At 40.7% G+C, this 98,784-nt stretch carries 96 protein-coding genes, 2 pseudogenes, 3 riboswitches and 1 other annotated feature; of the genes and pseudogenes, 66 read left to right on the forward strand and 32 right to left on the reverse strand.

The features are described 5' to 3' along the window. The 5 genes from TY15_RS24630 to TY15_RS07750 form a co-directional block, all read left to right on the forward strand. Nucleotides 1–784: hypothetical protein (locus tag TY15_RS24630; RefSeq protein ID WP_042374288.1), on the forward strand; the 784-nt coding region annotated here is incomplete at its 5' end. Beyond that, entirely contained in the window at nucleotides 781–1,158 is a 378-nt protein-coding gene (locus TY15_RS07720) for a hypothetical protein (protein ID WP_040203440.1), read from the forward strand. The genes TY15_RS24630 and TY15_RS07720, both read left to right, overlap by 4 nt. 1,115 nt (nucleotides 1,159–2,273) lie before the next feature. Beyond that, entirely contained in the window at nucleotides 2,274–2,894 is a 621-nt protein-coding gene (locus TY15_RS07740; RefSeq protein WP_306454176.1) for a histidine phosphatase family protein, read from the forward strand. A 259-nt stretch (nucleotides 2,895–3,153) separates the two neighbouring features. Continuing rightward, nucleotides 3,154–3,606, forward strand: coding sequence for a VOC family protein (locus TY15_RS07745; protein ID WP_040203447.1), 453 nt, complete (start codon nucleotides 3,154–3,156; stop codon nucleotides 3,604–3,606). Nucleotides 3,607–3,906: 300 nt separating this feature from the next. Further along, on the forward strand, nucleotides 3,907–4,161 hold the full coding sequence (locus tag TY15_RS07750) for a hypothetical protein (RefSeq protein ID WP_040203448.1): 255 nt from the start codon (nucleotides 3,907–3,909) through the stop codon (nucleotides 4,159–4,161). A gap of 442 nt (nucleotides 4,162–4,603) precedes the next feature. On the opposite strand, the gene TY15_RS07755 is transcribed toward TY15_RS07750, so the two are convergent. Further along, nucleotides 4,604–5,194 (reverse strand): HAD-IA family hydrolase, encoded by a 591-nt coding sequence (locus tag TY15_RS07755; RefSeq protein ID WP_040203450.1) that lies wholly within the window; start codon nucleotides 5,192–5,194, stop codon nucleotides 4,604–4,606. 195 nt (nucleotides 5,195–5,389) lie between these two features. Next, nucleotides 5,390–5,637 (forward strand) — a binding site (T-box leader). Nucleotides 5,638–5,691: 54 nt separating this feature from the next. Between TY15_RS07755 and TY15_RS07760 the strand changes: the two genes are divergently transcribed. The 7 genes and pseudogenes from TY15_RS07760 (at nucleotide 5,692) to TY15_RS07785 (ending at nucleotide 13,695) form a co-directional block, all read left to right on the forward strand. After that, on the forward strand, nucleotides 5,692–6,690 hold the full coding sequence (locus TY15_RS07760) for a tryptophan--tRNA ligase (RefSeq protein WP_040203451.1): 999 nt from the start codon (nucleotides 5,692–5,694) through the stop codon (nucleotides 6,688–6,690). Between the two features lie 517 nt (nucleotides 6,691–7,207). Then, on the forward strand, nucleotides 7,208–7,765 hold the full coding sequence (locus tag TY15_RS07765; RefSeq protein WP_040203453.1) for an RNA polymerase sigma factor: 558 nt from the start codon (nucleotides 7,208–7,210) through the stop codon (nucleotides 7,763–7,765). A 365-nt stretch (nucleotides 7,766–8,130) separates the two neighbouring features. After that, a pseudogene (locus TY15_RS25290) lies at nucleotides 8,131–8,235 on the forward strand (peptidase E); the annotation flags it as partial. Between the two features lie 196 nt (nucleotides 8,236–8,431). Next, nucleotides 8,432–9,139: a DNA alkylation repair protein gene (locus tag TY15_RS07770; RefSeq protein WP_040203455.1), complete on the forward strand. Its 708-nt coding sequence runs from the start codon at nucleotides 8,432–8,434 to the stop codon at nucleotides 9,137–9,139. A 363-nt stretch (nucleotides 9,140–9,502) separates the two neighbouring features. After that, entirely contained in the window at nucleotides 9,503–11,587 is a 2,085-nt protein-coding gene (locus TY15_RS07775; protein WP_040203456.1) for a glycoside hydrolase family 3 protein, read from the forward strand. Nucleotides 11,588–11,809: 222 nt separating this feature from the next. Then, nucleotides 11,810–12,754, forward strand: coding sequence for an ABC transporter ATP-binding protein (locus tag TY15_RS07780; RefSeq protein ID WP_040203457.1), 945 nt, complete (start codon nucleotides 11,810–11,812; stop codon nucleotides 12,752–12,754). Next, on the forward strand, nucleotides 12,751–13,695 hold the full coding sequence (locus TY15_RS07785; protein WP_040203460.1) for an ABC transporter permease: 945 nt from the start codon (nucleotides 12,751–12,753) through the stop codon (nucleotides 13,693–13,695). The genes TY15_RS07780 and TY15_RS07785 overlap by 4 nt, the downstream gene beginning before the upstream one ends. Nucleotides 13,696–13,838: 143 nt before the next feature. On the opposite strand, the gene TY15_RS07790 is transcribed toward TY15_RS07785, so the two are convergent. Beyond that, nucleotides 13,839–15,287, reverse strand: a complete 1,449-nt coding sequence (locus TY15_RS07790) for a DHA2 family efflux MFS transporter permease subunit (protein WP_040203461.1) — start codon at nucleotides 15,285–15,287, stop codon at nucleotides 13,839–13,841. Between the two features lie 195 nt (nucleotides 15,288–15,482). On the opposite strand from TY15_RS07790, the gene TY15_RS07795 reads away from it, so the two are divergent. Then, nucleotides 15,483–16,046, forward strand: a complete 564-nt coding sequence (locus TY15_RS07795; RefSeq protein ID WP_040203462.1) for a TetR/AcrR family transcriptional regulator — start codon at nucleotides 15,483–15,485, stop codon at nucleotides 16,044–16,046. A gap of 1,121 nt (nucleotides 16,047–17,167) precedes the next feature. On the opposite strand, the gene TY15_RS07800 is transcribed toward TY15_RS07795, so the two are convergent. The 7 genes from TY15_RS07800 to TY15_RS07830 form a co-directional block, all read right to left on the reverse strand. Continuing rightward, nucleotides 17,168–17,614, reverse strand: coding sequence for a GNAT family N-acetyltransferase (locus TY15_RS07800; protein ID WP_040203464.1), 447 nt, complete (start codon nucleotides 17,612–17,614; stop codon nucleotides 17,168–17,170). Between the two features lie 192 nt (nucleotides 17,615–17,806). Beyond that, nucleotides 17,807–18,538, reverse strand: a complete 732-nt coding sequence (locus tag TY15_RS07805) for a DUF4230 domain-containing protein (protein ID WP_040203465.1) — start codon at nucleotides 18,536–18,538, stop codon at nucleotides 17,807–17,809. Nucleotides 18,539–18,743: 205 nt separating this feature from the next. Then, the gene (hemG, locus tag TY15_RS07810; protein ID WP_040203466.1) at nucleotides 18,744–20,126 is read right to left on the reverse strand and encodes a protoporphyrinogen oxidase; all 1,383 of its coding nucleotides are present in this window, start codon (nucleotides 20,124–20,126) and stop codon (nucleotides 18,744–18,746) included. Nucleotides 20,127–20,464: 338 nt separating this feature from the next. Continuing rightward, nucleotides 20,465–21,367, reverse strand: a complete 903-nt coding sequence (gene cyoE, locus TY15_RS07815) for a heme o synthase (protein WP_096911829.1) — start codon at nucleotides 21,365–21,367, stop codon at nucleotides 20,465–20,467. A 652-nt stretch (nucleotides 21,368–22,019) separates the two neighbouring features. Further along, nucleotides 22,020–22,547: an ECF transporter S component gene (locus tag TY15_RS07820; protein WP_040203471.1), complete on the reverse strand. Its 528-nt coding sequence runs from the start codon at nucleotides 22,545–22,547 to the stop codon at nucleotides 22,020–22,022. Between the two features lie 98 nt (nucleotides 22,548–22,645). Next, nucleotides 22,646–23,407 (reverse strand): SDR family oxidoreductase, encoded by a 762-nt coding sequence (locus TY15_RS07825; protein WP_040203472.1) that lies wholly within the window; start codon nucleotides 23,405–23,407, stop codon nucleotides 22,646–22,648. Between the two features lie 398 nt (nucleotides 23,408–23,805). Next, complete coding sequence (locus tag TY15_RS07830; protein WP_040203474.1) at nucleotides 23,806–24,069, reverse strand: hypothetical protein; 264 nt, start codon at nucleotides 24,067–24,069, stop codon at nucleotides 23,806–23,808. A 258-nt stretch (nucleotides 24,070–24,327) separates the two neighbouring features. On the opposite strand from TY15_RS07830, the gene TY15_RS25295 reads away from it, so the two are divergent. The 4 genes from TY15_RS25295 (at nucleotide 24,328) to TY15_RS07850 (ending at nucleotide 26,126) form a co-directional block, all read left to right on the forward strand. Beyond that, nucleotides 24,328–24,735, forward strand: a complete 408-nt coding sequence (locus TY15_RS25295) for a CBO0543 family protein (RefSeq protein WP_040203635.1) — start codon at nucleotides 24,328–24,330, stop codon at nucleotides 24,733–24,735. Nucleotides 24,736–24,748: 13 nt separating this feature from the next. Next, nucleotides 24,749–25,168: a GNAT family N-acetyltransferase gene (locus TY15_RS07840; RefSeq protein ID WP_040203475.1), complete on the forward strand. Its 420-nt coding sequence runs from the start codon at nucleotides 24,749–24,751 to the stop codon at nucleotides 25,166–25,168. 62 nt (nucleotides 25,169–25,230) lie between these two features. Beyond that, on the forward strand, nucleotides 25,231–25,557 hold the full coding sequence (locus TY15_RS07845) for an antibiotic biosynthesis monooxygenase family protein (protein WP_040203476.1): 327 nt from the start codon (nucleotides 25,231–25,233) through the stop codon (nucleotides 25,555–25,557). 23 nt (nucleotides 25,558–25,580) lie between these two features. Further along, complete coding sequence (locus TY15_RS07850; protein WP_040203478.1) at nucleotides 25,581–26,126, forward strand: GNAT family N-acetyltransferase; 546 nt, start codon at nucleotides 25,581–25,583, stop codon at nucleotides 26,124–26,126. 77 nt (nucleotides 26,127–26,203) lie between these two features. Here TY15_RS07850 and TY15_RS07855 read toward each other — a convergent pair whose 3' ends face one another. Then, on the reverse strand, nucleotides 26,204–26,524 hold the full coding sequence (locus tag TY15_RS07855; protein WP_040203480.1) for a hypothetical protein: 321 nt from the start codon (nucleotides 26,522–26,524) through the stop codon (nucleotides 26,204–26,206). A gap of 348 nt (nucleotides 26,525–26,872) precedes the next feature. Here TY15_RS07855 and TY15_RS07860 point away from each other — a divergent pair, with 348 nt between their 5' ends. The 3 genes from TY15_RS07860 (at nucleotide 26,873) to TY15_RS07870 (ending at nucleotide 29,114) form a co-directional block, all read left to right on the forward strand. After that, complete coding sequence (locus tag TY15_RS07860) at nucleotides 26,873–27,268, forward strand: YybH family protein (protein WP_040203482.1); 396 nt, start codon at nucleotides 26,873–26,875, stop codon at nucleotides 27,266–27,268. Between the two features lie 140 nt (nucleotides 27,269–27,408). Beyond that, nucleotides 27,409–28,494: an NAD(P)H-dependent flavin oxidoreductase gene (locus TY15_RS07865; protein WP_040203484.1), complete on the forward strand. Its 1,086-nt coding sequence runs from the start codon at nucleotides 27,409–27,411 to the stop codon at nucleotides 28,492–28,494. Nucleotides 28,495–28,520: 26 nt separating this feature from the next. Further along, the gene (locus tag TY15_RS07870; RefSeq protein WP_040203486.1) at nucleotides 28,521–29,114 is read left to right on the forward strand and encodes a hypothetical protein; all 594 of its coding nucleotides are present in this window, start codon (nucleotides 28,521–28,523) and stop codon (nucleotides 29,112–29,114) included. Between the two features lie 372 nt (nucleotides 29,115–29,486). On the opposite strand, the gene abc-f is transcribed toward TY15_RS07870, so the two are convergent. After that, complete coding sequence (abc-f, locus tag TY15_RS07875) at nucleotides 29,487–31,115, reverse strand: ribosomal protection-like ABC-F family protein (RefSeq protein ID WP_040203488.1); 1,629 nt, start codon at nucleotides 31,113–31,115, stop codon at nucleotides 29,487–29,489. 408 nt (nucleotides 31,116–31,523) lie between these two features. On the opposite strand from abc-f, the gene TY15_RS07880 reads away from it, so the two are divergent. Together TY15_RS07880 and TY15_RS07885 are read left to right on the forward strand one after the other, a co-directional pair. Then, on the forward strand, nucleotides 31,524–32,138 hold the full coding sequence (locus TY15_RS07880; protein WP_040203490.1) for a LysE family translocator: 615 nt from the start codon (nucleotides 31,524–31,526) through the stop codon (nucleotides 32,136–32,138). Between the two features lie 91 nt (nucleotides 32,139–32,229). Then, nucleotides 32,230–32,547: a hypothetical protein gene (locus TY15_RS07885; RefSeq protein WP_040203492.1), complete on the forward strand. Its 318-nt coding sequence runs from the start codon at nucleotides 32,230–32,232 to the stop codon at nucleotides 32,545–32,547. A gap of 222 nt (nucleotides 32,548–32,769) precedes the next feature. Here the strand turns inward: TY15_RS07885 and TY15_RS07890 are convergent, their stop codons facing one another. Further along, the gene (locus TY15_RS07890) at nucleotides 32,770–33,387 is read right to left on the reverse strand and encodes a DUF47 domain-containing protein (protein ID WP_040203494.1); all 618 of its coding nucleotides are present in this window, start codon (nucleotides 33,385–33,387) and stop codon (nucleotides 32,770–32,772) included. Between the two features lie 166 nt (nucleotides 33,388–33,553). On the opposite strand from TY15_RS07890, the gene TY15_RS07895 reads away from it, so the two are divergent. The 3 genes from TY15_RS07895 to TY15_RS07905 all read left to right on the forward strand — a co-directional run bounded on the left by TY15_RS07895 (nucleotide 33,554) and on the right by TY15_RS07905 (nucleotide 35,500). Further along, nucleotides 33,554–33,859 (forward strand): putative quinol monooxygenase, encoded by a 306-nt coding sequence (locus TY15_RS07895; RefSeq protein WP_040203496.1) that lies wholly within the window; start codon nucleotides 33,554–33,556, stop codon nucleotides 33,857–33,859. An 82-nt stretch (nucleotides 33,860–33,941) separates the two neighbouring features. Continuing rightward, nucleotides 33,942–34,745 carry a class I SAM-dependent methyltransferase gene (locus TY15_RS07900; RefSeq protein WP_040203498.1) on the forward strand — a complete coding sequence of 268 codons (804 nt, stop codon included), beginning with the start codon at nucleotides 33,942–33,944 and terminating at the stop codon, nucleotides 34,743–34,745. A gap of 242 nt (nucleotides 34,746–34,987) precedes the next feature. Continuing rightward, on the forward strand, nucleotides 34,988–35,500 hold the full coding sequence (locus TY15_RS07905) for a DUF3189 family protein (protein WP_040203499.1): 513 nt from the start codon (nucleotides 34,988–34,990) through the stop codon (nucleotides 35,498–35,500). Between the two features lie 73 nt (nucleotides 35,501–35,573). On the opposite strand, the gene TY15_RS07910 is transcribed toward TY15_RS07905, so the two are convergent. Further along, nucleotides 35,574–36,761 carry an MFS transporter gene (locus tag TY15_RS07910; protein WP_042374297.1) on the reverse strand — a complete coding sequence of 396 codons (1,188 nt, stop codon included), beginning with the start codon at nucleotides 36,759–36,761 and terminating at the stop codon, nucleotides 35,574–35,576. Between the two features lie 369 nt (nucleotides 36,762–37,130). On the opposite strand from TY15_RS07910, the gene TY15_RS07915 reads away from it, so the two are divergent. From TY15_RS07915 to TY15_RS07930, 4 genes are all read left to right on the forward strand, one after another. After that, nucleotides 37,131–37,850: a hypothetical protein gene (locus TY15_RS07915; RefSeq protein WP_244440901.1), complete on the forward strand. Its 720-nt coding sequence runs from the start codon at nucleotides 37,131–37,133 to the stop codon at nucleotides 37,848–37,850. A 138-nt stretch (nucleotides 37,851–37,988) separates the two neighbouring features. Then, entirely contained in the window at nucleotides 37,989–38,231 is a 243-nt protein-coding gene (locus TY15_RS07920) for a hypothetical protein (RefSeq protein ID WP_040203503.1), read from the forward strand. Nucleotides 38,232–38,454: 223 nt separating this feature from the next. Further along, on the forward strand, nucleotides 38,455–39,606 hold the full coding sequence (locus TY15_RS07925; RefSeq protein ID WP_040203505.1) for a cation:proton antiporter: 1,152 nt from the start codon (nucleotides 38,455–38,457) through the stop codon (nucleotides 39,604–39,606). 54 nt (nucleotides 39,607–39,660) lie between these two features. Beyond that, the gene (locus TY15_RS07930; RefSeq protein WP_040203638.1) at nucleotides 39,661–41,274 is read left to right on the forward strand and encodes an ABC1 kinase family protein; all 1,614 of its coding nucleotides are present in this window, start codon (nucleotides 39,661–39,663) and stop codon (nucleotides 41,272–41,274) included. Between the two features lie 51 nt (nucleotides 41,275–41,325). Here the strand turns inward: TY15_RS07930 and TY15_RS24195 are convergent, their stop codons facing one another. Then, nucleotides 41,326–41,466, reverse strand: coding sequence for a hypothetical protein (locus TY15_RS24195; RefSeq protein ID WP_157042254.1), 141 nt, complete (start codon nucleotides 41,464–41,466; stop codon nucleotides 41,326–41,328). 21 nt (nucleotides 41,467–41,487) lie between these two features. Then, nucleotides 41,488–41,573: riboswitch (cyclic di-GMP riboswitch) on the reverse strand. A gap of 219 nt (nucleotides 41,574–41,792) precedes the next feature. Between TY15_RS24195 and TY15_RS07935 the strand changes: the two genes are divergently transcribed. The 5 genes from TY15_RS07935 to TY15_RS07955 all read left to right on the forward strand — a co-directional run bounded on the left by TY15_RS07935 (nucleotide 41,793) and on the right by TY15_RS07955 (nucleotide 47,130). Further along, entirely contained in the window at nucleotides 41,793–42,710 is a 918-nt protein-coding gene (locus tag TY15_RS07935; RefSeq protein ID WP_052353725.1) for a glycoside hydrolase domain-containing protein, read from the forward strand. Between the two features lie 278 nt (nucleotides 42,711–42,988). Further along, nucleotides 42,989–45,103: a BglG family transcription antiterminator gene (locus TY15_RS07940; protein WP_040203507.1), complete on the forward strand. Its 2,115-nt coding sequence runs from the start codon at nucleotides 42,989–42,991 to the stop codon at nucleotides 45,101–45,103. A gap of 49 nt (nucleotides 45,104–45,152) precedes the next feature. Beyond that, entirely contained in the window at nucleotides 45,153–45,596 is a 444-nt protein-coding gene (locus TY15_RS07945) for a PTS sugar transporter subunit IIA (protein WP_040203508.1), read from the forward strand. After that, nucleotides 45,593–45,865, forward strand: a complete 273-nt coding sequence (locus TY15_RS07950; protein WP_040203510.1) for a PTS sugar transporter subunit IIB — start codon at nucleotides 45,593–45,595, stop codon at nucleotides 45,863–45,865. The genes TY15_RS07945 and TY15_RS07950 overlap by 4 nt, the downstream gene beginning before the upstream one ends. Nucleotides 45,866–45,870: 5 nt before the next feature. Next, nucleotides 45,871–47,130: a PTS ascorbate transporter subunit IIC gene (locus TY15_RS07955; RefSeq protein WP_040203512.1), complete on the forward strand. Its 1,260-nt coding sequence runs from the start codon at nucleotides 45,871–45,873 to the stop codon at nucleotides 47,128–47,130. Nucleotides 47,131–47,211: 81 nt separating this feature from the next. Here the strand turns inward: TY15_RS07955 and TY15_RS07960 are convergent, their stop codons facing one another. Together TY15_RS07960 and TY15_RS25300 are read right to left on the reverse strand one after the other, a co-directional pair. Further along, nucleotides 47,212–48,675: an Msr family ABC-F type ribosomal protection protein gene (locus TY15_RS07960; RefSeq protein ID WP_040203513.1), complete on the reverse strand. Its 1,464-nt coding sequence runs from the start codon at nucleotides 48,673–48,675 to the stop codon at nucleotides 47,212–47,214. A gap of 299 nt (nucleotides 48,676–48,974) precedes the next feature. Further along, nucleotides 48,975–49,019 (reverse strand): erythromycin resistance leader peptide, encoded by a 45-nt coding sequence (locus TY15_RS25300; protein ID WP_142305349.1) that lies wholly within the window; start codon nucleotides 49,017–49,019, stop codon nucleotides 48,975–48,977. 246 nt (nucleotides 49,020–49,265) lie between these two features. Between TY15_RS25300 and TY15_RS07965 the strand changes: the two genes are divergently transcribed. From TY15_RS07965 to TY15_RS07990, 6 genes are all read left to right on the forward strand, one after another. Further along, complete coding sequence (locus TY15_RS07965) at nucleotides 49,266–49,502, forward strand: hypothetical protein (protein ID WP_040203515.1); 237 nt, start codon at nucleotides 49,266–49,268, stop codon at nucleotides 49,500–49,502. A gap of 289 nt (nucleotides 49,503–49,791) precedes the next feature. Continuing rightward, nucleotides 49,792–50,877: a GerAB/ArcD/ProY family transporter gene (locus tag TY15_RS07970; RefSeq protein ID WP_040203517.1), complete on the forward strand. Its 1,086-nt coding sequence runs from the start codon at nucleotides 49,792–49,794 to the stop codon at nucleotides 50,875–50,877. 33 nt (nucleotides 50,878–50,910) lie between these two features. Then, the gene (locus TY15_RS07975) at nucleotides 50,911–51,822 is read left to right on the forward strand and encodes an HD-GYP domain-containing protein (protein ID WP_040203519.1); all 912 of its coding nucleotides are present in this window, start codon (nucleotides 50,911–50,913) and stop codon (nucleotides 51,820–51,822) included. A gap of 215 nt (nucleotides 51,823–52,037) precedes the next feature. Beyond that, nucleotides 52,038–52,215, forward strand: a riboswitch (cobalamin riboswitch). Between the two features lie 174 nt (nucleotides 52,216–52,389). Next, nucleotides 52,390–54,672, forward strand: coding sequence for a ribonucleoside-diphosphate reductase subunit alpha (locus TY15_RS07980; RefSeq protein WP_040203522.1), 2,283 nt, complete (start codon nucleotides 52,390–52,392; stop codon nucleotides 54,670–54,672). Nucleotides 54,673–54,702: 30 nt separating this feature from the next. Then, nucleotides 54,703–55,746 (forward strand): ribonucleotide-diphosphate reductase subunit beta, encoded by a 1,044-nt coding sequence (locus tag TY15_RS07985; protein WP_040203523.1) that lies wholly within the window; start codon nucleotides 54,703–54,705, stop codon nucleotides 55,744–55,746. Then, nucleotides 55,727–56,212 (forward strand): flavodoxin domain-containing protein, encoded by a 486-nt coding sequence (locus TY15_RS07990; RefSeq protein ID WP_244440900.1) that lies wholly within the window; start codon nucleotides 55,727–55,729, stop codon nucleotides 56,210–56,212. The genes TY15_RS07985 and TY15_RS07990 overlap by 20 nt, the downstream gene beginning before the upstream one ends. A 99-nt stretch (nucleotides 56,213–56,311) precedes the next feature. Here TY15_RS07990 and TY15_RS07995 read toward each other — a convergent pair whose 3' ends face one another. The 3 genes from TY15_RS07995 to TY15_RS08005 form a co-directional block, all read right to left on the reverse strand. Beyond that, nucleotides 56,312–56,806 carry a hypothetical protein gene (locus TY15_RS07995; RefSeq protein ID WP_040203526.1) on the reverse strand — a complete coding sequence of 165 codons (495 nt, stop codon included), beginning with the start codon at nucleotides 56,804–56,806 and terminating at the stop codon, nucleotides 56,312–56,314. Then, complete coding sequence (locus tag TY15_RS08000; protein WP_040203529.1) at nucleotides 56,803–57,255, reverse strand: hypothetical protein; 453 nt, start codon at nucleotides 57,253–57,255, stop codon at nucleotides 56,803–56,805. The genes TY15_RS07995 and TY15_RS08000 overlap by 4 nt, the downstream gene beginning before the upstream one ends. Nucleotides 57,256–57,391: 136 nt before the next feature. After that, nucleotides 57,392–58,789 carry an aminotransferase-like domain-containing protein gene (locus TY15_RS08005; RefSeq protein WP_040203530.1) on the reverse strand — a complete coding sequence of 466 codons (1,398 nt, stop codon included), beginning with the start codon at nucleotides 58,787–58,789 and terminating at the stop codon, nucleotides 57,392–57,394. A gap of 113 nt (nucleotides 58,790–58,902) precedes the next feature. On the opposite strand from TY15_RS08005, the gene TY15_RS08010 reads away from it, so the two are divergent. Then, complete coding sequence (locus tag TY15_RS08010) at nucleotides 58,903–59,820, forward strand: DMT family transporter (protein WP_040203532.1); 918 nt, start codon at nucleotides 58,903–58,905, stop codon at nucleotides 59,818–59,820. A gap of 31 nt (nucleotides 59,821–59,851) precedes the next feature. Here TY15_RS08010 and TY15_RS08015 read toward each other — a convergent pair whose 3' ends face one another. Further along, nucleotides 59,852–60,472 carry an NUDIX hydrolase gene (locus TY15_RS08015; RefSeq protein ID WP_040203533.1) on the reverse strand — a complete coding sequence of 207 codons (621 nt, stop codon included), beginning with the start codon at nucleotides 60,470–60,472 and terminating at the stop codon, nucleotides 59,852–59,854. A 212-nt stretch (nucleotides 60,473–60,684) separates the two neighbouring features. Between TY15_RS08015 and TY15_RS08020 the strand changes: the two genes are divergently transcribed. Then, nucleotides 60,685–61,155: a hypothetical protein gene (locus TY15_RS08020; RefSeq protein WP_040203535.1), complete on the forward strand. Its 471-nt coding sequence runs from the start codon at nucleotides 60,685–60,687 to the stop codon at nucleotides 61,153–61,155. A 588-nt stretch (nucleotides 61,156–61,743) separates the two neighbouring features. Here the strand turns inward: TY15_RS08020 and TY15_RS08030 are convergent. Beyond that, on the reverse strand, nucleotides 61,744–62,127 hold the full coding sequence (locus TY15_RS08030; RefSeq protein WP_040203538.1) for a VOC family protein: 384 nt from the start codon (nucleotides 62,125–62,127) through the stop codon (nucleotides 61,744–61,746). A gap of 99 nt (nucleotides 62,128–62,226) precedes the next feature. After that, nucleotides 62,227–62,928: an HAD family hydrolase gene (locus TY15_RS08035; RefSeq protein ID WP_040203540.1), complete on the reverse strand. Its 702-nt coding sequence runs from the start codon at nucleotides 62,926–62,928 to the stop codon at nucleotides 62,227–62,229. A gap of 489 nt (nucleotides 62,929–63,417) precedes the next feature. On the opposite strand from TY15_RS08035, the gene TY15_RS08040 reads away from it, so the two are divergent. Beyond that, complete coding sequence (locus TY15_RS08040; RefSeq protein WP_040203542.1) at nucleotides 63,418–64,152, forward strand: SIS domain-containing protein; 735 nt, start codon at nucleotides 63,418–63,420, stop codon at nucleotides 64,150–64,152. Between the two features lie 137 nt (nucleotides 64,153–64,289). Continuing rightward, a complete protein-coding gene (locus TY15_RS08045) occupies nucleotides 64,290–65,114 on the forward strand; it encodes an arylamine N-acetyltransferase family protein (protein WP_042374301.1) in 825 nt (274 codons plus the stop codon). Between the two features lie 75 nt (nucleotides 65,115–65,189). Here the strand turns inward: TY15_RS08045 and TY15_RS08050 are convergent, their stop codons facing one another. From TY15_RS08050 to TY15_RS08065, 4 genes are all read right to left on the reverse strand, one after another. Further along, the gene (locus TY15_RS08050; protein ID WP_040203544.1) at nucleotides 65,190–66,434 is read right to left on the reverse strand and encodes an aminopeptidase; all 1,245 of its coding nucleotides are present in this window, start codon (nucleotides 66,432–66,434) and stop codon (nucleotides 65,190–65,192) included. Nucleotides 66,435–66,732: 298 nt separating this feature from the next. Beyond that, complete coding sequence (mngB, locus tag TY15_RS08055) at nucleotides 66,733–69,348, reverse strand: mannosylglycerate hydrolase (protein ID WP_040203545.1); 2,616 nt, start codon at nucleotides 69,346–69,348, stop codon at nucleotides 66,733–66,735. A 75-nt stretch (nucleotides 69,349–69,423) separates the two neighbouring features. Beyond that, a complete protein-coding gene (gene mngA / locus TY15_RS08060) occupies nucleotides 69,424–71,370 on the reverse strand; it encodes a PTS 2-O-a-mannosyl-D-glycerate transporter subunit IIABC (RefSeq protein ID WP_040203546.1) in 1,947 nt (648 codons plus the stop codon). A gap of 143 nt (nucleotides 71,371–71,513) precedes the next feature. Continuing rightward, nucleotides 71,514–72,239: a MurR/RpiR family transcriptional regulator gene (locus TY15_RS08065; protein ID WP_040203548.1), complete on the reverse strand. Its 726-nt coding sequence runs from the start codon at nucleotides 72,237–72,239 to the stop codon at nucleotides 71,514–71,516. Nucleotides 72,240–72,495: 256 nt separating this feature from the next. Here TY15_RS08065 and TY15_RS08070 point away from each other — a divergent pair, with 256 nt between their 5' ends. The 6 genes from TY15_RS08070 (at nucleotide 72,496) to TY15_RS24205 (ending at nucleotide 79,314) form a co-directional block, all read left to right on the forward strand. Next, the gene (locus TY15_RS08070; RefSeq protein ID WP_040203549.1) at nucleotides 72,496–73,359 is read left to right on the forward strand and encodes an ROK family protein; all 864 of its coding nucleotides are present in this window, start codon (nucleotides 72,496–72,498) and stop codon (nucleotides 73,357–73,359) included. Between the two features lie 51 nt (nucleotides 73,360–73,410). Continuing rightward, on the forward strand, nucleotides 73,411–73,938 hold the full coding sequence (locus TY15_RS08075; RefSeq protein ID WP_040203551.1) for an NUDIX domain-containing protein: 528 nt from the start codon (nucleotides 73,411–73,413) through the stop codon (nucleotides 73,936–73,938). A gap of 23 nt (nucleotides 73,939–73,961) precedes the next feature. Then, complete coding sequence (manA, locus tag TY15_RS08080; RefSeq protein WP_042374304.1) at nucleotides 73,962–74,906, forward strand: mannose-6-phosphate isomerase, class I; 945 nt, start codon at nucleotides 73,962–73,964, stop codon at nucleotides 74,904–74,906. Nucleotides 74,907–75,508: 602 nt separating this feature from the next. After that, on the forward strand, nucleotides 75,509–76,330 hold the full coding sequence (locus TY15_RS08085; protein WP_040203555.1) for an EcsC family protein: 822 nt from the start codon (nucleotides 75,509–75,511) through the stop codon (nucleotides 76,328–76,330). A 267-nt stretch (nucleotides 76,331–76,597) separates the two neighbouring features. Then, nucleotides 76,598–78,802 carry a methyl-accepting chemotaxis protein gene (locus TY15_RS08090; RefSeq protein ID WP_052353726.1) on the forward strand — a complete coding sequence of 735 codons (2,205 nt, stop codon included), beginning with the start codon at nucleotides 76,598–76,600 and terminating at the stop codon, nucleotides 78,800–78,802. 230 nt (nucleotides 78,803–79,032) lie between these two features. Further along, nucleotides 79,033–79,314 (forward strand): hypothetical protein, encoded by a 282-nt coding sequence (locus tag TY15_RS24205; RefSeq protein WP_040203556.1) that lies wholly within the window; start codon nucleotides 79,033–79,035, stop codon nucleotides 79,312–79,314. Between the two features lie 334 nt (nucleotides 79,315–79,648). Here the strand turns inward: TY15_RS24205 and TY15_RS08100 are convergent, their stop codons facing one another. Beyond that, complete coding sequence (locus TY15_RS08100) at nucleotides 79,649–79,864, reverse strand: hypothetical protein (RefSeq protein ID WP_040203557.1); 216 nt, start codon at nucleotides 79,862–79,864, stop codon at nucleotides 79,649–79,651. Nucleotides 79,865–80,295: 431 nt separating this feature from the next. After that, complete coding sequence (locus TY15_RS08105; protein WP_040203558.1) at nucleotides 80,296–81,129, reverse strand: TetR/AcrR family transcriptional regulator; 834 nt, start codon at nucleotides 81,127–81,129, stop codon at nucleotides 80,296–80,298. A gap of 101 nt (nucleotides 81,130–81,230) precedes the next feature. Between TY15_RS08105 and TY15_RS08110 the strand changes: the two genes are divergently transcribed. After that, nucleotides 81,231–84,317: an efflux RND transporter permease subunit gene (locus TY15_RS08110; RefSeq protein ID WP_040203560.1), complete on the forward strand. Its 3,087-nt coding sequence runs from the start codon at nucleotides 81,231–81,233 to the stop codon at nucleotides 84,315–84,317. Nucleotides 84,318–84,484: 167 nt separating this feature from the next. Here TY15_RS08110 and TY15_RS08115 read toward each other — a convergent pair whose 3' ends face one another. Next, complete coding sequence (locus TY15_RS08115) at nucleotides 84,485–84,874, reverse strand: VOC family protein (RefSeq protein ID WP_040203562.1); 390 nt, start codon at nucleotides 84,872–84,874, stop codon at nucleotides 84,485–84,487. A gap of 148 nt (nucleotides 84,875–85,022) precedes the next feature. Beyond that, a riboswitch (cyclic di-AMP (ydaO/yuaA leader) is annotated at nucleotides 85,023–85,167 on the forward strand. Between the two features lie 156 nt (nucleotides 85,168–85,323). On the opposite strand from TY15_RS08115, the gene TY15_RS08120 reads away from it, so the two are divergent. The 3 genes from TY15_RS08120 (at nucleotide 85,324) to TY15_RS08130 (ending at nucleotide 88,746) form a co-directional block, all read left to right on the forward strand. Beyond that, complete coding sequence (locus tag TY15_RS08120) at nucleotides 85,324–87,150, forward strand: APC family permease (protein ID WP_040203563.1); 1,827 nt, start codon at nucleotides 85,324–85,326, stop codon at nucleotides 87,148–87,150. Between the two features lie 217 nt (nucleotides 87,151–87,367). Continuing rightward, on the forward strand, nucleotides 87,368–87,835 hold the full coding sequence (locus tag TY15_RS08125) for a GNAT family N-acetyltransferase (protein ID WP_040203565.1): 468 nt from the start codon (nucleotides 87,368–87,370) through the stop codon (nucleotides 87,833–87,835). A gap of 32 nt (nucleotides 87,836–87,867) precedes the next feature. Beyond that, nucleotides 87,868–88,746 carry an aminoglycoside 6-adenylyltransferase gene (locus TY15_RS08130; protein ID WP_040203567.1) on the forward strand — a complete coding sequence of 293 codons (879 nt, stop codon included), beginning with the start codon at nucleotides 87,868–87,870 and terminating at the stop codon, nucleotides 88,744–88,746. An 81-nt stretch (nucleotides 88,747–88,827) separates the two neighbouring features. Here the strand turns inward: TY15_RS08130 and TY15_RS08135 are convergent, their stop codons facing one another. Continuing rightward, complete coding sequence (locus TY15_RS08135) at nucleotides 88,828–90,381, reverse strand: hypothetical protein (RefSeq protein ID WP_040203568.1); 1,554 nt, start codon at nucleotides 90,379–90,381, stop codon at nucleotides 88,828–88,830. A 183-nt stretch (nucleotides 90,382–90,564) separates the two neighbouring features. Here TY15_RS08135 and TY15_RS08140 point away from each other — a divergent pair, with 183 nt between their 5' ends. Continuing rightward, nucleotides 90,565–91,032 carry a GNAT family N-acetyltransferase gene (locus TY15_RS08140; RefSeq protein ID WP_040203645.1) on the forward strand — a complete coding sequence of 156 codons (468 nt, stop codon included), beginning with the start codon at nucleotides 90,565–90,567 and terminating at the stop codon, nucleotides 91,030–91,032. A 71-nt stretch (nucleotides 91,033–91,103) separates the two neighbouring features. Here the strand turns inward: TY15_RS08140 and TY15_RS23530 are convergent, their stop codons facing one another. Continuing rightward, complete coding sequence (locus tag TY15_RS23530) at nucleotides 91,104–91,271, reverse strand: aspartyl-phosphate phosphatase Spo0E family protein (RefSeq protein WP_081799363.1); 168 nt, start codon at nucleotides 91,269–91,271, stop codon at nucleotides 91,104–91,106. A 244-nt stretch (nucleotides 91,272–91,515) separates the two neighbouring features. Here TY15_RS23530 and TY15_RS08145 point away from each other — a divergent pair. The 3 genes and pseudogenes from TY15_RS08145 to def form a co-directional block, all read left to right on the forward strand. Beyond that, nucleotides 91,516–91,869: pseudogene (locus tag TY15_RS08145) on the forward strand (maltose acetyltransferase domain-containing protein); the annotation flags it as partial. A gap of 217 nt (nucleotides 91,870–92,086) precedes the next feature. Beyond that, nucleotides 92,087–92,278, forward strand: a complete 192-nt coding sequence (locus TY15_RS08150; protein ID WP_040203569.1) for a helix-turn-helix transcriptional regulator — start codon at nucleotides 92,087–92,089, stop codon at nucleotides 92,276–92,278. Beyond that, on the forward strand, nucleotides 92,271–92,852 hold the full coding sequence (gene def / locus TY15_RS08155; protein ID WP_040203570.1) for a peptide deformylase: 582 nt from the start codon (nucleotides 92,271–92,273) through the stop codon (nucleotides 92,850–92,852). The genes TY15_RS08150 and def overlap by 8 nt, the downstream gene beginning before the upstream one ends. Nucleotides 92,853–92,903: 51 nt before the next feature. On the opposite strand, the gene TY15_RS08160 is transcribed toward def, so the two are convergent. After that, on the reverse strand, nucleotides 92,904–93,419 hold the full coding sequence (locus TY15_RS08160) for a DinB family protein (RefSeq protein ID WP_040203571.1): 516 nt from the start codon (nucleotides 93,417–93,419) through the stop codon (nucleotides 92,904–92,906). Between the two features lie 135 nt (nucleotides 93,420–93,554). Between TY15_RS08160 and TY15_RS08165 the strand changes: the two genes are divergently transcribed. The 8 genes from TY15_RS08165 to TY15_RS08200 all read left to right on the forward strand — a co-directional run bounded on the left by TY15_RS08165 (nucleotide 93,555) and on the right by TY15_RS08200 (nucleotide 98,736). Continuing rightward, nucleotides 93,555–93,860, forward strand: a complete 306-nt coding sequence (locus tag TY15_RS08165; RefSeq protein WP_081799365.1) for a GNAT family N-acetyltransferase — start codon at nucleotides 93,555–93,557, stop codon at nucleotides 93,858–93,860. A 216-nt stretch (nucleotides 93,861–94,076) separates the two neighbouring features. Continuing rightward, on the forward strand, nucleotides 94,077–94,994 hold the full coding sequence (gene coaA / locus TY15_RS08170; RefSeq protein WP_040203573.1) for a type I pantothenate kinase: 918 nt from the start codon (nucleotides 94,077–94,079) through the stop codon (nucleotides 94,992–94,994). 351 nt (nucleotides 94,995–95,345) lie between these two features. Beyond that, a complete protein-coding gene (locus TY15_RS08175) occupies nucleotides 95,346–95,906 on the forward strand; it encodes an AAA family ATPase (protein ID WP_040203574.1) in 561 nt (186 codons plus the stop codon). 22 nt (nucleotides 95,907–95,928) lie between these two features. Then, complete coding sequence (locus TY15_RS08180) at nucleotides 95,929–96,336, forward strand: NUDIX hydrolase (RefSeq protein ID WP_040203578.1); 408 nt, start codon at nucleotides 95,929–95,931, stop codon at nucleotides 96,334–96,336. A gap of 282 nt (nucleotides 96,337–96,618) precedes the next feature. Next, on the forward strand, nucleotides 96,619–96,807 hold the full coding sequence (locus TY15_RS08185; protein WP_040203580.1) for a hypothetical protein: 189 nt from the start codon (nucleotides 96,619–96,621) through the stop codon (nucleotides 96,805–96,807). A 55-nt stretch (nucleotides 96,808–96,862) separates the two neighbouring features. After that, nucleotides 96,863–97,348, forward strand: coding sequence for a DUF2975 domain-containing protein (locus tag TY15_RS08190; protein WP_040203582.1), 486 nt, complete (start codon nucleotides 96,863–96,865; stop codon nucleotides 97,346–97,348). 10 nt (nucleotides 97,349–97,358) lie between these two features. Then, a complete protein-coding gene (locus TY15_RS08195) occupies nucleotides 97,359–97,577 on the forward strand; it encodes a helix-turn-helix domain-containing protein (protein WP_040203584.1) in 219 nt (72 codons plus the stop codon). A 526-nt stretch (nucleotides 97,578–98,103) separates the two neighbouring features. Then, nucleotides 98,104–98,736, forward strand: a complete 633-nt coding sequence (locus TY15_RS08200) for an FMN-dependent NADH-azoreductase (RefSeq protein WP_040203586.1) — start codon at nucleotides 98,104–98,106, stop codon at nucleotides 98,734–98,736. The last annotated feature ends 48 nt before the right edge of the window (nucleotides 98,737–98,784 follow it).

A 98,784-nucleotide genomic window follows, 5' to 3' on the forward strand; every position in this document is an offset into this window, starting at 1 on the left:
AATTAATAGTCCCATTTTATCCTTTTTTCTAATTCTTTTGGGCATTATTACTGTAATCCTTGGATTAAAAGAGATTTCCTCTGAGTATTTAGCAACAATTTTCAAACAAAAAAATGCTGGTGCTTTACTAAAAAAATATAAAAGTAAAAATTTATATTATCAAAATAGATATTTAGTTCAAACAAAATTAGAATGGCTTAATTTTACTCGAAATATGATTTTTAAAGAACAGGAGTTACTTTTCTTACTATTAATCATACTGACAATTGGAATGAATTATTTATTTGATAAAACAAATTTTTTATTATTCTATTCATTTATTATTCAATTTGGGATTAAAGAAATATTGATCATGTTACCTCTCGTAATGGGAATACATTTTAGGAAAAACAAACAAGCTCTATACAATATCAATGAGGGAAAATATCCATATCTTTTACCTAGAATCTTTTTTACTTATTTATTAAATTGTCTAGCATACTTTGCATTTGTCTTGATCATTTATTTGTTACTTGGTATGAAGAATGATGGCATGATCAATGTGATGATTTCAATTGCTTTTATAACCACACTCTCTGTTTTAGTTGGGTATTTAATTAAAATTAGTGATGGTAATAGAATATTTGTTATTTTAACATTATTAATTTTGGTAAATACAATTGATTTAGTCATTCAACAAACAATATATAGTCAATTGAAAGTTAATGTAATATACATTTTTCTTACCTTACTTATTTTCTTGATAATTAAGGTCATGTTTATTAGGAGACCTATTTTTAAATGATCACATTCATTCTTGCCTTACTTATTGTATTTATTGCTCACGAATTGGGACATATTATTTTTATTATGATGTTTAATGTAACAGAAAAAAAGCCCTTTTATTATATTGCATTTAAAATCAATATGAAATATTTTTTAGTTATACATGAGAAGTTTAATAGCCATTTAAAAAATATTATAGTTGCGATTTCAGGTTCTTTATTTCCAGTCTTTTTATCAATAATGTTGATTATAATAAAGAAAAATCAATTTACTAACACATTTCTTTTCCTGTCATTAGCAAATCTATTAATGTTACATCACCGCCTCCCTGATGGAAAAAGTATTGTTAATATTTTAAAAGAAATGAGTGAAAATAATGGTAACAACATTTAAAGTGATTTCAAGTGGAATAAGCTTTGGATTATTATATATGTTCTTGGTATTTATGAGTCCTCTTTTACTTATGTTTTTAAATTACTCACATATAAATTCAAAACCAACAATATTTGGTTTGCCTTTATATATAATAAAACTCAATGGACATCAATTTAGTTCCGAAGCCACCTTATTAGGTGTAATTTTATCGATCTTATTAGGTTTGCTATTTTATTTAATTATTCAATTTTGTGTTTCTTTACTAAAGAAGAAGTATAGATAATTCTAGTTTTAAAGGAAACCCATTTTTACTATTTTTATTGCAGTACATTAGTTTGTATTCAACTGGAAAAGGGGAGACGATAGTCATCAGGTTGAGGGTGATTTCCAAAAAAGACCATATTTATTGGTGGGAATGATATAATACTCTAAAAGGAAAAAATTTCCTAGTGTGAGGGAGATATCATGAAAAACAAAGAGACTATTACAGAAATCATTTTTAACTCAGATAAGTTCGTTTGGACCAAGAAGGGGCTTAGCATTTTATTTATCCTTCTATTTTTTATTTTACAGGTATTTGATACACAGAAACTAATAATGGAGGGGGTAATTCAGCTGGTATTAATCATCCTTTTCCTCCATATAATTGGAAAAATCATGTATTACAATAAAAAGAACCATAAGGAGACAACTCTCACGGACAAAATTTTATTGATTGGCACAGTTATTTTATTGTCCTATAATACATTTTCTCTCTTTAGCTAAAAAGATGATTAACCTTCGAAACTCAGATTAACAGCATCGCACTGGTGGTTACCATGGCAGCTTTTTCTTTCTTTTTCGGATGACTGAACGTTTACAAGGGGTGCTATAATGAGGGGTTTTAGTTTTTTTTCTGTTGTATTTGCCGTAATTGGTGTACTTTTATTTTGGTCTTCTTATATTTTTTCAGGAATGTTTGAGTCACTCATGGCATCAGGATTTGTTTTTTTAATTATGGGCTCGTTATTTTGTTACGTAGCTGTATATAGAAGTGAAAAAGGAAAAGCAAAGTTTCTATCAGTCGTGGCGTTATTTTTCTTAAGTTTCATTGTTGTTTGGAGTGACCCTTTTCAAGTTATAAGGTTACTTACTTGGATGAAGAATTAGGAAGAACTTCATCCGAACAAGGTCTTGCTGACCCTGAAAGAATAATATTACTTAATATTGGAGTGGTTCTTGTGAGGAAGATTTATCTTATCAGACATTGTGAGGCAGAAGGACAGCCACCTGAAGCGCAACTAACAGATCGAGGCCGTAAACAAGCATTAGATTTAGCTGAGTTTTTTTTAGCGATTAAAATCGACCGGATTATTTCAAGTCCCTATAAACGTGCAATTGAATCGATACAGCCACTTGCCAAAAGATTAAATGTTCAAATTGAGATTGATAGCAATTTAACAGAACGTGTACTCAGCACCACAAATCTTCCTGATTGGTCTGAAAAACTAAGAGCAACATTTGATGATATTGAACTGAAATTTGAAGGTGGAGAGTCTAGTCGAGAGGCAATGAAACGAATAGTTAAAGTGGTAAATGAAGTGTTTAGCAGTAATAATAAAAATACAATTATTGTTACTCATGGGAATTTAATGTCCTTACTTTTAAAGCATTTTAATAAAGATTTTGGGTTTGATGATTGGAAAAGCCTTCGTAATCCTGACGTATTTCTATTAATAAATGAAAGTAATAAGGTAACTTTTGAACGGGTATAGAGGGGCGATTGTTCAATTAGGGCAGTCGCTTTACTTGTTTCATTTATTGATTGTAGAAATGAAGACTTTCAGTTACTGTTGTCCCAGACCTCATGGGAGCCAAAGATGGCACTGCTTTTAATGCGCATCGAATTTACATCGGGAGTGGCTCTTAGGGAGAAGGATACGATCAGGTACATCATGGAAAAACAGCGTTTTAACCCAAATTAAAATAATGAAAAATTAAAAAATAATCGCTTACACATAAGGAGATAAAACTATGGAAAAAAACAAATTACTAAGAATGGATAATGTCGGCATCGTTGTAGAATCCCTTGATGAGGCAATCTCTTTCTTCGAGGAGATCGGCTTGAACCTCGAAGGGCGAGCCACTGTCGAAGGTGAATGGGCTGGTCGCGTAACTGGATTGGGTTCTCAGTGCGTAGAGATTGCTACAATGGTTACCCCAGATGGCCACAGCCGACTTGAACTTTCGCGATTTCTCACCCCACCTACTATATCAGATCACCGGACTGCTCCCGTAAATGCCCTCGGTTATCTACGCGTCATGTTCACCGTTGAAGACATTGACGAAATGGTATCCAGACTCACTAAATATGGTGCTCAGCTCGTTGGAGAAGTGGTTCAGTACGAGGACTCGTATCGACTCTGCTACATTCGTGGAACCGAAGGACTTCTAATCGGTTTGGCGGAACAACTCGGTAACAAATAAGTAAGTGACGTTTTATAAAAAGCCTTTACTAAAATATGCATTACTGATGTAAAAGTTGAAACAGAAAACATTCGTGAATGCGAAAACGTTATATGCCAATCCGTCTTGATTTGAAGAAAATTCTTATTCAATACAAGGGCACATTTCTGCAGCAAGAAATGCGTTCTTCTTAATGAATTGAGCCATTTAATTGAGTAAATTAGACCTATATTTAAGAAAGCTTTATCCAATTAATTTCGTATTTCAGTAAACACGATTAACTAAGGTATATTGTATTAGATTAAGGGGGAGCAAATCAAAGTGGCTGTAACTATTATTTTTATTCGAATATTCGCTTTAATTCTTTTTATGGCAGGAATATGGATGGGAAGCACGATTGATTCGTTGTTTGGCGTAATAACCATTTTAGGAGGTTTGTTATTAGGATTTTCTAGCACCTTTGAAAACAGTATAGTAATGAATAAAAAGTCAAAGGTTTTTCTTTATACATCTTTTGTATTCCTACTAAGTTTAATGTCATTAGCTTACTTAGCTATGGTTCATTTTTATCTTTAGTTCTTACAGAAACGGGCGCACTTATTGAATAAGTAACAAATATTATAGGTGGTGTTTTTTTGAAAAAAGAAGTAAAAAATGATTTAAGTAAAGTTATATCCGTGACTGTTGTAGGTACAATTCTAATATTATTGGTTCCTGTTCTTTTTTTGTTAGGTTCTCCATAGATGTATTCCATTATAGGGGGCAATTGTTGAATATCATTAGTCTAATTCTTCGGTAAAAATAGAGAGAAATTAGACTTTTTTTCTCCTAAAATCCTACGTTACAAATCCACTTTCCTTGATATTGCTTATTTGGTAAACGACTTGGCGATAGATGGTAAATCTCGTGTATTCGCTGGTAAAAAACATGACAGAAGTGGTACATTCTTATGGCCGTAATTTCTTATATCTTTGGATGATTTTACGGAAGCTACCATCGGCTTCATACTTTGCGACAGCTAGTTCATCAAGCGATTCTGGCAATCTGATATAAGTTCAGTTGAAAAAAATTCCGAGTAGTTCTCCAAATGATAATCAGCTACATCACTTTGACCTTGGAAAATGCACGTTGAAATTCCTAATTCCTTTGCGGGTAATAAATCCAATTCTCTGTCCCCAATAACTAAATCGATTCTGTGTTTTGTGTGTAAATGAATATAGGCTGATGGATTGGGTTTACGAGGAAAACCGTCGTCTATTGTTACCATGTCAACAAAGTATTTATCCCATCCGTAGTATTTTAAGATGGCTAAAACCCCGGACCTATGTTTATGGGTCATGATAACACTTTTATTGGCGAATTTTAAGATTTCTTCTACATGATCAAACGGTTTAACGTCCTTTGGGGATAATTTCTTTTTTAAATTTTTAATTTCTTCTTCTTGATTGCTGGAAATGTTATAGAAATCAATTGCGTGGGAATAGGAAATTTTTAACTTTTCATAGATTTCCTGATTATCCACTTCATTTCCTAAAACCTGAGTGAGTATTTTTGTATAGGCAGGATAAGTATCAAATAATGTTCCATCAAAATCCCATAAAATATTCAAAGAAACCACCCTTTTTATCATTATATCAGTATAAATTCGTTAGGATAACGGAAAATTCCTTCTCCTGTTAACAAATTGAAGTTCCATTTTCAGTGGAATTGAAATAATGCCTCTATATTGCTGGGGACTTATTTCCATTTTAAAATACAAACCTTGACCTTTTATTATCCATAATCTAGAATAAATGTAATAATTAGAAGAGCGATGAAGAAGAATAGTAAATGTTAGGAGCGCTGCAGAGAGCTGATGGTTGGTGAGAATCAGTGCGGGATGAATGTTGAATGGGCTTCTGAGCTACTAGACTGAAATAAGTAGTAGGTCTAGCGGAGGGTCTTACCGTTAAAAGAGACGAAGTATCGAAACACATTTACTGTTTTTGTACGGATAGTGCGTTTACTTATGTGAACGAATGAAGGTGGCACCACGGGTTACTCGTCCTTATTTTTTGGATGAGTAGCCCTTTTTGTATTTAATTTATATTTTTTCGGGGGTCAATTATGAGAAAAACGATTTTAACTGGAATAAAACCTACAGGACAAATACATTTAGGTAATTATATTGGTGCAATAAAGCCAGCCTTGGAGCTAGCTAAGGAACCTGATTATAAAGCAGCATACTTTGTTGCGGATTATCATGGTCTTACAAGAGTCCATGATGCGGAGGAATTTAGACAATTATCATATGGAATAGCGGCAACATGGTTAGCGTTGGGGCTTGACCCTGATAAGGTAATCTTTTATAGACAATCTGATGTCCCCGAGATATTTGAATTGAACTGGATCCTTAGCTGTTTTGCATCCAAGGGGTTAATGAATAGGGCTCATGCCTATAAAGCTATTGTTGATAGCAATAAAAGATCGAATAAAGATAACGATTTTGGTGTTAACATGGGCGTATTTAACTATCCCATTCTAATGGCTGCTGATATTTTGATGTTTAAAACCGAAGTGGTTCCTGTGGGAAAAGATCAAATACAGCACGTAGAAATTGCTAGGGATATTGCTGAAAGTTTTAATAATAATTATGGTATGACATTCTTGTTACCCGAATACAAAATACAAGAAGATACCGCTGTACTACCTGGATTAGATGGTCGGAAAATGAGTAAAAGTTATAATAATACGATCCCACTTTTTGAAGAACCAAAAAAATTACAAAAACTCATTAATAAAATCAAAACTGATTCAATGCCACCAGAGGCACCGAAGGACCCTGACTCATCAGTCTTATTTATGTTATATAAAGAATTCGCTTCTGATATTGAAGTTAAACAGATGAAAGAGCAATATATAAATGGTATCGGTTGGGGTGTAGCGAAAAAGGAATTGTTTCATGTAATGAATCGATTTATTGAAGGACCACGGGAGAAATATCATGAACTAATGTCCTCTCCAGAAACAATAGATAAAATTTTAAAAGAAGGAGCAGAAAAAGCGAGATCAATAAGTGCTCCATTCTTAAAAGAAATTAAGAATAAAATTGGGTTTTATGTGTAGAAACTTTGTAAAATAACAAGATTCAGCTGCCGTATTAGGCCATGACAAACCTTCGTTTTTTGAGGATCTTGATAGTCCCTAAAAACAATTTTGGTAGTAGATGTAGAGCCCATCAATATCTACTTTTCTTTAAAAAACAACCCGGAGTGCGGAAGTAGAACCCGGCTACATCTACTATTTCATAAAATTTAATAGAGAGAATGAAGGGATTTAAAGAAAAGTAAACAATAAGCACTTGATTGCCTTTTAGGCAACAGGTGTTTTGTTTTTCGTAAGAAATTGAAACTTTGGACGACATTGGACGATGTTCTACCGAAATTCATAACTTATGATGGTTGAACCAACATGATAGGATGCTAAGGGAGGTTTTTGTTGAAATAAATGGGAAAAAGTTTAGCATAGTAAAGCGATTATATAAATGCCCCTATATTCTATATATTACCAAAATGTTATTTCCATATTTTCCAATATACGGTATAGTATGTTACATAGAATAATAGAGTAGGGGTCTATTTTAATGGAAAAACAACTGAGCCAAGAGCTTCGGAATGAAGAAGCACAACCAATGGAAACGAATATGGAATCAATCATCGCAAACTATGGGGGAAAATTGAGGACATTTGCCTTTAGATTTGTTCGGAGCTGGGATCTAGTGGACGATATTATGCAAGAGGTTTATTTAAAAGTTTTTTTAAAGCTAGACACTGTAATCAATCAAAATACCTTAAACTCCTGGTTATATACCATTACAGCCAATCAGTGTATGGACTATCTTCGTTTAAAATATGTGAAAGCCACTATACTTACGGAGAATTTAGAGAGATTGATAATCATAAATGGTGAATCAGTAGAGAATGAAATCATTTGGAAGGCAGACAGGCGCAAACTTCATAAGATTATCTCTGCTCTACCAACGCATTATAAAGAACCCCTAATATTATACTATTTTCATAACTTCACCTATAGAGAAATAAGTGAAATTCTAAGGATCAGTATGCAAAATTTAAAAACGCGGATTCATAGAGCGAAAAAGATGATTAGAGAAAAATATTTATCCATGATAGAAAACCAATGAACAGTACTTCTAAAACATTTTCAAAGGAGGAGGGGGACGTTGCTTAGAAAAATGTTGTATTTGCCAGTGAGAGCAATGGCTATTATCGCTGGATTACAACCACTATTATAACGCTCCCGATAAAATTACCGAAAAGAGTAAAAAGTCTTGTCGACTTTACCGCCACTGCTCCAGAACTTCTCATTATCTTTCTACTTCAGTATCTGTGCATTTATCTATATAAAGCCTATGATATCAAGCTTTTTCGTCTATATGGTTTCTTTAAAGATCCCTATTTAGCACCCAGCTTTATCACTTCCGCTCTACCTACCATATTCTTAATACAATTGGTGTTAAAAGAGTTCGTAAACGAAGAGCGACAAGACCTAAATCAGTCAGGAAAGGCTAACCCCAAAATTTGTTATGTACCTACAGCAAGTGGAGACGCGGATCGTTGCATAAAATGGTTTTATGACTTCTTTGAAAAACAACCTCTAAGAATAACTGAAGAACATAGAAGGAATTTTACAAAATCCTATAAGCAATATAATAAAATGTAAGCAAATACTCCCTTACTTCCAAATGGTTGTGAATGTAGTATATAGTATTTCATAGGTAATAGGATTTATAGGTTATTTTTAAATGAAGAGCAAAATGTTGGAAGTAATAGAAAGGAAGGTTGGAACGATGGATTTCGAAATGGTTATGCAGGAATTGGAAGCGCTCGGTAAGGAACGGATGAAGAAGATGTACATAAACAACGGGGCACATGAGCCGCTTTTTGGCGTGGCAACAGGCGCGATGAAGCCGCTTGCGAAAAAAATCAAGATCAATCAGCCATTAGCTGAGCAGCTGTACGCCACCGGGAACTACGATGCCATGTATTTTGCCGGCGTTATTGCGGACCCCGTGGCAATGACGGAGACAGATTATGAGCGTTGGATGGATGGGGCGTATTTTTATATGCTGTCCGATTATGTGGTTGCCGTAACTCTATCAGAAAGCGAAATCGCGCAAGCAGTTGCCGATAAATGGATTGCAAGTGGTGAAGAACTGAGAATGTCAGCAGGCTGGAGCTGCTATTGCTGGCTATTAGGGAATCGTCCGGACGGTGAATTTAGTGCCAGTAAGATTGCCAGTATGCTTGATCAGGTGAAAAATGCGATTCACGATGCCCCTGAACGAACAAAATCAGCGATGAACAATTTTATCTACACAGTTGGGATTTCCTTTTTGCCGCAACATGACAAGGCGGTTGAGACCGCAAAGGCAGTAGGCCCTGTCGAAATCAAACGGGAAAAGAAAAAGAACAGTATCCTGCTTGCTTCCGAAAATATTCAAAAGGAAATAGATCGAGGGAAGCTTGGTTTCAAACGTAAACATGTACGGTGTTAGCATAGTTTGTCGTCTAACTTCATTATAGTTTTTGAACAAAAGATTAGATGGAATATTTAGAAAAATGATGCTATTGTCATATTGTTGTTTTTTTGCACCGTGATATTATTAAGTTAATAGTGTAATATTCGATCACATGTTACTGATCCTTTGCAGGCATGGTGGTAAGTAGGAGGACTCTTCAATCCTTTTATTGTACCTCCATGCCTTTTTTATTCATTTGATTGTAAGCGCCATCAGCGTTTAATACATAGGAAGCTGCCTACAATAAAATTAGTAAGAAGGGGGGAAGCTCAGACTATTCTAGAGAGAAAATTAGTCGGTAAAAGATCTTTCTTTTTCCAAAATACAGGGAGGTAGAGCATGAGAAAATCAATTAAGCAGTTAATCATGTCCATTATGGCCGTTGCGTTAGTGTTCACAGGGATTCCACTTTTGGGGTCTGGAGAGGCGAAAGCGGAGGAAACGGGTGTCCGCGATTTAGTGATTGACCTAAATGTTCCTCAAGTTACGAGAGAAGTGAAAGACAACAAGCTTGATTTACGCGCACTTCATGTTTATAAAGATGGGCATTTTTTACTTGCTTCGGAGAAATTGTCGTGGAAGTCTTCCAATAAAAATGTTGCCTCTGTGACTTCGACTGGAGAAGTTACTCTCTCCGGTCACAATGGGAAGACGTTTATCTCTGTTAGTGATGGAAACGTTAGTGATCGAATTTCGATTCAATACAAAGGCAATCAAGAAAAAATCTTAGTTGAAAAAGAAAAAGGGAGCCGATATGATTTGATCGGGAATGCCATCAAGCACATGTCGATGGAGGAAAAAGTCGGACAGATGCTAATGCCAGACTTCCGAACATGGAAGGGCAGTAATGTCACGACTATGAATGCTGAAATTGCTCAGCTTGTAAAGGATTACCATCTGGGCGGTGTGATTTTATTCCGTGAAAATACGGTTACGGCTGACCAAACTACCAAGTTAGTTAGTGCCTATCAGGAAGCTGCGGATAAGGTTGGACTACTGATTTCCATTGACCAAGAAGGGGGAATTGTGACACGCCTTCAGACGGGGACCAATTTTCCTGGAAACATGGCACTTGGGGCAACACGGTCTGAAGAAGCAGCTGAAAAAGTCGGAAAGGCAATTGGTGAAGAACTGAGTTCCCTCGGAATTAATATGAATTTTGGGCCCGTCATGGACGTCAATCTAAATCCTGATAATCCGGTCATCGGCGTTCGATCATTTGGTGAGAATCCAGAGCTTGTCGCGAAAATGGGCAAAGCCTATATTAAAGGTCTTCAGGAAACAGGAACGGCTTCAACGGCAAAGCACTTTCCAGGCCATGGCGACACGGCGACCGATTCGCATTTAGGCTTGCCGGAAGTTCCACATGATATCGACCGTCTGAAAAAAGTGGAATTATACCCATTTCAGCAGGCCATGGATGCGGGGATTGATGCAATTATGACGGCACATGTGACCTTCCCGAAAATCGATGATACAAAGGCGATATCGAAAAAGGATGGAACGGAAATTGCGATTCCAGCTACGCTATCCCATAAGGTGTTGACAGGGCTTATGCGTGAGGATATGGGCTTTAAAGGTGTGATTGTGACGGATGCCATGAACATGCAGGCGATTTCGGATCACTTCGGCCCAGTAGACGCAGCGATTCGTGCTGTAAAGGCGGGAGCGGATATTCTTTTGATGCCGGTCGGAATTGAATCTGTGGCCAATGGTCTCTATGATGCGGTAAACTCTGGTGACATTCCGATTGATAGGGTAGAAATGTCTGTTGAACGCATACTAACCTTGAAATTGAACCGGGGAATCGTGAAGGCTGAGGTAGAAAAAAGTCTTGATGAAAAAGTGGCTAACGCAATGAAAGTGGTAGGATCTGCTGAACATTTGGCAGTAGAAAAAGAGGTAGCGGCCAAATCCATTACCCTTGTGAAAAATAGTGGTGTTCTTCCTCTTCATGTAGGGGCGGAAGAGAAGATTGCCGTAGTGGGCTATTCCGGTTACTATATGAATTCACTGGTGAATGAGGTCAAAAAGCATCATGCAAACGTGACCTATATTAATACTTCAACCACACTGACAGCAACGCAGTTAAATCAAATTAAGGACGCAAAATATATTATTGCTGGAACCTATACTTCAAGCGTGTCAGGAAGAGCGCCGAATGCCAGTCAAATGTTGATGACAAAGCAGCTGATTGGAACGGGGGTACCCGTAGTTGCGGTGGGCGTTAGAAATCCATATGACATCATGTCCTACCCAGATGTGGATGCCTATCTTGTTCAGTACAGCTACAATAATGCAAGCTTTGAAGCGACGGCAAATACTATTTTTGGAGAGAACAATCCAACCGGAAAGCTACCTGTTACGATTTACAATCAAGATGGCAGCGTGCTATACGGATATGATCATGGGTTAGGCTATTAGTTTATCGCTTATCTTTCCTAGCGTAAAACAGTAAAATATCAGTCAAAATGAGTGTCAAATTGTTTATGGCGTTTGACGCTCATTTTTTTTTGTTGTATAGCGACTTTGTCCAATTTTTTTAAAAAAATTGGAACTTTTTGGTTCTATTTTCGTATATATTGTTAGGCAGGTGTTTGATGAGGCTATCGAGATATTATTCTTAACAAGAAAGAGGAGGAACGTATGGCAGTCAATGCTTTAGAAGTACGATCGTTAACGAAGGTCATCGGTAAGAAGAAGATAGTAGATGATGTAAGCTTCAGCGTAAACAGAGGGGAAATCTTTGGTCTTCTGGGTCCAAATGGTGCAGGGAAAACAACCATTATCCGGATGATTGTCAGCTTGATCAAGCGGACAGATGGAGCGGTTAGTGTAAATGGACATAACCTCGATGGGCAATTTAAAGAGATGATGAGTGAAATTGGGGCGATTGTCGAAAATCCGGAATTTTACAAGTATATGAGTGGCTACAAAAATTTAAAGCACTATGCGAATATGGCCATTAAAGAAGTGTCAGATGAGCGGATTATGGAAGTGGCTAGATTAGTAAAATTGGACGATGCCATTCATCAAAAGGTTAAGACCTATTCGCTTGGAATGAGGCAGCGGCTGGGCGTGGCGCAGGCGTTATTACATAACCCATCATTGCTTATTCTTGATGAGCCAACAAATGGCTTGGATCCTCAAGGAATTAGAGAATTTAGAGATTACTTACATGCCCTTGCCCATGAAGGAATTTCCGTGCTGGTATCCTCTCATCTTTTAGCTGAGATGCAGCTGATGTGTGATCGATTTGCCATTATTGAAAAGGGAAAACTGATACATATCTCTTCCATGAAAGAAGCGATGGAGGAAGACGAAAAGACCGAAGTCATTTTTGAGGTGAGTAGCAGTCAAAAAGCAGTGGATGTGCTGAAAGGACAAGCTGCCGTTTCCAGTATCAAGGTGCTGGCAGATGACCAGTTCTCCGTCCATGTAGAAAAAGCTACGATTAGTACTATTAATAAGCTATTGATCTCAAACGATATTGATGTCTATGGTATTAGCAGAGTAACTGTTTCGCTAGAAGACCGCTTCTTAGAAATAACAAACAAAGAGGTACGGGAGAATGGAGGTGTCGTGCAATGATTGCATTAATTCGTAATGAACTTATGAAATTGTTTCAAAAAAAATCGAGCTGGATTTATCTTATCATCATTGTCATCGCAGTCATTGTAGGGGGGATTATCTCCAATAAAGTATCAGATGAACCCGACCCGAATTGGCGGGCTGGGATGAAGGCTGAGATTACAGAGTTGCAGCAAAATGCAAAAAATGCACCAGATGAAGAAAAACAGTTTTTTACAAGCGAAATTGAACAAAAGCAGAAATATCTCGATGAAAATGTTAACCCAAATGCGGTCAGTAACTGGCATTTTCTGAATAATGTTGTATACCCCATGACGACGCTAGTCACTTTGCTGGCTGTAATTGTATGCAGTGCAAGTGTGTCTGCTGAATTTGCAGATGGAACGATTAAGCAGCTGTTAATTAGACCACATCAGAGATGGGCCGTCCTCCTGTCTAAATATATTTCATTAATGATCTATTCGCTTATTCTGGTGGCAACACTTATTGTTGCTGGATATCTGGTTGGTTTGATTACATTTGGTAATGGTGACTTTTCAGCAAAAATCTTTGAGCTGGCTATAGATGGACAGAAGGAAGCCGCAGTCGGCCCGCAGTTCTTCCTTAAGATGGCCTACTACCTTCCAAGTCTGTTGGTGATAACGGCGATTGCCTTTATGCTGTCCACTTTATTTAAAAGTCAGGCATTGGCGGTGGGAATTGGAATCTTTGTTCTGTTTGTTTCTTCCACACTGGGCGGGTTGATTGTTATGCTGGCAGAAAAATACGAGTGGGCTAAGTATTTGATATTCCCGCATCTCGATTTAACCATTTATGCGCTCCAGGATAAGATTTTAGGAGACATTACTTTGCCGATATCACTGGCCATCCTGGCCGTGTATTATGCGATTTTTATGATCCTGACTTTCGTCTTTTTCCAGAAACGGGATATTAGTATATAAGAGAAAAATGGGAATAGAGCTAAATACTCTGTTCCCATTTTTTTATTCTGAAACCTGATAGAAGGGAGGGACGATGCTTCCTTTATATATTCATAAAAAGGGCCTTCCGTTCCATGACCTTCTGGAGGATTAGACTTGAGCTGCTATGCCGAGGTAGTCTCTTGCTGGGCTGCCTTTTTACTAGGCATGAAGAGTGTCACAATGAGGGCTAGGATCCCGACAATGGCGATAAACATATAAGCAGAACTGGTACCATGGATAGACGCCTCTGTTATCAATTGAGCCTTGGACTGCACATTGCCAGATTTCATCAACAGTTCCGCCTGATGCGTTGAGCTGTTCGTCATGATTGTGATCACCAGTGCCGTTCCAATTGCGCCTGCTACTTGGCGTACGGTGTTCGTAACCGCTGAACCATGAGCATTTAATTGTTTTGGAAGGGCATTGAGTCCCGCAGCATTGATCGGCATCGTTAAGAAACTAATCCCAATTCGTAAGATGATGGTCCTCCACATTAAATAAGTATAGGTCGTCGTTTCACTCAAATCGGTCACTCCCCATATTGCAGGGATAATAAAAATGAGACCAATAATAGCAAGTGGCTTTGCCCCGAATTTGTCGAATAAGCGACCAGATATAGGTGACATCAACGCATTTAATAAGGCACCGGGCAATAGCAGTAAGCCAGTATCAAGAACGGTGAATCCACGACTGGACTGCAAATAAATTGGAAGTAAAATCATATCGCTATACATGATCATCGTTACCAAAATACTAATGATCGAACTCATCGTGAACATCTTATTCGAGAAAACGCGAAGATTGAGCAAAGGTTCTTTTGATGTAAGCTGACGCCAGCAGAACAGGATTAGAAAAATAACACCAATAGCTAAAAAGGTCAACACCACAGTGCTCCCCCAGCCTTTGCTCCCGGCACTGCTAAACCCATAAAGGACCCCGCCGAATCCGATGGTAGAAAGAAGAATACTGGTGAAATCGAGTGTTGGCTTGGAGGTTTCTGAGACATTGACTAAATATTTGAAAGCAAATGCAATAACGATAGCGACAAGTGGTAACATACCGAAAAATAGCCAACGCCATGAGAAATGTTCGATAATGAGTCCTGCGAGCGTCGGACCAATGGCTGGTGCGAAGACGATCACAAGTCCAATCATGCCCATCGCCGTTCCACGGCCTTCTTCAGGAAATACCACAAGGACCACCATCATTAATAGCGGCATAATAATACCGGCTCCGGCTGCTTGAATCAATCGACCTGTTAATAAAATGGGAAAGTTTGGGGCAATCGCGTTAAGTAACGTACCTACTAACAATAACAGCATCGAACTGATGAACAGCTGCCGAGTGGTAAATCGTTTCATTAAAAAGGCAGTCGCAGGAATTAAAATCCCATTTACCAACATAAAGCCAGTCGATAACCATTGAACGGTTGTCGCGGAAATCGCAAATTCCTTCATTAAATCGGGTAAAGCTACATTTAAGATCGTCTGATTTAGGACGGATAAAAATGAGCCTAAGAGGAGGACGAAAAGAAGGAGTCCTCGTTTAACTTGTTGATTTGATTGATCCATAATCTATTTTCACTTTCCTTTCATCCATTAGCAAATTGACAATGAGTTAACTAATTGATACGGTGTCAATAAAATTGATACTATCATGTAAGTGGTAATAAAACCATTTACACTTTTGAAATATCTGTTGACTAATTGACGATGTGTTAATTGTTTGTCGTAAAAGTGCCAAATTATAGTCAAAGGATGGATAAAATGTCTAGCAATAAGAATAGTAAGGTGGATCCCCGAATTATCCGAACGAAGAGGATGTTTAAGGAAGCACTGATTTCATTGCTCGAAGAGAATGTTGATAAAAGTAAATTGACTGTGCAAAGTATCGCGGATCGAGCCGAATTAAACCGGGCCACCTTCTATTTGCATTATCGTGATATAGAGGATTTAATGGAACAAATTATCGAAGAGGTGCTTGCGGAAATGTCTAATACGATCACTCCTTCACCTGTGAATCAGCAGTCGATTGGAAAGGGGAATCGAGCATCTGGGTCGCGGTTGATTTCTTTTCTAGAGCATATTCACCAAAATGCCGGTCTTTATCAAGTGTTGCTGGAGAATAAGGAATTTCGCAAAAGAGTGTTTGGTATCCTTTTAGATATCGTGTCTCTCTGGGGAGAAGACCGCAAGGCAAAGGGGCGTTCGTTTAAGGTGCCTAATGAGATTATTGTTTCTTCGTCACTCGGCATCGTGTCATGGTGGCTAGCGGAGGGGACGCCTTATAGCTCGAGTTATTTGGCTAAACAGATCGTTCGAATGGTATAGATCTTCGCATGGAAAACGACTAATGCCCATGAGCGATTAAAAAAATAAAAAACGGTAACTAGTAGCGGCGGCCAGTGCCCGTGAACGAAGAAAAAGATAAAAGACGGTAACTAGTAGCGGCGGCTAGTGCCCGTGAACGAAGAAAAAGATAAAAAACGGGAACTAGTCGAGGTGGCTAATGCCCGTGAACGAAGAAAAAAATGAAAGACGGTAACTAGTCGAGGTGGCTAGTGCCCGTGAACGAAGAAAAAGATAAAAGACGGTAACTAGTCGAGGTGGCTAGTGCCCGTGAACGAAGAAAAAAATGAAAGACGGTAACTAGTAGAGGCGGCTAGTGCCCGTGAACGAAGAAAAAGATAAAAAAGGGGAACTAGTAGCGGCGGCTAATGCCCGTGAACGAAGAAAAAAATGAAAGACGGTAACTAGTAGAGGCGGCCAGTGCTCGTGAACGAAGAAAAAAATAAAAAAGGGGAACTAGTAGCGGCGGCTAGTGCCCGTGAACGAAGAAAAAGATAAAAAAGGGGAACTAGTAGCGGCGGCTAATGCCCGTGAACGAAGAAAAAGATAAAAAACGGAAACTAGTCGAGGTTGCTAATGCCCGTGAACGAAGAAAAAGATAAAAAACGGGAACTAGTCGAGGTGGCTAGTGCCCGTGAACGAAGAAAAAGATAAAAAAGGGTAACTAGTAGAGGCGGCTAGTGCCCATGAGAGATGAAAAAAATAAAAAACGGTAACTAGTAGCGGCGGCCAGTGCTCGTGAACGAAGAAAAAGATAAAAAAGGGTAACTAGTAGTGGCGGTTAATGCCCGTGAACGAAGAAAAAAATGAAAGACGGTAACTAGTAGCGGCGGCTAATGCCCGTGAACGAAGAAAAAAATGAAAGACGGTAACTAGTAGAGGCTGCTAGTGCCCGTGAACGAAGAAAAAGATAAAAAACGGTAACTAGTCGAGGCAATTAGTGCCCGTGAACGAAGAAAAAAATAAAAAACGGTAACTAGTCGAGGTGGCTAGTGCCCGTGAAAGAGGAAAAAAATAAAAACCGGTAACTACTCATGTCTTCTAATGGCTCTACATCTACCGTCAAAATTATTTTTCAGTAAAAGTAGCCGCGCTTTCCTTTCTTACACATCTAATTCCAGCCATTCATCCGTTTCAGTGAACCCAAACTTCTTATAGACAGGTCGTCCTAATTTTGACGCGCCAAGCCAGATTTTTGCGATTCCGGCCGCTTTTGTTTCATCGACTAACAGGGCTAGCAGCTTTGTAGCTAGGCCGCGGCCGCGGTAATCATCTCTCGTATACATATTTGTAATATATGCTTTTTTTCCACTTTTATTGGTATACAAAGGTGGGAAATCATAGAACAGGACGGCGCCACACGCGATGACTTCTTCACCATCTTCCACGAGCCATTGCATTAACGAGCCATCTGTAAGTTTCTTTTTAAAAAAGTCGGCAAGTTCGGTATCGATGTCGATGCTTGGTTCGATCCCCTCATCGACTAATTGTCTTTTTCTTAAATCTATCAATTGATCGATATCATCAAACGTTGCTTTGCGAAATTCCATCTCATCACTCCTCACTACCATTTTACCAAACAAAAAGAAGTTTAGGTCTTCATAATGAGGATGAAGACCCTTTTTCAAAAAAGCAAAGGAATTTAGGTCTTCATAGCCCCTTTTATTATCCCCGAAAGATCAAGCAACCAAAGGGTCGAATTCCATTTTGAATATCTTAGTCAATCTGCAAGCGAGGCTACCTTATTTAAACGTTACGTTCACGGTATAGCCTAGATTCTTAAAGAAGTCTTTTAAGGCAAGCGCGGCATTTTCTTCTGCTGTTTTTAAGAGGCCGGAATCGATCGCTTCATCTTTGATATTTTGCTTGGCAAGGTCCGCTAGCTCGAAGCCTTCGTCCCAATCAGCATCGCTGCGGAAAAGCCCTTCAGTTGAAAAGGTTTGAATATTGTCAAAATCGAGCGACGGGTCTTGGCCAATCGTGGCATGTGGTAATGTAATGCTGATGATTTTCTCATCGGCATCGACGGAAACGTCCTTCTGCTTGACATCTTTTACATCAACCCCGGCAGTTACGTCTCCTGGAACCACTAGAAATAACGTCCTTTTGGATCCTGGAAAATTAAAAGAGATTGTTTTTCCGAATAATTTATTATCTTCTTTCGATATGATGGTTTTCATATGGGCTTGGGCCGTTGTCAAGGTGGCCAACTTTTGAATGCTTTCTACGGCAGTTGCACTTTTCATCGTTTCCGCCTTTTGGAAGTAACTATGCCAAGTGAACCAAGCCGCTAGGGTAAGGACAATCCCCATGATGATTCCAATGAACCAGGGTTTGATTGAAAATAATCTGGGCAGTTTCCAGGAGCGGGCGGGCTGTAGGGCGATTGTGGATGCTGTTTGCTTTTGTGCCTGCTGCAGTTGGCGGATGACGTCCTCTAGTTCACTTTTCGACATGGTCTTTTCTTTTTCCATGACATCTCCTCCTCTAGTAAGTCTCTCTTTTCTATGATTGAACCTGAGTTGTTTGTACGATCTTGATTTAGGTTGCTTGCTAATTTTGTATCTATGTACCTATTATACTTTAATTCGACATTTTTCGTCGTGTTCCAGTTTATGTTAGTTTTTTTTAAGGAACGAAAAAAGGACCGCTGCCCACACACAGCGATCCTTTTTTACATTAGAACCTATCCATAATCTTTCTTGCTGATTCTACCCCGTTCTCAATACAGTTAGGAATCCCCACGCCATAATAAGAACAACCCGCAAGAAGGATTCCAGGGTAGTCGGCCGCCAATTTACTTTCAAGTGCCGCCACACTTTTCGGATGAGTAATCAAATAATTGGGCATCTGATCTGTCCAATTGGTAACCACACTAGCAATCGGCGCAGCAGTAATCCCCAGGCTCTTGCGAATATCGCCAAGCGCTATCTCCAGCAGTTCGTCTTGATCCATTTCCTTTAATGAACTAAATGAAGGCAGGCTGCTTTTATAAAAAAGTCGAACCAGCAGGTTTCCGGATGTCGAAGTATGCTCCCATTTCCGGCTTGTCCAGGTACAGGCGTTGCAGGTCAATTCCTCCGTATTCGCGGTTATAAAACCCGTCCCATCCGCGGGTAGGATGCTATCTGGCACGTCGAAGCCCACATAGACACTAATCAGCGAACTGTTTTTCAATCCGGAAAATTCGTGCTGAAGCTTAGGATCATCGAGTAAGCTTTCAGCCGCTGTATGGGGGATACTTAGGATGACGTAATCCGCTTCGATGATGTCCTGGTTGCCTAGCCCTACATGATAACGACTGTCCACTTTTTCAATTTTAGTGGCCTTTGTATTTTTTAATATCTCCACCGTATCAAGCTTTGCCTCTAAGGCGTCAATCAGCGTGCTCAAGCCATTTTGAAACGAAAGAAACTTTCTCTCGCCGCCTTTAAATTGCTGTTTATTAGCCTCAAGCCCTTTGATGATACTTCCGTATTTCTCTTTATAATCGATCAAATATGGCAGAGTCGATGCGATCGTTAGGTCACTAAGCCTGCCGGAATAGACGCCGGACAGGACAGGGGCAATTTGCTTCTCCACCAATTCTGTTCCCAGAAAGTATTCCAAAAAGGAACCAATTGAATCGTTTTTGGTGAACGAGTCATTTTTGGTATAAAAATCCTTCAAGGCCGCTACTTTTCCCTCAGCGGAAACGAGCGAACTGGTCGCTAATGATTCCAAACTAGCCGGAATTCCGAACACGGCATCCTCTGGAATCGGCTTTAATTCGCCATCCATATAAATAAACGAGCGGCCGGTTGCATTGTAGACCACATCCTGTTCCAAACCTAGTTCTTCAATCAAGGACATGCTCTCCATTTTACGAGCCACAATGGAATCCGCTCCCGCTTCCATCATAAATCCATTCTGTGTCAAGGTGCGGATTTTTCCGCCAAGTTGATTGGATGCTTCTGTCAGAACCAACCTAACCCCCACGCTATTCGTTTTTGTCCATTTTTGTAATTCATACAGAGCGGATAACCCTGTAATCCCGCCACCAATCACTACGACTGTTTTCACTTCTGGCACCTCTTCTATGTTTGTTACTTCAAGTGTACCATACCTTTGAACTAGTTCGTAAATGGAACGCGTGCTGGTCGAAGTGCTTATCTTTTTATTGAAATTAGCTTGAAGTATTGATTAGTGTCAAAAATTAAAGTGCATTTTGTCATGTTAAAAGAAACAGAGTATTTTCTGGGGAATAATGTAGATTTATCTGTGATTATTTTGACAAAAAATGTGGGATACAAAGAGATATTCTCATGGTGGCAAGGTCAGGGCGGGTAGTCCAAGTCTGATTCCTCTCCAAATCATTTGAAAAAATAAAGAAGACTGCTCGAAAGCAGTCTTTTCCATCACTAAAAATGTAAAATAATTCCGAGTAGTGAGTAAGCGATAATGGTTGAGAATAAAATTGTCATATAGAGAAGGGAATAGAGAAACATGGTATTCGCCCATCTCTGTGCATCCACCTTTTTCGATTCGACGATGCTGATGAGCAGCCACAAAATACTTAAAAGAAGAGCTAGTACCATAAGGATGAGGCTTAAAGAGCCCAATAGGAAACTACTAGCAATTAACACTAGTAAATAAATATTCGTTTGCAAATAAGTTCTCTGAACCCCTTTGACGACGGGAAGCATCGGAACGTTCGCAGCCTTATACTCTTCATGGCGGCGAATGGCGATCGCATAGAAATGGGGCATTTGCCAAAGAACGGCAATGACAAAAAGGCCAAGAATCGCCGGATGGTTGATGTCTGGATGGATCGCCGTCCATCCAATGAGGGGGGGCGCTGCGCCAGAGATACTCCCAATTTCCGTATTGTAAATAGTTCGTCGCTTACTCCACATCGTATAGGGGACCGTATAAAAAAACAAACCTAAAAACCCTAGCAATGCTGCTAGAGGAGTGGTTAAGGCAAGAGCTCCTATTCCGACAATCGCCATCAGGATTGCCAGCCATAGCACGGTCTGAGGTTTGATTGCTCCTGTCACGGTTGGTCGATTTTTTGTTCTCTCCATTATGGCATCAATATCGCGATCATATAAGTTATTGAAGGCTCCAGCTGCGCCCATTACTAAAATGGACCCAACCGTCACAAATATGATTTCTGGTATTTTTTCGAACAAGCCGATCTGATAGGTATACAGTGATAATGATAGCCCAGCAAACATAGGAATGAGGTTTCCCTTGATAATTCCGGTTTTAATGGTTTGTGCCAATATGGTTGATTTCTGTGGTGTATGCTTCTTTTTCATTACTACCTTCTTTCCCTTCCGCACGTTTCTATTATCATTGTACACTTTATCAATGAACCGCCAAAACAATTTCGTTTAGTACTTTATGAATAAAGTGATACCAAGCGAGATCACTAATTGAGCTCTTCCAAGCAGATTTTTGAGGTCCACGGTCATATTGCCGAATAATTGTGCCCGACCATGGTGTTGCCCCAAACCATGGTCACATTTCAAAAAACTAATAATCGTCTTCTTGAAACGGATCACAATGAAATCAAATAGGCGAGGAATTTTCCCCGCCTTAGTGAATCAATTTTATGGTAGTCAGCTTGTTGCTACATTGACATTTGGTACTGTGTTTAAGTATTCTAATTTGACTGCCGCATTGGGGGCAAACTTCTTTAGTCGTCTTCATCATTTCGACTCCTTTTTGGTAGATTAGTTGCTTGATTGCTACTTCTCCAAGAGATCAAGCTAATAAACAGATACCCAAAGAGAATAAAATGTTTTTGATAAGTAAATCATAACACTTATTAATAAAAAATCAATACTTTTTTATAATAATTATAATTAAAGGGCTTGATTACAAACTCAGTGAAGCACTCACTCAATAATTGAAAAAAAGAGAGGAATACTCCTCTCTACGTGATTTATCTTGAAATGTTAAATTTTTCTATCTGTCTAGTGTTTTCTTTAAGCGTCCGGCAAGAGGTACGACAATTATACCTGCTATTACGACCTGCATAACGTTTCCAGGGATAGAGCCGATTGGCTGGATCCAGTTACCATAAAGAGCCACTTCGGCAAAATAGTAGCCAACAACTTTTATGATTAGGGCACATGCAACTGCCAGAGAGTTAACAATGACTCTTTTGCCGGGTACTTTTTCGGAAATAAGACCGACTGCAAAGCCCATTGCACCTACAATGAGAAAGGTAAAGGGCGACCATACTGCCCAACCAGAGATCAGGTCGAAGAGGCCCATTCCAAACGCACCTGCGACGAATCCTGTTTTCTTTCCGTACACCATGGCTGCTATAAAAAGAGGTACGTTACCCAGGTGGATTAGACCTCCGTTACCCATGATGGGGAGCCGTATGTTGATGAACATTGTAGCTACAAGGGTTAAGGCGATGAAAAGGGCATTGATGACAATGGCTTTAGTTTTCGATATTCCTGTTGAAGATAATGTTGAATTCATATGATAACCTCTTCTGTTTTTTAAAATAATATCATACAATCATATACTTAATAAATACGTAATATTAATTATTATTGTAAAACAGAATTGGTAAAATGTTATTCAATGGTGTTTTTCATTGCTTTGTACATATTTTCTACGTGTTCGTCGACCTCATCTCGTGACATGCGTAAGCGATTCACGGAGGTTCCATATCCAATCTCGATTTTACCTTCTTCTAATCCTTTAAAAATTCCATCTGCGAAGGCATCTAATGGTTCTCCTTGTGTGTGTAATCCTGCTCCACCTAAATCTGTATTGACTGCCGGCGGAGCAACTTCAATGACTTCTATCGACGTATCAGAAAGTTGGTGTCTTAAACTCACGGTAAAAGAGTGAAGTGCCGCTTTTGTAGCAGAATAAATCGGCGCGATCGCCATCGGTGTAAAGGCTAATCCAGATGTTACGTTCATGATTGCAGCCTCTTCTTTTTTTGCAAAAAATGGAGCAAACAGCATGGAAAGATGGAAGGGTGCTTCAATATTTGCAATGATTTCTTTATTGAAATAGCTCCAATCGTTATTTGCATCCGCTTTTAACACATGAAACCGTTGTTGAATCCCGGCATTGTTCACTAACACATTCACTTCTGGATAGTTCGCTGTTACCCAATCAAACAATGCAATCCGCTCGGATTCAATGGCCAAATCACATACACGAGTAATAAGACTAGGGAAGCTTTCTTTCGCATTTTGAAGTGCATTTTCACGTCGCCCGCAAACGATGACATGATTTCCAGCTTTGATAAACCGTTCTGCAAAAGCTAGCCCGATTCCAGCACTTCCGCCAGTAATCAGTATTGTATTTCCTGAAAGTTTCATTATAGTTCCTCTTTTCCATTCTTTTTTCACTTACTATATTATGACTTTTCTGGATTAATATTAAACGAAACGCAAGCTAAGACGTGAATGTATTGCTCACTCTCCGTTTTTCTATTTGATTTTGAGATGTTCTAGTTTTCATAAATTACCTATGTAGGGTGGAAACCATCCAAAAGGGCTTTTGCGTAAAATTGTTGCCTTTTTCGCTTGAAGGAGAGAGGGAGGTTTATTGGTTTTGTTTGTAGAATATGTAAGTATCAGCTATTTAATAAAGCTGCTCATTGCTGTCAGTGTGAGGAACTTTAGCTCAGGAATTGTTTTTTATGAATAAAGTGGTAGAAGAAAAGGAGCTTAGATTAGCTCCCTTTAGTACTCATTCATACTGGACCTGCTTATACCTATTCGCCTCCATCGTCACCACCATCATCATCGATATCTCCATTCCCACCATGATCATGTTCATCAAAGAATTTTTTCATTTTCTCTAGAAAGGAGATCTTCTCTTCCATTGGTTCATGATGAAGAAGTTGATAAGAGCTGTTTCCTAAAAAAGTATGAATGGAAAGAATTTCTGTGACCCGCCGTTTATGGATGATCAAAATGACGATGACAAGGGCTATAGCTAGAAAGAGTATGAGAGCAATCCCCACGATTTTAAACAAGGTGAATTTCCTCCAATCTTGTCCTTGCTTTAAGATATGATGCGAATCCCTTTTTATTCTAAGGATAGAGCTGCATCTAATGAAAATCTTGTATATAAAGAAAGTAGTTTGTATAAAATGAGAGGAGGTCTATACCATGTTGGCGTATAGTATGTTTATCATGCATGTTGGAAGGAACTTTGAGTTGAAAGAGTGAGGTAAATGCCCTACATTTTTGTTCTGATTTCTGCCTTAACCCTGTATTCCTTAGTTCTGTTAATGCCAAAGAAACTTTCTCTTTCAGAATTGTACACCACTTCAATCTTTGCCATCTTATTTAACTCTCTTGTAGATGTTTATCTTGACCTGCGGCTAGATTTGTATGGCTATTTTAATAAAGGAGCAGATTATCAAATGGGTTTGGTCTTGGTGGGGATTCTCCCGCCCTTTAGTATGCTCTTTCTTAATGGTTTTCCTTTTGGAGGAAAATTCGTTAGTAAAATTCGTTATCTTATATTATGGTCAATTATTTCATTAATTTATGATTTTCTTGCCCTTAAAAGTGGTCTTTTGTATTACAGAGAATGGTCAATCATTTATTCTGCCTTGTGCTATCCTCCAATTCTTATTATTGCCGTGCTAAATTTAAAATTGATTAGGTGGCTTTCTCGAATCAATAGATCATAGGGGAGGGTTTGGAATGGAATACAAAATACATAGTGATTTCTCAATGGGAAATCTCGAAGAAATGAAGGAAATATATAGTTCTGTTGGCTGGACTCGACATACAAAAGAGATTATCAAGCAAGTATTCGAGGCTAGTAATGTCGTAGCATTGGTCACTGTAAATGACCGAGTGGTCGGTTTTGGAAGAGCGCAGACAGATGGAGTTTTTAATGCGGCCATCTATGACGTGGTTGTCCATCCAGATTTTCAAAAGCAGGGGATTGCGAAACAGATTATAGAGCATCTGCTTGACCAACTGGCTGATGTCTCGTGTGTCCATCTCATCTCTACTAGTGGAAATGAGGGCTTTTATCAGAAACTAGGATTCAAGAAGCTCAAAACAGGAATGGCAAGATACCTAAATCCCCATCTAGCAAATGAGTATTTAGAATAAATCATTAAGGGGCCTGACCCCCAATCCAGGTTTTTAGCAATCAAAAATGGGAGGGGACGAAGATGAGTGGAATCGCCAAAACGCCTGAACCGCCTTATTATGCGGTGATTTTTGCTTCAGAACGAACAGAAGGGGATAACGGATACGGAGCTATGTCTGACAAAATGGTCGAACTGGCTGCCAAGCAAAAGGGATTTCTAGGGTTCGAGAGTGCTAGAGACAAAGATTTGGGTATCACCGTTTCTTATTGGGACTCGTTAGATGCCATTAAAAACTGGAAGAACCATGCCGCCCATCAAGTTGCCCAAAATAAGGGGAAAACGGAGTGGTATCAAAAATTTTCACTTAGGGTTGCCCGAGTCGAACGACATAGCTATTTTGAAATCTAATTGAGTGAAAAAGGGGCATGCAAATGAGAGTAACTCCAAAAGAATATCATGTCCGTCAAGTCGATTATATGATAAGGTCTGCAGTCGAAACCGATGCGAGAACCTTGTCAGAGATACGAGTCCAAATTGATGGTGAAACAGAAAATCTTGATCGTGAGAGTGGTGAGGCGTTTATAGATGAAGTGGGTTTTAAACAGCTCATAAAGGAAGACACTGAAAATGCTAGAAACCTATTTTTGGTGGCAGAAGTGAATGGAAGAACGGTTGGTTTTTCAAGATGTGAAGGCAACAAATTGAAGCGAACGGCCCATAAGGTAGAATTTGGCGTTTGTGTACTGAAGGCCTATTGGGGATTAGGGATTGGAAAAAATCTGTTAAAGGAATCGATTCAGTGGGCAGATGCAAATGGCATCAAGAAGATGATCTTAAGTGTGCTCGAGACCAATGAGAAGGCTATCCAGCTTTACCAGAACAATGGGTTTGAGGTGGAAGGTTTGTTAAAAAACGACAAACAGCTATCTGATGGAAAATACTATCATACCATCTTGATGGGAAGATGTAGATATTAGTTGACCTGAGAATGCACAAAAAGACCAAAATGGCTGGAGGACTCGCTCCAAGCCATTTTTTCTGTGGTGCAAACTTGTTAATAACCTGCTACTTCACTATGAACAAAGCCATTATCGGTTTCGTACACTTCAAACCATTGGTATTTTGGCGATTTAAACCAAGCGTATTGTGGCAAATACACTAAATATCTGTGATTGCCTTCTGCATCGAGGATCGTTTTGAAGATTTTGGCTGCGCCCATACCAAATATCTCGTCTAAATAACCAAGCATACCCTCTCTGACTAGATTATTTCTCACTTCTTTTTCGAGCTTATACAACTCCATCAGTCCAACAGTGAAAATACTTAGTAAAACTAAGGCAATAATGGTGAGAATAAAAACCAGTATTTGTATCAATCGAATACCCTCCTACCTTTTTTGAAAAATTCCTACTAAGATTCGCTTGCTTTAAGTAACCAAACTAATCGGGATTTTTAGACTGGATGCCATCGCTACTCCTCGAAAATCCCCATTGTCCCCTCCTTTCGATTGGTGAACCTACTACGATTGTACATTTGCTGATCGATGGAAGGTGTGATGCAAATAACAGGCATCCCTTTAAAAATGAAAAGGCTTCCTGTTTTTTCGAGGTGGGGAGGTATCAATGTTTAATATTTAGTTAACAGATATTTACAAAAATACGCTAGTCCCCTATGATTATATAAAAACGCCGTTAACCTAATTTAATCTTCGGAGGGAAAAAGGATGGAGCATGAATTAAAAGAGATCATCAAGAAGTGTGACACTGCCATTAAACAGGAAGATTTTGATACACTGATGAATTACTATACGGATGATGCTGTTTTAGTTGTCAAGCCTGGAATGATCGCACGAGGGAAAGCGGAAATCAAAAAGGCCTTTATTGCTATTGCAAAATATTTCAAAAACAGTCTCGTCCCAACACAGGGTGAAATGATTTTTTTAGAGGCAGGAGACACGGTGTTAGTGATTTCGCAGACACTCCTTGCTACTGATGGGACAGAATCGGAATATTCGATGGATCGAAGGGCAACTTATGTGTTTAAGAAAAATGCACAAGGCCAATGGCTTTGTGCCATCGATAACTCCTATGGAACCGACTTAATCAATCAGCAGGAATAACGTGCCCCTTACACCCATTCATGAGCGTATTCCTGGCTCGAGACAGGAAAGACAATTGGTTAAAACTTTTAATGGGATCGAATTAAATAACAGGAATAGTTACAGGTGTAAATTGTTTAGCAGAAACCGAGGTGGAATTTATGTTGCGTAATGAATTGACGGAATTTTTGCATATAGAGTATCCGATCGTGCAGGCTCCAATGGCGGGAGGAGTAACGACAGCGGAATTAGTGGCGCAGGTTTCCAATTCTGGATGCTTAGGAATGGTTGGGGCAGGCTACATGACCCCTATTCAAATACGTGAACAAATAAGGGAAATCAAGCGGTTAACATCAAATAACTTTGGAATAAATCTATTTGTTCCTAACGAATTTAATGTAACAGAGAATGAAATGGAATTAGCTAACCAGATATTACAGCCATTCCGTGATCAATTGAACGTACAACCAAATGAACCCTTGAAAATTCCTCATTCTAATGATGCTTATGAAACATTAAAAGAACAGATTATGGTTGTCATCGAGGAAAAGGTGCCCGTTTGCTCATTTACATTCGGTGTCCCTACGAAGGAAATTATCGCTTTGCTAAAAAAACATAATATTATTTTAATAGGAACAGCTACAACTGTTCAGGAAGCAGTTGCTATTGAAGAAAAGGGAATGGATCTTGTTGTTGTTCAAGGGAGTGAAGCTGGAGGACATCGGGGGAACTTTATTGGTGGGTTTCAGGAGAGCTTAGTAGGATTAATGTCGCTGATTCCACAGGTTGTGGATCATGTAAGTATTCCTGTAATCGCTGCTGGAGGAATTATGGATGGAAGAGGATTAATGGCTTCTATTTGCTTGGGAGCGAAGGGGGTACAAATGGGAACAGCTTTCTTAACTTGTACGGAAAGCGGAGCACCAAGAGTATATAAAGAAGCAATCTGTAAAACTACCGAAGACGAGACGATTTTCACTCGTGCATTTTCTGGTAAATGGGCAAGGGGCATTAAAAATAAATTCATGTTAGACATGCAAAAACATGAAACGTCTCTACCGGATTTCCCTATTCAGAATACACTCACGCAATCGATTAGAAGAGCTGCTACTTCACAAAAAAATCTAGATTATATGTCACTTTGGTCCGGTCAAAGTCCAAGATTAGCCAAAAATCAAACAGTAGAAACATTAATAAAAAATATTCTTTCTGAGGCTAAAAAAATCATAAGAAATTTTAAGAATTAATATTATCAATAACGAGGAGGAAAAACATGAAACGGATTGAACGCCCGGCCAACGATTACGATGAACAGCTTCTCCCTCTTGACGAACAAATTTGTGCTTTATTAAAGAAGAGGAAAGAGCTTGCAAACCATCCAGGTTCTCCATCTGATGAGATGATTGCTACCTGGGCTGCGAAATACGGATTGTTTGAAGAGTATTTACAAGCTTTATTCGGGACCATGAGGATGGAGAAGTTCTTTAAAACTCGTGTCGAGCCGTCTGGATTTAGAAAGTATCTACAGGTTGTGAAATCCGTTGAAGTTGATGAACGTATCTATTCGCTAACCGTTATTCGTCAATACGAGAATGCCAGTGTGATCCAGCTGCATATTGATTGGGATGAGATAGAGGAAGTACCATTCCAAGGGCATCATAACCACCATTTCGAATTAACTATAGGGGAAGGTTATGATTGCCGGATGGATCGTGGAGGAGGATCTACGGGGCATTACACCTATAATTTCGTTGTTTCCCCGCCAGTCCCGGATGATATTGCAGGACTGGAACTCGTGTTTAAAGAGTTTAGCGACCATTTGTGTGATCAGCCGACAGGTCTAGAGATTCGCATGTCTATCGAGTAAGTTTGCAAAAAAGACGATTGCTGTCTAAAGTAGAGGGTTCACTTCATCATAATTGGCGAGTTTCTTTATTAGGAATTCAAATTCCTGATTTATATAAAACCTACTTACTTGTGATACGATTCATTTTTGAGATCATACTCACTCTCTTCTAAATAGGATGTTTTGACCCTCTTTTCTAATTGTACAATATTTATTGTCCATCATAATAATGATGTCAATCGCTATGTCAAAGTTAATGGAATTTCGTATAAACCTTGATAAATAAAGAAAAAAACGTATGCCAATTCATACGTCAATTCTTGTGTCTTTTAATAACATGGCACCGGAAAACGGAACTCTTTATGTCTAAAGCAAATCGTCTTTTTTTCATACTTATAGCTCTTTTATTTGTTTCGTTAGCTCCATAAATCGCCGATCCAGTTCCGCATACTCTTTATGCTTGGGAGTCATAAAACTTAGCTTTCCTAAAACCTCCTGGCGTTCAGTTTCTAGCTGTAATCGTAATTCTTCCTTCATATCAATGGGCGGCGTCACTTCAGTCAATTGCTTTTGAATCTGCTGGTTCGCAATAATCAGCTTAGTCGTCGTGACTTTCTCGAGAAAATAACGATCATGCGAGACGACCAAAAGGGTACCATCATACTGTGCTAACGTTTCTTCTAGTTGTTCACGCGACGCTAAGTCTAGATGGTTCGTGGGCTCATCTAAAATAAGCACATCTTTGTCTTCGAGAATATATATCATGAGTTTACACTTTACCCGTTCACCCATACTCATATGTCTAATCGGTTCAACCCACTGAGAAGCGCTGAATCCTAAATGCTTCATTAAGTTTTGAACTTTTCCACGCTCTTCAAACGTTTCTCGATGAAATAATTGCTGTGGTGTTTGATCTAGCGGCAGATCAAATACTTCTTGTGTTAAATAACCAATATTGGCGGAGGGCGACATCCAAATTTCTTCATTTGCTGTTTCCTGCCCAAGCATCATTTTCAAAAAGGTGGTTTTCCCACTGCCATTTGGGCCGGAGAGGGAAACCTTCTCGCCATATTGGATCGTAAAATGCGATTCTTTAAAAAGCACTTGCCCAGCAAACGATTTCGATAAATCTTTTACCTCGAGGAATCGTTTCCCCACCTTACTATTGGCTTTCATCGAAAAATTAACCTTGTATTCTGGCTCCAGACGGTCCACTTTTATTTTTTCAAGCTCCTTTTTGAGCCGCTTTTGTTTGGATTTGACTTGTGCATCCATGCGCTTTGCTTTGACACGATAGTATTCCTTGATCCCCTCCTGTTTGGTTGATTGGGCATGCGCCTTATTCGACCAAGACGTCAGCTCATTTATTTGGCCTTCGATTCGTTCGACCATTTTCTGTTGTTTCTCGTATTCGCGTTGCTGCGTGAGCCTTTTCTGCTCACGGAATTTCATATAACTTGAATAGTTTCCTTTGTGACTAATCATTGTTTTATTTTCAATCGACCAAATTTTTGTTGCGATTGCATCTAAAAAATATCGATCATGCGATACTAAAATAACCGTCCCTTTATGACTTTTGAGCGTCCTCGTGAGGAAGTCAATGCTTTGCTCATCGAGATGATTGGTCGGTTCATCTAATAATAAGACGTCTGTATCCTTGGCAAGTCCTTTGGCAAGGCGCGCTTTTAATTTTTCCCCACCGCTTAGAAGGGAAAAGTCACGAGTTGGCACATTCCATTTTTTTAACATGGTCACTTCTTGAGGGGTCACCTCGTCAAAAGAATACGATTCCGTTTCTTGTTCGACCAGTGTGATTTTCAAATCGTCCTGGAGAGTTTTCATTTGTCCTTTTGTTGGAAAAAGGTCATGATTCAATAATGACAACAAGGTAGATTTTCCGGCCCCATTTTTGCCAATTATGCCAATAACATCTCCTTGCTGCACATTGACAGTTACATTTTCAAAAATGATTTGCTCTTTTATTTCAACACTTACGTTTTGTAATTGCAGTAATTCTTTCATGAAATCAACCCTTTTTTTAGGGAGAACGAAAAAATCCTCCCAATGAATTTGGAAGGATTAGTCGCATTTTATCCGTACAGAAATAAGCTTTCTCGTATGAAGCGCTCAAGAAAGTGGATAGAAAAATGGGTAGACTAATCCTAATTTATGATCATTCGAAATATAAAATTTCAAATTTTATAAAATAAGATTAGTTATCCATCGTCCACCCATCATTCCTTTCAGCTTTTGTTGTTGTGATTGTAGCACATAATTTTACAGAAAGCAAAGTCCGTTTTTCATTATCGTGTCAAAAAAGATGAAATTTCAGTATAATCTAAAAAAATATTTATTTTATTGCATTAACGCGATAAAATTGATGGATAAAGTAATTGCTTAAAATATTTTTTAAGAAAGGTAGTTTGATACATGCTTACGTTTATTTTCGTAGTTCTGCTGTTATTTCTCATCCCAGGTCCAGCTGTTTTTTTAACAATCTCTCAAACCTTAAAGGGCGGGAGGAAGAATGGGATCGTTACAGGCATGGGGATTGCTGTTGGGGACTTGATCCATACATGCGCTTCGGTTGTCGGCCTTTCGGCAATTTTAATGACATCCGCACTAGCTTTTGAAATCGTGAAATATCTAGGTGCAGTCTACTTAGTTTATTTAGGAATCCGCTCGTTGCTCGAGAAAGCCAAAAAGATTGAAAAACCTGTAATGAAACAAGTGAACCCCAATGTCACGTTTCGTCAGGCGTTGTTGATTGAATTATTAAATCCGAAAACCTCCTTATTTTTCGTAGCCTTCCTGCCACAATTTGTTCGGAGTGACGGAACGGCCGTGACCGCGCAGCTCCTTCTTCTAGGAATTACCTTTGTCGTGATGAGTATCCTCTATACCACGCTGTTAGTGTTCCTAACGAACACAATCGGAAGGAAGCTGTTCGCTTCATCTAAACAGAGCACCAAATGGCTCGGCAAGGCAGTGGGACTAGTCTATATCGGCTTGGGGTTAAAGTTAGCGCTGCAGTCACAAGAATAACAACTGTCTAGCTTGTCATCCCATTCGCCTTAGGGTTTTCTGTATAAGAATAAAGGCAGAAGAGAAAAACTATAAGAATGTAACGGGAGGATTGATTTTTATTAGCAGCATTCTTATTGATTTACTATTTGATATCGGAGGCGCAATCATCGAGCTTCTCATACCAGATCGTGCCTTCAACTCGAAGTTCGAAAAAAATGTAAGTAGATTAAAGGAAGAAGACTGGTTTTTCACTATGACAAAGGATTATCGATACCACTATATCATTTACCAAAACAGGAAGGTGAGGCGCTTCTTAGCCAACGAGAAACATGTGAAAATGATCCTTAGTATGGATGAAGAGCGAGAGAATTTCATCCGTTTAGTAAAAGAGGAGCATGCTAGATTCACAGGAATACACGAACGCTAAGCGGCTATTTCCGAGAAGTGTTTTTGGCTGCAAAACTATCTAGCAATGCTTCCTACAGATCTATTTGGAATCGTGGAGGTGATAACTACGTATATGGATTTTCAAGACAGTCGAGTCAAACAAAGGGGGAGAAGGCATCTGTTGAAATTCAAGCCAAGAACTAGAACATCATAAGAACATCCAACCTTTTTGCTTGAAACTTATTTATGGATCATATCGTCCTTAGGCATTCTTCATGATAATACTTTCTAATGTATTGGCAACTGCCTGACAGTAGTCGGCAACGTTTTCAAGCTCTTCATAGATTTCTTTATATTGAATAATCCGAATCGGGTCTTTCTCATTCGCAAACAGATGTTTAATGGATTCGCGCAGGATCCCGTCACATTTTGATTCTAAATCTTTAATTCGGATGGCAGGTTCCCTCATTTTTAGCAATTTCTTGGTGGCCAGCATGTCTACTGCTACTTCAATTTCGGCCGCACAGCTACGGATTGCATCCACAAACTTCAGCATATATTGGTCCGCATTTACAACCGAATACATTTCAAAGAGGGCGGCCGTATGCTCCAAACCATCCAAGACATCATCCATCCCCATTGTCAGCGTTAAGATATCTTCCCGTTCGATAAAGGTAATAAAGGCGTTATGTAATTCTTTGGTGACGTCATGTACCAATGTATCCCCTTTCGTTTCATATTCCTTCATTTGCTCAGAAAAAATCTTCAAATCACTGACATTGTTTAGTTTGTAGTCGGCGAAATAATTCGCACTTTCTTTTACATTTAAGGCGATATTACTCAAAAGTATGGAAAACTTGTCTTTTTTTCTGGTAGCCATGGCTAGTACCTCCATCGTCAGCGTTATTCTGCTATTATTACTATTTCCTTCTTGCCCTTTCCGATTCGTAAATGGGCAAGTTTTTTCTTTGAATCTTATGGTGATGAGAGGAAATATATGTTTCGACCTAGAAATTGTATTGTAAGAAAAAATGAGGAGGAACATTATGAGCAAATTTGGTTTGTTTAGCAAGTTTACCGTTACAGAAGGCGAACGAGACAATATGGTGTCTATGTTGTTAGAAGCAACAGAATCCATGAGCGAGTTAAACGAATGTGAAATTTATCTAGTTAGTACCTCAGATGACGAACCCAATGCTGTCTTTGTTTATGAAGTATGGAGTGATGAAGCAGCCCATCAAGCCTCCCTCACTCTTGAGCCAACTCAAGCACTAATCAAGCGGGCGAAACCAATCATTACAGGAATGGAGCGAATTAGTACCTTAAGGACAAGTGGGGGGAAGGGGATTTAGGAAACGGATAGCAAGTTCTTAAAGTCAGTGTAGGATTTAAGGCATTTGTAATGAATTAATACAAAGAATTCAGGTGGACATGATGAGCGATATTATAAACTATTACAATCAATTTGACGAGTGGGGCAGACTTGATCGTGAACCAATCGAATTCCAAGTCAATTGGCACTATATAAAAGAATACATGCCAAAATCGGGTACTGTGCTGGATAATGGTGCGGGACCTGGAAAATATTCAATGGAACTTGCGAAAAAAGGCTATCAGGTAACCTTGACCGATATTACGCCCAGATTAGTGAAAATAGCGGAAACTAAGGCAAAGGAACTTGATTTAGGAGGTAAGTTTGACGGCTTTTATACGGCAGATGCTAGAAAGTTGACGATGTTGAGAGATGAACAGTTTGACGCCTCATTAATGCTTGGTCCTATGTACCATTTGCAAGAGAATAAGGATCGGATCGAGGCAGTTCAAGAATTGCATCGAGTGACAAAAAAGAACGGGATTGTTTTTGTGGCCTTTATGTCAAGAATTAGGCATATTCTGACTTCGCTCATATATCCTCAGAATTGGAAGCCCAATGACAATATGGATACCATTCATCAATTTTCACAAACAGGTTGCTTCCATCATGCCGACGAGGGTCGTTTTACGGGTGCATATTATTTTAATATAGAAGACATCAATCTTTTTATGGAATCGCAAGGATTCGAAACTCTGAATTTGCTAGGTTCCAATGTTGGCGCCATTTTGCCTCAGGATAGTTGGAATTACTGGAAGGAACGTAGGGAAGCCGAGAGGATTATCCAGTTACTTATTGAAAAAGCGACGGATCCCTATCTTCTGGGGATTTCCACTCACTTACTTTATATTGGCAGGAAAAAGTGACCTTGAGGAGAGAGGGACTGTAATTTGAAGCGTATGATGCCCATGAAGGAAGAAATAAGAGAAAAACGGTAACTAGACAAGGCGATTGAAAAATAGAATGATAGAAGTAAACGAATACAGAAGGTTTTACCTAAAAGGGTCATCAATATGTATAATTTTACAACTAATAATAAAAAATACATAAACAACCATTTTCGCTTCCATACATAACTAAAATAGCATGAGATAGTAGGGATGACCGCATGATGTATATCTATAATGATTTTGGCGGGACACATACCACGTCTTTGGCAGCCGCCTATCATTTAAAACAACTACCGCAATCGGAACGAAGGCTCACCTCGGAAGAAATATTAAATGTGAAATACTTTAATCAGCTAACAAAAAGGGACTTTGGAAAACTGATTTTTCGCGGGATTGATGAAGATGGTCACTCCGTTTATACGATCGGTCGGAAACGGAATAAATATGTTGTTCCAGCTATGAAGGAGTTAACACTACTTTTAGAAGAAAAATTTCAGTTTAACGAACAAATTATCTTCTCTAATACCTCTCCCACTGTCCCGATTGCGTTGTCTTTAGGGGGATTTTTCTCTAGGGGGTTAAAAATAGACTTTATCGGCGTTCCCTTATTAGTGCTCGGGGCCAAACAATGCTGCGATAATATTTTTCGCTTGGTCGAAAATACAAAACAAATTGGGAAAGCCGCCAGCAAACAGAAAGTGATTATTATCGAAAATGAAAACTATAAATGATTCTATGAAGGAGATGGATGGGGCGAGGTCGCGGTACTCTGCTCACCGTCCATCCCCAATTCCACGAGGAGCTCTACCTAGTTTTTGTCCGATGAACGGCCCAGGCCAGCAGTCCGATGAAAATCATCAACCCCCCTGTCCAACAAACACCTTGCCATTTCCACCAACTCCAGGCAAAGCCACTAAGGGTAGAGCCGAGGGAACCGCCAAGAAAATAACTAACCATATAGACCGTGTTTAACCGACTGCGTGCCTCGGGAATTAAACTATAGATTCTGGTTTGGTTAGACACTTGAGCCCCTTGGACTCCCAAATCTAAAAGAATGACGCCCGCGACTAAGCCCCAGATGGATGTGCCCCAAATGCCAAAGAATAAATAGGATAAGAGGGTAATCCCAATCAATAAGCCGACCATTTGCTTGGCGTTGAAGCGGTCTGCTAAGCGACCGACAACGGGTGCCCCGGCCGCTCCCACAACACCGACTAAGCCGAATAATCCAGCCACTTCACTGCCATAATGAAACGGTGCTCCTTCAAGAAAAAATGACAGTGAGGTCCAAAAGACACTAAAGCCGCCAAACAGCATTGCCCCGATTAAGGAAGCTTCACGTAAAATTGGTTGAGTGGCAATTAATTGCCCCATCGATTGAAATAGCTGTGGGTAAGTTAGTTGTGTTTCCGGGTAGCTTTTTGGCAAAAATGTTCGCAATAGGACGGCCAATCCTAACATCATTGCAGCGGCAATCCAGTACATCGCGCGCCAGCCAAGGCTGCCGCCAATCAATCCGGAAACGGTCCGGGCTAAGAGAATCCCGATAAACAGTCCACTCATGATACTGCCTATCACTTTCCCCCGTTCACTGGGCGCGGCCAGCTGTGCAGCGAGGGGAATAATGATTTGCGGTACGACGGTTGTAATTCCAACGGCCAGACTCGCTAGGTTCATCCAAACGAGATTGGGGGCGGTGGCCACGGCGATCAGGGAGAGGGTGACGGCGAGCAGCAGCACGGTAATGAGTTGGCGGCGTTCCTTCATATCGCCCATCGGTACAAATAAAAACATCCCAACTGCATAGCCAATTTGGGTAAACATGGCGATGTTGCCGACCTGATGGGCTGTCGTCTGAAAGGAGTGACCCATATCGGCTAAGAGCGGTTGGTTATAATAGAGATTGGCCACCGCCATTCCACAGGCGAACGACATCATTAAGATTAATTTTTTTGACAAGGTTTGTTCGACAGTTTCGAATTCTGTAACCATCGTATCATTCTCCTTTCCATCCGGTTTCTTACCCATCCAGAAGTTAATAGATTCTACAAAAAAGGTGAAAAACCCTTTCTTACTTATAGCTTTCTAGAAATGTCATGCGTTTGCACATTTCTTCATATGGTACTATAGTGAGAATTTTTGAGATGGGTGGGTTATGAGATGGGTATGGATGAGATAAGGAGAGAAATAGATTACTATCGTATCAAAATTCATGAAACGAATCATCCTTATTTTTGGTATTACTTGGCTGATGCACAAGCACGAGCGGGATTCACGGCGCAAGCGTTGCAATCAATTGATACCGCTTTGTCATTTACATCTCCCTTTCCTTCCAGACAAGGACTTTTGGAGTTGCGGACGATGCTCCAGCCAAATCCTCCACAAGAAACCCCGACGATTGTGACAGCGAAGCGAGGGGATATTGACGGGGATGGTGTACTTGACAATGTACTGCTGACCGCTCATAAAACGGCGGATAGTCCTTTCTGGCAGCAAATCACGCTAGTTATTCAAAATGGTCGGACACATCAGGATCAACAGATCACCTTACCGAACAACGGCGGCTACAATCCAACACTGTTTCTCGGTGATTTTACAGGGAACAAGGTCGATGATATTTTGGTGGTGATCGATAGCGGCGGCAGCTCTGGGTCGATCTATGCCTATGTTTTTTCACAAATGAACGGGCAAATGAGACAAATCTTTGATTCAGAGACCTTCAATGTAACTTATCAATATGAGGTGAATTATGATAACCAATACAAAGCGACCGTGCTCAGTAAGAATGTGAAGGAACAGTATGTTCTAGATCTAACTTATAAGGGGAAGGAGTATTTAGGGGAGATTTATACGCCGAAGGGTGAGCTAAAGGCGCCGATTGAGGGCTGGGTCAATCCGTTGTCCGGATTATATCCAATTGATTTCAATCGGGATGGAACGAATGAGCTTTTGGCTTATCAGCGAATCGCCGGAAGGTATAATGCTGATGGGCTCGGTTATGTTGAGACGGTTTTGAAATGGAACGGACAGCGATTTGCCCATGACAGACAGAATGTCGCAATTGTGGGTGGGCAAATCTAGCGCATTGACCTTTAGACTGTCATGTCTCTCTGGCAACTTTCATAATATGTTCCAATTTTGACAAATAGATTGGCCTATTTCTATGCTACGCTTACATTACAAATGGAATATATCTATAAAATGCTGGGAGTGTTAGGGATGAGCTGTGGTTGCACAGAAAGGTTACAAGATGGGAAAGATGTTGTGGATCATGTAAAAAGTAAAGGGAAGGCAGATTTTGCACCAGCAGTAGCACACGAAATTCACTGTGAGTGTGGAACAACGTTTATCTTAGAAACGATTATTATGAATTGCCCCCATTGCGAAATGACCTATGCTGTTACACCTTGTGGGTCGGATGACGTCAATAATGTCAAAGCCGCTGGTATTAAGTACGCATAAAAATTAAGCTGGGTTGGACTTGGGTAATAAAGAGGCTGCTATTGCGGTCTTTTTTTATAAGATAAGCCACAGTGAGCCAAATATATGATATACTATAGATAATAAAATACGAAGTACTTGGAGGAGCCTGTCACCAAGGGACTATTATGTCCTTTGGTAACAGGCTCTTTTTGTATTTTTTTTTAATAAAAGTCAATAATATCGACGAAAGGTGGCCATATAAGTGTTAATATTACAAATTGCGATTATTTTAATTGCCTCTAAAATAGCGGGGAGCCTCAGTGTAAGGTTAGGTCAGCCTTCCGTTCTTGGCAAACTCCTGATTGGAATTGTCCTGGGTCCATCGGTTTTAGGGCTCGTAACCGAGTCAGAAACATTAGCTGAATTTAGTCAAATTGGCGTGATCTTGTTAATGTTTATTGCCGGACTGGAAACGGATATGGATGAATTTAAACGTACTGGCAAGGCCTCCACCTTTGTAGGCTTTGGTGGCATTATCGTTCCCCTTGTTTTAGGTTATTTAATGGGGATGCTCCTAAATTTAACGACGATGGAATCGTGGTTTTTAGGGCTGCTGCTTTCGGCCACAAGTGTCAGTATCTCGGTGCAAGCTTTGAAAGAAATGAACCAATTAAAAACCCCTGAAGGAACGACCATCTTAGGAGCAGCCGTCATTGATGATGTGGTTGTCATCATTGCCTTGGCGTTCTTAATGAGTTTTTCAGGTGGAGATGTCAATTTAACGATGGTAATCGTAAAGAAAGTTTTATTCTTTGCCGGAGCCATTTTAGTTGGATGGAAGATCGTTCCGTGGTTTATGAGGAAATTTTCCTCAATGAAAGTAACGGAATCCGTCGTTTCGTCAGCCCTGATTATTTGCTTTGTTATTGCTTATTTTGCTGAATACACAGGGGTTGCGGCCATTATTGGTGCCTATATTGCCGGGGTGGCTATCAGTGTAACAGACTACAAGCATGAAGTGTTTGAGAAGATCGAAAATATTGGTTATTCATTATTTGTTCCGATTTTCTTTACATCAATTGGGATCACAGCCGAGTTCTCTGGAATCACGGAACATATCGGGCTGATTGTGATTCTTAGTGTCATAGCCATTCTAACTAAATTAATTGGTGCTTCCGTTGGTGCGAAACTGGCTGGCTTTGGCTGGAATAGTTCATTAGGGATAGGGGCAGCGATGGTATCTCGTGGGGAAGTCGCCTTAATCATTGCAGCTATTGGTTTGGAATCGAATCTACTAAGTCAAGATATGTTTGCCGTGATTGTGGTCGTGGTCCTCGTTACCACGATTGTCACTCCCCCAATGATGAAATTGTTTTTTAAATCAAACAAGCAAAAGGATGCTAATGTGGTGTAACATATGAAAAGGGTTGTTCGATAATATTTGATGAAGAGGGGGAGAGAGTTGGGTATGAAAACAAGGAATAAGTTAGTCCGAATGACAAAGGTACTTTCGATGTTCTTCATCATCTTCCTTCAAATATATTGGTATAAAATCCGCAGAAAATCTAAGCTGGATTGGGAAAGACTTTGGGGGGAAATAGGAGAACGTTGTAGAAACACACTCTTTGAATTAGAAGGTTTGCTCATCAAAATCGGCCAGCTCTTAAGCACCCGTGCTGATTTACTGCCTCCTACATTTATACAAAAAATTGAAGATCTCACTGATAAAGTTCCCCCCTCTAACTGGAATGAGATTCAGGAAATCCTTGAAAGAGAGTGGGGAGAAGGCTACCAGCAATTGTTCATCTCCATCGACAAAAATGCGATTGCTTCGGCTTCGATTGGGGAGGTTTACAAGGGGGTACTGCAGGACGGATCAGAGGTTGCAATTAAAGTTAAACGTCCACATATTGATGAAATTGTCCAAACCGATTTTCGCACTTTAAAGATCATCATGTGGTTTGCTGACCATCTTGTTCCGATTCCAAAAGGGTTTATCAATTTTAAAGTCCTGTTTAAGGAATTGAAACAGGTAATTGAGCGAGAGCTTGACTATTCAAAGGAACATGACACATTATTATTTTTTAAAGAACGTTTTAAGGACATGGATATTGTAAAAATTCCTTCTGTGTATTCCGAACATAGTACGGAACATGTACTGGTAATGGAATGGGTAGAAGGGGTGCGGCTGTCCGATGGGGAGGAACTGGAGCAGGTGGCTGTAGGTCGACACGAACTGGCTCAAAGGCTTATGAAGGTGTTCCTTCCACAATGGCTGGAGCCAGGCATGTTTCATGCGGATCCGCATTTAGGAAATGTGCTTGTGTCCAAGGAAGGTAAGATTATCTTGCTTGATTTTGGAATGGTCGGGGAAATCACTAAACAGGATGCGGCCCACTTTCAAGGGCTAATCGAGAGCTTTCTTGCTAAAAATTACCCGAAGGCCGTTGAATGCTTGTCACGATTAGGATTTTTACTCCCAGAGGCTGATTCTAGAACGATAGAACGACTATTAGCCGAAATGCTCTCCATCCAACCCGGTCAATTAAAGGAACTGGATTTGCTGGCGTTAAAAATGGAAATGAACGATATGATTCAAGCACTCCCTATTCAAGTTCCAACCAGGTTTGTTTTTTTAGGTCGATCATTTGTTACGATTGAAGGAATGATTCGCAATCTAGTACCAGAGTCAGAACTTATGGAGTTAGGAAAACCGGTTTTCATGGAGTGGGTAAGCAAACAAGGAAATAAGTGGTCATTTGTATGGCATTGGCTGCAATCACAACCGATTTTTAAAATTTTTCATTCTGTCACAGAATTTTTACAAACACCACAAAAATTAGCAGAATTAAAGGAAATTGAACAAAGAAGACAATTTCAATTTATGATTTATGAAAATACTAGAAGGCATTTATTTCAATTACTCTTACTTGGACTCATAGGATTAGTGGCTGGTTATTATACCTCTCAGGGTCTTATTGTGAAGCTATCAGTGGTGGTTACAGTCTTTGCGTTTGTTGGGTATCTTTCTTATGGTTATAAACTGAAAAAATGGATGAAGTTTATGCATGAAAAGCGATGAGAATAGAATAAAAAAATGGGATCCTCACTCACCGTGAAGGATCCCATTTCGTTATATGCCGTTAGCGAGAACCGTCACTACTGTGCTTAGTACAATCGTACCGGTCATGATAGAAATATAAACAAGAATTTTCTTTCTCTTTTTCTTCTTCAATACTTCTTCTGGAGTAGCCCAAAAACTTTTTGACATCAATTATTTCCCCTTTTGTTGTTTGATGGTAGCTGGCTGACTTTGTCATAAAGACAGAAGACCCTATAGCTTTGCGTCATTACTTTTCAGTAATTTTGCCTTTACACATTTGGACACTAAAAATATATTATACAACTTAAATACGTTAAATAATATATTAAAAGTTACTTTTCTAAGAGGAATATACTAGTAAATGTAGTCTGGAATTAGTAGTAATAGACTATCCTTTCATAGTTTGGTTGTTACGTTCCTCATATCAAGCCCACACCATCCTTTGGCAATCGGAATAAGCTAGTTAGTGAGATTGTCATATGGAGGGAAGAGATGATATGAAAAAACGCCAATGGATTTGGTGTATTGTTTTCAGTGCCATTTTGGTTCTCCCATTGCTTCTTGTATTCTTCAACCATCCCACTACACAAAATCATCCCCAACCACCTCAAACCACACAGAAGGATTCAACCACACAGGGAGATCAAGCCCAAGAGGAACCAAACAAGCAAGAGGATCCACCTAAGAAAGAGGACCCAGCCAAACAAGAGGAACCAGCTAAGCAAGAGGAACCAGCCAAAGATAAACCACCCGCACCAGAGGAAAAACCTACTATTGTCTGGGGGGTAGACACCGCCTCTAAAGTAGATGCGGCCTTCATAAAGTGTGTAAAAGATAACTATGGTCCACCGGCAGTGTTCGGGCGCTATTTAGAGACGAAGGAAGGAATATCGGTCGGATTGACGGCCGAGGAAGCCGATTTATTGCACAAGCAAGGCATCAAGATTTTACCGATATTTAATCACTTTACCAAAGCTGTCGGTTATGAAAAAGGTGTGGCCGAGGCCAAAGAAGCCATTTCCTATTCACAAAAATTAGGAATCCCTGAAGGAATCGCTATCTTTGCCGATATTGAACCAAATTATCCAGTGGATGAAGCGTTTATTCGCGGCTGGGTTGAGACTTTGGCGGGTTCACCTTACAAACCAGGTATTTATGGGGTTTTCACTCCCGATAGTAAGTTGACCGCCGCGTATCAAGCTGCGGCAGCGAAAACGAAAGCCGTTCAGGAGCAAACGATTCTCTGGAGTAGTAATCCCGATCCAGGGGTGACCAAGCAATCGAAGGCGCCTGCCTTTCAGCCTGGTGCGCCGAAAGATGTGAATATTTCTATTTGGCAATACGGCATTGATGGGGAGACGTGTAATATTGACACGAATCTTATTCAGTCTAGTGTGTTAGAGCTATTGTGGTAGAATGTGGGGTCCTTCCTTAGATGGTAAGATAGAGATGACACATTTTAATAGAATAAAAACATACCTAATTGGCGTCCGGAAATGACATTAGAGGAAATTGCGGGAGCCAATTAGCGTCATTTTTAGTAAAATCAGAAATTAGTCCAATGTTTGCACAAAGAGAGTGGGGCCATTTGGTCTCTACATTTGAAATAGTTAGGCTTATAGTTATAGTTAAGTAATTACTTACTATAAGATAAGCCTTTTTTACATGGTTTTATGGTGGAGGGAGGTCGCAAATGCCACTGGATCAGCGCAGTACTGCCATACTTACTCACCTAGTGAAGGCGAAAACATTTGTCCCAATCAGAGAAATTACTGAGAAATTTCAAATTTCTCGACGGACTATTTATTACGATATGGATAAAGTCAATGATTGGTTAAAGGAAAATTACTTACCAGAGGTGAAGTATGTTCGATCGGCAGGGTTTATTTTAGAAGAGGAAGCAGCCGTTCACGTTCCGGAAAAATTAAGCTCCATGAATTCATGGCATTATGAATATTCCCTAAAGGAGAGGAAGGCATGGCTGGCGATCTATTTGATTGCTCGGGATATTCCCTTGTATCTTGAAGGTTTAATGGAAAAAGTCAGAGTAAGTCGGAATACAACCATTGATGACTTAAAAGGTTTGAAGCAAGAATTGGAACGATTTCACTTAAGTTTAGAATTTAATCGGAAAAGTGGCTACGTCATTAAGGGGAAAGAAGAAGATAAGCGTAAGGCGATTGTTCATTTCCTGCAGCACGTGCTATTTGATCAAAATAGTCCATCCGTTTTGGCGAAAATTCCGTTGGTTTTACATAAAGGGGCTAGCCATTTTGATCTGTTTGATTACAAAAAAATGGAAGCGGTTCAGCAAATCCTGGGGGAAAGCGAACAAGAATTGAATCTGCAGTACACAGATGAATTTTTGTTTAGTCTAGCAGTCCGACTGCTCTTATTTTGTCGACGAGTCTCCGATGGGAAAAAGATCGCGATTGATCGGTTTGAAAAAGAGGTTCTACAGGAAACGAAGCAGTACAGGGCGGCGCAAAAAATTGGTGAGAAGCTGTCGCGGTTATTTACGATTGAATTTCCTGAAGATGAAATCTTCTATATTACGAAACATCTCCTGAGTTCGAGAGTGCAATTTTCTGAGGAACCGCCATTGATCCACTTACAGGATGATGCCTATATTCTGGCAAAGGTTGTTACGAATATGGTGACGGATTTTCAGAGATATGCCTGTGTTTTCTTTGAAAATCGGCAAGAAATTGAGAAGAATCTTTTGCTCCATGTGAAGCCGGCCTATTACCGGATTACCTATGGACTGGAATTTGAAAGTGATATGACTGAGTCCATTAAAGGAAAGTACCAGGATATTTTCCTATTAACGAGCAAGACGATTACCCACTTAGAAGCGGTAGTCGAGAAAAAGGTAAATGAACATGAAATTGCCTTAATTGCAATGCATTTTGGCGGATGGATGCAAAAGGCTGGCGCCAAGCCCGCTGATCGGAAACGGGCTCTGCTCGTTTGTACCAATGGCGTGGGGACTTCCCGTTTACTGTTGCACCAACTTGAAGGTCTCTTCTCGACGGTTGATTTAATTGGCAGCGTTTCATTAAGAGAATATGAAAAAAATCACTACTATGATGTGGACTTTATTCTTTCAACCATCCCACTAGAGGGGAAGGAACATCCTGTTTTTGTGGTTAGTCCCATCCTTACTGAGGCGGAAAAAGAAAGTTTATTAAAAAAGGTGATTGGAATTTCCGCAACGGAATCGAAATCATCGGGCTCGATTGATGCCTTAATGGAAATTATCCGGAAGCACGCGACGGTGTTGGACCAAGAAGGATTACAGCAAGATCTGAAGCAATACTTGTCTAAGCCTGAAAAGGTTGGGATGGAGGTAAGAAAGCCTTCATTAAAAGAGATTTTACCAGTGGGAAGTATTCAGCTGAAAAGTGAGGTTTCAGGTTGGGAGGAGGCGATCCGCAAGGCTGCCGCACCACTTTTGGCAGCTGGATCGATTACCGAGTCCTATATTCAGGCGATGATTGATAACATTGTCAAAATGGGTCCTTATGTCGTGATTGCTCCACAGGTCGCGATTCCACATGCGAGACCGGAAGACGGGGTCAACAGGCTAAGCATGAGCTTATTAAAGCTGACGAAGGGTGTATCTTTTTCCGAAATGGCCCAGCAGGATATTCATCTGGTGATTGTCTTGGCAGCGGTTGACGGGGAAGCGCATTTAACGGCATTGTCCCAGCTGACCGATCTTCTTTCAGATGAAGGACGGTTTACAAAACTGATCGAGGCCGAAACCGCCGCAGAGATGTTTGAGATCATCCGAACGGATGCTTAATCGGTCATATATGAAAAGATTGGGATTTTAAGAGAAAGAGGAGAAAGCTGTGCTGAAAACATACTTAACAGAAGACGCAGTTCAATTTAAAGCAGATGCACAGAATTGGGAAGAGGCCATTCGACTGGCTGCAGACCCATTGTTGAAAAATCAAACGATTGAAGCAAGCTATATCGAAATGATGATTGAGAATGTCAAGAATCTTGGTCCGTATATTGTGCTATTACCTAAGTTTGCGATGCCCCATGCTAGACCAGAAAATGGGGTGAATCGACTAGGATTAAGCCTATTAATTCTAGAAAAAGGCGTTGAATTTGCTAGTGGCAAAGGGGCAAATGTATTTCTCGTCTTAGCTGCTCCAGACGCAGCTGCTCACTTGAACATTTTATCAGAGCTGTCCACGCTTTTATCTAGCCAAGAAAAAGTTGATGCGTTAGCATTAGCAAAAAATTATCAAGAACTAGTCACTATTTTAGAGGAGGAAGAAAAATGAAAATCTTAGTCGTGTGTGGAAATGGATTAGGCAGTAGTTTTATGATGTCACTTAATGTACAAAAGGCGATGAAGGAATTAAACATTGAGGGAACCTGTTCCCATACGGATCTAGCAAGCTCTAAATCTGAACAGGCCGATTACTACATTGGTTCTCCTGAAATCATGGATCAATTGAATGATGGAAAAAGAAAAGTGATTTCTTTGGTCAATATGTTCAGTTTAGATGAAATTAAAAAAGCGTTAACAACTCATATATTGGAAGGTTGATTTGGATGCTACATTTAATTATGAATGATATTTTAGGAACACCGGCCATACTTGTTGGATTATTTGCCTTAATCGGATTGTTATTGCAGAAAAAGGGAATTGCTGACGTGGTGTCAGGCACCCTAAAGACAGTTATGGGCTTTATTATCTTGAGTGCAGGGGCAACAGTTCTGACAGGTGCCCTCGATTTATTCGGACAAATGTTCGAGCATGCCTTTCACATTAAAGGGATCATTCCGAATAATGAAGCGATTGTCGCATTAGCGCAAAAGACGTTTGGGGCAGAAACAGCCATGATCATGGTGTTTGGTATGGTTGTGAATATTATCTTAGCTCGTTTTACGAAATTCAAATTTATCTTCTTAACTGGTCACCATACGATGTTTATGGCCTGTATGCTGGCAGCCGTCTTATCTGCCAGTGGGATAGAAGGTGTTACACTCGTTATCATAGGATCTATTATTCTAGGAGCTTTGATGGTTTTCATGCCAGCACTGTTACAACCTTATACTCGTCAAATTACTGGATCGGATGATGTGGCGATTGGTCATTTTGGATCAATTGGTTATTTTGTATCTGGGACGATCGGTAAGTATTTCGGCAATAAAGAAAAATCAACGGAAGAAATTAAGGTTCCAAAGTCACTTGGCTTCCTTCGTGACTCATCCGTTGCCTTAGCGTTAACGATGGCTTTGATGTTTATTGTGGTAGCGTGTTTTACTGGCCCTACCTTCATTGAAGAAAAGCTTAGCGGTGGAACAAACTTTATCGTCTTCTCGCTTACACAAGCGATTACCTTTGCCGGTGGTGTCTTTATCGTGTTAGCGGGGGTTCGGATGGTAATTGCGGAAATTGTTCCAGCCTTTAAAGGGATTGCAGATAAGGTCGTTCCAAATGCTAAACCAGCTTTAGATTGCCCGATCGTCTTTCCATTTGCACCGAATGCTGTTATTGTCGGATTCTTAGCTAGTTTTGTCGCGGGAGTCATCAGTATGTTCCTGCTGCCTGTATTTGGATTAGCGGTTATTGTCCCTGGACTTGTTCCGCACTTCTTTACTGGCGCAGCTGCAGGTGTATTTGGGAATGCAACAGGTGGCAGACGTGGAGCAATTCTTGGCTCACTTGCCAACGGTTTAATCATTAGTTTCTTACCAGCTTTATTGTTGCCTGTTCTAGGTTCACTTGGATTTAACGGCACAACCTTTGGGGATGCTGACTTTGGAATTGTCGGGATTTTATTAGGCAATCTGTTGAAGTTATTTTAATAAATTTGGATATTTATCATACTAGTACAACCCCCATGGAATTATCCATGGGGGTCGTTGTGCTTGGATGTAAAGGGTAAGTTACCGTTTCTGCTTGAGCTGCTGTTCTTCAATATGATAGACATGGTCAGCGACCCGATCGACAAATGTTCGATCATGGGAGACGAGGAGGACGGTGCCTTCATAGGCAGCTAAAAACCGTTCTAACGCCTCAATACAAACGATATCCAGGAAGTTAGTCGGCTCATCTAACATGAGTACATTGTATTTCCCTAAAAACCGCTCGCATAAGACAAGTCGAATTGCCTCACCGCCACTTATGGTGCGCACGTTCTTTTTCACATCATTCCCGGTAAAATTCATCCCGTGAAGGACGGCCCGAATTTTCCCTTCGTCATAATCGCTTCGCTCCCTTAAATAGTCTAGGACCGTTTCGTCCTTGTTAAATTGATAATCCATTTGTTGATAGGTACCGATGACCGCCTTTGGAGAGAGGGTAATCCCGTCACTGTTATTGACAATCTGGCGGAGCAGGCTGGTTTTCCCGGAACCATTCGCACCGGTAATCGCGATCGTCTGTCCTAGGGGAAATTGGAAACTGACTTCATTGAGAAGGATCTTGATCCCAGCCTTCACAGTGACTCGATCCCCCATGATGGGAAATTTATTGTGCAAGGTTAACGCGGCAGATTGCTGAAAACGAAGGGTTGCTTCCTCTTTTGGTGCTTCGACTGCTTCCAGCTGTTCCGCACGCTGCTCCATGGCCTTCGCCGCACGTTGCACCGTTTTTTGACTCGTTTCCTTTGATTTCGTCATGAACATTTTATTAGCCTTGGCTTTAGTCTCCTTCTTAGTGATATGTCCATTTGCTTGCGTGATTTTATCGGCCTTTTTCATTTTTTCTTCAGCTGCCTTGAGGAGGCGCGATTTTTCCTTTGTATATTTTTCAAATTGTTCTTGTTGTTGCGTCCGCTCTAATTCCTTTTGGGCCATGTACGCTGAATAGTTCCCTGTGTATTCTGTTACCGTGCCGTCGCTGACCTCCCAAATCTTCGTGACGAGTTGATCTAAGACGTAGCGGTCGTGACTGACAAGGACGAGTGCCCCGTAATAATAGGTCAGTTCGTCGATAAAGAACTGTGTCCCAGCAGTGTCGAGATGGCTGGTCGGCTCATCGATGAACAAACCTTCATGATAGCTGGAGAACAGCTGGGCTAATTTCAGTCGGGTTTGCTCCCCGCCGCTTAACAGTTCGATTTTTGTGTCCGGTATGGCGAGCTTGCTGACCAACTCATAATCTACTTCTTTCTCAAATGGTGAGTCCAGTTGATCGAAATAGGCAAAGTCGGCATAGCGATGGACGTGTCCGCGATCGGGCTTGATCTGACCGGCCATTAGCTTCAACAAGGTACTTTTTCCTGCGCCGTTCTTGCCGACAATCCCGATCCGATCAAACTGATGCACTGCCAAACGTGGGATGTCTACTATTACTTTATCTAAAAAGGTTAATTCGATTTTTTCTAATTCAATACAAACTTTTTCCATTATGATTCCCTCATTTCTTTTTTGAAAAAATAAAAAATCACAGGCGATCTGCCTGTGATTCAGAGTAAAGGGAAGAAACCCATCTTTATTTGGATAAGGGGCTTGGTAGGAGTCGTCGCTAAATAAACCTTCCTTTTGGCTGGCAAAAGAAGGAGAATGATCGATCCACAAATAAAATAAAGAAAGGCAGACTGATCCGCCTTTCTTCATCACTTTGCGATAGAATGAAGATTATTAAAAAAGGACAGACTGATCCCGTTTACTCTGTATACACAAACAGAGCCTTTGAACGTATTTAATTACGAGTTCAAAGTAGGGAATCGAAGTCTCATAGCATGCGTCATTTTTTAATAATCCTCCTTAAATAGTATCAGTTTCATTATAATCGCAAAACCGGTAACTGTCACCACCTATATTTTGTAAATGGAATTATCGTGTTTGATTAGAGGTTGTGTCTCTCTAGTGGAAAAATTGAACACCATTAGGGATGCATAAGGAGTTCGTCGGAAAAATTGTATTTTTCTTAAATTGTTCACAACAATTTTTTCGTCCATGTGTAACAATAGCAGGTAAGAGGAGTGTGGTCATTTATGACGATCGGAGATATAAAAAACTTTATTTATATTCCCTCTAGCGGTTTTATTGAAGTGGTGAAGGATGGCCCTATTGAAATGGGGGTTCATCCACTCGACTACCCGTTCAAACCGAAAGAGGAGAAAGTCCTGTCAGATCAAGCAATACTGAGAAGACTAAGAAGACAATATCCCGGCTGTAAAATTGTCCAAAATGATGGCATGTGGGAAGTAATTTTTGAAGAAGATGAATAAACAGGGGAAGGGTACAGGATGTTTGGTTTTCGACGACCGCCCCCTCTGTAATCGCATTAGATGATCGCCAATCGGCGAGTTTTCTTTATCTCTTGTCTAAGGATGGAGATTTGCCTACTCAATACGCCGTTTCGGTGGAGCTACATTGACCTCATTTTAATAAAAGTCTTTTGGTGAATATGTGAATAAGGTTGTTCTATTAAGTAAATATATAGGTTATGGATAATTTTTCATGTAGGTTCTTCGGATTGTGATCAGCAAGCAGAAAATAAAGGTTTAAGGTGTTTGAATGGAACGTATATCCCTGTACCAGCTTTTTGCGCTTACGTTTTTTTTTCAGATTGGTACGACCATTATTCTTGGCTTTGGAGCGTCGGCTGGTAAGGATGCTTGGATCGTGAATATCCTGTCGGTATTATTGGGTTTAACCGCAATCGGTATTTTTCTCTTATTGAAGTCTTTCCACGAGGGGTTGACGTTGGTGGAATGGTTTCCCGCTGGATTTGGAAAATGGCTGGGGACGCCTATTGCTTGGCTTTATCCGCTCTTATTCTTATATGAAATGGGAAGAGTATTAAATGATATCAAGTATTTGCTCCAAACAATATTATTTCCAGGTATGCCAACCTGGGGGATCGTAATTCCCTTTTTAATCGTAAGTGCATATGGTGTTTTCAAAGGTATTGAGGTAATTGGAAGAGTAGGAGAGTTCATTTTCCCTCTGTTTTTTATGCTATTTATCATATTAATCATTTTTATTATGAGCAGTGATATTGTAAAGATTGAGAACCTACGGCCTGTTTTAGAAGACGGGTGGGCACCGATATGGAATGCCTCGTTTCCGCTCGGGGCAAGTCAAGGATTTGCTCAAACATTAGAGTTGGCGATGATTTGGCCGCTTGTTCATGCGAAAGCGAAACATATTGCCTACGCGACCTTATGGGCCACCCTACTTTCAGGGGCTGTGATTTTAGTCAGCCAATTATTCATCATAGCGGGATTAGGTGGAGTTCGGTTCCAATTTCAAATTTATCCTATGTATGCGCTGATTAAGAAGATTCAAATAGGGGAATTTATTCAAAATGTGGATGTGATAGGCGTGATGTTTTTTGTGATTACAGCCTATTTCAAGGGGTCGCTCCATATGTATTTCGCCCTTCGCGCCATACAGCTACTTACGAAAACGAAAAATAGCCATCCATGGATTATTCCACTCATCTTTATCGGCATATTACTCGGATATGTTGTATCAACGAACATTCAAGAGCATTTGAAAATTGCCATCGAGGTCGTTCCGTTCGCTTTGTGGATTCCGCTTTTATGGATTCTCCCTCTGTTACTTCTAATTGCCACAGTCATAAAAAGAAGTTGGTAATGGTGTTTTCATTTCATGCCCACCGGAGGTATTATGTTTAAGTTATTTAATAAATGGTTAAAACACCCCAATTACTTTCGTTACAGCTTTTACATTATGTTGATATCAAGTATCTTACTAAACAGTTTTGTTTTTGAAAATGAGAGTAATTTTTATATACTTTATATCTTTTGTGCCATTTTTTTGGGGATTGGCTTTTTTGACAAGCCCTGGTGGTTGATTGTTGTCTTTACACTATTGGTGGTGTGCTGCCGATATTACCTCATCCCAGAATTATCGCACAACATCGGGACATTTTTTACCTATTTTTTTACGTATTTGGTGATTACCTTAATCTCTGTTGGTTTAATGAAATTCGTCCAAAGAGTGAAGGAGGACAATTTAGCCTTAATAATGGCGCTGTCCAAGGCGTTGGATTCAAGAGACGCCTATACCCAGCATCATTCGAAAAATGTAGCGAAATATTCGGTTGAAATTGCCAATAGAATGATGCTGTCGAGGGATGTTTGTGATGTGATTCATGTGGGCGGATTGCTCCATGATATTGGAAAAATAGGTATCCCCGGAACGATTTTGAAGAAGCCAGAGAAGTTAACCGATGACGAGTATAACACGGTCAAAACACACCCGACGATTGGCTATGAAATCATAAAGCATGTGGAGAGTTTTCAGGACAATGGGATCTTAGATATCGTTCTGTACCATCACGAGCGGTATGATGGAAAAGGGTATCCAACTGGACTAAAAGGTATGCAAATTCCTCTAGTGGCGCGGATTGTGGCGGTGGCGGATACCTTTGATGCCATGTCATCCCAACGGGTCTATCGTGATAAATTGGATCTCGACGTTATTCTCAAAGAGATTGAGAGAAATAAAGGGAAGCAATTTGATCCAGAAATTGTTGATGTTTTCCTCGATATATTTGATGGACAGGCTGCTAAATGAATGGGGCCAGAAACTACGGTAGAAGTAGAGGTGTTCTACGTAGACTTTTAGCAAGCACACGGGCAAAAAAGTAGAAGACATGGTCTACAAAATGCCACTTTGAGCACCATGAAAATGAGAAAATCATCTAAAGGGGTTGTCAAAGGGGGAATTGTCAGTTATAGTTGAAAATACAATATTTAGTATTGATGATTAGAAAACAACACTAAATATAGATATTAACCAGTGAAAATGGTGTCTGAAGAGACGTAAAAGGGAATCTGGTGTAAATCCAGAACTGTACCCGCAACTGTAAATGCTGACGAAATAAGCAGAACCACTGTCTTTGGATGGGAAGGGCTTAGAGTAGGTAAAGGCATAAGTCAGGAAACCTGCCATTTTTATAGCGTATGATCTTCTTCGGGAGTTGGGAGGATATAACGGGGGAATTCTGTCGATTACAGTGATTTTCACTGCTTTTATGACGTTACCACGTTTATCAAACCCATCTTCTGAGATGGGTTTTTTGTCGTTCAAAGAACAAACTTACCCAAATTTTTAAAATACGGTAAACGGGGAGACAGAGAGATGAGCGTAAACCTAGATTCAGAGATGAGTTCAGTACATAAAGCGATCAAAAGTGCGGCCGAATCCTATAACCTGGACACCGTACAAATGCTAGAAAAGGTAGCCAGATTAGAGGAAGCCGCCCAATATGAACAATCACTTCTGTATGCTTTACATCAAATTTCAATGGAGGAACCAAATTGGACCTTCCTAGCAGCACAACTATATGTAGACGAACTATATCGCCAGGTCGCCGAAACGAGAGGTTATCCGCACGATAAAAAGTATCAAGACTTCTATTCCTTGATAACCACATTAACAAGGAGGGGGATCTACTCCGAAGAGCTAATACAAGCTTATACAAAAGAAGAAATTGAAAGCCTTGGGGCAGAAATCGCGCCGGAGCGCGACCAATTTTTCCAATATATTGGTCTCTTTTTATTAGCGGATCGGTACTTAACGAGGGACTACGAGGGGAACCTGTATGAGCTGCCGCAGGAACGATTTATGATTATCGCGATGACGTTAATGCAGAATGAAGAGCGGACGAGGCGTTTAAAGTATGTAAAAGAAGCGTATTGGGCGTTAAGTCATTTGTATATGACTGTTGCGACTCCGACCCTATCGAATGCCGGGAAAAGTGTCGGTCAGCTTTCGTCTTGTTTTATTGATACCGTTGAAGATTCCTTAGACGGGATTTACTTAAATAATTGGGATACGGCTAGATTGAGTAAGGACGGCGGGGGAGTTGGCATCTATCTCGGAAAAGTCCGTGCCCTCGGCTCTGATATCAAGAGGTTCAAAGGAAATTCATCCGGGGTCGTTCCGTGGATCCGCCTCATTAACGACACGGCCGTGAGTGTTGATCAGTTGGGACAAAGACAAGGAGCCGTAGCCGTTTATTTAGATATTTTTCATAAAGACATCATGAATGGCTTTTTGGATGTAAAAACAAATAACGGGGACGAGCGACGGAAGGCCCATGATATCTTTACCGGGGTTTCCATCCCCGATCTGTTTATGGAAAGGCTGGAAGAGGTCGATGAAAATGGTCGAAGTGTAGGCGAGTGGCATACTTTCTGTCCCCATCAAGTCAAACAGCTTATGGGGTGGAAGGATGAGCAGGGCGTCGAATTGGGGATGGAGGATTTCTATGATGAATACGACGAAAAGTTTTTCACGGAAAAATATCTGGAAGCCGTCGCTCATCCGCTCCTTCCACGGAAAACGTACCGGGCTATGGATATTATGGCGAGGGTGATGATTTCACAATTAGAAACGGGAACCCCGTTTATGTTTTATCGAGATGAGGTCAATCGGCAAAATCCGAACAAGCATGTCAGAGGCAAAGGGCGGACGGCCATATTTTGCAGTAATTTGTGCACGGAAATTACGCAAAACATGTCGGCTACGACAATTATCAAGGAGTATCAGGATGTGGAGGGCAATTTAGTTATCGTCCGTAAACCAGGTGATTTTGTCGTTTGCAATCTATCGTCCATTAATCTAGCGAAAACGGTACGAGACAATGTCCTTGAACGGCTGATTCCAATCCAAATGAGAATGCTCGATAATGTCATTGATCTGAATTCGATCACGGTCGGACAAGCCGCTGTCACGAATAAAAAATACCGGGCTGTCGGTCTGGGGACGTTTGGCTGGCATCATCTCTTGGCGAGAGAGGAAATTTACTGGGAATCAGCGGAGGCGGTTTCGTATGCGGATCGATTATACGAGGACATTGCTTACTATACGATTCGCTCCTCGATGGAACTAGCGAAGGAAAAAGGGTCATACAGTCAATTTGCTGGATCCGAATGGCAAACCGGGGACTATTTTACGCGGAAGGGGTACAACAGCGAGCGTTGGAATAAGCTTGCAAATGAAATTAGTGCTTATGGTGTGCGAAATGGCTGGATGATGGCGATCGCCCCGAACTCGTCGACGGCCAAGATTGGTGGGTCTACTGATGGAATTGATCCGTTGTATGCGGTCGAATACGCAGAGGAAAAGAAGAACTTTAAGTTCAAGGTAACGGCCCCTGATTTGGATCATCGAACCTATAATTATTACCGGCGCACACGGCATGTCCTCGATCAGCTCTGGAGTATTCGGCAAAATGCCGCCCGCCAGCGCCATATTGATCAATCGATTAGCTTTAACCTCTATGTCCGTCATGATATAAAAGCGAAGGATTTATTACAGCTTCATCTCGAGGCATGGAGGCTGGGCTTGAAGACGAGCTATTACGTCCGCAGCACCTCTCAATCTGAGCTGGCAGAATGTGAAGCTTGTCATAGTTAGAAAAAATAAACGAATAGGAGGCTGTAAACGATGATTGATTCACCATTAATGAAAATAAAGCTACTTACCCCTGAGTATCCAAATAAATCAACAGGGATTATCAATGGGAAGTCCTCGGGGTTGCTTAACTGGAATGACATTGCCTACCCACAGATGTATGAGTTGTATCAAACTCTATTAGCGAATTTTTGGAAGGCGCAGGAAATCAATATGCAGGATGATATTAAACAATGGGATACCCTTAGTGAACAGGAAAAGGATGTGTTCCTGCGGATTAACACCCAGCTGGCATCACTCGATAGCCTGCAAACGCCGACGATGTACCAGGTCATGGACTATGTAACAGACTCTAGCTTTAAGGCGATCTTTGCCGTGATTGCCCAACAAGAAGCCGTTCATAATGAATCATATTCCTATTTGTTAAGCTCGCTTATTCCGTTAGCGGAGCAAACTGCGCGCTTTAATCAGGCGAAACTGGACCCAATCGTTCGGAAGCGAAATGAACTCATTTTAGTGGCTTATGAGGAATTCCGACAGGCCCCTACACCACAAACGCTCTTTCGCTTAGCAGTGAATTCTATTAATCTCGAAGGCATTTATTTTTATGCAGGCTTTGCTTTTTTCTATCATTTAGCAAGGCAGCAGAAAATGCTAAAAACAAGCACGATGATTAGTTATATTCAACGGGATGAAATGCAGCACGCCTATTTTATGGCACAATTTATTCGCATTCTGCTAACGGAAAATCCAGCGCTCCATACGGACGAAAATATCGCCTATATTTACCGAATGATTAGCGAGGCGGTCGAGCTGGAAAAGGAATGGGCTCAGTATATTTTAGCGGATATCAAGGGAATCGATTTAACGGAATTTTCAGCGTACCTTGAATACCTTGCTAACAAACGCTTACGCCAGCTCGGTCTGAAGAATTTATATGAGGAACGAACGAATCCGATGCCGTGGATTCATGTGTTTAGTGATGAGATGATGAATGAGACGAAGTCGGATTTCTTTGAGCAAAAATCACGAACGTATACGAAGGTCTCCCAGTCGAATGGATTTGACGAGTTATAAAATGAAAGTGGCGATTGTGTATACATCGGTTACCGGGAATACGTTAGATTTGGCGCAAGAGCTGTATCGGCTCTTCCTTCGTCAAACAGTCGACATAGTTCTGTACCAAATTGTTGACTTTCCCCTTTCACAGCTACGATCATTAGATGGAGTTGTAATTGGGTCGTATACCTGGGGGAGTGGGGAAATCCCCAGGGAAATGTGGGGGCTCTATGACGAAATTGCATCACTAGATAGGCACGATTGGGTTAGCGCGGTGTTTGGAACGGGTGACAGCTTGTATCCCAACTATTGTGGAGCCGTCGATCGGTTTCGCGATATGTTATATGTGCATACAAATTTAGCTGCAACACTGAAGGTCGAATTGGCTCCACAAATCCAAGATGGCCCACGCTGTCAGAGGTTTGTGGAGTCTGTGATAAGGCGGGTGGGAAAGATCTCATTTGAAAAAAGCCATAGCGAGTAAATGAAGACCCAACCAACGCTGGCAACTCAGAAAAAAGTCCTGTATGTCCGAAATGAAGAATAAATATCATGACTATCGAAAGCCGCTTGTAAAAAAGGATTAACTGCTCAGTCTTTCCGCACGCTTAATAAATTGATAATAAAGCCCTGTTGTCGTTTGGACCACTAAAAATACAGCTACAGAATAGGGAAGCTGATAGCCATTTTGATAATGGGTGACGCCCATCCAGCCAGATAGTTTCTCCATTATGAGTCCGACCATCGTCCAGCCCAACACGTAAAAGAGAAAGGTCTTTTTATGAATCTGGAACCGTTCGTAAAAATATACAAAAAAGTAGCCGAATGTAGCAAATAAAAGATAGGTCAGCAGATCGAACCATTCGTATTGGTTCGAGTCGTTTACCCTATAAAAATCAAGCAGACCCCCGCCAATGGTAAAGTCAAACAAGGTAGCATTGGTAAAACCCCAAAGGAGAAATAAAAGAGCGATTTTGCGTGGTAGTTTTTTGGGTAGCAGGAAGAGCGCCCCATAGGCAATCACGAGCATGATGACAATATAGATTTCATTTTTATCAAACTGTTCCCAGAGAATCATGTCGGGTTCACCACATCTTTCGTGACTTGTTTAAATCCACGTAGGGAAAAGAGGGCGACAAGAGCGAGCAGAAGATAGTAAAGTACATCATAGCCAAAATTCCATTTTGTGTACGTTAAGATATGGAAGGAGGTAGTCAACAAGCTCATTCCCATCATCATCACCACGGTAGAAACAATAAATATGAATTGGTGAAAAAGATTCATCAGTATCAATACGATCATCGGCATGATGATACTTCGGTTGAGTAAGAATGCAGTGTAATCGAGGGGTTTCCTGGATACATGGATCGCTTTCATCTCTTCAACATTGATCCAAGATACGTTAATAATGATGACCAGCAAAAGCAAGAAGATAAAGGTATTTTCCACGGGCGAAAGCCTTTTAGGAATAATGATAAAGATTCCTGTAAGTAACCATGCTAATAAGAAAAAAAGTGCAAATCCCATATAAGCCTCCGAATCTGATTCCCATCGTTTTGAGGATTAGTATGGACAGTATTCGAAAATAAATTCCCCTTAAGGTAGCATTTAAAAACTCAGCTTTTCATCGCTTCCATCACGATAGGAATGTGAAACTCTTGCATCAAAGGGGAATGTGGACCTGATCAATCAGCCGGCGGATTCCTTGCAAAATTTGTTCCTCATTGGAGTAAGAATAACTTAACCTGAGCCAGGAGGAGGTTTGCTTCAATGGATCACAAATCTGTCCGGGTACAAAGGAAATCGATTGCTGCAGGCTCTTGGCTAAAAGTTCTTCTGTCGAGACATGGCTTGGCAGCTGCACCCATAAATTCAAACCTCCGTTTGGACTGGTCCAGCGCCAATCAGTAGCACCTAGTACTCTTTCCATAAGCTCCTTTCGTATTTGCAAAGCAATCCGGAGCTTTTCGATGTGCTGCTGGACCCGCGCTGATGCGAAATAATGAAGGAAAATCTTTTGATTGAGCAGGGGTGAGCCGTTATCTGCCAATGATTTCACTGCCAGGAGAGATTTTATCAGGGAGGTGTGCCCCATCATTACGGCAATCCGCAATCCAGGCGAGATATATTTGCAAAAACTTCTGAGATAAATGACTGTTCCAGACGTATCGTATGTGTAGATCGGCGGTGGTGGCTCCTGATCAAAATAAATATCGTGATAGGCATCGTCCTCGATTAATAGACAGCGATATTGCTCAGCTAATTGAACGAGTTGCTTCCTTTGCGCCGCTGAGACCGTATAGCCGGTTGGATTATGGAAGGTTGGATTCAGATAGAAGAGGCGCGGTTTATGTGTTTTCATCATGAATTCAACCTGGTCCAAATCGTACCCGTCGGGATGGATATCGACCGTCACAATATTGGCCCCCTGGGCTCGAAAAATATCAATTGCGGCACTATAGCTCGGCCGTTCCAATAGGATCGTGTCTCTAGCTTTGACAAAGGCTTGGGCTACAAGGTGAATGGCCTGGGTAGAACCGGTCGTAATCAACAGGTTTTCTGCTGGTGTGATGGTTTTATAGTGGTGAACAAAGTAGTGAGCTAGTGTTTCCCGGAGCTCCCCATCGCCTTGAATCGTTGAGTAGGTAGAGAGGACTTTCGAGTATAGATCAAACACCTTCTTTACATAGTCTGATAAATAGCGATTCGGCAACAAATTGGGATCAATTAACGCCTGGGAAAAGTCATAGGAAACGGGAATCTGATGAATTTCTGACAAGTGATTTTTTTGCACATAGGCGGAAATAATCGGGTTATCAAGGTTTTCAAAATTACTCTTTGCTCTAGAATGAACATAATAGCCGGATTTATCCTTGGCATAAATCTTGTTTTCCTGTTTGAGAAGCTGATAAGCCTTGAGGACCGTTAACCGATGAACGCTCATATCGGCGGCTAAATTCCTGATGGATGGAAGCTTCTCGTCTTCGCGCCATTCATTGAGTTCGATCCGGTGTAATACATAATCATAAACTTGCTTAAATAGGTAATCACCATTCGTCATGTTCGTTCCTCCCACTTTTCTTTGATTTTACCATGATTTGCCTCTTTCTGGTCTATTTATCGTGATCTGTTCTATTCACGTCCCTCTATAATGGAGCAAAAGGGGGAATAGTAATGATCATCGTGGGTTATTTGTTTATGTGTGTTATTTTTGGAACGACATTCCTTGCGATAAAGGTAGGAGTCGATGCAGGAGCGGCGCCTTTTTTTTCAGCTGGAATGCGCTTCTTCATGGCAGGATTGGTTCTATTTGTCATGATGGTTTGGCAAAAAAAGGCGAAGATCGGGTTGCTTTTTCGCAAGGAAATACTTTTAACGGGGATTGGCTTAACTTTTGGGACGTTTTCAACCCTTTATTGGGCAGAGCAATACGTGTCGTCAGGGACTGCAGCGGTCTTATCGGCAACTGGACCGATGCTCATTTTACTCATTCAGACGTTCATATTAAAAATAAAAGCGACGCTGTCATCCTTTATCGGCTGTCTAGTGGGAATGGTGGGCGTTTTTCTGCTGATTTTACCGAGCCTTCATGCGCAGGTGAATGGGTATTGGGTGTTGGGGTGTCTCGTGATTATGGGGGGAACAGCATTTTATGCTTCGGGAACGTTGTATTCTAAACAAGTGATCAAAAAATTCCCGACGACATCACCGATTGCCTTAAATGCGGCTCAAATGATGCATGGGGGCATTTTGTTGTTTCTTTTATCTATGCTGACCGAGAAGGTACAGCTGAGTATTCTGCTCCAACCGATGGCAATGGGTTCATTACTGTATTTAATTATCTTTGGCTCGATGGTGGGTCACAGTCTTTATTATTGGCTTGTTTCGAAAACGAATCCAGTGTTTCCAGCGACGTGGCTGTTTGTGTCACCGATTCTCGCATTATCGCTGGGCGTGATGATCTATCATGAATATCTCTCCTGGTTATCAGGGCTCGGTGCGTTTACGATTGTTCTTGGAACGATTATTGTCCATATGGAGGCATTAAAAGGCCTAAACTGGAGGCGCTTGTCGCTTTCACAGGATAGATAGATTTTTATATCCTTCCATAGGACTGAAAAAATTAGAGCTTTTCGGCAATTTTTTGGATAATGGCTTCATAATAGGAGAGTTGGTGGGGGACAAATCGATCCCTGCCCACTTCTTGATCGATGACACACTTTTCACCGTCAGGCTTAATTTCATAACCAAAGACGCGCACTGTTTCTCTTTTTCCACGCCAAAGGTCACGGAAATGAGGGAACTCGACCTTGATCATTCCGGACACTTCTTCTTCTTGAAGGCTGAAACCATCTAGTTCCTGCTCACATCTATATAAAAATAAGTGAGCCATTTCATTATCTATTAACTGTTCTTCGCTCACGCAGTAGTCAAACTGCCCTAATGACACTAACTCCTCAAAGGAAACATCAATGCCCAGTTCCTCGCCGATTTCGCGAACGCCATCCCGTACTGTTTCGTGCGCCAATAAATGTCCGGCAGCGGTAATATCAAACAGGTTCCCGTGCTCTTTTTTTCGCGGACTGCGCAGTTGCAGATAGAGGTAGACAGCATCCTTATCATGATGAACAAACCAGCAATGAAAGGATTCATGCCATAAGCCCTTCTGATGAACCTCGGCACGACTAGCCACACCGATCTCGTTCCGATTCTGATCAAATATTTTTAATAACTCCTCGTCCATGTGTTCTCACTCCTTACAGCATTATATGTAAATACATAGAATTTCTATGTATATTGATAGACTATATGATTGAGAGAGAAAATTCAACCGTAAACTGAAAATAATTGTAAAAAACTAGTGCTTGAAATAATGTGGAGGAGTAAATTCCCTCTTTTTAACCAATCCTATGAGTTAAGGTTAATACTGTAATTGTAATAGGGGGAAATTGGACGTTGAAGCTCTCCATTATTGTGGGTCTAGCACTTGTATTGCTCATTTCCTTATTGATCAAGAGAGAGAAGCGTAACCTGCTGGAAAACCTTTTTATTATGATGATCGCGGAATTTTTGGTTACCGGCTATATTGGAGTATTTTATATTAATTTAGAAATTTGGTCAGTGGCCGACCGAATCGACTTGTTTATTATTTTTCGTTTCTATGAAGTGATAATCGTGCCATTTATCTGGTTTTGGTATGTCAATCTCCTTCAGAATGTCGAGGCACTTGGGTTGAAAGTGCTCCTTTCCTGTGTATTTGTCGCGATTCAAAGCGGTGTAGAGCAATGGATGGGGGTATGGAAGGTGATTCTCTATCAGGATTGGCAGCTGTGGCAGACGGTCCTCCTCCAAATCATGATGCTGCTGATCCTTCATATGGGCTTGCATTGGTATCGCTCCATTTTGCGAAAAGAAGGGATTTGGTAGGGAATGTTGCCACTTCCACAGAAATTTGACCTAAATGAATGGTGTCTGCTGATCTGCATTATTCTGGCGTTTACGATTTTTTTTTGGTTGCCAAAGCGATATCCTTTCAGTATCACGATCCTATTATTGTTATTTGGTCCGACTGTTGCCAGGCTCATGGATCATCTGTTGGCCTTTGCTAAACTGGATTTATACAATTTAATGGATGGTCCAAAATTTGAATTATTTGATTTGTTCACCTATCTTTTGTATGCCCCCTTTTCCTACTTTTTCATCTATTTTTATGATAGGTGGAACATCAGGGGATACTGGATTGTCGTGTATATTTTGTTGTTTTCGTCGGGAGGCGCTTTTTTTGAGTGGATTCTAAAGGTCTGTCATATCTTCCTCTATAAGGGGTGGATACTGGGGTATTCCTTTAATGTCTATTTTGTCATACAAACCGTGGAATTGCTTTTCTACTATACAGTGAGACGGGCGTATATGAGTTTAACGATAAAGTGAAGGGGGATGAATTTGAGAGTGCGAAGCGGATAATAAAAAGGCAGAGCGCAATAAGGGAGCGTTCTGCCTTTTATATAGTATAAGTTACCTTTTTTCCACAACGGCAAAGTAGTTTTGTTCGTCATCGGCAAAATTAAAGACCTTTTCGCCTGTAGGCATATTGACCATTTCTCCAACGGTAACATTTTTAGCAGAAAGGTCTTGATATAATTCATCGAGACGATCTGAGAAAAAGAGCAGTGAAGGGGTGCCAAGATTTAATTCAGGCTGAAACTTTGCAACAAGTTCTTTATTATGTAGTACGATGCTTGTTTCGGAATCCTTTGTCGGAGCGAGTTCGAACCAGCGCATTCCTTGACCATCGCCTTGCTCAGCAATCAACACAAAGCCCACTTTCTTCGTCCAAAATTTCACAGCCTCAGCTTGATTATTGACATAAATCATAATTTGCCCAACGCGATTAATCAATTCCTTCACTCCATTTCGATTAATTCTTTTTGTCCTAAAAGTATAGCATCACCCCATACTAAAACAAAATCAAAGCGGTTCAAATCGGATGATCTTCTTTTAAAATAACTCTTTGATGAGCGCCTCGAGCTGCTGGTAGGAATGGATTTCATAATGCGGCTGTATTGACGGTACTGTTTTTGGTTTGCGTTTTGGGTTAACCCAAATGGAATTCCAGCCAGCCTGGTGGGCTCCAACGATATCATTTTCGAACGAATCTCCTATCATGTAGCAATGGCTGCCAATCGTCTTGGTTTTGGCATTAACATGATCAAAATATTCCTTTTGTGGCTTTGCATAGCCCATTTCGCTTGAAATGAAAAGATGTTCCTCTGGTAGCCACTGTAAGAGATCGAGGGATTGTACTTTTTTGCGCTGATGTGCGGACGGACCATTGGTGACGACGTAGGACAGAATTCCCTTTGCAGTAAGGTACTCGAGGATTCGCACCATTTCGGGTACAAGCGATATTTTATATTGGTGCTCCTGGTACGTCTGTTGAAAGGCGTCTGCCTGTTCCGCACTGATCGAAACGCCAAATTGTTGAAAGGCATGGATCATCCGATTTTGATGCATTTTTTCAAGAGGCAGCTCACCGTTCTCTGTTTGGGTAAATACTTTGTCACTATATTCTCTGCTTTTTTTAAAAAGATCGAGAACGGGAATCTCGGTGATCGTTGAAAAGGTTTTATCATAGGCGGCTTGAAAGGGCTGCAGTTGGTCATATAAGGTATCATCTAGGTCAAAAAATACAGTTTTCATTCTCCACACTCCATAAATATAATTGACCTTATTAGTTATAGTACAGGAACGGAAGGATTTCAATGGGGTGGGGAGTGCCTCAGGCAAATTTGGATACTTGTGCCCGTGATGGAGGAAGCATCCTAGATAGAAGAATTGAAACCGATCACCGGAAATTTATCAAACTACTTATGCAGAACTAACGCTCCTGTATGGATAGGGGTAGAGTTTGAAAAACTTCCCTGGCAGTATTAATATCAGAAGGAGGCATTGATTCATTTGACTTTTTCTCATCTATTTATGGAAGGTCGCGCCTGAAAAGGATTTTCATCGGAGTTAAACCAGCGCAAGGTATTCTGCTGATCTATCGTGGAGATTGTCAATTCGGTTCACGATACAGGCATCCGGTGTTAATGCACATGTGTTTGGGTCCGCTATTGATAAGGAAACCAGACGAACGATTTCCGAATAGGTGGCAAAAATTATTATATTAGTTAGGGGTGGATGTGTGTGCTTTCTCAATATTTCGATATCGCAAAGGCAAAATTGGAGCTCGTTGAAGAAATGGAATGGAATCATTTACGGATTGCGGCAGAGAAGGTGGCTGAGGCGATTCAAAAGGGTGGGATTGTGCAGTTGTTTGGCTGCGGGCACTCGCATATTTTAACGGAAGAGGTTACCTATCGCGCAGGTGGTCTCGTACCTATTAAACCTATTTTAGTAGAACCGTTAATGCTCCATGAAGGTGCGCTCCGTTCTTCGCAATTGGAACGAAAAAATGATTATGCGCAGGGGTTTCTAATTGAACAGGATTTTCGCCCTGAGGACGTCGTCTTTGTATTATCAACCTCTGGCCGGAATCCAGTTCCTGTTGATGTGGCATTGGCGGCAAAAGAGAAGGGTGCCTTTGTTATAGGGATTACCTCTCTTGAATATTCCCAAAGCCAACCTTCTAGACACAAAAGTGGCAAGCATTTATACAACTCTGTTGATTTAGTAATTGATAATCATTCGACTAAAGGTGATGCCGCCCTTTCGTATGACAAGGTAGCGGTCCCGTTTGCACCAACTTCAACAGTCGTGGGGGCGGTAATCTTAAATGCAATTCTCGCAGAGTCGATTAAATTGATGGCAGACAATGGTTTTGAACCCCCTGTCTTCCTCAGTGGTAACATCGATGGCGCCGATGATCATAACAACCAACTAGTAGAAAAATACCGCACAAGAATTTCCGTGCTTTCATAGTGCAAACGGCTTCTGTCACTGTTACATGGTACTCACTGGTGGGCACTAGTGCCTCATGAAGTTGTCACATGTATATAATAGAAATAGAGCAAATAGTGTCAGGCACCAAAAATAGCTGAGTAAGGAGGAATGAAGAAATGAGCGACTTGAATGTTTTATTCCGCAACAGAATTGGTTTCTCGACAAACGAACCGCTTACCTTTCACCAGTTGGATACGGTGTTGGAGCTGACCGCGAAATCGATTCCGTTTGAGAATTTGTGTATTATGGCGAAGCAAACACGCGAGCTTTCAAAAGAGAATTTAATCGATAGAATCATCATCCATAACGAGGGCGGTTTATGCTATGACCTAAATCCCCTGCTTTATTTTTTCCTAAAAGAAAATGGCTTTGATGCGGCGTTAGTTCGAGCTGTCCTATACGATCATCACGGTCAGCGCTGGAATCCGCTTGGAAAAACACATGTAGCGATTGTCATCACTCATCAAGGACAACCCTATCTCGTCGATACAGGATTTGGTGGGAACTTACCATTAAAACCAGTACCACTATCGGGAGAGGTTGTGGCCTCAACAAACGGAGAATTTCGTGTGGAAAAAATAGATCATGAACAAGGTGAATACTTTTTCTATCTGAAATTGAAGCATAAGGACAAGGAGTGGAAAGTCGGCTATGCCTTTGATGCTACTAATGTGATTAAGGATGTCTCTGAATTGCATGAGGTTCAAGAAATGATCCTCGAGCATGCAGATTCCCCTTTCAACAAGAAGCCATTACTCACGAGGCTGACGGATCGGGGAAACATGACGCTGACAGAAGGTTCGTTTGTTGAGTGGTTGGATGGAAGGGTCGACAAACAGGAAGTTGATGAGAAGCAGTTTAAGGAGATGGCTGCTGAACGGTTTGGGGTTCGAGTTTTTGAAGGTGAGCCGGGGGAAGGGTCTTCATCCCCAAAATGCTGAACCAAACGACGAAGATAAAACAAAAAAAGCCAAGAGACGCTATTAACTTAACGTCTCTTGAACTTATCATTCAATCTAGATGGCCCAGTCGCCATTGCGGAAAATCGGAACAATCGTACCATCTTGTTTGATGCCGTCGATATCCATTTTGTCCGAACCAATCATGAAGTCAACGTGAACAATGGACGTATTCATGCCATTTTTCAATAATTCTTCTTGGCTCATCTTCGTTCCACCTTGAATCGTAGTCGGATAAGCAGCCCCGATTGCTAAATGGTTCGAAGCATTTTCATCATAAAGCGTCGTAAAGAAGGTAATTCCTGATTGCGAGATTGGCGATGGATCTGGAACAAGGGCAACCTCACCTAAGCCAGTGCCGCCTTCATTATCAAATACCAACTTCTTAATGGTTTCATCGCCTTTTTCCGCAGAAATATCAACGATTTTTCCATCCTTAAATTGCACCTCAATGCCTTCAATTAATGTGCCTGCATAGCTGAGTGGCTTTGTGCTGCGGACCACGCCATCCATGCGATGGGTATCGGGAGCCGTAAACACTTCTTCTGTCGGCATGTTGGCAATAAACTCTTCACCCTTTGGATTTACACTTTCAGCACTAGCCCAAATATGATTCTTTGGTAAGCCTAATGTTAAATCCGTGCCAGGTGCAGTATAGTGCAAAGCGTCAAACTGGATTTCATTTAGAACAGCTGCTTTTTCGTTTAATGTTTGCTTATGTCCGTCCCAAGCAGCTACCGGATCTTCTGAATACACACGGCAGGTTTTGAAAATTTGATCCCATAAGGCATCGATTTGTTCTTCTGAAGTGGCTAAGTCTGGGAACACCTTTGCAGCCCAACCAGCACCAGCCGCAGCGGCAACTGTCCATTTTAGATCATCATTTTGCGTTGCAATTCGTTGTGCCTGGAATGCTTTCCCGGCTACATTTTGATAGGCAGCAATTTTCGCTGGATCCACTTCATTGAGCAAGCCTGGGTCACTAGATACGATAGAAAGACGGCTGACACGATGGTTTAGGACATGGTCTTCCACTTCTTGAATTTCATATTCAGGAATGTCAGTGAGCACTTCAACAGGCTGATGTAAGTAATGAAGTTTGCTAATTTCGTCGTCGGACCATTTTACAATGACTTTTTCAGCCCCTAATGCATAGGCTTCGGTGGTGATTAAACGTGCTAATGGAGCTTGATCGACAGTAATGGTCATTTTCACCCAATCGCCTGGTTGAACATTGATTCCTTTTGCGGCTAATAGTCTTGCGTATTTATGTAGATTTTCTTCAAAGTTAGGTAGCACCATACTTTTTCCCTCCAATAATTTAGTTCTTTCGTTCTATCCACTATAGTAGCATAGTATAACGGAATTTTCTGCAAATATGATTTGTTACACTTACTTATTAATTTCCTCTCGTGTAATTTTAGTATTCAGGATTGATAGAATTAAAAATGAAGTCTTCATTCTGTGCGTGGGCCTAATCTATATATTGTTGGGTTTTTTAGCGAAAAAGAAAAATAACAAATACTTCTATCAGTAGCTAAAAAAAACCTAGACCATCCATATGGGTCTAGGTTTTTTTACTTTTGGTGCCTAATACTAATTAGAAAATGATGGATTTTACTTGATTTGGTTTAATTGTTAGGCTGAAGCTTCCATTTTGTTGTTCGATGGGTGCTAAGTTTTTTTCGTTTAGGTTTGCTTCGTGTGCTTGTTCGCTGCTTCCTTTTATGTTGAAGTCTGCTTGTTGTTCCTCAGCTGTTGGGTTGAAGAATCGCAAGACAAGACGGTCCTCTGTTTCGGCCTTTTTCAAGGTGCTGAGCACTGTTGACGGGCACGTTTCTTCCAGGAGACTAAACTGTAATGGCGTTGAAACGCCAGCTGGATTTAACTTCATGGCATTATACGGTATTTTATTATACGTCTGGATCGGGGTGGTAAATTCTTTTGCTGTGCGACCCACTTTTGCTGCGGCTGTCGTCGTTGCCCCAATATGGGTAGTGAGTGCGAAATCGAGCTTCAACCCACCAATCATTTGGGAATCCGGCGTCGGCAGCTTTATCCCGGATGGACGACCAGGTCGTCTTAGCATTTCTTCTTTTCCTAACACCCCAACACTGCGGAATAGGGTGATCGCAATTGTATCATCTTGCTCGCCGATGATTTCAAACTCTCGGGAACTATTGGTTAATACACATAGTCCATGGTTCTCATCAGATAAGCCGACAAACGAAAGCATCGGATAAATTGAATCGGGACGCTCATCCCAATTTTCTTCCTCCCAGTATGCCATAGCGGCATCATGTACATCGCGCTTGATCGACCCAAATTGATTGTCTGCAACCGAGAAGGAAGAGGTAATCCCTGTTGGAATTAAGACACGTAATCGATGATCCTTTGCTTGGTTATGAATGTTGGCTTCCACTTTCATGATCGGCTGGTGGTTCGGAATCGTGATCTTCCAATCAACCTCAACAAAGCGATCAACCTGTTTTAATTTCCGCTTTTCTAAATCACCAGGTACTTCTAGCTTCACATGAATATCTAGCTGAGCGGAATATTGATTCTGGATGATTTTTACGTCGGCTTCCACTTTATCACTATATATAAGCTGTTCATTTAGCAGTGGTGAAAAATCATACTCATCGCCATCATCGCCGCCATTTTCTAGCAACAGTACCTGGTTGAATTCTTTTTCGAGCACCTTGTCCCAAATATTCAGTGTTCCATTTGGATTGACGGAGACCGCATAATAATCAGTTTCTACAACATCTTTTTTGACTATTGTATGTGACATCGCGTTCTCTGCGTTGACAATAAAGAATGTTTGATAGCCCATCGCCGGAATCGTAGTTTGTAATTGGATCGTATATTGGAAAAATGGATCATAGTTGCCGTAGTGTACGATTTGTCGGTCAATCAAGCCTGGATCTAGTTCTACTTTTTCCAACACTTCAAAAGGAATCGTTGTTCCAGCGCCATCCTCTAATGTAAAGGAAGGAAGCTTCGTGATCACGGTGGTCGTAACAACCTCATTACGTTCATATGGAAGCAAATTGAAGGCGGTAAGGCGATCCTCAGTCCGGTCTGTCTGAATCGAGTCCGTGATTTTCCGCTTGTAGTGCTCAATCAGTTGATCTGTTTTCTCCTCAGCGAGGAAGAAGCGGTTCATGATCTCGCGGTGTACCTTATCAGAGCAGCAACAGCCAATACTATCATGGGCATGGTTTTTCATGATTTCTTTCCAAATTAACTCAATCAAGCCATGATGGTATTCGAAATCGAGTGAATAGGCAATTGACGCTAGAGGTTCAAGAACATTGGTGAGTTTATTTTCAATCCTAGCGTTAGCTGCCTTAATATCCATTCTGGTGGAAAAGATGCTTCGGTGAACGCGCATGTATTTCCCATCTAAAAATTCACCCTGAATCGTCGGTAACGCTTGATTCTTTTCAATTTCGGAAAAAACATTTTCATATTTGCTTAAGAAAAATTCGCGATCAGGATATAAACGTTTTAATTTTTCGATAATCGTAAAGATATTTTGTTGGATGGGCATTTGATCATGCCCATTTGGGAGAATAATATGTTCTGTTGTGGCGCCGCGATCAAGGACGGTAAAGTATTTATCGATGCGTGCCTGTAGTTGTTCCTCATCCTCGGGCAGATACTTTCCAATTGCATAGCCGAGTGGGAAGAGCTGCACCAATACCTTCGATCCATCCTCACTCTCCCAGTGGAATTCCGTTTTATCTGTTCCGTGCCGCTCTGAGGTTCCACGCCAGAATATTGAATAGTGAATATCAAAGCCATTGAGGATTTGTGGCATTTGTGCTGATTGGCCAAAGGAATCGGGTAAGTAGCCAATCTTCATCGCTTGCCCAAATTCTTCACAGTCCTTTAAACCATAGAGGAGATTCCGGACGATTGACTCCCCGCCGATGACCATCTCATCGGTTTGCGTATACCAGGGTCCTATGATTAGCTTTCCTGCCTGTACAAGCCTTTTGACGCGCTCCTTGTTCTCTGGTTTGACGGCAAAATAGTCTTCGAGAATAGAAGTTTGACCGTCTAAAACGTAGTAAGGATAATCGGGATTATTCTCGAGCATTTCCAAAATTTCTTCCATGTTATTAACGAGTAAAATTCTCGATTCTTCGGTGGAAAAGTACCACTCCCTGTCCCAATGCATATGGGGTACGATATGAACTTTTTTCATGATGCCCTCCAAATATCAATGGTACCTAGGGAAGTTTTCTCTAGGTACCATATTATTTTTAAAAATTGTTCTAGCTTAAGCTGCTTTTTGTGTGGTTATATTCGTTTTTTTTTCCTTGTTGAGTTTGTTTTTTCTAGTAACGATTAATAAGATTGTTGAGATGATGGCCCCGATTAAGGCTGCTCCAAGCCAGATACTTGCTGCTACTAAAGCGGGCTTGCCATTTAATAAGGCTAACGAGAAAATACCGGCCCCAGGGACATTCAAACCAATATTAAAGTAAGCAACAATCGCACCTGTTACGGCGGATCCGGCAATCAGGGAAGGGATCACCCGTAATGGGTCATTAATCATAAATGGAATAGCCCCTTCAGTGATCCCGGCTAGACCAAGCAACCAGGTTTGTTTACCGATTTCTTGTTCTTGTTTGTTAAAATACTGCTTGCCAATTATCGTTGCCCCTGTGACAGAAAAAGCGGACACCATCTTGACTGAGGCAAAGGCTGCATACGGGATGAAATTCCCGCTTGCCATTGCTCCGATACAGAAGGTGTAAGCTGCCTTATTGACTGGACCGCCGAGGTCAAAGGAAACCATGGCTCCAAGAATTGCACCTAAAATCAGAGCATTTGTACCAGAGAGGCTGCCGAGCCAATCGATTAATGATTGGTTGATCCAAGCGAGCGGTTCGCCAATAACAAATAGCATGATCGAACCAACCACTAGCGTTCCGACAACTGGGTAGACCCAGAAGCTAATAAATCCAGCAAAGGTTCCTTTTGGTTGTATCTTTTTCTTCAAAAATTTTAAGAAGAAACCGGCCAGGAAACCACCGAGCATCCCGCCAAGGAAGCCACTGCCGATGAGATTAGCGGCAACCCCGGCCGCGAAACCAGGTCCAAGGGCAGGTTTATCGGCAATCGAGTAGGCCATATATGCTGCTAATATAGGTACCATTAGTTGGCCGAGGAGACCACCGCCGAGTTGTCTTAATAACCACAGCCATGAGCCTTCTTTTGCATAAAGATCCTGAAGGTCGAACGCCTGCGAGATTAATACGGCAGCGGCTAATGTCATTCCCCCTGCCACAATTACTGGGATGATGTAGGAAATCCCAGTTAAAATTGAGTCTTTGATCTCTGTTTTAAATGATTTTTCACCATTGTCATCATCGGAAGATGCCTCAGTTTGGGCTGGGTTATATGGTTTCTTCGGTTGTTTGTCTGCTTTTTCCAGTGCTTGTTGGATTAAGCCAGTCGCATTTCGTAATGGTGTGGCCACGGATGTTTTCACCTTGGGAAGGTGACCAAACCTTTCTTCGCTTTTGATGGCGACATCATTAGCAAAGATTATTGCGTCCGCTTTTTTCAAAAGAGCTGTGGTATGGCGGTCTTCGATTCCATTAGCCCCTTGCTTTTCAACAAACACATCCACACCGAGTTCTTTCCCCGCCTTGATAAGTGCTTCAGCTGCCATATAAGTATGGGCGATTCCAGCAGGACAAGCGGTAATGGCTAAGATCGTTTTGTTTATTTTCTTTACAACTTTTTGTTCGGATTTTGTATCTGTTTGATCCAGTTGAGTGAATAGTTCAGTATTCGTTTTTGCGGTTAACAACCGTTCCTTGTACGCTTCGTTAGATAGTCTTTTCACAAACTCAGCCAGGAGTGCAAGGTGGGTCGAGCCTGCTTCGTTCTCCGGGATAGCGAGTAAGATAACCAACTGTACCCGGTTAGTGGGATCAATGCTTTCCCAATCGGTCAATGGTTGTTTTAAGGTTGCGATGGCAAAGGCCGCTTCCTTGACGGTGGTTGATTTTCCGTGTGGGATGGCTAGTCCGCCTTCAAAGCCTGTTGGAGAAAGTGTTTCTCTATCTAAAACAGATTGAAGAAAATCGTCTTCAGAATATAATTTGCCAGCTTCACCGAGCTGTTTAACTAAGTACTGGATGACTTCCTGTTTGGAATGGAACGTCTTTCCGGTACTGATCAGGCTAGGTGAGGTAAGTGCTTGTAGCTGCATGATATATACCTCCTTGTTTGGTGGTGTAAGTGTTTTCATTTCATGTTGTTATCGTATCAAAAAAAAAATAAGAAGAGTGATTCTTCTTATTTTTACACATTCGCTATGGGATAAAGCGGTTTCATGTGTATATGTACACATTTTTAAAAATGATCCCAATAATATTGTGATAATGCTTGTAAGAGAATCATTATCGGGGTTCGATCGGTGATATTGTAGCCATTCTTGATTTTTTTGGGAGTGAAGCAATAGAGATTGATAACTGCCACCTCTTGAAGCGAGTTACGTGTAAAATGGGTTAATGAAATGATCGGGATCCCTTTCTCTGAGGCGCGTTTCGCGATTTCAAGAGTTTGCGGCGTTTCTCCGGATAGACTGATCAAAAAGAGCACATCTTGCTGATTCATTTGATCAATCATGTGAACCGTTTCATGTCGATGAATATAATGGATGGCTGTTTTTCCACCTACTCGCAAATTCCGAACCATGATTTCACAAAAATCGGCTGTATCACCAACACCGAAGAAAAGCACATGCTTGGCATCATGAAGGATTTTGGCGGTCGTTTCAATGCGTTCCATATCGATGAGTTCAAAGGTTTTTTGGATTAAAGAGTAGGAACTATCTTCAGGAGCTTTGGTCGATTCTAGTTCTTCTTTAATACTATTTTTCAGGTGTGAAAAGCCATCATACCCTAGTTTTTTCGATAAGCGCGTTATCGTATTTGGGACTGTATAGAGGTTAGCCGCCAAGCTTTGAATTGATTGGGAAACAAAGCTTTGTTTGTTTTGTTCAATATATTCGATAATTTGGTCGTCTGTATCATTTAACTTATATTCAAACTTATGAACACGTTCGATAAATTTCATCTTTTTCTCCCCAGATATTGACCTTTCATCTATTATAACAAATCACATTCAAATTTCATTAAGGATACAGAGGAACAGACTATGAAAATATTAGCCACTACGGATTCCTTTAAGGGAGCATTCCCATTGGAGGCAATGAAGGTGAATGCAGGAGGATTTTTTACAGGTGTGGGAATAGTTCCGGATTCGTGTCAAAAATCAGAATCGGTTATGATAGAGTATAGAATATATCCACACAAATAGGGAGGGCATGAGCATGTTAGGTGCAATAGAAGCAGGTGGAACAAAATTTATCTGTGCAGTAGGCGAAGCGGACGGGACGATTCATGAGCGAATTCAGATTCCGACCACTGTCCCTGCGGAAACGATGCAAAGGGTAGTAGAATTTTTCCAGGCCTATCCACTCGAAGCGATTGGGGTGGGGTCATTTGGGCCAATCGATGTTAATCCAGAAAGCCCGACCTATGGCTATATAACCTCCACGCCTAAACTTGCCTGGAAGGATTATCCGATTGTGCAAACGTTAAAGGATGCCTTCGCTGTTCCGGTCGGATTTACCACCGACGTCAATGGGGCGGCACTTGGCGAAGCGACCCTCGGTGCCGCGAAAGGGTTGGATAGCTGTTTGTATATTACCGTTGGAACCGGGATTGGCGCAGGGGCGATCGTTCGCGGCGAGGTCCTTGAGGGACTGTCACACCCGGAAATGGGGCATATTTTACTCAGACGTCACCCGAACGATCCGTACCAAGGAAAATGTCCATATCATCATGATTGCTTAGAAGGCTTGGCGGCGGGTCCGGCCCTTGAGGAGCGTTGGGGTGAAAAGGGAATCGACTTGGTTGACCGACACGAAGTTTGGGATCTAGAAGGCTACTATCTGGCGCAAGCCCTGATGCAATATATCTTGATTCTTTCCCCGAAAAAGATTATTCTTGGTGGCGGAGTGAGCAATCAACCGCAAGTGTTCACGGCAATTTATCAATATTTACCTGAGCTCCTTCAGGGGTATGTCCACATACCAGAGCTTTCAACGTATATTGTCAGCCCGGGATTGGGCAATGACGCCGGTATTACCGGGGCGCTATTGTTGGCTGATCGGGCGTTGACGAAGAACTAACAGTGCTGCTTTTTTGGAAAAAAAACTTCATCAACGAGGAGGGTGAATCAAATGGCATGGACGATTACGAGTTCAGATAAACAACAGGTTGATCGTTTTGGGATTACCCTCGATCAAGTCCGTCTCCCGAATGGCGAGGAAAAGAGCTTTTCCTATTTGGATTTTGCAAAGGGTGTCTGCATCCTGCCGATCACTAACGAGAAGGAAGTTGTCTGTATCAAACAATACCGCCATGCCCTTAACAGCTGGCAGTGGGAATTACCAGCGGGTATGATCGACGGCGATGGACTTGCTCCACTTGAGGTCGCCAAAAAAGAGCTCAAGGAAGAAACCGGCTATGTGGCGAACCATTGGCTGGAATTGGGGAGCTTTTATCCATCTCCAGGCTCCACGACGGAGGAAATATTTTTGTTTGCAGCAGCGGGCTTAACAGCGAACGCACAGCAGTTAGAAGCGAGTGAACAAATTGAATTACATAAGATTCCTATGGAAGAACTGAAAAATCTTGTGGTCAGCGGTGAATTTAAGCATGGTGCCGGGCTTGCGGCAATCTTGCGTTATAAATTTATGACGGATTAAACATCAAAGAGGAGGTCATTTTTTTGCAACCGTTATTTTTACAACCAGTTTTTAAAGAAAGAATTTGGGGCGGTACTACATTAAAGGAAGAATTCGGTTATCAGATTCCAACCGAAAATACGGGGGAGTGCTGGGCGATATCGGCGCATCCGAATGGACCGTCTGTGATTGAAAATGGTCCGTTTGCTGGGATGTCTTTGGACAATCTTTGGCGCGAGCATCCTGAACTGTTCGGCAATTCGAAGGAAGCAGTGTTTCCACTGTTAACAAAAATTCTCGATGCCAACATGGATTTGTCTGTGCAGGTTCATCCGAATGATGACTATGCCAAAGTCAATGAAAACGGCGAACTTGGTAAAACAGAGTGCTGGTATATTATCGACTGTAAAGAAGGCGCCGATATGATTTTCGGCCATAATGCCCGTTCGAAGGAAGAATTGGTGGCGCAAATTGAGGCAGGCAATTGGAACGATTTACTTCGTCGTGTAAAAATTAAGCCGGGTGACTTTTTCTATGTGCCAAGCGGAACAATCCATGCTTTATGTGAGGGGACGCTAGTCTTAGAAACACAGCAAAGCTCTGACACGACGTACCGTGTTTATGACTATGATCGGAAGGATGCAGACGGCAATCTGCGTGAGTTACATTTAGCAAAAGCGATTGAAGTGACAACGGTACCGCATCAGGACGCGGCTAGCTTTCCAAGCGTTAAGGATGGTGCTAATGCAACGATCACAACATTTGTAGAGTCAGAGTTTTTCACAGTGTTTAAGTGGGATATCCATGGGAAAGCCGAGTTTGCCTTCAACGATCATTATTTGCTACTTAGTGTAATTAAGGGAGAGGGAGCCCTTCTACATAATGGTGAACGCTATGAGTTGAAAAAAGGGACGAATCTAATTATTCCAGTCGGGTTTGGCGAGTTTGAAATTGATGGTGCTTGTGAATTGATCGTGTCGCATACGTAAGTCATTTTTCAAAAAAGCGGAAGGGCTCCTTAGATGGGGGGCCTCCGCTTTTTTTGCTGTTGCGCCATTCGCGGGGTAATTGGATAAATCGCGGCCTTGAGTGAAGCAGGGCTCAGGTGCATGAGCTGGCTTCCGCCCAGAATGGGGAGAGCTTTATTCGTTTAGTGGAAACAAACTAGTAAGATCGCATTTCTCTTGAAGGCGGTCAGAACAGCTGCAAGCAATGCCTTCCTCTGTGGACAAGTGCATTGCTTTTTTTCTGTAGGAACGGGTGAATTTCCTCATGAGTGACTAATTTCTGTGATGATTGTGGATAGATAGTGGAATCTGTCCACACGGTGTGTGCATGTGGATAAAAAAAGACCTACCGTGAGAGTATTATCCACAAAAGTGTGAATGAGTGTAAGCCTTTTCTTACTTGTCCACAGGCGTGTCGTTCATTTATTAGTGGAAGCTGGTGCCGGATTTATCGCGCGATTATTGCCGATTTCTTAGCTGCTTTGAAACTTTTCCAATAACAGTTCGTATGTATACCAATAGGTCAGAAGGAAAACAATCTTTTTAAACGTGAAAATATAAACGAATGAAGGTGATGAAAATAGATGGAAGCAAGAGAAGAATTATTGAAACAACTAGCCGCCATTGAAAAGTGGGAGAGCGGCCAGAGTGATCTGTGGATTTGGGACAAGTTAGGACGCCTGCCATTTAAACTGCTTGATAAAATTACGCCAAAATTTATTCACAACAAGGTTGGTTCCTTACTGGATGAAATGGGCGCCTATGTGCAAACTGGAGGTAGCTATTTAATAAAAGAAAATAATCTCTTTCATTTAATCGAAAAAGAAACGGGCACCCCCATCCAAGCTGTTGCCGATATCAAGGATATTCCCTTAGCCGCGATGAATAAGCTGAGCCAAGAGCTTACCGAACAAAGAAAGAAGTTCGCCACGATCCAAGGTGCCAGCACTGGAATCGGCGGAATCTTTACGCTTGCAATCGATATTCCGGCACTAATGGCTATTTCCTTAAAAACCTTACAGGAAATAGCGATCATCCATGGCTATGATCCGAATGAAAAAAGTGAGCGGATTTTTATTGTAAAGTGCCTGCAATTTTCATCCGCTGATATCGTCGGTAAGAATGCTATCTTAAAGGAGCTTTCTAGCTATTACCAGCAAGGCGGTGGTTCCGCGGAGATGATGTCACAGCTGCAGGGCTGGCGGGAAGTCGTCTATACCTATCGAGACCAATTCGGCTGGAAAAAGCTTTTTCAAATGGTCCCTGTTGCTGGAATGATCTTCGGGGCATTCACTAATCGCTCGATGATTAACGATCTTGCGGAGACAGGAATCATGTTATATCGAAAAAGAAAAATCATGGAGAGGCTAGCACCTGGTTCTACGCCAGAAGTGGGTTCGAGGTAATGAAGCAAAACCTCCTCCATTTTCCATATGTTAGTCCTCACACATTCAAGATTATCGTTATAATATCGAAGAAAAACTCTTAATAAAATAAGGGTTTTTCTTTTATTATTTGGACTATGGTAAACCGACGAATTAACAAAGAAATAATATATCTAGGCTATTATTAATTTCATGTAAAGTTTATCCTAAGTTTTCCTAAAAAAAGAAACCGGCTAACTTCTCTGATGTATAGTATTTTTATAAATCTAATTGAGGTGAACTGGATAAATGGCATCTATGAAAAAGGCATCAAAGCAACAAAAGAAACGTTCAAAAAAAGGTTCTCGTAAACTATCACTACGGATGAAACTTTGGGGAAGCTACCTCATTATCATCCTTTTTTTTGCGATACTAACATTTGTTGCCTACAAGAACATAACCCAATTAAATAATCAAATGCATATGTTTGGAAATTCAAGCGTACCAAAAGTGGAATTAATTGGAAACCTGAAAGAGGATGTTTCAAGTGTAAGTATGTATACTACTCAGTATGCCTATGACCAAGAGAGTAAGGATAAATCATCCATTGCAGCCAATTTACATAAGGATTTAAGAAATACAAGAAAACATATTGATGAATTGAAAAAGGAAACGGGCGGGGCGGAAGAGAAGAAGCAATTAGCTGTATTTGATCAAAACTTTAAGCAGTATTCTGATGCCATTCCAAAGTTTATGGCCAATTCGATAACAGGGAATGACCAAGCAATCGCAAAACAGATGGAGATTTTACTGCCACTTAGAGAAAAAACGATTGTATCGCTCAATCAACTTCAAAGCGCTATCCGTCAAGACACCCAATCGATGGTAAAGGAGTCAGAACAAAGTTCTTCACGGGCAATCAGTCAATTAATTATTGCCTCCCTGATTGTGGCCCTATTTAGTATATTAGTTGCTTTCCTCATTACGAAAATAATTAGAAGATCTGTTAATGGGGTAGTGAAAAATGTAGATACAACGATCCATTCGATTTCAGAAATTAAAAGGTCGATTGATAAAACGGTAAACAGTTCAGGCGAACTGGATCTTTCCATGAATAAAGCAAACCATTCCGTAAGCGAGCTGGTCGCGTCCATTCAATCAGTGGCGGGAAATACCCATGTGACGGCTTCCAATGTGGATGAAATCTCGGCTGCAGTGGAACAAATGAGCACGTCTATTCAGTTAGTGTCTGGGAGTACAGAGACCCTTTCTGTCTCTGCGGAAGAATCATCGGCGATCATTCAAGAAATGATGGCTTCCATTGAACAAGTGGCTGGAAGTGTGAGCAATGCCGGCATGAGCGTGGAAGAAATTTCTGCAGCTATTGAGGAAATGAGTAAATCAATTAAAGTGGTAAGTGAGAATGCAGTCAATTTGACACGAATGGCGGATCAAACATTCGAAACGGTAGAGGAAATGGTCGGTTCTATTAAGCAAGTCGCCGGGAGTACTCAAACAGTGAACTTGCTCAGCCAATCTGTTAAGGAAGATGCAGTTGAAGGAACTCGCTCCTTGAATGAAACATTAGTTAGTATGAAAGAAATTTCACAGGTGATCAACCAGGCAAGTGATGTCATGAAGGAATTAGGAAAAAGTTCAGAGGAAATTGGCAGCATTATTGAGATTATTGATGACATTGCCGATCAAACCAACCTATTAGCACTGAATGCAGCCATAGAAGCTGCACGTGCTGGAGAACAAGGGAAAGGATTTGCGGTGGTGGCGGAAGAGGTCCGGAAATTGGCAGAACGTTCTGCAAAGGCAACAAAGGAGATTGCTGTGCGTATAAGAGGGATTCAGGAGGAAACCGCTGTTGCTATAACCTCTATTCAAGAAGGGGAACAAAGGGTTAAAGTGGGAAATCAATTGGCAGAACAAACCAATCAAGCGATTAGAAAGATTTCTGAGGGAATTGCTCAAGTTACAGTCGAAGTGAATCAAATTGCCAAAGCGACGGAAGAGCAAACCAAAAATAGTGAATTTATAACAAAAGCTGTTGAGAATGTGACAAAGCAAGCTGAAATGATGACTAGCGCAACAAAGGAACAAACGATGACTGCTGAGGAAATAGTCAGAGGCATTACCACTACAAAAGATCAATTTCAACAAATATCTATTGCAACAGGGGAGCAAGTGAAGGGGAGTCATGCCGTCATTTCGGCCGTTGACCATGTCATGAATCAGACAAGCGCTGTGAAAAGTGCAACGAAGGAACAGGCTCTGACGGCCGGAGAAATTGTGATGAATATAAATCATATTAAGGATATGGTCCAGCAAATGATGACTGCCACAATTCAGCAGGTATCATATGGACAGGAAATTAAACTAGAAGTAGAACATGTCCTGAAACAAACGGAAGAGTTAAATGCCGGGATAGAGATACAAAGTAAAGAAGTTGTAGAGGTTGTTCAGGCCATTAGGGAAGTGAATGCACGAATGGAAAAAATTAAATAAGCAGCTAGCTTAGAAGGTAGAAAAAAGGAGTTCTATAACACGTGCTCTGCATTAATCAGGGCGGTATCAAAGCCGGAAGCAAGCATGAGCGATTTACCATCGCCCCTACAAGAACGAGGCCAAGAAACCAAACTATTTTTATTAATAAAAAGGAAGGCGCCTTCGATGGGGCGTCTTTTGGCCTTGGCTATTCCACTTTCTAGGAATCTAGTTACAGGAGTAAATGATTGATGAGTTTAATCCATCCGAAAACCGCAAGCCACAATGGGACACTTAAAGTCGCTCCCCAAAACAATCCAACGAAAAGATTTCCGCGCTTGTCCATGAAATCCACTCCCCAAGAGTTTTATCACGCAGGTCATGGTTGTAGGGTTTCCAAAAAAGTAAACATGAATACATCATTACTTCTATATCAACAGAAGGATAGAGTTGAAGTGAGTAAAAAAAATGAAGGTAAACGATGGAGAGTATTCTTTTTGGTTGGAATACTGTTAAGCATAGAACTATCATAACAAAGACGTGAAGTGAGAAAGAGAGAAATCTGTCAGGAGCTGACTAGGAATTGTCGACAAAAAGTTGGAGGGATTTCTAAGACTGTACAATTTATGGTTGAAGTAGATTGGACGAACGACCAAGGAGATCTTGTGTAGGCGACTCGTGCTGTTGCGTAATAAACGTAGTGGAGACATGTTTATTACGCAACAGCCTCATAAAATGTATCTAACTGGTTACTCAAAAATATCCTAGCAAAATGATTGGCCTATTCCAATGAACGTGATGGACCTACATTTGGTTAATGGGATTTCGTGTAAACGCGACACTGTTATTGTTGAAAACCCTTACAATTCATTCGATGAATTTTTCGATTTCCTTCAGCAAATCTGATGTCTCCATTCCAAGATCGGCTGCAATATAGCTGATTGTTGTTAAACTAAGCTCGTGTATCCCTTTTTTGATTTTCTGCATTTGTCGCTGGGCTCTTATCCCTTGAAACTGTGTCTCTTCTGTATTATGGGATTTTCTTAGTGAATCGGAAACGTAAATGTGTATCGTTTTTTTCACTGATACCCACTCCCTTCTGAGGCTTAAAAATGGTATGTCAGAATAACTTATCTCTCTCTTCTATTAGACAACAATTGGGACTTTATTACCATAAACATTTATCCACAACTTTCGACATTATTCTTGCCATTCCTGTAATTTCTAGCGTATCAATATAAAAAGGACTCCCCGAGTCCTTTTTATGTTTTTAAAATATAGGAATTTAAAAGCTTTGACTTTGAGAATGGTCTAGCTCCAGACGTCGTGCGCTTTTCTTACCTTAAGTTGCTGGATGGGCGCAAAGTACTTGGTTTCGCCCCTTTTTCTTGGCTGAATAAACAGCCGTAAATACGGCTTAATTACTTCCTAAGTAGAAGTGATGACTATTTTTCACATAGCGGGCACCCCATGATGGGTGCCCGCTAAAAGTCGTTTTGTCACCCTGGCTCAACCTAAAACTGATAATACCGTCGTAATAAATAAGAAATCCACTTACACTCTGGATGATTGCGAACATTCTCCAGTAGTCCACGCACCACCGCCTGCGGGTAAGTTGATGCAATCAACTGCTCCTTTAGTAAAAGCAGCGACTCCTTTTCCACCGATTCCTCCAACTCGTCTACCTTTTGATCGATAAAATTGCGGAGCTGCTCCTTTGTGACCTCTCCTAACAGCGGCTGCTCCATCAGCTGCCACAGCTCCGGTGAAATAAATGGAACAGTCATTTGCCGCGCTAATAAATTGGTTTTTTCAACAAGCGATTGTGCCAATACCTTCAGATCAAGCGGGACATTATAGAACAGAAATAAGGAAGAATAGGTATTCATAAAGCCCTTGATACAGTAAATTAAATCATACTTAATTCGGTTGACTGTTTCACCATATAAGCGTTCTATCAACGATAAAAACATTCTTTCCGATAATTTATCGTAATATTGCATTTTAACAATGAACTCTTCATTAAAAGTATGCGATTGTTCTTTAATGAAGAGTTTGGCAAAATCTGAATGCTTATGAAATGACTCAAACATCGCATAATAAAATGTATATAGAAGTTCCGCATCATCATCGATGTTATTGACTATATAGTCAATGTTCGAGGTGATTTGAATCATAAAATGATCAATTAGGGCTAAGATCAATTCATCTTTAGACTTAAAAGATAAATAAAATGCGCCCTTGGAAATTCCACAATAATCTGTTATTTGTTGGACCGTGGTCGTGGCAAACCCTTGCTTCGCAAAAAGCTCTAGCGCTTTTTCCATGATTAATTGTTTTTTTATCATTGTAACTGATCGCTCCTATGGGTCTTTTGTTTGACAAATGACTCGTTGGTCATTATTATAGGTAAATGAGCTTAATAAGTCAATTTAGGGTAGGTGTAATAGTGAGAGGTTTAGTGAATTTTGTCTTAACGAATAAATTAGCCGTCTGGCTTCTTACCATCATTATCACGGTTTCTGGTATTTATTCAGGAACACGGATGAATATGGAGACGATCCCAGATATTTCAATCCCATACCTAATGGTTACGGAAGTATATCCTGGGGCAACACCAGAAAAAGTGATGGAAGACGTGTCGATGCCAATCGAGCATGCGGTCGATGGCTTAGACCACGTGAAATCCGTTTATTCCAATTCTTATGCGAATATGTCTAGTATTCAAGTTGAATACGAATACGGCATTGATATGGATGAGGCCAAGCGTGCCTTAGAATCAGCATTAGATGCAGTGAAATTACCTGAAGGGGCACAAGAGCCAACCACAACGGCGATTAGCATGAACATGATGCCGGTTGCAGCCCTCAGTGTAAGTAGTAAAACAGAGGATATTGTTGAATTAACGTCAACGGTTGAGGATATTATCCTTCCAAAACTGGAGAAAATAGAGGGCGTTGCCTCTGCAACGATCACTGGTCAACACGTGGAAGAAGTTGACCTCACGTATAATCAAGCAAAAATGAAGGAACTTGGCTTAACAGCAGATAAAGTCAAGGAAATGATCCAAGCTAGTGACATGTCTGTTTCATTAGGACTTTATGAGTTTAAAGAAGGTGAGCAAGCTGTTGCGATTGACGGTAAGTTCATGACAGCGGATGAATTAAAGAATATGCTCATTCCTGTCACACCATCTGCAACTCAGCAAGCTCCATTTGTGAAACTTAGCGATATTGCTTCGATTGAAACCATTGGTAAAGTTCAATCCGTTTCAAGGACAAATGGTAAAGAAGCGATTGCCATCCAAATTGTCAAAGAACAACAGGCAAACACTGTCGATGTTGTCAATAGTGTGAAAGAGGTAATCAAGGATCAAAAGGCAAAAATCGATGGGCTTGTGATCGATCTATCGCTTGACCAAGGAAAACCAATCGAAGATTCCGTTAAAACGATGGTGGAAAAAGCGTTATTCGGTGGATTAATCGCCGTGTTAATCATCCTGCTTTTCCTACGTGACTTCAAATCAACGATTATTTCGATTGTTTCGATCCCTGTTTCGATTTTCATGGCGCTCTTAATCCTTCATTGGATGGATATCACCCTGAATATTATGACACTTGGGGCAATCACGGTTGCCATCGGTCGGGTAATCGATGACTCCATTGTGGTTGTCGAAAATATTTACCGCCGTCTTCACTTAAAGGATGAGAAGCTTAATGGCCGTGCTCTCGTTCGTGAAGCTACGATTGAAATGTTCAAACCAATTCTATCTTCAACATTAGTAACGGTAGCAGTATTTGCTCCATTAATTTTCGTTGGCGGTATGGTGGGTGAATTGTTTACCCCGTTCGCACTAACGATGTCGTTTGCCCTTGGTGCTTCCTTACTAGTGGCGATTACAATTGTTCCGGCGCTATCACACTTCTTATTTAAGAAGAAGCTTTACGGTGAAAAAACAGAAAAAGGCCATAAAGAAGCTGGAAAGTTGTCCAATTGGTACAAAGGCGTTCTTGCAAAAGCTCTAAACCATAAGATCATTACCTCGATTTTGGCGATTGTGCTTTTAGCAGGAAGTTTGGCGTTAACTCCATTAATTGGCTTCAGCTTTATGGGTAGTGAAGAAGATAAAGTCATGTATTTAACGTACACGCCAGAAGCTGGTGAACTGAAGGATGAAACATTAGCCAACGTTAAAGTAGTCGAAGAAAAGATGCTCAAACGCGAAGATATAGATATCGTCCAATTATCTGTCACCGAAGCTGGTGACATGACGAATGCTATGATGGGCGGCGGAGGCGGAGGCGGTGCCTTAATGTACCTCATCTTCGATCCAGACATGGATAATTTCCAAGAAGTTCGCGATAAAATTGAAGACTATGTGAAGAACATTGACCAATCTGGTGAGTGGAAATCACAAAACTTTACTTCTGCTACGGGCGCAACAAACGAGGTTAGCTATACCTTCTATAGTGAGGATTTAGATAAACTGAATCAATCCGTTAAAATGGTTGAAAAATCAATGAAGAAAAATGACGGTTTAAAAGATGTTTCTTCTAGTGCTGAGGATGCATATGTCGAGTATACCTTTAAGGTAGCCCAGGATGAGCTCCTGCAATATGGCTTAACAACTGGACAGCTCGTCATGATGTTAAATCCGACGAAAGCAACAGATGTGTTAACTACCGTGGAAAAAGACGGTGACACCTTAGATGTAATTGTACAACAGGAACAAGCGGCAACACCGCAATCAATTGATGAGCTATTAGCAACACCTGTTCCGACCGCCTTAGGTACAACGATGCCACTTTCTGAGCTTGTGACCGTGAAAAAGGGCACAACCCTTAATACATTGGCACGTAGTAAAGGCGAATACTATGCAACAGTTTCCGGAACGATTATTGATAAAGATATTTCGAAAACAACCGCAAAAGTGGAAAAAGATATTGATAAATTAGATCTACCAAAAGGCGTAACGGTTGACGTGGCAGGGGTTCAAGCTGATATGAGTGAAACGTTCACTCAACTTGGTCTAGCAATGGCTGCGGCAATTGCCATCGTCTACTTCATTCTTGTGGTAACTTTCCGTGAGGGTGTCGCTCCATTTGCGATCCTGTTCTCGTTACCATTTGCCGTAATTGGTTCATTCGCAGGCTTATATCTTGGCGGAGAAACCATCTCTGTATCGGTCATGATGGGTCTATTGATGTTAATCGGGATTGTCGTCACGAACGCGATCGTACTCGTCGACCGAATTATTCATATGGAACGCGATGGTATGAATATGCGTGAAGCAGTCCTTGAAGCGGGTGCTACTCGTCTTCGTCCAATCCTGATGACGGCAATTGCTACTATTGGTGCATTGCTTCCATTAGCACTTGGTTCAGGCGGAGGCGGTTTAATCTCGAAGGGTCTAGGTATTACCGTAATCGGCGGTTTAACAAGTTCAACGTTATTAACGTTAATCATTGTCCCAATCGTTTATGAAGTATTATCGAAGCTATTCAGGAAAAACCGAAAAGAAGTATCAGATAATTAATCTGAAAAGCCCTACAAGATCTTTGGTCTTGTAGGGCTTTTTTAAGCCGAAAATATAACTGTTTCGATTAAAGTATACATACACTGTTACTATTGAAGAGCGTAATGGAAGATTATTTTTGGGAAAAATAGTGCCAATTCGATTAAGAATGGCACTGATTAAAGGGATTACCTATCTTGCTGATCGACATTGAGCTCGATTAAATTCCCATCAGGGTCGGCGCAAAATATCTGTGCAAAGCCACTTTTACTGGTGGGCTTCTCTAAGATCTCTACCTCATTTTTCTTCAACCATGCCACCGTATCATCATAATTCTTTACGCGTAGAGCAAAATGACCTTCGCGACTGCTCAAATAATTATCCTTACGAATGGTTTGCGAGGTAGGCAGGACAATCAGGTGAAGTTGCTGGTTCTCAACTGCATACCAGGCGCCGGTGAAATCAAAATCGGGCCGCTGGATCTCCAGCAAACATAAGACGCTACCATAAAACTGTTTTGCCCGTGCTAAATCGGTTACGGTTAGACTCACATGATGGAGCCCACTATATTTAATCAATGTAATCATCTCCTTAAAAATGATTATAACGATTCACACTTCGATTTTCCCGATTTTATGATATATCAGTCTAGTAAAGTTTTAATCTAGTTACATAAAATGTTATTTACATTTGAAAAGAGCAGGAGTATTATTATCACAGTTTCAAATTCTTAAATCGCTGAAACCAATCAGGTACGGGGGAACCATTTTTATGGATTAATCAATAATCCATGGGGTGAATCCATTCAAGGTAGGGCTACTCTAGGCCCGAACCCGACAGCTAACCTCGTAAGCGTTATATGAGAAGGAAGGTGGAGCTTGTGACACATGAAAATGAATGTGCCTACAGGTCTTTTTACTTTGACTTGTAGGCACTTTTTTTGTGTAAAAAAATATTACTCTGATTAAAAACTAGATAAAAGGGTAATATCAAACAAACTTTATTGTATCGTTGGGGTGAATACTGAATGATTTCAGTCTTGAAAAGGTTTTTAATTGGACGTCCATTGAAGTCCAATGAACTGGGTGAACAAAAACTGAACAAAGCAAAGGCGTTAGCGATCCTTTCATCTGATGCCTTATCGTCAGTGGCCTATGGCCCTGAACAAATTTTGATCGTATTAGTTACTTTAGGCGCCGTGGCATTTTGGTATTCGATTCCCATTGCTGTGGGCGTGTTAATCTTATTAGCAGCACTGATCATGTCGTATAGGCAAATCATCTTTGCTTATCCACACGGTGGAGGAGCCTATGTTGTTTCGAAAAAGAACTTAGGCGTCAATTCGGGCCTCATCGCAGGTGGTTCGCTATTGGTCGACTACATTTTAACGGTTGCGGTAAGTGTATCGGCAGGAACGGACGCGATTACATCAGCCTTTCCGACCCTCCATGGGTTCAATGTACAGATTGCCATTGTGTTTGTGATTTTGATTACCATATTAAATTTACGAGGTGTAACGGAGTCTGCTTCCGTCTTAGCTTACCCTGTATATTTATTTGTCTTAGCGTTATTCATTTTAATTGGTGTGGGAATTTATAAAATTATCACCGGTGACGTGTCACCTGATTTACACACTCCTATTGGCACACCGGTTGTAGGGATTAGTTTATTTATTCTTTTACGGGCATTTGCTTCTGGAAGCTCCGCGTTAACTGGGGTGGAGGCGATCTCGAATGCCATTCCGAATTTCAAGGATCCGGCCCCAAATAATGCGGCGAAAACATTATTGATGATGGGGGGCTTATTGGCCCTATTATTTTCAGGGATTATCTTTATTGCTTACTATTATGGGGTGACGCCAAGGGCAGAAGTAACCGTCATTTCCCAGATTGCGGAAGAAATCTTTGGCCGGAATTTCATGTACTTTTTTGTTCAGGGGACGACAGCATTAATCTTAATCCTTGCTGCTAATACCGGCTATTCTGCGTTCCCATTGCTGGCTGTTAATCTAGCGAAAGATAAGTTTATCCCAAGGATGTTTCTGATTAGAGGAGATCGATTAGGCTATTCAAATGGGATTATTATGCTTGCTGTCTCTTCGATTATTTTAATAATGGTGTTTCACGCAAAAACCGAGCATTTGATTCCGCTTTATGCAGTTGGGGTGTTTATTCCCTTTACACTGGCTCAAACCGGAATGATTGTGAAATGGCTGCGGGAAAAGCCACAAGGCTGGCTTCCAAAACTGATCGTCAATACCATCGGTGCAATCATTAGTTTCACTGTCATGATGATCTTCTTTTTAACGAAATTCTCACAAGTATGGCCGGTGTTAGTGTTCATCCCGTTGATCATTTTACTATTCCATCGGATTGGCAAGCATTACGAATCCGTTGGTGATCAGCTTAGGTTGACCACTTGTGAACCGATTGTTCAGATTGAAGGAAATGTGCTGGTGGTTCCCGTTGCTGGCATGACCAATGTGGTAGCCAATTCCTTAAATTATGCAAAGTCCATCTCTGCGGATCAAATTCTTGCTGTCTATGTTTCATTTGATCGAGAAGATGAGAAAAAGTTTGAAGAGAAGTGGATGAAGTGGCAGCCTGATGTAAGGTTGGTGACGCTGCACTCTCATTATCGAAGTATTATTAATCCATTAACTAAATTTGTTGATACCGTGGAACATAAGGCAAGTGAATCGAACTACCGAGTCACAGTGGTCATCCCACAATTTATTCCAAAGAAGGGCTGGCACAATATTCTTCATAACCAATCCAGTTTACTGATTCGTTCCTTCTTGCTGTATCGGAGAAATGTCATTGTCACAACAGTTCCTTATCATTTGAAAAAATAAGAATGATTGAAATAGAAGTTTTATTTAGGCAGCTCTTCAAGATAAAGAGCTGCCTTTTGTATGAGGAAAAAGAAGGTCAAGGAGGAAAATAACTCGATCCGATAGAATGTAATGACATATGTTTTTTATAGGATTTTATGTTAGAGAACGGATTTACACTGACACTATAATAGGTTAAAATAAGAACAAACGTTCTTTTTGAAAAGGGGATCATACGATGCAGCTTCATTTCTATGATGAGAGGTTTAAAACTCTCATCGATCACTATCAAATAACTGAGGACCAACTGCGTTTTACCGGCAGGCCAACCGATTGTATTAAGCTATCTGCCACAGATATTGATCGGTATTCGATCTTAGCAATGGAAGAAGATCAGGTTGTCACTTTTTTTGATTTACATAAAAATGAAGGTGCTAAACCTTACTCGGATAATGAACATGCGATTGTAATTAGATCCTTTTCCACCGATTTTCGCCATCTTGGCAAGGGATATGCCAAAATGGCCTTACGACTGCTGCCGGAGTTTATCAGAAAACACTTTCGTGAGATTGACGAAATTGTCTTAGCGGTTAATGTGCAGAACGAAGTGGCTCAAGGACTATATAAAGCATGTGGCTATATTGATGAGGGAGAGCGAATGATGGGACCTAGAGGGGAACTGATCGTGATGAGTTATTATTTGTAAGCGCTAAAAGTATAAAAAGGAGTGGTCAAAAGATGCGGACAGAACAGGAAATGATCGATCTTGTGTTGCGAGTGGCCGAGCAAGATGAGCGCGTCCGTGCTGTTGCCATGAATGGATCGAGAACCAATCCCAATGCTCGAAAAGATCCATTCCAGGATTTTGATATTGTCTACCTTGTAACAGACATGGAGTCATTCCTTCAGGAGGAAAGCTGGATTAACGTCTTTGGAGAGAAAATCATCATGCAAACGCCTGAGGGGATGTCGTTGTTTCCACCACAGCTTGGAGGCCGGTTTACCTATTTAATGCTCTTTTTAGATGGGAACCGGATCGATTTGATGCTCGTCCCAATCGAAGCAAAGGATGCCTATTGCCAGGAGGACAGATTAACGTTTATTTTGCTTGATAAGGATGACTGTCTCCCTGCACTTCCACGACCAACGGATGAACAGTACTGGGTAAAGCGTCCATCTGCTGAATTCTTTGCTGATTGCTGTAATGAATTTTGGTGGGTATCCACCTATGTCGCCAAAGGCTTATGGAGACGGGAAATTCTTTATGCCCAGGAGCACCTTAATCAACCTGTTCGGTCGATGCTTATGAAGATGCTGGAATGGCAGGTTGGTATTCAAACCGACTTTTCCGTGAGTATAGGAAAAAGTGGCAAATATTTAGAGAAGTACCTTTCTGATGAGTGCTGGACCGAGCTTCTAACTACCTATGCAAATGGTAGTTATGAGGCTGTCTGGAAAGCATTATTTGCCTCGTGTAATTTATTTCGAAGAACAGCCCAGACTGTGGCGGACCAGTTGGATTTTGTTTACCCGAGTGAGGAAGATCAGCGTGTAACGGCCTATTTAAAACATATTGAAGGGCTCCCGCCAGACGCGACAGAAATCTATTTAAGGTAGAAATATTTATCCTTAGCATATTCGTGCTTTAGAAATCATATCAAGCCCTCCATTTGCTGATAGGTTGAGGGCTTGACGTGCTTATTCAGTTAGCCATTTATAGATTTCAAAAGTCGTTTTCTCAAGATTGCTGTGACCGCTTAAATAATACATCGGCGTAGCTGTTTGGCTTAACTCTTTCATGATCTTTTTATAAAAGGCATGGGCAAATACGTTAGTGTTAATAAAGACCGCATCAACTCGTTGAATCTTGGAAATATCCCGATTCATCTCATCCACGTCGATAAACTCCACAGATGGAAGAAGCTCTTTTACCTTATTCCGCCAATGCGGAGCTCCACCGAAAATGACAATTCGCTTAGACTGTATAAACGTGGTCATGCTTTTCAAAGAAGGAGTCTGCTCACCAGTCTGGTCGCCTTGTTCCTCCGAATAGACAAAGCTACGCAGGGCATGGACCTCTTCCGTATAATCTTCGAGATTGCCGATTTTCTGTTCCAATTGCCGGATTTTTGCTTCGGCCGCTCGGAGCTCTTCCGTTAATCCGTCAATTTGCTGTTGATGCTGTTTATTTGTGAGCTGCCATTCCTGGCTTTGCCTGAATAAATCCGCTTCCTGTTCATGAAGCTTTTCCTCCTTGGCTTTCATTTCCAGGTAATAATCCTGCTTAGATTGATCCAAAAATAAATGCTTCGTCTCGCGATATAGGGAACTAAGGCACTTTATATAGAGACACGCGATGAAAAACAAATCTTGTTCTGCATGACTCACATTATTATATTTTTTTGCATAGAGCAGCTCTAAAAAAACTGTATCCAAATCCCCTTTGGTCAATGAGATTTGTTCGGTTGCATCAAGCTCTTGAATGTGCAGGGTTTTCAGCCAGCCGCCGAGGGCTCCGATAAATTTGGTTGGCGAGTTTTGAAAGACGAGCTGCTCTGCTTTTTCTGAATCATAGCTGGGGTATTTTTCAACGATACCTGTTAACTTATCGCTGATCAAATACTCTAGGAAAAAACCTAATGAATCGAAATGAGCATTTTGGGGGATATTGTAGGCCTGATAGAGCTCATCAATCTCCTTTTTATGGGCAGCCAACATTTCGGGAGAGAACATGGACTTCTGCCATTCCAATTCATTCATGGTCGTCAATAATACTTTTTGAAAGGATTGCCATGCTACGTTACTGGTATTAAATGGTTTATTTTCACGGACACACAGGTACCAAAGAATAATATTTTGATAAAGTAAATCTAGTTCCTTTACCACCTTATTTTTTTGTTTTTTCCCAAAGCTTCTCATGAAATGGTCAAAGTCGATATAAGAGTGGTGTTGAAAATAGTGATAAGCAAATTTGTAGCCTTTTTTAATTAGTTGATCAAGCGGAAAAAATTGCTGGTGCTGGTCACACCATGCTAGCAATCCCGCCACTTGCCTAATTTTTTCTTCACTTTTTGTCGAGTACATGGAAAAGAGCGGATTCCCGTTTAAATTACTCTTCTGGTACGCCTCATAATATTCCCACTCATTTTTCTGGTAGGATTCATCGATATAGGGATGTAAATAAGTATTTCCACCTAAGGCAATGCTTAAGAATTGATAGACGATTGTCTGCTCCTGGGGTAGGATGTCCATTTGTTCCTCCGCCTCGTTAATGAATTGATATAGTAGAAAAATTGTAATCGATTCTTATTTCAATCACAATGACTTTTGTTAAGTTTTATTTAAGTTGGTACGGTTTTGTTCAACCTATATTGACAATAAGAAGGAAACGATGATAAAGGAGGAGAACTATTCTTTATAAAGGGGATGATGGTGTTGAACTTCCGAACGATGGACCCAGACAAGGACCGAGAGTGGCTGATTACTTGTAGAAAAGACGCCTTTGTTGAGAGTTTTGGAACGGATGAAGGCTTTGGAGCGGAACAGACCTATATAAATCGGATTAGCGATATGGTTAAGCAATTTCCTAAGGGGCATGTCATCGTTGAAGAAAATGATGTCGCGATTGGACAAATGGAAATGCAAATTAGGGAATTTGAAGGCACAGAAATAGGGTATGTCAATCTATTCTATCTGATCCCAGCCTATCGTAGTAAAGGCCTCGGCAAAGAACTGGTATCCTACGCAGAAGGTTTTTTCAGAGGATTTCATGTATCTGAATATCATTTGCGTGTATCACCAACAAACGAACGAGCACTTCAATTATATAGAAAGATCGGGATGGTTAAAGTAAGAGAAGAACACGATAGGTATTTGGTCTATAGAATGAGAAAGCTTTTATGAGAACAGTCTAGGGTGAGGTGATCAGAATGATCCAAGTCAGCACTTGTCGAAGAGGTACGTTTTTCTAGTGTTTAGCTGACTTGATATTTTACGATGCATTCATCTAGCTTTTGACTTAGCGCAATCGTGTTTTCGCTTGTAAGTCCTTCTTTCATGCCAGAGTTAATCATTTCATCTCTTAATGTTTTGATCATGATTAATAAGTTATTTTTTTTATCCGTAACTGGGATTGGCAACATAAAATTGGCTCCTATTTACAAAAAAAGTAGTAATGAAAATATATCAAAAATCTAAAGGTACGAACAACTATTTTTTTAATAAGTCACAAAATGTTCACAAAATAATTGAGTTAATAGAATAAACCCTATTTAGAAACATGCTTGAAGAGGTTTGGGAAAAGCTTTTTTTTGAAGGGGGAATGTATAGGAAAGGGAAATATTTTAACATGAATAATATGAACATATTGTCGATGAGGTGAGGAGATTGAAAACGGAAAAAGAAAAAATGATTAGTGGTGAGCTTTATCTGGCCGCTGATCCAGAGTTAATAAAAGAACGCTTGAACGCACGAAGACTTACTAGATTATACAATCAATCGCTCGAAACAGAAGACGAGAGACGAACAGAGTTGGTAAAGGAATTGGTTGGTTCAACAGGAAATTCTCTATATATTGAACCCACGTTTCGTTGCGACTATGGCTACAACATTCATGTCGGGGAGAACTTCTATGCTAATTTTGATTGTGTATTATTGGATGTTTGTGAGATTAAGATCGGGGATAATTGCTTTATGGCACCCGGAGTACATATTTATACTGCCACACACCCTCTAAATGCAACTGGCTTTCTATGTGAGCGGTTGATAAATAGGGAAAAGCGGTCGATAAAACAGGCAAAGCGGTCGATAAAATTGAAAAGCGGTTGATAAATAGAGAAAAGCGGTTGATAAACTTGCACGCTGAACAATCTAATGTAAAAATGTCCAAATGATTGGACATTTTATTCTGAGTAAGTTACGATAAATGTCCAATGTTTAAGACAAAGTGGTGAAGATGATGAAAAATATCATGAAGGTATTACGAAAACGATTCGGAATGACGCAAGAAGTGCTCGCACAAGAATGTGGAGTGGCGCGGCAAACGATAAATTGCATTGAAAATGACAAATATGATCCCACTTTGGAACTAGCCTTCAAGATTGCTAAAGTGTTTCATACAAAAGTGGATGAGGTGTTTATTTATGAGTAAGTTTTCTAAACAATATATCATTACCATGAAGGATATCGTTAGAGAAGGGGTTGACATTTTAAGCGAAAAAATGACTGATGTGAGCCTGCCGCTAGGTACCGAAGACCAAGAAGCCTTGCAATGCATGCTGCAATTTTTAAAAAATAGTCAAAATCCCGCGCTTGCCAAGAAGTACAAATTGCGGGCCGGTTCTGGACTTTCGGCAAATCAAATTGGCCTCGATAAACGGATGTTTGCGGCACTTTTTCCCGATGAAAAGAAAGAAATGCACGAATATATGCTGATTAATCCTAGAATCATCAGTCATTCGGTGAACATGGTGTATCTTCCGGAAGGCGAAGGATGCTTGTCGGTTGATCGGGAGGTTGTAGGATATGTGCCAAGGTATGAACGAATTAAGGTGAAGGCATACGATATCACCGGGAGAGAAGTCGTCTATAAGTTTAAAGGATATGGATCGATCGTAGTCCAGCATGAAATCGATCATTTAAACGGCGTAATGTTTTACGACCATATTAATAAGGAAAATCCATTTAAACTACCGGACCATGTTAGTGTCAAGAGTTTGTATTAAAGGCACATCATTGCCTAAGTCCTCAATAAAGGAGCTGCCAAATTGACAGCTCTACTTATTTAAAAGGGAGAGCATTTGAAAAATTTGGCCTCGATGATGGGCTTCGTGTTCAATGAGATGGTAAATTACCCACTCCGGTGTCACATCGTACGGATCGAGCGTCCTCGGTGTACGCCAGCCTACTAAGTCTACTGTACGAAAATGAGAGAGCACTTCCGCACGAACAGCTTGGAGACGCTGTACATGTTCCTCGATGGTTTCCCCCTCAATATGTGTCAAAGTCTGATCGCTTTGCCGATCCTCTTGCGGAAATAGGGCACGGATTTTGGGGTTCCATTCCCCGCCGAGCACTTCTTCATAGAACCAATCTGCTTCAATTAAAGCGATATGATATAACAACGATCCAATCGAATGCCCATCATTGATTTTCGTGTCCAGCTCGGTCTGATTAAGCCCAGCAATTTTTTTTAAAAGGGTGTGGTGCACGTCCTCTAAACCCCAGATCCATCGACCTATCTCTGGTATAAAACCAGGTAAGGGTACAACCGCTAAATTTTCTCTTGCCATCTTGGTTTTCCTCTCTTTCTATAATCATTGTAAAAAAGTTTTCATTAATATAAAGATTCTCCTTTTAAAGAATGAATCCTTCATTTTCTGAATGGGCATACCGGTTCAGTGGTACTTAAGAACTTCTATTTTAAAATGGATGAGATGTTTTTTATAAATGTGGAAGGTCGGCAACACGGGGAGGTCAAAATGATGCGCACGTCCTCGGCTTATCTACGTAAGGGCGTGGCCAAACGAGTTTTGGAACACAATCTTGAAGAGGCGAAGCGACGTGGCTATCGTCGGGTCAGCTTGGAAACAGGATCACTTGCTGTCTTTGATCCGGCCAGAATGCTCTATGCTAGTTTTGGGTTCCATTATTGTCCGCCTTTTGCCGATTATTTGGAAGATCCCAACAGTGTCTTTTTGACGAAGGAAATTGATGTTTTTTATCAGAGATGAGAAGACTGGATTCAGCTGCCATTATGAGTTTGTTTGAAGGACTAAAATTGGGAGAACGGGTCTTCATATGATGGATGAAGATAGAAATGGGTGAATGCAATAAGGAAAAGTGAGTATAGGGATGTTTCCACAATGTCTATAAGAGTAGGAAGTGTTCATGATAGAGGTATTTTGGTAAACTGGAGTTACTTTTCATAAGTGAGGTACAGATCAAAGATGAAATCCAACACGTCTTATCATAAATTTGCTAGAAGCTATTGGGCTGGATTACGTGATCATACTCCGGTTACGATCCCTGTCGAAGAACTAGAAAAGATTATAGCACTACATGGAGAAATCTCGATGAAAGAGCTGGAAGAGGTATATTTGCCTTTGACACATTTCATTGATCTACATTTGCAGGCAGCCCAACAGCTTTACACAACGACCACATCCTACTTAGAATTAAGCGCCAAAAAAGTCCCTTATATTATTGGGATTGCCGGCAGTGTGGCCGTGGGTAAAAGTACAACAGCGAAATTGTTGCAAACCTTATTATCTTACGGGGAAACGCCACGAAAGGTTGAACTCGTCACGACTGATGGATTTTTGTATTCGACAGAAACTTTACGCCAAAAAGGACTCATGAGCAGGAAAGGCTTCCCCGAAAGCTACGACACGCAAAAATTAATTGAGTTTATCGGAGATGTGAAGGCTGGAAAGGATCATGTCGAGGCCCCATCTTACTCTCATATAACCTACGACGTATCAGATGAAATGAGAGAGATTCGTCAGCCTGATATTTTACTAATAGAAGGGATTAATGTCCTTCAGGTCGACAAGACCCATCAAGTCTTTGTCAGTGACTTTTTCGATCTTTCATTTTATATAGATGCGGATGAGGCAAATATTAAGAAGTGGTATGTGGAGCGTTTCCTTCAATTGCAGCAGGCGGCATTACACCAACCCGAATCCTATTTCCATCGCTTTACGAGTTTGTCGCGAGCAGAGTCGATTGTCCAAGCAACGCAAACGTGGGAGACGATCAACGCGATCAATTTGCACGAAAATATATTACCAACAAGGAGCCGTGCCAATGTTATTTTGAAAAAGGGCTCCGATCATACCGTGGAGACGATTTATTTAAGGAAATGAACTGTGTCCACGTTTGTAAATATGGTGATAACCGGAAAATTATAAAGATGCTGAAAGAGAGGACGGCTACGTCTACTTTTAAGCTAGGAAACCAAGAAAAAGTAGAGCCTGTCTACATCATTTACACCTATATACTTGCTACACTTTTATCCAAACATCTCTGCTTATAGGCTACAGGCAGAGATTTTTTTGTTTTTTGGTTAACAGCTGCTCATTAAGCCATGGGCGAACAATTAATAACTTGAGTAGTATCTAGTCAAATTTGAATAGTTAAATCTTTATCAGATGGAAAAGGGATTTTTGAAAAGAAAGAGAATTACCATTCATTAAGATAGGGAATAGGGGGAGACTATGAAATTTGTATTGATCTTTGGGCCACAGGCCGTTGGAAAAATGACAGTAGGGCAGGAACTAGAAAAAATAACTGGATTAAGGCTGTTCCATAATCATATGACGATTGAATTGGTTACACCTTTTTTTGACTACGGGACAAAAGAAGGGAAACGGTTAGTGAATTTATTTCGTCAGGAAATTTTTGAAGCCGTGGCGAAGAGTAATCTAGAAGGCATGATTTTCACCTTTGTTTGGGCTTTTGACCTCCAAGGGGACTGGGATTATGTGGATAAGATTACGAACATCTTTGAGTCGAAGGGTGGACAGGTTTATTATGTTGAGCTGGAGGCAGGCCTAGAAGAAAGAGTGGGACGAAACAAAAGTCTGCATCGCCTCACGCATAAGCCGACAAAGCGAAACGTGGAGAAATCGGAAGCCGAGTTAAAGAGGACGTATAAACAATACAGATTAAATTCTAATCCAGGTGAAATCAAAAAGGAAAATTATCTTCGTATTAATAATACCAACTTAAGTTCTGAAGAAGTGGCGAAAAAGATTCAAGCGAGATTTCGAATATAGGAACAAGCGGGAGGGTTAGTTTATGACACCACCAAAGCATATTGTGTCGGCTGCGACAATTGTATTGAACGATGACAATGAAATACTATTAATCAAAGGACCTCGGCGTGGCTGGGAAATGCCAGGCGGTCAGGTCGAAGAGGGAGAATCGTTAAAGGCAGCAGCTATCAGAGAGACAAAAGAGGAATCAGGGATTGATATTGACATCATTCAATTTTGTGGCGTCTTCCAGAATAGGAGTGAATCGATTTGTAATACGTTATTCTTAGGAAAACCGATAGGCGGGGAATTGACTACGAGTCTTGAAAGCCTGGAGGTGGGTTTCTTTCCGCTCCAGCAAGCATTCGAGATGGTCACGTGGGGAAATTTTCGACAAAGAATTGAGTATTGTTTGGATGAGACGGTTCAGCCTTTTTGCATAGAGTTTTAATGAAAGAAAAAGAAGCCCTGCAAAAATACTAACGGGTTCACTTTAGGGGGACAAAATAAGCAAATCACATATAAAACCGCACACCTATTCGCAAATTGTGAGTAGGTGTTTTTTATTGATATAAAGCCATTTTCTAAATTTATTAATAAAAATCCCACTTATTTCAACATTAAATTAGCACTGTACAATAGCCATTGTACAGAATGTTATTAGTGCGATTTCGGGTGTTAAGAGTTAAAATAAAAAGTTTGGATATTTTGGATTAGAAAGAAGGGCTTCATATTGCCATTTTTTGAACCAAAGGATAAGAATTTGAAAAAAGTAGATTGGGAAGTTTCGCAAAAGAACATTGATTTAGTCAAAGCCTACGCAGATTACACCGAGAATGAAGTTGTGGAGTATTATTTAAACTGCAATCGTGAAGATAATAACAATGATAATTTGATAAAAAACAATACGTATTTATTGTAAAACGATAAATGGTATGTTAAATTCATATTGTCAATAAATAAATGAGGTGCTTAATATGAATGTTAAACGAGGTTCAACCGCTTTCTTAAAGGTAATTATTTTTCTGGCTGGAATTGCAGTGCTTGCTTTGTGTATATTTTTGGTTCCTAAGATTGGAAATTTTGCTGGAGAATTGTACCTAGGTATGTCTTATTTGAAATATCTCGTTTTCATCGTGATGTATGGAGCAGCTGTTCCTTTTTACTTTGCTCTCTATCAGGCTTTCAATCTTTTACGGTATATTGACAAAAACACAGCATTCTCAGAATTATCCGTAAAGGCATTAAAGAACATAAAGTGCTGTGCTTTTACAATCAGTGGTTTGTATGTATTAGGTTTGCCGCTCTTTCGTTTTATAACGAAGAATATGGACCCTCCTTTTGGAATATTGCAACTCATAATCATTTTTGCTTCGTTGGTTATCGCCGTTTTTGCTGCTATCCTCCAACGGCTTCTACAAGAAGCGATTAACATAAAATCAGAAAATGATTTGACGGTCTGAGGTGGATCATATGGCAATTATTATTAATATTGATGTGATGTTAGCAAAACGAAAAATGAGCGTAACGGAGCTTTCGAAGAGGGTTGGAATTACTATGGCGAATCTTTCCATTCTGAAAAATGGGAAAGCAAAAGCGGTTCGTCTTTCAACATTAGAAGCGATATGTAAGACTTTGGATTGTCAGCCAGGTGATATTTTGGAGTACAAAAGCAACGAAGACACTCAATAAAAACAGACAACAAATTTAATTAACTAACGGGAGTCGATAGAGAATTTAAGGGATAGCTTAATTGCTATCCCTTCTTTGCGTTTATTGATGTAATTTACTCTGAGAATTGCATTGATATTAGTAAAAAAAATATGATGTGATTTGCAATGTTTCCCCCTCGAAAGGGAACCCGTTACAAAAATACATGGCTTCTTTATTCTTTTGATAGTTCAATAAATTAGCAGATAAAAAGACTTGATATTGAACACATTACCATCGAAATTGGCTAATTTATTTTAAGATAAGTAGTATCCTTTTAAAGATTTAATTCGTTTATTTAGGTAGGAAGGTTATTCAGGAAAGGGGAAACAGGCATGAAGAGGGTACTGATTCTTAGGGCGAGCGGTCTAGTGGAGATATAAATCTTTCCTTCACTTCCACTATTTTCATAAAAGAATGTTGAGCATTTAAATTGATATTTATATTATATTCATATATTATTATTTCAAGATACTTGTTTTAAAGATAACTAAAGGAGATTTAATTTATGAATATATTAGTAGTAAAAGCAAATAATCGTCCTGCTTCTGAAGCAGTTTCTAGCAAAATGTATGAAACATTTATGGAGAACCTAGAAGGCGTAAATGTTACGACATATGATGTCTTTGCAGAAGATATGCCTTACTTTGGCCAAGATCTATTCAATGCATTTGGTAAACTACAATCTGGCGAAGAAATGACTGATGTGGAACAACGCCTTCTTGCAGCGAAACAAAAGGCGATGGATGCATTATCGGCAGCAGACGTGGTTGTATTTGCGTTCCCACTATGGAACTTAACCATCCCAGCGGCATTACAAACATTCATCGATTATGTATACGCAGCTGGTTTCACATTCAAATATGATGAAAATGGCCAATTAGTAAGCTTAATGACAGACAAAAAGGCTGTTATCTTAAGTGCACGCGGTGGCATTTATTCTACTCCAGAAGCGGCACCAATGGAAATGGCAGCTAACTATGTGAAAAACGTAGTTGGTGGCGTGTTCGGTATGGAAATCGTTAACGAAGTAATTATCGAAGGTCACAATGCAGCTCCAGCACAAGCTGAAGCTATTATTGCAGAGGGTTTAAAGAAAGTAGCAGAAGTAGCAAAGAGCTTTTCAGCTGTTACAGCGTAAGCAACAATAGGATAATGGAAAGCAGTGAGGGCATCTCACTGCTTTTTC

It is taken from the genome of Neobacillus jeddahensis (assembly GCF_000612625.1).
GTDB lineage: Bacteria > Bacillota > Bacilli > Bacillales > Cytobacillaceae > Neobacillus > Neobacillus jeddahensis.

What these genes read in the sequence shown, in the direction of transcription:
- TY15_RS07720 (WP_040203440.1), top strand. Translation starts at nt 781, where the DNA reads ATGATCACATTCATTCTTGCCTTACTTATTGTATTTATTGCTCACGAA.
- TY15_RS07745 (WP_040203447.1), top strand. Translation starts at nt 3,154, where the DNA reads ATGGAAAAAAACAAATTACTAAGAATGGATAATGTCGGCATCGTTGTA.
- TY15_RS07760 (WP_040203451.1), top strand. Translation starts at nt 5,692, where the DNA reads ATGAGAAAAACGATTTTAACTGGAATAAAACCTACAGGACAAATACAT.
- TY15_RS07765 (WP_040203453.1), top strand. Translation starts at nt 7,208, where the DNA reads ATGGAAAAACAACTGAGCCAAGAGCTTCGGAATGAAGAAGCACAACCA.
- TY15_RS07770 (WP_040203455.1), top strand. Translation starts at nt 8,432, where the DNA reads ATGGATTTCGAAATGGTTATGCAGGAATTGGAAGCGCTCGGTAAGGAA.
- TY15_RS07775 (WP_040203456.1), top strand. Translation starts at nt 9,503, where the DNA reads ATGAGAAAATCAATTAAGCAGTTAATCATGTCCATTATGGCCGTTGCG.
- TY15_RS07780 (WP_040203457.1), top strand. Translation starts at nt 11,810, where the DNA reads ATGGCAGTCAATGCTTTAGAAGTACGATCGTTAACGAAGGTCATCGGT.
- TY15_RS07785 (WP_040203460.1), top strand. Translation starts at nt 12,751, where the DNA reads ATGATTGCATTAATTCGTAATGAACTTATGAAATTGTTTCAAAAAAAA.
- TY15_RS07790 (WP_040203461.1), bottom strand. Translation starts at nt 15,287, where the DNA reads ATGGATCAATCAAATCAACAAGTTAAACGAGGACTCCTTCTTTTCGTC.
- TY15_RS07795 (WP_040203462.1), top strand. Translation starts at nt 15,483, where the DNA reads ATGTCTAGCAATAAGAATAGTAAGGTGGATCCCCGAATTATCCGAACG.
- TY15_RS07800 (WP_040203464.1), bottom strand. Translation starts at nt 17,614, where the DNA reads ATGGAATTTCGCAAAGCAACGTTTGATGATATCGATCAATTGATAGAT.
- TY15_RS07805 (WP_040203465.1), bottom strand. Translation starts at nt 18,538, where the DNA reads ATGGAAAAAGAAAAGACCATGTCGAAAAGTGAACTAGAGGACGTCATC.
- cyoE (WP_096911829.1), bottom strand. Translation starts at nt 21,367, where the DNA reads ATGAAAAAGAAGCATACACCACAGAAATCAACCATATTGGCACAAACC.
- TY15_RS07820 (WP_040203471.1), bottom strand. Translation starts at nt 22,547, where the DNA reads ATGAATTCAACATTATCTTCAACAGGAATATCGAAAACTAAAGCCATT.
- TY15_RS07825 (WP_040203472.1), bottom strand. Translation starts at nt 23,407, where the DNA reads ATGAAACTTTCAGGAAATACAATACTGATTACTGGCGGAAGTGCTGGA.
- TY15_RS25295 (WP_040203635.1), top strand. Translation starts at nt 24,328, where the DNA reads ATGCCAAAGAAACTTTCTCTTTCAGAATTGTACACCACTTCAATCTTT.
- TY15_RS07840 (WP_040203475.1), top strand. Translation starts at nt 24,749, where the DNA reads ATGGAATACAAAATACATAGTGATTTCTCAATGGGAAATCTCGAAGAA.
- TY15_RS07845 (WP_040203476.1), top strand. Translation starts at nt 25,231, where the DNA reads ATGAGTGGAATCGCCAAAACGCCTGAACCGCCTTATTATGCGGTGATT.
- TY15_RS07850 (WP_040203478.1), top strand. Translation starts at nt 25,581, where the DNA reads ATGAGAGTAACTCCAAAAGAATATCATGTCCGTCAAGTCGATTATATG.
- TY15_RS07860 (WP_040203482.1), top strand. Translation starts at nt 26,873, where the DNA reads ATGGAGCATGAATTAAAAGAGATCATCAAGAAGTGTGACACTGCCATT.
- TY15_RS07865 (WP_040203484.1), top strand. Translation starts at nt 27,409, where the DNA reads ATGTTGCGTAATGAATTGACGGAATTTTTGCATATAGAGTATCCGATC.
- TY15_RS07870 (WP_040203486.1), top strand. Translation starts at nt 28,521, where the DNA reads ATGAAACGGATTGAACGCCCGGCCAACGATTACGATGAACAGCTTCTC.
- abc-f (WP_040203488.1), bottom strand. Translation starts at nt 31,115, where the DNA reads ATGAAAGAATTACTGCAATTACAAAACGTAAGTGTTGAAATAAAAGAG.
- TY15_RS07880 (WP_040203490.1), top strand. Translation starts at nt 31,524, where the DNA reads ATGCTTACGTTTATTTTCGTAGTTCTGCTGTTATTTCTCATCCCAGGT.
- TY15_RS07890 (WP_040203494.1), bottom strand. Translation starts at nt 33,387, where the DNA reads ATGGCTACCAGAAAAAAAGACAAGTTTTCCATACTTTTGAGTAATATC.
- TY15_RS07895 (WP_040203496.1), top strand. Translation starts at nt 33,554, where the DNA reads ATGAGCAAATTTGGTTTGTTTAGCAAGTTTACCGTTACAGAAGGCGAA.
- TY15_RS07900 (WP_040203498.1), top strand. Translation starts at nt 33,942, where the DNA reads ATGAGCGATATTATAAACTATTACAATCAATTTGACGAGTGGGGCAGA.
- TY15_RS07905 (WP_040203499.1), top strand. Translation starts at nt 34,988, where the DNA reads ATGATGTATATCTATAATGATTTTGGCGGGACACATACCACGTCTTTG.
- TY15_RS07910 (WP_042374297.1), bottom strand. Translation starts at nt 36,761, where the DNA reads ATGGTTACAGAATTCGAAACTGTCGAACAAACCTTGTCAAAAAAATTA.
- TY15_RS07915 (WP_244440901.1), top strand. Translation starts at nt 37,131, where the DNA reads ATGCTCCAGCCAAATCCTCCACAAGAAACCCCGACGATTGTGACAGCG.
- TY15_RS07920 (WP_040203503.1), top strand. Translation starts at nt 37,989, where the DNA reads ATGAGCTGTGGTTGCACAGAAAGGTTACAAGATGGGAAAGATGTTGTG.
- TY15_RS07930 (WP_040203638.1), top strand. Translation starts at nt 39,661, where the DNA reads ATGAAAACAAGGAATAAGTTAGTCCGAATGACAAAGGTACTTTCGATG.
- TY15_RS07935 (WP_052353725.1), top strand. Translation starts at nt 41,793, where the DNA reads ATGAAAAAACGCCAATGGATTTGGTGTATTGTTTTCAGTGCCATTTTG.
- TY15_RS07940 (WP_040203507.1), top strand. Translation starts at nt 42,989, where the DNA reads ATGCCACTGGATCAGCGCAGTACTGCCATACTTACTCACCTAGTGAAG.
- TY15_RS07950 (WP_040203510.1), top strand. Translation starts at nt 45,593, where the DNA reads ATGAAAATCTTAGTCGTGTGTGGAAATGGATTAGGCAGTAGTTTTATG.
- TY15_RS07955 (WP_040203512.1), top strand. Translation starts at nt 45,871, where the DNA reads ATGCTACATTTAATTATGAATGATATTTTAGGAACACCGGCCATACTT.
- TY15_RS07960 (WP_040203513.1), bottom strand. Translation starts at nt 48,675, where the DNA reads ATGGAAAAAGTTTGTATTGAATTAGAAAAAATCGAATTAACCTTTTTA.
- TY15_RS07965 (WP_040203515.1), top strand. Translation starts at nt 49,266, where the DNA reads ATGACGATCGGAGATATAAAAAACTTTATTTATATTCCCTCTAGCGGT.
- TY15_RS07970 (WP_040203517.1), top strand. Translation starts at nt 49,792, where the DNA reads ATGGAACGTATATCCCTGTACCAGCTTTTTGCGCTTACGTTTTTTTTT.
- TY15_RS07975 (WP_040203519.1), top strand. Translation starts at nt 50,911, where the DNA reads ATGTTTAAGTTATTTAATAAATGGTTAAAACACCCCAATTACTTTCGT.
- TY15_RS07980 (WP_040203522.1), top strand. Translation starts at nt 52,390, where the DNA reads ATGAGCGTAAACCTAGATTCAGAGATGAGTTCAGTACATAAAGCGATC.
- TY15_RS07985 (WP_040203523.1), top strand. Translation starts at nt 54,703, where the DNA reads ATGATTGATTCACCATTAATGAAAATAAAGCTACTTACCCCTGAGTAT.
- TY15_RS07990 (WP_244440900.1), top strand. Translation starts at nt 55,727, where the DNA reads ATGGATTTGACGAGTTATAAAATGAAAGTGGCGATTGTGTATACATCG.
- TY15_RS07995 (WP_040203526.1), bottom strand. Translation starts at nt 56,806, where the DNA reads ATGATTCTCTGGGAACAGTTTGATAAAAATGAAATCTATATTGTCATC.
- TY15_RS08000 (WP_040203529.1), bottom strand. Translation starts at nt 57,255, where the DNA reads ATGGGATTTGCACTTTTTTTCTTATTAGCATGGTTACTTACAGGAATC.
- TY15_RS08005 (WP_040203530.1), bottom strand. Translation starts at nt 58,789, where the DNA reads ATGACGAATGGTGATTACCTATTTAAGCAAGTTTATGATTATGTATTA.
- TY15_RS08010 (WP_040203532.1), top strand. Translation starts at nt 58,903, where the DNA reads ATGATCATCGTGGGTTATTTGTTTATGTGTGTTATTTTTGGAACGACA.
- TY15_RS08015 (WP_040203533.1), bottom strand. Translation starts at nt 60,472, where the DNA reads ATGGACGAGGAGTTATTAAAAATATTTGATCAGAATCGGAACGAGATC.
- TY15_RS08035 (WP_040203540.1), bottom strand. Translation starts at nt 62,928, where the DNA reads ATGAAAACTGTATTTTTTGACCTAGATGATACCTTATATGACCAACTG.
- TY15_RS08045 (WP_042374301.1), top strand. Translation starts at nt 64,290, where the DNA reads ATGAGCGACTTGAATGTTTTATTCCGCAACAGAATTGGTTTCTCGACA.
- TY15_RS08050 (WP_040203544.1), bottom strand. Translation starts at nt 66,434, where the DNA reads ATGGTGCTACCTAACTTTGAAGAAAATCTACATAAATACGCAAGACTA.
- mngB (WP_040203545.1), bottom strand. Translation starts at nt 69,348, where the DNA reads ATGAAAAAAGTTCATATCGTACCCCATATGCATTGGGACAGGGAGTGG.
- mngA (WP_040203546.1), bottom strand. Translation starts at nt 71,370, where the DNA reads ATGCAGCTACAAGCACTTACCTCACCTAGCCTGATCAGTACCGGAAAG.
- TY15_RS08065 (WP_040203548.1), bottom strand. Translation starts at nt 72,239, where the DNA reads ATGAAATTTATCGAACGTGTTCATAAGTTTGAATATAAGTTAAATGAT.
- TY15_RS08070 (WP_040203549.1), top strand. Translation starts at nt 72,496, where the DNA reads ATGTTAGGTGCAATAGAAGCAGGTGGAACAAAATTTATCTGTGCAGTA.
- TY15_RS08075 (WP_040203551.1), top strand. Translation starts at nt 73,411, where the DNA reads ATGGCATGGACGATTACGAGTTCAGATAAACAACAGGTTGATCGTTTT.
- TY15_RS08085 (WP_040203555.1), top strand. Translation starts at nt 75,509, where the DNA reads ATGGAAGCAAGAGAAGAATTATTGAAACAACTAGCCGCCATTGAAAAG.
- TY15_RS08090 (WP_052353726.1), top strand. Translation starts at nt 76,598, where the DNA reads ATGGCATCTATGAAAAAGGCATCAAAGCAACAAAAGAAACGTTCAAAA.
- TY15_RS24205 (WP_040203556.1), top strand. Translation starts at nt 79,033, where the DNA reads ATGAGTTTAATCCATCCGAAAACCGCAAGCCACAATGGGACACTTAAA.
- TY15_RS08105 (WP_040203558.1), bottom strand. Translation starts at nt 81,129, where the DNA reads ATGATAAAAAAACAATTAATCATGGAAAAAGCGCTAGAGCTTTTTGCG.
- TY15_RS08120 (WP_040203563.1), top strand. Translation starts at nt 85,324, where the DNA reads ATGATTTCAGTCTTGAAAAGGTTTTTAATTGGACGTCCATTGAAGTCC.
- TY15_RS08125 (WP_040203565.1), top strand. Translation starts at nt 87,368, where the DNA reads ATGCAGCTTCATTTCTATGATGAGAGGTTTAAAACTCTCATCGATCAC.
- TY15_RS08130 (WP_040203567.1), top strand. Translation starts at nt 87,868, where the DNA reads ATGCGGACAGAACAGGAAATGATCGATCTTGTGTTGCGAGTGGCCGAG.
- TY15_RS08135 (WP_040203568.1), bottom strand. Translation starts at nt 90,381, where the DNA reads ATGGACATCCTACCCCAGGAGCAGACAATCGTCTATCAATTCTTAAGC.
- TY15_RS23530 (WP_081799363.1), bottom strand. Translation starts at nt 91,271, where the DNA reads ATGTTGCCAATCCCAGTTACGGATAAAAAAAATAACTTATTAATCATG.
- TY15_RS08150 (WP_040203569.1), top strand. Translation starts at nt 92,087, where the DNA reads ATGAAAAATATCATGAAGGTATTACGAAAACGATTCGGAATGACGCAA.
- def (WP_040203570.1), top strand. Translation starts at nt 92,271, where the DNA reads ATGAGTAAGTTTTCTAAACAATATATCATTACCATGAAGGATATCGTT.
- TY15_RS08160 (WP_040203571.1), bottom strand. Translation starts at nt 93,419, where the DNA reads ATGGCAAGAGAAAATTTAGCGGTTGTACCCTTACCTGGTTTTATACCA.
- TY15_RS08165 (WP_081799365.1), top strand. Translation starts at nt 93,555, where the DNA reads ATGGATGAGATGTTTTTTATAAATGTGGAAGGTCGGCAACACGGGGAG.
- coaA (WP_040203573.1), top strand. Translation starts at nt 94,077, where the DNA reads ATGAAATCCAACACGTCTTATCATAAATTTGCTAGAAGCTATTGGGCT.
- TY15_RS08175 (WP_040203574.1), top strand. Translation starts at nt 95,346, where the DNA reads ATGAAATTTGTATTGATCTTTGGGCCACAGGCCGTTGGAAAAATGACA.
- TY15_RS08180 (WP_040203578.1), top strand. Translation starts at nt 95,929, where the DNA reads ATGACACCACCAAAGCATATTGTGTCGGCTGCGACAATTGTATTGAAC.
- TY15_RS08190 (WP_040203582.1), top strand. Translation starts at nt 96,863, where the DNA reads ATGAATGTTAAACGAGGTTCAACCGCTTTCTTAAAGGTAATTATTTTT.
- TY15_RS08195 (WP_040203584.1), top strand. Translation starts at nt 97,359, where the DNA reads ATGGCAATTATTATTAATATTGATGTGATGTTAGCAAAACGAAAAATG.
- TY15_RS08200 (WP_040203586.1), top strand. Translation starts at nt 98,104, where the DNA reads ATGAATATATTAGTAGTAAAAGCAAATAATCGTCCTGCTTCTGAAGCA.